This window comes from Herbidospora mongoliensis, assembly GCF_001570545.1.
GTDB classification, from domain to species: Bacteria; Actinomycetota; Actinomycetes; order Streptosporangiales; family Streptosporangiaceae; genus Herbidospora; species Herbidospora mongoliensis.
The window spans coordinates 166,830-277,556 of record NZ_BBXD01000021.1 but is presented as its reverse complement, the minus strand read 5'-3'; the positions used below and the strand labels follow the sequence as shown (position 1 = coordinate 277,556).

Below are 110,727 nucleotides of genomic sequence, written 5' to 3'. Positions count from 1 at the left end.
GGTGAAGTCAGACAGAAGTCAGACAGTAGGTCGCGGAGATAGAGACGAAGGGAGTGTTGAACGCCATCAGGATCGCCCGTTGCAGGCTGTGTCTCGCCGCTCGGGTACCGCGGTTCCACAGATAGGCAGGTGGTCTCCGGTCACGCATTTGCGATCCCCGCATCTCCGCCGCACAGCAGGGCGGACGCGGAAAACAGAGAACCGGCCGATGGCCGGTAGATGGTGTTGAACTCTTCGGGGCCCCGGCGCAATAGGCGTCGGGGCCCCCTGTGCGTGCAGGGAAAGGAATGTATGGCTCAAACTCGCTCGGCTGCCGGTGGAGACACGCTGACTCCCGGCAGGATCGCGCACACGGCCGGACCCAGGAGCGGGTTGGCGGCCGACGACCGGTTCGAGGATCGGTTCGAGGATCGGTTCGAGGATCGGTTCGACGATGAGGACTACCCCGCCTACAGCATGGGTGCGGCCGCCGGAATGCTTGATGTCACCCCGACGTTCCTGCGGGCGCTGGGCGCCGCCAGGCTGATCGAGCCGTTGCGCTCCAGCGGTGGCCATCGCCGCTACTCCCGTTACCAGTTGCGCCTGGCCGCGCGTGCCCGGGAACTGGTGGACCAGGGCGTCGCGGTGGAGGCCGCCTGCCGCATCGTCATCCTGGAAGACCAGCTGGCCGAGGCGCTGCGTATCAACCAGGCCCGTGAACGCCCGGCGGCCCACTAGCCACGGTAGAAGAAGAATCCCGGGCCGAGATCTCCGCAAGCGAGGCTCGAGTCGTCCATGCGGATCACGCATCTCGTTGACTACATGGGTATGGCTCGCCTGTGGACGACAGCTACCCCTCGGCGAAACCACCGCGGCGCCAAGATGCCCGCAGCTCGGTTGGCGACCCTCGCCAACCCCGCGACCGCCGACCTGCTCGCCGTTGCCTTCGTCGAACGGCCCCCTCATCGGCGCGGCCAACCGTGAGTTGTCCTTCATGGTGGCCGCCACAACTCGGCGGCGCACAAGCTCAAGACAGGTGCGTAGTGGAATGCTTTGCCGTGCCGGTGGAAGGAAGGGGACGTGGAGGCTGGCGTGACGCATGATCGAATCGGCTTGGCTGAAGTGCTGGCAGCGGCGGAGGACGCCGCGCCGGTGGCCTCCCTCGATGTGGTGGCGCGCAATCTACGCGAGCGGTTCGGTGCGCGATACGTGTCATTCCTGTTCCTCGACGTCGTCGGCCGACGCCTGCTGCGGGTCAACGAGGAGATGGCTTCCGAACAGGAGCGTGGCGCCGAACAGGTCTCCCTCGCCGGTAGCACTGTCTATGACGATGTCCTGCGTACCCAGAAGCTGGTACAGGCCCCCGAGGAGGAGCAAGGGCAGCGGGTCCTCGCCCCTGTGACCAACCGCGGCGACACCATCGGGGTCCTGGAGCTGTTTCTCACCCGGGTCACCCAGGACGTGCTGGAGCAGGTCGAAGAGGCCGCGCATGCGCTGGCGTACATCATCGTTACCGACCGCCGCTTCACCGACCTCTATCACTGGGGCAATCGCACTACCTCGGTCAGCCTGGCGGCGGAGATCCAGCGCCAGCTACTGCCCTCGGCCGCTTCCTGCGAGGCGGCGCAGTTCGCCCTCGCCGGCGCTTTGATCCCGGCCTCCGACATCGCCGGTGACACCTACGACTACAGCCTCGACCACAACACCCTGCACCTGTCCATCACCGACGCCATGGGACACGACGTCGACGCCTCGCTCATGGCCACTCTGCTGGTCAACGCCTCACGCGGTGCTCGCCGGAGTGGAGTCGACCTTGCCGAGCAGGCGCGTCAGATCCACCAGGCCCTCCTTGATCACGGCCGAAAGACCTTCGCCACCGGCCAACTGCTGCGCATCGCCCTGGACGGAACCGGCGTCCAGCTCGTGAACGCCGGCCATGCATGGCCGCTGCGGCTGCGCGACGGCATGGTCGACGAATTGAAACCGGCTGTGGATCTTCCCTTCGGCTTCCCCGGGCAGGGCCCGTACCGGGTGCAGGATCTCGACTTGTACCCTGGCGACCGCCTGGTGCTTTACACCGATGGCATGCAAGACCGCCAAGCGGAATCCGTCGATCTCCACGGCCTCATCCGTGCCACCGCCGCCGAGCACCCGCGCGAGGTCGTGCGCACGTTGATCGCCGCGGTCGCCGATGCCTGCAACGGCCAAGTGCAAGACGACGCCACCGTTTTGTGCCTGGACTGGCACGGTCCCCATTTCGGAGGCCGCCGCGCGGACGCCTGACTTGTCCGAGCGACTCCAACCAGTCACTCGTGCCGCCTTTACGGCAGGTGTGTATCGCCTGACGCAAGGGCAGGGCCCTGTCGGTCTGCAGCCGCAACGCCTGCGTTGCACGGTCGAAGGCGTACTGAGAGTCGACTACGACGCGGCGGCTCAGTAGACGGGCATCAGGGACGTTCTTCACGGAGACGTCGTTGATCCCGGCCCAGCAGACGGCCTTCACAGCGCCCCTCTCCGCATGAGCCGTCTGGCGAGCGGCAGACCAACGCGGGCCTTGAGGGTTCGGTGACCTGCGGGCTGCCCCTTGACGACGATGTCCTCACCGGACTCGATGGCCCGTTTGACCTGACGCAGCCGTCCGCCGGGGGCGGGCGAGACACGGATCACGCGTGCTTCCGGGCCGGGTAACGCGACAGCAGGACGCCCAGCGCGATCATGACGACGCCCAGGACGAAGTGCAGCCAGTTGTCGGCGGTGTTGAGCGGCACGAAGTTGGCGCTGCTCTCCTGACTGACGATGAGGCCGTACACCCACATCGATGTGGTCACCCCATACCGGGGGCACACCGAGAGTCTGGGTCGGCCAGGGGGAGCCGAGTGCCGTGCTACCTATCGCCCTCGAGTCCGAGCTGACTGGCGACGTCCTGCAGATTCTCGTAAACGCGATGCCTGCTTCAGCAGGGCCTCTGAACGGGTGACGACCCAATGGGTCCGCTGGTTCAGCTTGATGTGAGGAGCGCCGCAACGATGTCACGGCGCTCCTCAGAATCTGATCAGGCGAGCGTGCTGGGGAAGCGTTCCCAGACGCGGTGGCGGCCGAGCAGCTCTGTGATCTGCCCCAACACGGTCGCCGCGTCCTCGCCGGACACGACGCCGGGGGAGCCCGCCACGATGCCGGCGGAGGCGAAGGCCGCCTCGGCGTCGCCCCAGCCGCCCAGCGGCTTGCCGTGCCGGTAGGCCTCGTTCAGCATCAGGGAGATCCGCGGGTCGACAGGGCCGCTCAAGCCCGCCTTGGCGTCTCTCGCACCGATGGCGTCGACCCCCGGTGCGGGGGTACTCGCCACGACGATGGCGTCGAACTCGACGGATCGGGCGGCGGCGAAGGTGCGCTGCACGGCGACCGGCTCGCCCGCGCCGGGCAGCACGCCACCCGTGGGGCCGATCACCAGAGGCACCATTCCACTGTCCAAGATGGCCTGGCGGACCGTCCGGAGAGCGTCGAGGTCGGAACCGGCGACGATGCCGATGATCCGGCCCTTGACCGGCCACGTCTGGCCGATCTGCGACAGGGCGGGGCTCGGCTCGACGTACACCTCGGGCTTGCCCTCAGGCGCCGGCAGGCCGAGACCGAACGCGACCTGCTCGCACAGGTACGGGTCGATCTTGGCCAGCACCTGGAGTTGCCGCTCCCTGATGGTCTGCTCGAACACCTTGCTCAGCTCGAAGGTGTAGGCGGCGATGATGTGCGCCTGCTCCACCGTCGACATGCTCAGCCAGAACAACCTGGCCTGGCTGAAGTGGTCGTCGAAGGAGGCCGGCGCCAGTCGTCCACGCGCCGCCGCCTCGACCGGGAACGGGACCTCCACATATCCGCCGGGAGCCTGGAACGGGCAGCCGCCGTCCAGGGAGTTCGGCCGATACGGGGCGACGCCCGTGTGCACGGCGGTCTGGTGCATGCCGTCGCGCAGCATGTCGTTGACCGGGGCGTGGGTGCGGTTGATCGGGAGCTGGTCGAAGTTGGGGCCGCCCAGGCGGCTGATCTGGGTGTCCAGGTAGGAGAACAGCCGGCCCGCCATCAGCGGGTCGTCGGTGACGTCGATGCCGGGCACCAGGTGGCCGACGTGGAAGGCGACCTGCTCGGTTTCGGCGAAGTAGTTGGCCGGGTTGGCGTTGAGCGTCAGCAGGCCGATCGGCTGGACCGGCGCGAGCTCCTCGGGCACGATCTTCGTGGGGTCGAGCAGATCGATGCCCTCGAACGTCTGGTCCTGGGAGTCGGGGAAGACCTGGATGCCGAACTCCCACTCCGGATAGGCGCCCGCCTCGATGGCGTCGGCCAGGTCGCGCCGGTGGAAGTCGGGGTCGACGCCGTTGACGATCTGCGCCTCCTCCCACACCAGGGAGTGGACGCCCGCCTTCGGCTTCCAGTGGAACTTCACCAGCACCGTGCCGCCGCCGTCGGCCACCAGGCGGAAGGTGTGGACGCCGAACCCCTCCATCATCCGGTACGACCTGGGGATGCCCCGATCGGACATGTTCCACAGCGTGTGGTGGGTCGCCTCGGTGTGCAGCGAGGCGAAGTCCCAGAACGTGTCGTGCGCGCTCTGCGCCTGCGGGATCTCGCGGTCGGGGTGGGGCTTGCCGGCGTGGATGACGTCCGGGAACTTGATCGAGTCCTGGATGAAGAAGACCGGGATGTTGTTGCCGACCAGGTCGAAGATGCCCTCGGAGGTGTAGAACTTCGTCGCGAAGCCCCGGGTGTCGCGCACCGCGTCGGCCGAGCCGCGCGAGCCCAGCACCGTGGAGAAGCGCACGAAGACGGGGGTCTCCACATCCTTGGCCAGGAACGCCGCCTTGGTCACGGTGGCGGCGGTGCCGTACGCGCGAAAGACGCCATGGGCGGCGGCGCCGCGGGCGTGCACGACCCGCTCGGGGATCCGCTCGTGATCGAAGTGAGTGATCTTCTCGCGCAGATGGTGGTCACGCAGCAGCACCGGGCCGCGCGGGCCCGCCTTCAGCGAATGGTCGGTGTCGGGCAGCCGGGTCCCCGTGGCCGTGGTCAGAAACGCACCGCCCTGCGCCCGCGTCTCGGTCGTCTCCCCGGACGGCTGCCCCGTCGGCGTGAACGGGTCGGGCCCTTGCTGGTCCGGCTTGGGCGGCAACGGCCCGCGCGGCTCGACCGGTTCGGCCAGGCTCGGCGGCTCGACGCCAGGCCGACCCGGGATCTCCCCGTCGGCAGCGCTGTCGGTCACCGCGTCGATGACCTTGTCGACGGCCTTCGCGACCGGGTTCTTCTTGTTCACTATCTCCCCTTTGGGAATGCACGACGCTGCGAGATATAGATGGTGGGATTTGCCCGGACGCGAGAGCCGCCACGCGGCTAATGGGACGAACAGGGCCAAACTTGCCGCCTGCTAGACCAGCTTCTTCTCGTCGTCGGACATCTTGCGGGTGTCCCTCGGCTCGACGTATGGCTCCTGGTCGGCCGGATGACCTGCGGCGATGGCCCGGCCACGGGCGATCTCGGCGTCGAACTCCACACCCAGCAGCACCGCGATGTTGGTGATCCACAACCAGACCAGGAAGACGATGACGCCCGCGAGCGTGGCGTAGGTCTTGCTGTAGGAGGCGAAGTTCGCCACATAGAAGCCGAACAGGGCTGAAGCGGCGAGCCAGCCGATCACCGCGACCGTGCTGCCCGGAGTGATCCACCGGAAGCCGGGATGCCTGACGTTCGGGGCCGACCAGTACAGCAGCGCGAGCACGATGATGACGATGACCACCAGCACGGGCCATTTGGCGATGTTCCAGATGGTCAGGCCGGTCTCGCCGATGCCCAGCAGACGTCCGGCCTGCTCGGCCAGGCTGCCGGTGAAGACCACGGCGACGGCTCCGGCGGACATCATCACCACGAGAACGGCGGTGATTCCCAGCCGCAACGGGAGCGTCTTCCAGATGGGGCGGCCCTCGGGCATCTCGTACATGATGTTGGACGCGCGCATGAACGCCGCCACGTAACCCGAGGCCGACCACAGGGCCACCGCGATGCCGATGACGGTGGCGATCCCGGCCGCACCCTGATTGCTCTGCAGGTTCTGCAGCACCGTGTCGATGATCTCTTTCGCCGGGCCGGGGGCGATGGCGCTCAGGTTGTCGGAGATCGGCTTGGTCGCCGACTGGCCGAACAGTCCCAGCACGGACACCACGGCCAGCAGGGCCGGGAAGATCGACAGCACCGCGTAGTAGGTCAGCGCGGCGGCCCAGTCGGTGATCTTGTCTTCCTGGAACTCCTTGACGGTGCGCTTGAGCACCTCCCACCACGAGCGTCTGGACAGCTCAGTGGGGCTTTCAGGCTGGTGGCTCATCCTGCTCCGATCTCTTCCCCGCCACTCTGTGGAGACGGGGCCGAGCCGGGCGGAACGGGGTTCACGGTCGCCGCCGGGCCTGGGAATTCTCTAGTGCTGGTCGCGCACCTGGGAGGCCTGCTCCTGGGCGTGATCCTTGGTGGCCTGCGCCGCTCCGGACGCCGACTCCCTGACGTGCTGGACGGCGTCCTGCGCCGTCGACTTGGCCTCCTGGCCGAGTGTCTGGGCCGACTCCTTCAGCGAGTCGACCACCGGCTCGACGTACTCGCCGACCTGCTCCTTGACCTGCCGGGCTGCGCGGCGCTCGGCGATGGTCTGCGGGATGAGGACGGCGGCCAGGGCCCCCGCGCCGAACGCGATCATTCCGGCGGCCATCGGGTTGCCCCGCACTGTGCGCATCGCCGCGTCGGGCGCGGCCTTGACGGTGCCGGTGACACTGTCGGTGACACTGCCGGTGGCCGTCGACAGGTTCTGCTGCACGCTGCCGCCCGCCTTCTCAGTCGTTCCCATCACGCGCTCCGTAAGGTTGCGGGTCTTGTCGCGGATACCGTCGGCACGCCGCTTGATGATCTGCCGGGGGCTCGTCTTCTCGGTGATCCGGTCGACGTCCTCGCTCAGTTCGGCGCGGGTCTCCTCGATCTCGGCCTTCAGTTCTTCAGCTCGCGTGCCCATTGAGCGTCCTCCTTGAGGGTCTGTACGGTCTGCTCGGGCACGGGATTGACCTCGCGCATCTGGTTCCTGCCGCGGACGAACATGGCGGCGGCCGCGGCCCCCCACAGCAGGCCGACGATGAGCGCCGCCCATCCGGCGTCGATGACGGCGTCCAGCGCCCACACGAGTGCGAGGCTCAGGAACAGAGCGGTCATCCAGCCGGCCAGCCCGGCGCCGCCGAACATTCCGGCCGCCTTGCCGGCCTTCCCCGCCTCTTCGCGGATCTCCGTCTTGGCCAGCTCCACCTCCTGGCGGAACAGCTTGGATAAATCACCGCCGAGCTCTCCGACCAGTTCGCCGAGAGATCGGTCCTCCCGGCGGGGGATGGTCATCGCACGTCACCGGGCTGATAGCCGTAGCTCGACGCCTCGGGCGGTGTCGCGTACGCCGTGGCAGGCCTGACCGGCGGCTCCGGGTACGTGGTGACCGGGTCTGCCTGACGGAACCGAGTGCCGTTCCCGTGCGCAGTGGCGCCGGTGTGGTCGGCCTCCTGGGCGGCCCCAGCCCCGGCCTTGGCGAGGCGGGCGGCTACGAAGCCCGCCGCGAGCGCGCCGACCAGGAACAGGCCGGGCCGCTTGCGGGCGAAGTTCTGCACGTCGGTGGCCGCGCCGCCGATCCCGCGGTTCTCCAGGTAGTCGGCCGCCTTGTGACCGGTACCCGCGACGTGGTTCAGCACGCCGTGCACGGGGCTGTCGGGCTTGCCGCTTTCGGTCATCGTGGTCAAGTCGTCGGCCCAGGTGCGAACACCCTGCGCCGCCCGCCTGCTCTGCGCGTCGGCCTGCTCACGGATGCGTCCGCGCAGTTGGTCGGCCGCCTGGCCGGCCTGCGTGCGCATCTCGCCGCCGACGTTGCGTACCTGCTCCTTCGCCTCGGACGCGGTGTCGGCGGCCGCGCTCTTGGCACGTTCTACGGTGCCTGAATCATGGCCAGTTGTGCCGGATGTCGAGAACTCGCTCACTACTGGCTCCTCTGCCATTGCGGCTGGTAACCATCCCGTCTGCCCGTCGCACCCTCCTCCAACCTGATGTGACGACGTGGATAAACGGGCGGTGATCGATTGAAAGCCTTACGTGCTCGGGGGATTCTCGCTGGTAAACGCCGTCAACTGCACCGATGGAGATCATTTCGACCAAGTGATGGCTCAGGCGAGGACCTCGCGGACCAGACGTCGCAACGTCTCGGGCACAGGCAGACCGCTGGCGTGGTGACGGATGACGAAGTCGGCGAAGCGCCGCAACCCTAATTCCCGGTCGGATGCGTCGCGGATCTCGGTGATGCCATCGGCGTAGAGCAGCAGTCGGTCGCCGGGCCGCAGTCCGCGGCGGCGCCGTTCCTGCTCGACCACCTTGCGGGTGCGCTCAGCGTCCACCTGTTCGGAGAGCTAGGCGATCGCGACATCGACCCTCACCTCGGCGAAGGTGACCTTGATCCACGCGAGTGATCCGAGTGTGCCGACCTGAACTGAGGGCACGGCACTCCCAGAACATACGACGCTGCTTGATCATCCGTAACGTGTCTCAGCAGTGCCGAGCCAGGGAGTCGCCGACCTTCCTCAGTGTGAGTTCGGTCGACTTCGTCGAGATCAGTGGCACGGCAGGCAGCGGAGGCCGATGGAACAGCAGCGGACGGCGCGAGTGTGGGGGTTGATCTTCGCCCATGCCCGCGCGGACGGTCGGCCGATCTCGATCGATACCGTTTGTCACGCGTGTGCTGACGCATTCGGTGCCGCAGGGGTGACCATCGCTCTCCACAGGGACCTGGTGGTGTACGAGCCGGTCTCCGCGACGGGTTCGACCGCCCCTCGGCTCGCTGACCTGCAGGTCACCTTGGGCGAAGGGCCGGGTCTGGCCGCGCTGGCCGACCGGCGCACGGTGCTGGTCCCTGATCTGGGCGCGACGGAGACCGCCTCGCGGTGGCCGGTCTTCGCGCCGGCGGCCGTCAAAGCGGGGATCCGGTCGGTGCACGTCTTCCCGCTGCTGCTCGGGGCGATCGCCATCGGTGTGCTGGAGATCAGCCATGCCGACAATCGGCTGATGACGCCGGACGAGATCGGCGACGCGCTGATCTTCGCCGACGCCGCCCTGCTGATCCAGACCCATCAGCTCGTCAACCCCGGCGCCGGGCCGACGGACCTGCAGTTCGGGCAGGTGGAACGGTGGGCGGAGGTGCATCAAGCGACCGGCATGGTCGCCGCGCAGATCGACGCCGACCTGACCACCGCTTTCGTCCGGCTTCGCGCTCATGCCTATGTGGCGGGCCGCAGTCTGCGGGAGGTGGCGCAGGACGTGGTGGCGCGGACGCTGCGGCTGGAACCGTGGATGAACAATGGAGAGAGTGAGGACTGAGGCAGGTGACAGAGATGCTCTATCGAAGAACGGCACAGGTTTTCGTCGAGCTGGCCGACACCTTGGTGGCCGGTTTCGACGTCATCGACTTCCTGCAATCGCTGGCCGAACGAGCCGTCGAGATCTTCGATGTGGACGCTGCCGGGATCGTCCTGGCCGATCCGCGTGGGACTCTCACGCTGGTGGCCGCCTCCAGCGAGGAGGTGCGCCTGCTGGAACTGTTCCAACTGCAGGAAGAGGAGGGCGCCTGCCTCGACTGCTACCGCAGCGGCACGGCGGTGACCTGCGCCGACCTGTCGACCGACCCGGCGCGGTGGCCGAGGTTCTCGGCCGCTGCGATCACTCTCGGATTCTCCGCCGTGCACGCCTTCCCGCTGCGCCTGCGTGATCAGGTGCTCGGCGCGATCGGCCTGTTCAACGCCGCTCCCCGTGAGCTGTCAGAGGACACCACGACGGTGGCGCAGGCTTTGGCCGACGTGGCCACCATCGGCATCCTGAACGAGCGCACGCTGCGTGAGCACCAGGTGGTCACCGAGCAGCTCCACTTCGCGCTCAACAGCCGGGTGCTCCTCGAACAGGCCAAGGGCATGCTTGCGGAACGCGCGCGGATCGACGTCGGTCAGGCCTTCGCCGTTCTGCGCAAATACGCACGCGACCACAACAGGACGCTGACTTCGGTTGCCCAGGAACTGATCGACAACCGGGCGGGGATGACCGATCTCATTGCTGTGGCGGCCGGAAAACGTATCGCCGAATCCGGCTGACACCCTAAGGCGCCACGCTCTCCTGCCTGGTCGGTGAGGCCGGGCCTTCACGTTTCCTGGGGTGGCGGCGGGTAGGGGCCTGGTTCAGGGGCCAAGAGACGTGGACGAATCTCACGACTCGGCCGTCGAGCAGCACCGCGAGGGAGCGAGCCCACCGGACCGCCGACGACACCAAGAAGGCCGACCGGAGCGCGCCCTGAGGAGAGATATGCCGCAGAATGTGATCGATCTGATCATGGCCGACCACCGTGACGTCGAGATGATCTTCGAGAAGCTTGAGCGGGAGCCGGAGAACCGTCCCGCGCTGGTCGCGGAGCTGGCCGCCAAGTTCGTCGCGCACGCCCGTGCCGAGGAGGCCGCCCAAGCCGAAGGGCCGCACCAGGGAAGAGTTGGTGGAGCAGGCCAAGGAGAAGGGCGTCGAGGGCTACAGCTCGATGACCAAGGACGAACTGGTCTCCGCCCTCGGAAAGTGACCTCGACGTCTATGTTCGAGGACTTCACCATCGAAGACGATCCTCCGCGAGCGCCGCGGAGGGTCGAGCCCGGCTGTCTTTCTCGTCCACGGTCACCCCGGACCCCCGACCTGGCACCGGCTGGGGCGTTCTCGATCTCTTGCTCGTGTCGTCGTGTCACTGAAGAAGCGTGTATTGCCTGAATGGACGGGTACGCCGCCCGAAAAGGGTCCGCCCGTTCAGGAGCATGATCAATCCCGGGAGGAGGTGGCCCGGTGAAGGAACTGAGCGCCGGCGCCGTCGGCGGCCTGCTGGCCACCGGTGCCATGAGCCTTGTCATGCTGGCCGGCCACCGGATGGGTCTGTTGGAAGAGCAGCCGCCCAAGCGCATCATCCGGGCCGTGCTGCCGGGGCCGCGCCACCGCCCCAAACCGGGCGAGAAGACGCTTGCCGTCCTGTCGCACTTCGGCTTCGGCGCCGCTGCGGGCAGCGCGTTCGCCTTGGCGACGCGGCAGCATCGGCCGCCTGCGTCTGTCGGCGCGGGCTACGGGCTCGCGATTTGGCTGGCCGCCTACCAGGGTTGGGTGCCCGCTCTGGGCGCCCTACCTCCGGTGTCGCGGGACCGTCCAGGCCGCCAGGTCGTCATGGCGGCGGGTCACGTCGTCTACGGTACGACGCTCGCCATTGCGCTGAATCACCTCGGCCAACGCCGGTAAACAAGGCGGTCGATCAGACCTCCGAGATGCGCATCGGTCTGCCCTACCCGTTACCTCGGGCTGCAAGGTCAAGGTCGATTCCAGAGAACGTTCAGATCGTCGCGGTGTTTCGTTGCCTTCCGGCGCGTCTGCCAACTGTGATCGACGGTCAGACTCTGGTCGGCATGTTCGACGGTGTGTCCAGCCGCCGTGGACTGATGATCACAAGGGTATTCAGTCGTCGGCCGAACAGCGTGTCGACGGCTTCGCCATGCCCGACAGTCAGGCGCACCCATGACGTCCACGGAAGAACCGGTCACCTCGCCGCTCGCCCCGGCCAAGAGCAGACCGGGGTCGGTCATCGTGTCGTGGTTGACCACGACCGATCACAAGGTGATCGGCTACATGTACATCATCTCGGCCTTCGGCTTCTTCCTCATCGCCGGCGTGATGGCCATGATCATCCGGGCCGAACTGGCCCAGCCGGGGATGCAGCTGATCTCCAACCGGCAGTACAACGAGATGTTCACGATGCACGGCACGCTCATGCTGCTGCTGTTCGCGACGCCGCTGTTCGCCGGGTTCGCCAACGTCGCCATGCCGCTGCAGATCGGTGCGCCCGACGTGGCCTTCCCCCGGCTGAACGCGGTCAGCTTCTGGATGTTCCTGTTCGGCGGGCTGATGGTGCTCGGTGGCCTGCTCACCGCCGACGGGGGGCCGTCGTTCGGCTGGACGGCATACTCGCCGCTGTCGAACGGGACCTACTCGGCGGAGCTCGGCGCGGACATGTGGATCATGGGCCTGGTGCTTTCGGGGCTCGGCACGATCCTGGGCGCGGTCAACTTCATCACCACGATCGTGGCCATGCGGGCGCCCGGGATGACGATGTTCCGCATGCCGATCTTCACCTGGAACGTTCTGCTGACCAGCGTGCTGGTGCTGATCGCGTTCCCGGTGCTGGCGGCGGCGCTGCTGGTGGTGGAGGCCGACCGGAAGCTGGGGGCGCACGTCTTCGACGCCGACACGGGCGGGGCGATGTTGTGGCAGCACCTGTTCTGGTTCTTCGGCCACCCCGAGGTCTACATCGTGGCGCTGCCGTTCTTCGGCATCGTCACCGAGATCATCCCGGTGTTCGCCCGCAAACCGCTCTTCGGCTACGTCGGGCTGGTCGGTGCGACCATCTCGATCACGGGCCTGTCGGTCACCGTCTGGGCGCACCACATGTTCGCCACCGGGCAGGTGCTCCTGCCGTTCTTCTCGTTCATGTCGTTCCTCATCGCGGTGCCGACCGGCGTGAAGTTCTTCAACTGGATCGGCACGATGTGGCGCGGCCACCTGTCGTTCGAGACGCCGATGCTGTTCGCGGTCGGCTTCCTGGTGACCTTCCTGTTCGGCGGGCTCACCGGCGTCATCCTGGCCAGCCCGCCGCTCGACTTCGGCGTGCACGACTCCTACTTCGTGGTGGCCCACTTCCACTACGTGCTGTTCGGCACGGTCGTGTTCGCCATGTTCGGCGGCTTCTACTTCTGGTGGCCTAAGTGGACCGGCCGCATGCTCAACGACCGGCTCGGCCGCTGGCACTTCTGGCCGCTGTTCATCGGCTTCCACACCACGTTCCTGGTGCAGCACTGGCTGGGCGCGGCCGGCATGCCGAGAAGGTACGCCGACTACAGCGCCGTCGACGGCTTCACCACCCTGAACCTGATCTCCTCGATCGGCGCGTTCATCCTGGGCCTGTCCACCCTGCCGTTCCTGTTCAACGTCTGGTACACCGCGAGATACGCGCCGAAGGTCGAGGTGGACGACCCCTGGGGCTGGGGCAACAGCCTGGAGTGGGTGACCTCGTGCCCGCCGCCCCGGCACAACTTCCACCGCCTCCCCCCGATCAGGTCCGAGCGTCCGGCCTTCGATCTCAAGTACCCGCACCTCACCAGGCGCGGGATCAGGAGTGGATGAGAAGCGGGTCCTGGCCGAGATGGAACAGGCCCTTCGCAGGCAGGACCGCAGGTTCGCGACCCGCATGGACCGGATGAACACGACCTGCTCCAACGCGGAGCAGGGCCGCTTCACCCGGGACGTCTCCCGCAAGGAGCTCACGCTGCTGGTGTTGGCGACTGTCATGACCGCCGTACTCATGGGCGTGATGACGGTGATTCTCAACCAGACCTAGGGGCGCAGAAGGACCTTGACCGCGCCGTCGCGCTTCTTCTGGAACATCTTGTAGGCCTGCGGCGCCTGGTCCAGCGGCAGGACGTGGGTGGTCAGATCCATGACGCCCAGCGGATCGGCGTCGTCGGTGACCAGGGGCATCAGGTCGTCGATCCAGCGCTTGACGTGGGCCTGGCCCATGCGCAGGGTGACGCCCTTGTCGAACAGTTCCAGCATGGGCATCGGGTCGCTCATGCCGGCGTACAGGCCGACGATGGAGACGGTGCCGCCCCGGCGGACCGCGTCGAAGGCGGCGTGGAGGGCGCTCATGCGGTCGACGCCGGCCGTCGACATGAGCGGAGCGGCGATCGCGTCGGGCAGGAGACCGGTCATGGTCTGGGCGATCTTGGCCATGGGTGAGCCGTGCGCCTCCATGCCGACCGCGTCGATCACCGAGTCGGCGCCGCGCCCGCCGGTCAGCTCGAGGATCGCGCCGGGCACGTTGTCCACGGTGGCGGCGTCGACGGTCTCCGCGCCACGGCGGCGGGCCATCGTCAGACGCTCGGGTACGCCGTCGACTCCGATCACACGATGGCCGAGGTGGCGGGCGATACGTGCGGCCATCTGGCCGATCGGGCCGAGGCCGAAGATCGCCACGGAGCCGCCCTCGGGAATGTCGGCGAAGGCGACCGCCTGCCAGGCGGTGGGCAGCACGTCGGACAGGAGCACGAACCGCTCGTCGGGCGGCCCGTCGGGCACCTTGATCGGGCCGAACTGGGCCTGGGGGACGCGCAGATATTCTGCCTGGCCGCCGGGGACCTGGCCGTAGAGCTTGGTGAAACCGAACAGGGCGGCGCCCTTGGCCTGGTCGCGGACCTGGGTGGTCTCGCACTGGGCGTACAGACTCTGATTACAGGTGTGGCAGTGGCCGCAGCTGATGTTGAACGGGATCACGACCCGGTCGCCCGGTTTGATGTGGGTGACCTCGGGGCCGACCTCCTCGACGATGCCCATCGGCTCGTGGCCGAGGATGTCGCCCTCGTCGATGAACGGGCCGAAGAGTTCGTACAGGTGCAGGTCGGAGCCGCAGATGCCGGTCGAGGTGACCTTGATGATGGCGTCGTTCGGTTCCTTGATCGCCGGATCGGGGACCTCGTCTACTCGGACGTCGCGCTTGCCGTGCCAGGTGACGGCTTTCATGATGACTCCCTTGTCTCGGAACCCCTGTTCGTCGCCGTGCCCCCGAGAAAAGTCATCTAAAAATGAGATTGTCCAGCGGCTCTTCCAAGTCGTCGAATAGTGGTATCGGTTGCGAGCCGGGATCAGGGCACATTTCTTGCACGAGAGTGGCGATTCGGCGAAGACTTCGGTTGGGCCTGGTGATGACGAGTTCTCCTCCGTGGTCCACTGCCATGTCATTGACTTCTGACAGCGTACGGAAACCGCAGACATCACAGAAAAGCAATTCCCGGGCGTCGACGACGATGTGGCATACGCCTGTGGCAGGCAGCGGGAGCAGCGTCGCCTGGAGCAACGGGGCAGTGTAGAGGTCGAGTTCGCCATCGATGGCGGCGACGACCGTGTCTTCGGCACGTGGCGAAAATCGTACAGAAAGATGCCTTAGAGCGGCAGTTTCGGCCACTGAATCGCGAACGGTGGAACTCATTCTTGCCTCATTCCCCTGTCGCCTGAACCGTTCCTCATTCAGGTCAGGCGTAACAGGGTTTGATCGCCGCCCGTCGGCGGCGGAAAAATCGTGACCGCGGCGTCCAGCCGGCAGGTTGTCACAGCCAGGTGGGGCCAGATCTCGCCAGTGCGATCAGCGAACCGCATTTCCATTTTGACTGTCCCGCAGAGACAACCCTCTGTAGGCAGGCCCTCTGCCCCTTCCCGCTGGCGTGTCGCGCTAATCCCCTGACCTGCGTCAGGCTGGGCGGGCGTGGGACGCGAGGCGTCCGGCGAGCGCGACGACGAGGTCGCGCAGCTCATCGGGGCGCTCGATGACGAACGGACGGTCGAGCGAGGCGAGCAGCGGAGGCAACCAGTCGAGCCGCTCCGCCCGCAGCCGAACCCGCAGCCACCGCTCGGCCGCCCTGTCCTCGTCTGCCGTGGGCGCGCACTCCTTCAGGCTCGCGACGCTCACGGGAAGGTGGGCGCGGATCTGCTCGACCGTCCCGTGGATCCGCAGGGTCACCTCGTGCCGGTACTCAGCCGTGGCGAACCCCGACAACAGGCGCTGCGCCGGATCGGGACTCACGGGCGCCTGGAAAGAGCCGGGCAGGGTCCGTGCGTCGGTGATGCGGTCGAGCCGGAAGGTTCGGTCCTCGCCGATCTCCGGGTCCGCGCCCGTGACGTACCACCGGCCCGAATGGGCGACGATCCCGTACGGGTGCAGTGTGCGTTCGCTGCGCCGGCCGTCGCGGTCGGTGTATCGGATCGAGACCGGCCGGCGGTGGTGGACCGCATCGGCGAGGGTGAGCAGGACCTCGGCGTCCGGGGCGGCGAACTCGTCGGGCCGATCGGTGAAGGCGAGGGATTCCAGGAGCGTGTCGAGCCGGCGGGCGAGGTGCTTGGGCAGCACCCGCCGGATCTTGGCCGAGGCCGTCTCCGCCGTTATCGCCCCCGCGCGCCGGCCGGCGACCAGACCGAGGAGCACGGCCAGCGCCTCGTCGTCGCTGAGCATGAGCGGAGGCAGACGGTATCCGGGGGCGAGCCGGTAGCCGCCGTAGCGGCCGCGCACCGACTCCACGGGTACGTCAAAGTCGATCAGATGGTCTACATACCGCCGCACGGTGCGCCCGTCGACGCCGAGCCGGTCGGCGAGTTCGGCCGCCGTCCGGGTGCCGCCCGACTGCAGCAACTCCAGGAGTGTCAGCACGCGGCCGGTGGGGCGAGGCATCTCCACAGCCTAGGACGAATACAGGACCGATTCTGTCCACTATTTCTCCTAGCCTGCGACGTGCAGCGATTCCGTCCGCCAAGGAGATCACCATGGACTTCGTCTCGATCCGCATCATCACCGGCGATGTCGCCCGTCTCGTCGAGTTCTACGAGCGAGCCACAGGCGTGCGGGCGATGTGGGCCACCGAGGACTTCGCCGAACTCAAGACCCGCAACGCCACCCTCGCGATCGCCGGTACCCGGACCGTCCCGCTGTTCGCTCCGGGCTCCGCCCGTCCGGCGGACAACCGGAGCGTGATCACCGAGTTCCTCGTGGACGACGTGGACCGCGTTCACCAGGATCTGAGCGGCTTCGTCACCGACTTCGTCACGGAGCCCACCACGATGCCCTGGGGAAATCGGTCGCTGCTGTTCCGCGACCCCGACGGCAACCTCGTCAACTTCTTCACCCCCGTCACCCCGGCGGCCATCGCAAAGTTCGCACGTTGACGCCACGCACAGTTTCGGGCAACAGCTGGGAAGGCCCTTGATCTGGCGAAACGCCCTCAGCGGCCTTCCTGCCGGTTTGCTCGCATTTAGGGCGTTACTACCCGGCTGCAGGCCGAGCAGTTGGCAGCATGGAGGCTATGAGAGAGGTCATCGCGGGGCTGGAGATCCCTGAGACGGCGGCGGTCGCGGAGGCGACCAGGATCGTCCAGGAGATGACCAGCCCCCTCCTTTTCCACCACTCCCGGCGGGTCTTCTTCTTCGGCCTCCTTCACTCTGACCGGCTCGGCCTGAAACCCGACCCGGAGCTGCTCTATCTGGCGGCCATGTTCCACGACACCGGCCTCCAGACGCCCTACTCCGACGTCGTGCAGCGCTTCGAGGTCGACGGCGCCGACCACGCGCGGAAGTTCCTGCGGGACCGGGCCTTCCCGGGGTCCGCCGCCGAGACCGTCTGGGCGGCCATCGCGCTGCACACCACGCCGGGCATCCCCGGCCGGATGGGCCCGGAGATCGCGATGACGAACCTGGGCGTCCTGACCGACGTGATGGGCGTCGGCCTCGATGAACTGGAACGTGATCAGCTGGACGAGATCCTCGCGGTCCACCCGCGGGGAGACTTCAAGAACGAGTTCCTGCGAACCTATTTCGACGGGATCAAGAACCGTCCGGAAACCACGAACGGCACCAGTAATTCCGACGTGATCGAGCACTTCATGCCCGGCCTCCGGCGCCCGACGATGGTCGATCGCGTCGTCGGCTCGGGCTGGCCGAGCTGAGCATGCGGGCGATCACCGTACGAGACCGTGACGCCGGTGCGGGCGGGCTCGCCCTGACCGACGTGCCCCATCCGCACGCGGCGGAGAACGACGTCATCGTGCGCGTGCACGCGGCGGGGTTCACCCCAGGAGAGCTCGACTGGCCGTCGACCTGGACCGACCGCGCCGGCCGCGACCGGACGCCGAGCATCCCCGGGCACGAACTGTCCGGCGTCGTGGCCGAACTCGGCTACGGAACCACCGGCCTCACCGTCGGTCAGCGGGTGTTCGGTCTGACCGACTGGGCCCGCGACGGCTCTCTGGCCGAATACGCCGCGGTGGAGGCGCGCAACCTCGCCCCGCTGGCCGCCGACCTCGACCACACCGTGGCCGCGGCGCTGCCGATCTCCGGACTGACCGCATGGCAGGGCCTGTTCGACCACGCCGGCCTCGCGACCGGCCAGACGGTCGTGATCCACGGCGCGGCGGGCGGCGTCGGCTCGATCGCCGTCCAACTGGCGTGCGAGGCGGGCGCGTACGTGATCGGCACCGGCCGGGCCGCCGACCGCGAGACGGTGCTCGGCCTCGGCGCGCGGGCCTTCCTCGACCTGGACGGCGAAGATCTCCACCAGGCCGGCGAGGTGGACGTGGTGTTCGACGTCATCGGCGGCGACGTCCTCGATCGATCGGCCGAACTGGTCCGTCCAGGCGGCACCCTAGTCAGTGTCGCGGTGCCACCCACCGTGCGGCCCGAGGACGGGCGAGCCGTCTTCTTCGTCGTCGAACCCGACCGCGCCCGGCTGGCCGACCTCGCCCACCGGGTCAGGGCCGGACGGCTCAAACCGATCATCGGTTCCGTGCGACCGCTCGCCGAGACGTTTGCCGCGTTCGCCCGCCATGACCGCACGCCGGGCCGGACGATCATTCAGGTCGGGTAAAGCTTGACCGGAGAATCCCCGGCTGGGGCAAGGTTTCGCGTTTGACCAGGTAGAAGAGGTTTTGGTTAGGCAAGCTGCGCGTCATACAGTGAACAGATAACAGGAGTGTGTCCGCCTCCCCAGATCGCGATCTCGGCCCGGACGCCCCGCACAGCGGAATCGGAACGCCTCGCCGACGCGCGCCGACAGCTTCCGGACACCCAGCCGACGGACCCCCGACCGGGCCTTTCGCGTTCCGTCACTCCGCACGGCAGAAAGGTCCCTGGATGACGCAAGCGTTCCGAGTAAGGAGGACGGTGGCGACCGCCATCGTCACCACCTTGGTGTGTGCCGCCGTCAGCCTGCTCTTCCTGCTGTTCGCGGGCTACAAGGAGAACGACAGCGTCATGGCGCAGGCCGTCTCGGCCTGGGACCGGGTGGTCCCGCTCATCCGGGAGGGCCCGCTGCCGCCGACCCTGGTGGACAATCACGTCAAGGCGGTCCAGGTCGTGGACGCCCGCGGCCACGTCGTGGCGGCGAGCCCCCAGCTCCTCGGCAAGGCGCCGATGGCCACCTTCCACGCCGACAGGGCGAACGTCCGCGCCGAACGGGTGCTGTGCCCGCCGGCGGGGCTGAAGGAGTGCGAGAACGTCCTGTCGTTCAAGGTCTACCAGCCGGGCGGATTCTGGGTGCTCTACCTGGCGATCCCGGTGGTCGCCTGGTACGGCAGCGCCCAGTCCATCTTCGTGGCGGTCGGGGTGTCTCTGCTGGTGATCACGGTGATCACGTCGTGGACGTTCCGCGACCTCACCAAGGCCCTGGCCCCCGTGAACGCGATCAGGTCGCGCATGGCGGAGATCACCGCCTCCGGCCTCGACCGCCGTGTGCCGGTGTCGGAGAAGTACGAGGAGATCAGGCTCCTCGCCGAAACCGTGAACGCCACCCTCGACCGCCTGGAGGTCGCCTACCAGCAGCTCCGGCGTTTCACCCAGGACGCCTCGCACGACCTGCGCACCCCCATCACGGCCATGCGGGCCCAGTTGGAGGAGGCGCTGATGCACCCCGACCACACCGACTGGCCCACGATGAGCACTGAGGTCCTGGCCGGGGTGGAACGCCTCCAGGCCATCGTCACCGACCTGCTGACCCTGGCCCGCCTCGACGCCCGCGCCCCCCTCGACCGCTCCCCGACCGACCTGGGCGCACTCGTGGACGGGGAACTGAAGCGCCGGAACGCCGGAAAGGAGCTGGTCGGGGACCTGACCCCGAACGTCCGCGTCGACTGCGACCGGCTGCGGATCATGCGGGTCCTGGGCAACCTGCTCGACAACGCCGAACGGCACGCGATCTCCCGGATAGCGGTGACCGTACGCAGGGACGGCCCGGCGGCGGTCCTGGAGGTCCTCGACGACGGCGCCGGGATCGCCCCGGAGCACCGGGAGATCGTCTTCGACCGCTTCACCCGCCTCGACGCCTCACGCGCACGGGACGCGGGCGGGACGGGGCTGGGGCTGGCCATCGCGCGGGAGATCGCCGAGGCGCACGGTGGGACACTGACGATCGAGGACAGCGAGCGAGGGGCGCGGTTCGTCCTGCGGGTGCCCTCGGTGTAGCCGGGGCTGACATGAGGAAACCCCGCCTGACATCATTCGGGCGGGGCTCTGTGATTCCGTATGGGGAGAGGGAGGACCAACTCCCCTCCACTATTAACCTATAGCGCACCCCCGGGCTTGCCACAAGCCCCCCGTCATGCCGCACAATCGTCCGGCCAAAGCACACAACCTGCGAAAACGGGGGACGCAGACGTGAATCCGCTGACTACCAGCGCGTTCCACCTTCCCGACCATCTCGCGCCCAAGGCCGACCCGGCCCTGATCGCCCGGGACGAGAAGCACTTCTCAGCGATCGCCGAGAGTCTCCAGCGGTCGATCACCGACCTGTCCGACCGGCTCGACGCCGAACGCCTGAACCCCGGCGGCAAGGGCCGGGCCGCGTTCGACCGTGACCAGGAGGTCCACCGCCTGACCGCGCGCCTGCGGGCGCTGCGCCGCTTCGGGCTGGACCTGTGCCTGGGTCACATGGTCACCGAGGACAATCAGGAACCCGTCTACATCGGGCGCCTCGGGCTCACCGACAGCTCAGGCGAGAGGCTGCTGCTCGACTGGCGGTCGCCCGCCGCCGAGCCGTTCTTCGGAGCCACCCACGCCAACCCCATGGGCCTGGCCAGCCGGCGCCGCTACCGGTGGACGGCCGGGCGCATCAGCGACTACTGGGACGAGGTCTTCACCGCCGACGGTTTCGAAGGCCACGCCGCCGCCCTCGACGACCAGTCGGCCTTCATCGCCAGCCTCGGCGCCAACCGGTCGGGCCGCATGCGGGACGTCCTGGGCACCATCCAGGCCGACCAGGACGCCATCATCCGCGCCTCGTCGCGCGGCGCGCTCGTCGTGGACGGCGGTCCCGGCACGGGCAAGACGGTCGTCGCCCTGCACCGTTCGGCCTACCTGGTCTACTCCGACCCCCGTCTCGGCCACAACCGGGGCGGCGTGCTCTTCGTGGGGCCGCACCAGCACTATCTGGCCTATGTGGCCGACGTACTGCCCAGTCTTGGAGAAGAGGGAGTGCGGACCTGCACCCTGCGCGACCTGGTCAAAGAGGGTGCCACCGCGACGACGGAGGCGAACGCGGAGGTGGCCCGCCTCAAGGCGTCGGCCGAGATGATCAAGGCGATCGAGCCCGCCGTGAAGTTCTACGAGAACCGCCCCGCCACGGGGATGCACGTCACCGACGCGAAGATCTGGCTGAGCCCCGACGACTGGGCCGAGGCCTTCGACACGCCCGACCCCGGCACGCCCCACAACGATGCGCGTGACGTCATCTGGCGGGAGCTGCTGACGATCCTGACGGACAAGTACGAGGGCGACGCTTCGCGTGACATGGTCCGGCGGTCGCTGATGCAGGACCGGGAGCTGGTCACCACGTTCAACCGGGCGTGGCCGCTGATCGAGGCCGCCGACCTGGTCGGCGACCTGTGGACGGTCCCCGCCTACCTGCGGCTCTGCGCTCCCTGGCTGACCATCGAGCAGATCCGCCTGCTCCAGCGCCAGGACGCCCAGGCCTGGACGGTCTCCGACCTGCCCATCCTCGACGCCGCCCGCCAGCGGCTCGGCGACCCGGAGGCCGCGGCGGTCGAACGCCGTCAGCGGGCCGCCATCGCGGTCGAACGGGAACGCACCGACCACGTCGTCGACCGCCTGCTCGACACCGACGACGACGGTGAGGGCCTGATCACGATGTTCCACAACCAGGACATGCGCGACGCCCTGGTCGACGAGACCGTCGCCCCCGGCGTCGAACCCGACGTGCTCGCCGGCCCGTTCGCGCACGTCGTCGTCGACGAGGCGCAGGAACTCACCGACGCCGAGTGGCAGATGCTGCTGCTCCGCTGCCCGTCACGCAGCTTCACCATCGTGGGCGACCGGGCCCAGGCCCGGCACGGCTTCACCGAGACCTGGCAGGAACGCCTGCAGCGCATCGGCATCGACCGGGTCACATTGGCCCAGCTCAGCGTCAACTACCGGACCCCGGAAGAGATCATGTCCGAGGCCGAGCCGGTCATCCGCGCCGTCCTGCCCGACGCGAACGTGCCGACCTCGATCCGTACGGGGGGCGTGCCGGTCCGGTACGGCTCGGTTTCGGAACTGGCGTCGGTTCTCGAGGCGTGGCAGGGAGATGGGATCGCGGCCGTGATCGGCGATCCGACCTTCCAGCCGACGCGCCGGGTGCGGTCGCTGACGCCCGAACTGTCGAAGGGGCTGGAGTTCGACCTGGTCGTGCTGATCGATCCGGACAGGTTCGGCGAGGGGATCGAAGGTGCCGTCGATCGGTACGTCGCCATGACCCGCGCCACCCAGGAGCTGGTCATCCTCACGAGCTGACCTGGAGGATCGCCCGGAACTCGTATGAGGCCACGTTGGCGGACCCGCCGATGACGGCTGTGGTGGTCACGGTCAGGTTGATCACCGGGTCGGGGCCGCTGCGGTCGAAGGTGCCGCCGACGGTGACCTTCGCGTTGTCGGCCTCGCGTTCGCCCGAGATCACGTAGACCGGCTCCGCGTCGGCGACCCTGCCCTCGACCGGGAACAGGTCGTCGCGCGAGTCGGCGGGGGCGTAGACGAAGTCGCCGCCGTCGCGTTCGTCGATGACGAAGACGGCTCCCGCGATGCGGGCGCGGGCGCTGTCGAGATTGTCGGGGTCGCCCTTGAGCTGGTTGAGGGAGATCACGGTCCGCACCGAGTAGCGGGTGCCGGTGGCATCCGACTCGCTCAGCTCCGGCGCGGTCGAATCGGCCACCTGGGGATCCACCGGAGAGGAGATCAGCGCTTCGGGGTCGTCGGAGATCTGGTCGGCGTCGAGGGTCGCGGTGAAGACGCCGCGTTCGGCCGAGCCGGTGCCGTCGACGCCCTGGAGGCTGATGGCGCCCTCCAACCGGGAACCGTCGGCCGTGAAGCGGATCTCGCCACGGTCGGGGGTGTACGCGGTGGCCATGACGCCGGAGGTCACGGTGAAGAAGTTCATCTCCTTGGTGGTCTGGCTGACCGGGGTGAGCACGGTCTGATCGCCGTCGGTCTCCCACTGGGCGTAGACGTCGTCTTCGGCGCCGCCGAGACAGCTCGCGTTGCTGGCGAACCAGATGGCGCCGGGGGCGGGGGTTCCGACCGGGTTGCCGACCCTCAGGCACCAGTCGAACGGCTGGCCGCCGGTCGATTTCCGGATGCGTAATTCGCCCTGCCGGGTGAAGGGGGCACCGCCGGCGGCGCTGCCTTCGAGGACGACCGTGTAGGCGGCGCGCGGTTCACCGTGCGTTGTCATTCGAATACTCAATACCAGGTGACTTCGCCGTTTCGCAGGTCGTCGAGCAGGTGCCGGACATAATCCGCCTCGGCGGCCACCACGGTCCGCTGATATTCGGTCTCCACCAGGAACACCCGGGGCAGGAAGGTCGCGCCGTCGGTGAGTTCGGTGTCGAGAGCCGCCGACCGGGTCTCCAGGGCGGTCAGTCGTTCGGTCAGCGCCTCGACGGCCTCGGCGATCGTCAGCACCGGGAGGAAGGCCAGGGCCGCCGGGAACTCGGGGAACTCGCGCTTGGGGGCGGCGAGCATGGCCCGCATCCATTCGCGGAGGGTGTCGCGGCCGGTGTCGGTGGGCTCGTAGACGGTGCGTTCGGGGCGGTTCTCGTCGCGGGTCGTCGTCTGTACGGCGATCAGGCCGTCGCGGAGCAGCCGGTCGATCGTCTGGTAGACGCTGTTGCGCTGCGCGACGTTGACGACGTCGTCCTTGTGGCGCTCCTTGATCAGTTGCTGCATCCGGTAGGCGTGCATCGGCATCTCCACGACCAGTGAGAGCACCGCCATCGCCAGAGGAGATCGCCGGGTTGTCATGGCGGCCATCGTATTTGTTAGTCATTTTATGTATAGTCATAGTATGACCAAGGATGCATTGATCATCGGTGGCGGCATCGCGGGGCCGGTCACGGCCATGGCGCTCAGGAAGGCCGGGCTCGGGGTGCGCCTGTTCGAGGCGTACGACCGGGGCTCCGATGGGATCGGGGCGTTCCTGACGCTGGCGGAGAACGGGCTGGAGGCGCTGCGGGTCCTGGACCTGCGCGACCTCGTCATGGACCTGGGGATGGACACGCCCGAGGGCGTCATCGTCAACGCCAAGGGCCGCGAACTGGCCACAGTCGGGCAGCCGAGCCGGACCCTGCGGCGGGGAGACCTCTACGGGGTTCTCCGGGACGAGGCCGTCCGGCGCGGGGTGGTCGTCGAATACGGCAAGCGGCTGACGGACGCGGTCGTCTCCAGCGGGGGCGTACGGGCCGAGTTCGCCGACGGGACCACGGCGGACGGCGCGCTGCTCATCGGCGCCGACGGGCTGCGGTCGCGCACGCGGCAGCTCATCGATCCCGGCGCGCCCCGGCCCCGGCACCTGGGGCTGCTCAACACGGGCGGGTTCGCCGAGGGGGTGAAGGTGCCGGGGCGTCCCGGCGTCAGTTACTTCGTCTTCGGGAGCCGCTGCTTCTTCGGGTACCTGATCCATCCCGACGGGGGTGTGTGGTGGTTCGCCAACCCGGCCAGCCCGAAGGAGCCCACAGCCGCCGACCTGGCCGCCGTCACTCCGGCCATGCTGCTCGACCTGTTCAGGAACGACGCCGGGCCCATGCGGGACATCATCGCGGCGACCCCGAACATGCTCCCGGCCTGGAACACCTACGACCTGCCGACCGTTCCGACCTGGTCGAACTCCCGCATGGTGATCGTCGGCGACGCGGCCCACGCGACCTCGCCGTCTTCCGGGCAGGGCGCGTCGATGGCGATCGAGGACGCCGTCGTCCTGGCCAGATGCCTGCGCGACCGGGAGGCGCCCGAGGCCTTCGCCGTCTACGAGCGGCTGCGCCGGGGGCGCGTGGAGCGGGTCGTCGCGCAGGGCAAACGCAACGGTGACGGCAAGGCCCCTGGGCCCTTCGGGGCTTTCGTCCGCGACCTGTTCCTGCCGGTGGTGCTCCGGCAGGTGGCGAAACGGGGCGCCCTGTCGTGGATGTTCGACCACCGCATCGACTGGAACGAGCAGGTCTAGGCGGTGTGCTGCGAGGCCGCCGCCTCGGGGCGCAGGTCCCGCAGGCTCATCTGGTGCCGGGGCGGGTCAGGCAGAATGATCTTCTTGTGGGTGCGCTGGGCTCCGTCCACATGGAGGAGTTCGCCGGGTTCCATCAGGCGCCAGCCGGGGTCGGCGTCCATGCGTTCGCTGGCCACCACGACGCAGGGCATGGTGGCCAGGTCGGCGCTGTGCACGCGGATGCGGCCTTCGGTTCCCTCATGGCGGAGATGGGCCGGCGGGCGTTCCAGGACATACAGCCGGTGCGTCTCCGGATAACGCAGCGCCCACAGTTCCCTGTCGGTGATCAGGATCAGGTTCAGCGCGAACAACGGGAGCTGTTCGGCGATCCAGCGGGTCGTCGTCGTGATGGCCGCGGTGACGTCGCCGCCGTTGGCGCGGATCTCGCTGGTGATGAGGGCGAACACGCGCTCCGAATCGGTGTCGCCCTTCACGAGTGAACGGTCGGGCCCGAGCCGCGCCTCCATTCTGTCCAGGCCCTCCACGACGCCGTTGTGGGCGAACAGGCGGTTGTCCTGTTCGAACGGGTGGGTGTTCTTCATGTCCAGGCCGCCCGTCGAGGCGTACCGCACGTGCGCGATGAACGTCGTCGAGCTCTCCTGTTTGGCCTCTTCGGCGAAGCAGCGGTCTTCATAAGCCGCGATCGGGGCCTTGTGGGTGTGGGCCTCTCCGTCGGCGAAGTAGCCCAGGCCGGCGCCGTCCGGGTCGTGGTGGCTCTGGGCGGTGAGCGAGTCGGGGGCGTCCAGCAGCCAGAACGTCGCTTTGGTGCGGTGCGGGGCGGCGGTCAAGCCGAAGAGGCGGCACATGACGTGCTTATCCCCTCAGCCGTAAACCGGCACAGATCGGCACGGACAACGGTTTGGCCAGCTGTGATCATGGTGGAGGTCAAGACGCGGCTATACAGCGGATATACGGCGCCTATACACGCGCCTTCTACGTTGGACCGTATGTCGCGGATGACCATGGATGATCACCTGATGGCACGCATCGTGGCTTACATCGACCACCGCCTCGGGGATCCTGACCTGTGCCCGCCTTCCATCGCCGCAGCGCACTACCTGTCGATCCGGGGGCTCTACCGGATGTTCGAGGCTCGGGGGGTCTCGGCGGCGCGGTTCATCCGGTCACGCCGGTTGGAGCGTTGTAGGGCCGAACTGGTCTCGCCCTCCATGGCGGGGGTGCCCGTGGGGGTCATCGCTCAGCGGTGGGGGTTCCGGTCGTGCTCGCACTTCTCGCGGGTGTTCCTGGAGGAGTACGGGGAATCGCCGGCGGCCTACCGGAAGCGGTGGGCGGAGAGTGCCGCCGCCTGACGCGTGAGCCTCAGGCCCCCAGCGGCGGCACATTCCATTCGGCTCTCTCCTCGTCCGTGGTTCCCGGCTCCACGTCCCACAGCCGGAAACCCGTCATGTCCTCCACATATTGCGTTCCGTAGTGCTGCGGCAGGCCCTGGTGCATCAGCCACCGGTCCATCGCGGCGGCCGCGAGCCATTTGGACGGCCCATAGCCCGCCAGCGCGCTCAACCGCGCCAGCACATGAGCCAGATGGTGATGCTCGGCCAGCCCAGAATGCTGCAGCACCATCGCCACGTTGTAGTAATCGCGCGGCGACCGCACATGCCCGCTTCCCAGCAGTCGCATCGCCTTGGACCGCCGGGCCAGATCCCGGTCGAGATGTCCTTCGGCCGACACGCCGCCGACCCGATCCGCCTGGTCTTCGGCGAACAGGCGGATCAGCACCGGGTTGTCCGGGGAATGGGCGTCGGGAGCGGCCAGCCGGTCAAGGACCAACGGCAGGTTGAATCGTTCTCCGACCAACCGAGGGCTCGCCATGTTCCCAGTGTGAATCTTGTCTCAGGTGCCGTCGAGGGCGTCAGTCGTCCCAGTCGCGCTTGAACTTGATGATGCGCCCGTTGGAGACGGCGACATACACGTCGTACTCCCAGTTGCCCTTCTCGAGTTCGATTTTCCACGTCTTGTGGCCGTGCTCGTATTCGCGCTCGACATCGCTCACGTAAGCGCCGGGGACCTTCTTCTTCGCGATTTTCACGGCCTGCGCCTTGGTGGTCGCGGTGGCAGTGGCGGCGACGGCGGGGGTGGCGGCGGCGGTCAGGCCGAGAACGGTGACCGCGGCGACTGCCGCGTAGCGGATTCTCATGTCCTCAGCCTCGCGAAATGCGGGATATCGCCACGCTAAGACGTCACTAACGTCAGCACCACCCGCGCGCCGCCATGGGCCGATCTCTCCAACCGCATCTCCGGTACGGTCCGGCGCACGATGTCCAGGCCCAGTCCCGTCGACCCGGCTCCGCTGCGCCCGCGTTCCAGGGCGGACGGGCCGAAGCCGGGGCCGTCGTCCTCCACCACGAGGTCGGTGCCGGAAAGACGTACGGAGAAGGGAACCCCTTCGTCGGTGTGGGCGAACACGTTCTCGAAGAGCGCGTCCAGGGCCGCCGCGAGGTCGGGGGCCGAGATGGGCACCTCGACCGCTGATGGCGGAACCGACACCGCGAACGCGCGTTCCTGCTCCTCGGCCAGCACCGACCAGAACTCGGCCCGTTCCCGCACCACGAGAGCCGCGTCGCAGGAGCCCTTCTCCTGGGAGCGACGCCGCGCGTCCAGGATCACCGAGGTCACGGCCTTCTCCAGCGCGTCGACCCGGGCGGCGATGCGCTCGGCTTCAGCCGCGTCCTGAAGCGACTCGGCCTCCAGTCGGAGCCCGGTCAGGGGTGTGCGCAGCCGGTGGGAGAGGTCGGCGACGGTCTCCCGTTCCTCGGTCAGCAGTTCGCCGATGCGTCCGGCCAGGTGGTTGAGCGCCAGCCCCGCCGACCGTACCTCCGGCGGGCCGCCCGGGACCGCGCGGGCTTCCAGGTCGCCGCCGGCCAGCCGGTGTGACACCCGGGCCAGGGCGGTCATCGGGCGCGTGATCGCCACCGCCAGGCGGTCGGCGAGGGCCACGCCGAGGCCGATCAGCACGATCCCGAGCAGCAGCAGGCCGAGCCAGGTCTGCCCGACGCCGCGGGTCAGGTCGTCGGGCGTCAGCACGACCTGGACCACGCTCGTCCCGGCGGGCCCCTGCACCGCGACCAGGATCTCGCGGCCCCCGGAGGGGGAGACGGCGGTGAAACTGCGTCCGCGCCGGGCCAGTTCGACGGCCTCGGACACAGATTGCGTCCCGGGATGGAAGACGGCGATGTCGTGCCCGCCGGTCGCCTCGGACCTGCTGATCGTGAGGTTCAGGGTCGCCTCGTCGACCGTCCCGATCACCGCCGCCACCGACTGGGCCTCGGCGGTCGCCTGGGTGATCGCGCCGTTCTCGGCCGTCGCCCGCACCAGCAGGGCCAACGGCACCAGCATCGCCACCAGCACCAGCGAGGTCGTCGCGGCCACCAGGAGCGCGAGCCGCCGCCTCACGGTGACACCAGCTTGACCCCCACGCCGCGCATCGTGTGCAGGTAACGCGGCTCCTGGGCCGTCTCGCCGAGTTTCCGCCGCAGCCACGACAGGTGCACGTCAACGGTCTTGTCCGTGCCGCCGTACGGCAGTTGCCACACCTCGATGAGGAGCTCCCGTTTCGTCACCACGTGCCCGGCCCGGGACGCCAGATAGAGGAGCAGGTCGAACTCGCGCGGCGTCAGATCCAGGGTCCGCCCGTCCAGGGACGCCTCCCGGCCGCGCGGATCGACCCGCAGGCCGCCGACCGTGACCGTGGGGTCGTCGGCCACCGATCCGGTCCGCCGCAGCACCGCCCGCACCCGCGCGTCGAGCTGCGCCGCGGTGAACGGCTTCACCAGGTAGTCGTCGGCCCCGGCGTCGAGCACCCGGACCGACTCGGCGTCCCCGTCGCGCGCGGTCGCCACGATCACCGGCACCGCCGACACCGCGCGCAGCATGCGCAGCAGCTCGGACCCGTCGAGGTCGGGCAGTCCCAGGTCGAGGACCACCAGGTCGGGCCGGTCGTCAAGGGCCTGCCGCAATCCGTCCAGCGCGGACGACGCCGACGCGACGGCGTGTCCCTTGTCGCGGAGGGCGCGGACCAGCGCGGTCCGGATCGTCACGTCGTCTTCGATGAGCAGCAGACTGGCCATGGTGCCCGACAGGCTAGCCAATGCCCCATACGGGGGCGAAGCCCCTTATCGTCGCGTTAACCCGGCCTTAGCCCAGCACAGGGGATGGTGAGCGACATGGATCGGCGCTTCGTCTTCGCGGTCGCGGGCTGGCTGGTCGCGGCACTCGCGGCGACCGTCGCCGGCCTGGTCGTCATCGGCTCCTTCGGCGGCGCGTTCCGGGGGCCGGGCGACCAGTCGCTCTCGGCGGAGGCGGTCCGCCGCGAACTCGCCCTGCCCGCGCCCTCCATCGACCCGACCACCCCCCGCCCCACGGCCGCCGCGTCGGCGAGCCGGGTCGTGTCCACCGAAGGGGGCACAGCCGTCGTCTCCTGTACGGCGGGCCGCGCGCAACTCACCTCCTGGACCCCCGCCCAGGGCTGGCAGACCGACGACGTCGACCCCGGCCCCGACACCCAGGCCAAGGTCAAGTTCGAGTCGGGCGAGCTCGAGATCGAGGTGGAGACCCACTGCGAGGGTGACGTGCCGCGCACCGTCGTCAAGAACGACTGAGGTCAGAGCAGCCCGTCGACCAGCGCCTCGATCACCTCGTCGGTGGGGGTCTCCGGGTCGATAGGGATGGTGAGCCGGTCGAACAGCAGACCGTCGACGGCGTAGTGGAACAGCGCGATCTCCGCCGCGCCGCCCGGCAGGCTCGCCGCCTCGTTGTAGGCGACGTCGGCGCGGAACCCCTCCAGCAGGACCCCCCGCATCAGATCGGCGACCTCGGGCCGTCTCGCCGCCTCCAGCCGCAGCTCGAACCACGCCAGCGTGACCTCCGGATGCGCGCTCAACCGGCGCACGATGTCGCGCAGGTGGCGGGCGAACGACGCGCGGCCGGGCGGATGGGAGGCGAGTTCGGCGAGCACCTCGGGGGCGGGGGCGAAGCGTTCGCCGATCCGGGCGACCAGGCCTTCGAGCAGCTCGGCGCGGGAGCGGAAGTAGTTGGACGCCGTGCCGGTCGGGGCGCCGCACTCGGCGTCGATGGCGCGGTGGGTGAGACCGCGCGAGCCCTCCCGGGCCAGCACCCTGATGCCGGCGTCCGCCAGCTCCGCCCGTCGCCCCGCGTTCCGCGCCATGACAGCGAGAGTAGCGCAACCACGACAGCTGTAGTACTTTCGAAAAAGCAATCACTACAGCTGCTGTGGATGGAGAAAGAGATGCGAGAACTCACCTACTACGTCGCGGTCTCGCTCGACGGCCGGATCTCGGGCCCCGCCGACGACTTCTCGGCCTTCGCCGTCGAGGGCGACCACATCGAGATGATCAAGCGGGACTACCGCGACACCCTGCCGGAGGTGGGCCTGCGGATGCTCGGCCTCACCGCCGACGGTTCGCGGTTCGACACGACGCTGATGGGCTGGAACACCTACGCCGCGGGCTTCGAGCACACCCGCGACCCCTACCCGCACACCCGTCAGTACGTCTTCTCCCGCACCCGCGGCCCGGCCGACGTCCCCGACGGCATCACGCTCACCGGCGAGAACCCGGTCGACGTGGTCCGCAGGCTCAAGAAGGAGGAGGGCACCGGCATCTGGCTCTGCGGCGGCGGCGTGCTGGCCGGCGCGCTCGTCGGCGAGATCGACCGGATGGTCCTCAAGGTCAACCCGGTCGTGCTGCAGGACGGTGTGCCGCTCTTCGCCGCCCCTTATGCCCCGAGTGCCTTCCGGCTGGAGCGCAGCACGCCCTACGGGTCAGGCGTCGTGATCAACGAGTACGTTCACGCCTGAGGCTTGCAGATGTTCTGCGTCGCCGTGCGGGCCGCCGGGGTCGCCGCCGCCGACGGGGTCGGCGTGGAGGTCGGCACGGTCACCTTCTCGACCTTGTTGTTCTTCGTCCCGACGATGACCTCGATGCCCTCGACGTCGGCCTGGCGCATCTCCGAGCCCGGGAGCGCGGCGGCGACGGTCTTGGCCGAGTCTTCCCGCCCGGCGGCGTAGCGGACGAAGGTGTCGGTGTAGTCGCGCTTGGCCGTGTCGCCGGCCGTCGCGGGGACCAGGAAACCGGCGGCGAGCAGCGCGTCGCGGGTGCGGCCGCCGAGGCCCGTCTGCATCGTGCCGTTGAGGACCCTGATCTGGATGCGGTTCGGCGGGACCGACAGCGGGGTCGACCGGCTCAGCGTCGGAGTGGGCGACGCCGTGGTCGAGGGCTTGGCGGACGGCGACGGCTTGGCCGGCTTGGCCAGGTCTTCGTCTTTGTCGATGCGGCGGAACATCTCGGCGGCGGCGGTCTTGTCCCACAGCACCGCTGACTCACCCGTCGGGGTCGTGTAGTCGACGTCGGCGATCGGGACGGTCGCGAACGACACGTCGTCGGTCGACACGTCTTTGAGCTGGGTGGCCAGGTCGAGCATGTTGCTCGACAGTTCGTCGTCGACCGTGAGGGTGTTCAGGCTCGAGTTGACCAGGGCGCTCAGCTTGACCGGGTTGGTGAGGGTGCCGCCGCTGAGCGCCTGCTGGAGCATGGCCGAGATGACCTGCTGCTGGCGGTCGATGCGGTCGAGGTCGGAACGGGCGGTCGCGCGCGTGCGCGCGTACGCGAGAGCGTTGATGCCGTCGAGGTTGTGGGTGCCTGCCCCCAGGACGAGCTTGGTCTTGTCGTCGTCGATGGCGACCGGGGTGCAGACCGTGACGCCGCCGAGCGAGTCGACCACGTCGATGAAGCCCAGCACGTTGACCTCGACGTAGTGGTTGATCCGCATGCCGGTCGCCGCCTGCACGGCCCGGACGGCGAGCTTGGCGCCGCCGAACTGGTAGGCACTGTTGATCTTGTGGGTGCCCTGGCCGGGGATCTCGGTCCACGTGTCACGCGGGAGCGAGACCACTGTCACCTTCTTGTGGTCCTCCGAGACGTGCACGACCATCATCGTGTCGGTGCGCTGGCCGACCTCGCGGCCCAGGTGGAGCTGGTTCTGCTGGCGGCGCGAGAGGTTGTCGCGCTTGTCGACGCCGACCAGCAGGATGTTCATCGCGCCGCGCGAGGCCGATCCGGCGGTGCCGGCGTCGACCGAGGCGATGCGGCCGGACACGTAGTTGGGCAGCGCCCACGCGAAGCCGGAACCGACCAGCACCAGACTCGACAGAGTGCCGGTCAGGACGATCGAACGCATGCTCGCCCGGCGGTGCCGGCGGCCCTTGCGTGGGGCGGCGACTCGGACCCCTCCGTAGGCGTCCCCGCCCACGTGAACACCCGAGTCTTCCACGCGCTCCCCCTTTGAGGTTGCCGTCCACGCCCCCTCGTACAGTAGCGTGAGCGCAGCCATGAACCCCTTCCCCGACGCGCCCCCCACGGTCTCCGTCATCATGCCGGTGCTGAACGAAGAACGGCATCTACGCGAAGCGGTCCAGCAGGTCCTCGATCAGGACTATGCGGGCCCCATCGACGTGGTCCTGGCGGTGGGGCCCTCCCGTGACCGGACTCAACAGGTCGCCGACGCGCTCGCCGCGGCCGACCCCCGGGTGACCCTGGTGCCCAATCCCACGGGCCGCACCCCTCAGGCGCTCAACGCCGCGATCAACGCCTCCAAGGGCGAGGTGGTGGCCCGCTGCGACGGCCACGCCATGCTGCCGCGCGACTATGTGCGCACCGCCGTGGAGACCCTTCAGCAGACCGGTGCCGACAACGTCGGCGGCATCATGGCCGCCGAGGGCGTCAGCCCGTTCGAGAAGGCGGTCGCGCGGGCGATGACCTCGAAGATCGGGGTCGGCAACGCCGCGTTCCACGTCGGCGGCGAGGGCGGCCCGGCCGACACCGTCTATCTGGGCGTGTTCCGCCGCACCGCGCTCGAGCGCGTCGGCGGCTACGACGAACACTTCCAGCGCGCGCAGGACTGGGAGATGAACCACCGCATCCGGGCCACCGGCGGCCTCGTGTGGTTCCAGCCGCGCATGCGGGTCTCCTACCGGCCGCGCGCCACCGCCGGCGCCCTGGCCAGCCAATACTTCCACTACGGCCGCTGGCGGCGGGTCGTGGCCCGCACCCACCAGGGCACCATCAACCTGCGCTACCTGGCGCCGCCGATCGCCGTCACGGCGATCGTGCTGGGCCTGATCGCCGCGATCTTCTGGCCGCTCGCGCTGATCGTCCCGGTCGGCTACCTGCTGGCGATCGCCGCCGGTTCGGTGCTGACCGGCCGCGATCTCGAACCGGCCGCCCTGCTGCGCCTCCCGGTCGTCTACGCCACCATGCACATGTCATGGGGCGCCGGCTTCATCACCAGCCCGAAGCGGCTGCGCAAGAAGCAGGAGACGATCGGCTTACAGGACCTGTTTCATTAGTCCCTGCCGGTAGGCCTCGTCGACGGCCGCGGCGAACCGGGCCATCGGTTCGCCGTCGCCGAGCAGGTAGCCGCGCAGGCGGTGGCGGGCGTCGGCGAGTTCGTCCTCGCCCGGGTCCTTCGAGAGCTGGGCCAGGATCTCCGGGAGTTCCCGCAGGTCCTTCGACAGCAGGTAGGCGGCCCCGGCCGACGGATAGCGGGTGACGAACTCCGCGCGCTCCTTGCCGGCCACGTTGGTGACGACATAGGGCTTGCCCGAGGCCATGAAGTCGGCGACCACACTCGAGATGTCGCTGATCAGCAGGTCGGCGTCGTTGAAGCAGTCGTACAGGTTCGGGTTCGAACCCAGCACCACCGCGCCCGAGTCGGGGTGTTCGCGGCGCAGCCGTTCCAGGATCGCGCCGTGCGCCCGGCGGAAGGCCATCGACCGGTGCCCGGTCAGCGGGTGGGGCTTGTAGACGACCCTGACCCCTTCGGCGAGCAGCGCGTCGATCAGATAGGGCCCCATCGCCGCCACCGAACTGTGGAACAGGTCGTCGGTCCAGCCCTCCCACGTGGGGGCGTAGAGCACCGACCGCACCTGCGGCCCCTTCTCGCTGATCCCGGCCAGCTGCGGCCGTCCCACCTCGACGATCGCGTCGTCGCGCACCCCGACGTCGGCCCGCCGGTAGCGGTCGCGACCGGCCGGTCCGGCCACCCAGACCTGGTCATAGACCTTCGTGTACGGATTGAACGACGCCTCCTTGTCACTGTCGCCGTGGCCGACGAACACGCTCACCACACCCGGCACCCGCAGCATGTGGATGTTGTTGCCGACGTTGGAGGCGAACAGCGCCACCCGGGCGCTGTCGAGGCCGCGGAAGTTCATCATGTCCACGGCCGACGGGATGCACAGCACCGGCAGCGACGTCGGGGCCAGCGCATTGAACAGCGGCCGCTCCCGCAGCACGACCAGCGCCCGCCGGGGCAGCGCCTCCAGCACCGGCAGCCACATCGACGCCTGGTAGATGGCGTTGGCCGACCCGGAGAAGTACAGGATGACCTCGGGCTCGTAGGCCGTGACCTGGGCGTCGACCGTGTGGATCACCCGCCGTCTGTCGGCTATCGGCGCGGCCCGCCGCAGCTGCAGCCCGAGCACGGCCGTCACCACCGCCATGCAGGCCAGCGTCACCGTCATCCCCATGCTGGTCGGCCAGACCACCCCCGTCAGCCCCGACGCCGCCGCCAGCACGACCGGCGGGGCGTCGAAGTAGAGCAGCCGCGTGCCGCGCTGGCCGAGCAGTCGCTCCGGCGGCGCCTTCGGCAGCGCGACCTGGAGGTTGCGCGACTCGACCGGCCGCAGGTGGTGCCACCGGTGCAGGAACAGCGCCAGCCCGGTCTGCGTCGCCCGCATCGCGTGGAAGATGAACAGCCCGCCCGCCAGCAGCGTGAACGGCAGCCCGAGCCGGGCCAGCAGCAGCACCGCCGCCATCTCCCTGGCCAGGAACCGGACCGTCACCCCCAGGTGCACCCGGCTGAGCTGGTCGGCCGCCGCCTTCGGCAGCGCCAGTTCCGCTGTGTACGACACCAGCACCGCCACCGCGAACACCCACGGCACGGGGGCGAGCGCCGCCGCCACCAAAACCGGATACGAGCCCAGCACAATGCCTGTGACCAGGACTTTCTTCCCCATAGGGGAGGGTTACCCAGTCAGCCGCACATCGATCACCTGTCCGGTCAAAGGGGACACCAGCACATCGATGCTGGTCTCCGCCACGGCGTACGGAGAAAGGAGGGAGGTGGGCGGTTCGTCGCCGAACGCGCGCTGGCGCATCGGCGTGGCGGTGCGCTCGGGGTTGACGCAGTTGACCCGGATGCCGTGGGGCGCCCACTCGTCGGCCAGCGCCTGCGTCAGGTTGACCACGGCGGCCTTGGTGGAGGAGTAGAGGCTGTAGTCGGCCCGGCCGCGCGTGTAAGAGGACGAGGTGTAGAGCAGCAGGTGGCCCCGCGTCTCCGCGAGGTAGGTGAACGCCGCCCTGGCCACGTTGACCGGGCCCAGGTAGTTGACCCCGATCGTCTCGTCGACGGTCGTGAGGTCGGTGTCGGCCAGCTTGCCCATGTGGAGCACGGCGGCGGTGTTGACGACGTAGTCGATGCGGCCGGTGGCGGCGTACACCCCCTGGAGAGCCTCGGCCACCGCGACCGGATTCTGCACCGCGACCGCGCCGTGGGAGCGGGAGAAGACGTGGGTGTCGGCGCCGTGCTTGCGGGCCAGGTCGACGACGTCGGCGCCGATGCCGTAGGAGCCGCCGAAGACGACCACCACTTTGCCGGTCAGGTCGAGGCCGGGCTGCGGCTCGGGCGGGGTGGCGGCGGCGAGCTGGAAGAGCTTGTCGGCGATGTAGACGTCGACCGGGTGGGTCACCTTCATGTTGTGCTCGCTGCCGGGCACGATCGCGATCGGCACGTCGGGGCGGTAGCGCAGCATGACGCCGCAGTCGTCGGTGGCGGGCCGCTCGTCGAAGCCGGGGTCGGCCATCGCGCGCCGGTAGGCGTCGCGGATCACCGACAGCCGGAAACACTGCGGGGTCTGCCCGCGCCGCAGCCACGCGCGGTCGGGGATGTCACGGATGATCTCGCCCGAAGGACCGGGGACCGCGACCACGACCGTGTCGCTCGACGGGATGGCGACGTCGACCGCCTGGAACTCCTGCAGCTTCGCGACGCACTCGGCGATGATGCGGGGCTCGATCAGGGGACGCACGGCGTCGTGGAGCAGGACGTCGCATTCCTCGTCACCCAGGGAGGAAAGGGCCCGCCAGGTCGACTCGGTCCGGCTCGATCCTCCGTCGATGACCCTGCTGACCTTCGTGAAACCGTTACGCTCCACGAGCGCCCGAACCTCGTCACCGAACCCCGGGGTCATCAGCACGACGACCTCGTCGATGTCGGGATGGCCGTCGAAGACGGTCAGGGTGTGCTCCAGGATGGTCCGGCCCGCGATCTTGAGGAGCTGCTTCGGCGTGCCCAGCCCGACCCGCTGGCCGACACCTCCGGCCAGGACGACACCGACCGTGCGCAACCGTGATTCGATCATCTTGATCCTCCCCGCCCGCACGATACTTCTTGGGGCAGATTCCAAACGCGAGCCACGACCGGCCTCCGGCCGTCCGCGTCTCGCTTGCGCCACGGTGATTGCCCATTAGTGATCACTCGGTTACTTTTCGGGTTAGGGCGGGCGTCGAGCGAAGTGGGGTCTGACATGCAGGTTCAGCCCGACACGGTCACGCAGACCATGGCGGTCGTGCTGGCCAACACCCCTGCGGCCCGGCTGGCCTGCGACGGGGGCACCGTGCTCGGACGGCTCACCGAGCAGCTCACCTCTATTCCGGTCGCGGTCAGGGTGGTCGGCCGCGCGGGCGGCGACCTCGCCGACGACCTCGGGGAGATCGCCGTCGTGGCTCGCGCCGCGTCCGCGCCGCTGGCCATCATCTCAGGTGACGTGGTCGCCCACACCGAGGCCATCGCCGGATTGCTGGAGCACCCGTCCCGGGGCACCGGCGCGCTGGTCGGGCCTCCTGATCCGGGCGCCGGTCCGGTGAGAGCCGAGAACGACCGGGTCGTCGCCGCCGGGAACTCCTTCCACCAGCTCGTCGAAGCCAACGCGTCCTTCCTCGGCGTGCTCCACGTGGGCGCCGCCGACCTGCCCTCGCTGGCCGCCGTCGCGGCCGAGCTGAGCGAGCTGGCCGGAGACGGGCTGCTCGGCGAGGCCCGCGACGACGAGGCCGCCGACCTGCTGCTGGCCGGGCTGGTGCGCTCGGGGGTGCCCGTCGCGGCGGTGCCGCTCGGCAGGCTGCACGCCGAACGGGTGGCCGGGCAGGAGGCCGCCGACGCGGCGTTCGGCCGGCTCGGCGCGGTCGACGAGGAGCGCGCCCGGCTCGACGCGGCGGTCAAACAGGACGACGGCTTCTTCTCCACCTACGCCGTCAGCACCTGGTCGCGCCACGTCGTGAAGGCGGCGGCGTGGCTGCGGGTGACGCCCAACGGGGTGACCGGCATCTCGGTCGGCCTGGCCGTGATGGCCGCGATCTGGTTCTCCATGGGGAACCGGGGCGCCCAGGTCGCCGGGGCGGTCGCGCTCTACCTGTCGTTCGTGCTCGACTGCGTCGACGGGCAGCTGGCCCGCTACACGCGGCGCTTCTCCCCGATCGGGGCCTGGCTCGACGCGACGTTCGACCGGGTCAAGGAGTATGTGGTCTACGTCGGGCTGGCCATCGGCTACAGCGGGGGAGCGGTCGGCGGGCTCACCGGCCCCGACGACATCTGGGCCCTGGCGGTCGCCGCGATGCTGCTGCAGGCGATCCGGCACATGGTCGACTTCTCGTACGCGGGTGCGGTCGCCGACGCCGCGAAGGTCGGCTCGGCCTGGGGGAACTCCCGCCGGTCGCTGGCCGTGGCCGCCGACGGGGCCCGGCTGGTGCAGCTGGCCGGCAAGTTCGAGAAGGGCACCGCCACCCGCTGGGCCAAGAAGATCATCGTGCTGCCGATCGGCGAGCGCATGGCGCTCATCGCGATCACGGCGGCGTTCTTCAACGCCCACGTCACGTTCGTCGCACTGCTGGTCTGGGGCGGGATCGCCGCCCTCTACACGCTCACCGGGCGGATCGCGAGGTCACTTTGACGACGACGACGCACATCGTCCCGGTACCCGCAGGGCACGTGGTCGCCTACCGCGACGACGGCCCTCTCTCCGGCGCGATGGGCACGATGGTCTCCGGCCAGATCCCGCCGCTGCCCCCGGCCCTGGCGGGCATGTTCGTGACGGGGGTGCTGCTGGCGCTCGGCATCGCCGGCACCGACGGCCCGGCGGTCTTCGCCCCGGCGGTCGCGCTGCTGCTGGCCGGTCCGGGCTCCTCCCACCGGCACGACGGCCGGCTCGACTGGCTGGTGCCGCCGATCCTGCGGATCACCGAATACGGCTTCGTGGCCATGGTCGGGTTCGCCCACGGGGTGCCCCCGGTGATCATCTTCCTCTTGCTCGGCGCTATTCTCTTCCACCATTACGACCTTGTTTACCGGGTTCGCCAGCACGTCTATCCGCCGGCCTGGCTGGCGGCGGCCGGATTCGGCTGGGAGGGCCGGATGCTCGTGGTCGCCGCGGGCGCCTGGTTCGAGGGGGTCACGGCGGTGTTCGTGCTCCTGGCTCTCTACCTGTGGGGAATGTTCGGCTGGGAGAGTGTGACCTGCTGGCTGGCCGCCCCGCGTTCCGGGACAGAGGCCGCCAATCTCGGCATCAACGATTAATCTGAACAACAGCCCTCAACCGGATTACACGTTCGGGTCCGGTTGGCAACTAACCTGTGGGGTTACACGCAGTTCGACCTCAAGGAGCGCACGTTGCTGGGAATGGTGCTGGCCGCTGGAGCCGGCCGCCGTCTAAGGCCCTACACCGACACTCTGCCCAAGGCGCTGGTGCCGGTCGACGGGGAGACGACGATCCTGGACATCGCGCTGGGCAACCTCGCCGCGGTGGACCTCCGCGAGGTCGTGGTGATCGTGGGCTACCAGGCGCAGGCCGTCGTCGACCGCAAGGCGGCGCTGGAAGACCGTCACGGTGTGAACCTGACGCTGGTCTTCAACGACAAGGCCGAAGAGTGGAACAACGCCTACTCCCTGTGGTGCGCCCGAGACTACTTCTCGAACGGCGTGCTGCTGGTGAACGGCGACACCGTCCACCCCGTCTCCGTTGAGCACACCCTGCTGAACGCCCCCGAGACCAGCGACGTGCTGCTCGCGGTCGACGACGTGAAGACGCTGGGCGACGAGGAGATGAAGGTCACCCTCGGCGGTGAGCAGCTGAAGCGCATCACCAAGCTGATGGAACCTTCCGAGGCCTATGGCGAGTACATTGGCGCCACCCTCATCCGGCCGGGCGCCGCCGAACGCCTGTCCGACGCGCTGCGGACCACCTTCGAGCGCGATCCCCAGCTCTACTACGAAGACGGCTACCAGGAGATGGTGGAGCGCGGCGAGACCATCCACGTCGCGCCGATCGGCGACGTGCGCTGGGTCGAGGTCGACAACCACGACGATCTGGCCAAGGCCCGCGTCATCGCCACGACCTACTGAGAGGGGGGCACATGCCAATTTTGGCGAGGATGCTCCCCGCCCCCATCACGATGGAAGTACGCCGGGGCGCCATCGCGCAGCTCGGGTCGCTGCTGTCCGACAGCCGGGTGGCGACCTCGGGCCGGGTGGCGGTGGCCGTCGGCGCGGGCCTCGGCGACCGCATCACCAAGGTCATCGCTCCCTCGCTCGGCGACGCCGAGGTCTTCCGGGTGCCCGACGGCTCGGTCGACGCCGCCGTCGCCCTCGGAGCCGACCTGCGCAAGGGCGCCTACGAGGCGCTGGTGGGCATCGGCGGCGGCCGGACCATCGACGTCACCAAATACGCCGCCTCGCTGGCCGGAATCCCCATGGTCGCCGTGGCGACCAACCTGGCCCACGACGGCATCTGCTCACCGGTGGCCTCGCTCACCCACGAGGGCGGCAAGGGCTCGTTCGGCGTGCCGATGCCGCTGGCCATCATGATCGACCTCGACTTCGTCCACGACGCCCCGAAGGCGCTGGTGCGCTCGGGGGTCGGCGACGTGATCAGCAACCTGTCGGCCATCGAAGACTGGCAGCTCGGCAACGCCGAGCGCGGTGAGCCGATCGACGGGCTGGCCTGTTCGATGGCGCGCACGGCCGCCGAGGCCATCATCGGGAGGCGTGACTCCATCGAGTCCGACGCGTTCCTGACCGTCTTGGCCGAGGCGTTGATTCTTTCCGGCATGTCGATGGTCATCGCCGGGTCAAGCCGGCCCACCAGTGGCGGTGATCATGAAATCATGCATGCCGTGGACCAGCTCTTCCCCGGTACCTCCAACCACGGTGAGCTGGCCGGAATCGGCGCGGCCTTCTGCTATTACCTGCGGGAGGACGAAGCGCGGTTCGGCCAGGTCGTCGCGTGCCTGCGCGGGCACGAGCTTCCCCTGACCCATGGTGACATCGGCCTGACCTCCGACCAGTTCGTCGAGGCCGTCATGCTGGCCCCGTCGACCCGTCCGGGGCGGTTCACCATCCTGGAACACCTGCGTCTTTCCGAGTCCGAGATCCGTGATCGAGTTGAGGGTTATGTCCACGCCGTCGGTCGCTGAGGTTCGCGCCAAGGCGCAGCCCGAAATGACCCTTGAGCGCCGCAACGGTGAACACTGGGCCGGCCTGCTCTACATGCGCAAGTTGTCCATCTACGTCACCTGGGCGCTGGCCAAGACCCCCATCACCCCCAACCAGGTCACGGGTCTGATGATCGTGACCGGCGTGGGGGCGGGCGCGGTGCTGGTTCTGCCCGGACTGGCCGCCGCCGTGCTGGCCGCCCTGCTGGTGCAGCTCTACCTGCTGCTCGACTGTTCCGACGGCGAACTCGCCCGCTGGACCGGCCGCACCTCCCTGACCGGGGTCTACCTCGACCGGGTGGGCCACTACTTCGCCGAGGCCGCGATCCTCATCGGCCTGGGCTTCCGGGCCTCCGAGGTGTGGCCCGACTGGTACACCGTGCTCGGGTTCGCCGCCGCTCTCGGCGCGATCCTGATCAAGGCGGAGACCGACCTGGTCGACGTCGCGCGGGCCCGGTCGGGGCTGATCGCGGCGACCGAGGTCTCGGGCACCCAGTTCCAGTCGCGCAAGCTGGCCATGGCCCGGCGGGCCGCGGCGGCGCTGCGGTTCCACCGGGTGATCCAGGCAGTGGAGTTGTCACTCATCGTGGTGGTGGCGGCCGTGCTCGACTTCTGGTTCCCGGCGACCCGTATTCTCGTCGTGGCGTGCGCGATCATCGGTGCGGTGCAACTTATTCTGCACTTGGTGAGCATCCTCGCCTCCCGGCGGCTCGCTTGAGTTTTGCGGCGATCTCTCTTGCCCGGACACTTCGCGTTTGGTGGGTGTTCGCCGCTGGTTCCGATACGCTTAGTCCGGATTTGCCCACCCAAAAAGACTCGGTGATCATGAAATCGTGTGTCTCCCACCTCGCGCCGGGGCGATGACGCATGAAGATTTCCTGCGTCATCCTCACGATGGGTAACCGCATCCCGGAGCTTGACCGCGCCGTCGAATCGGCGTTGACGCAGGTCGATGGTGATATCGAAGTTGTGGTTGTGGGCAACGGGGTTGACGTTCCGCCGCTGAACGTGGAGCCCCAGCCGGGTTCCTCAGCGGTCGTGAAGACCGTCCGCCTCGACCACAACGTGGGCATCCCCGAGGGGCGCAACCGGGGCACGCAGGAGTGCTCGGGCGACGTCGTGCTCTTCCTCGACGACGACGGCTGGTATGCCAACGACAAGGTCGCCGCGCACGTCCGCGAGCGTTTCGCGGCCGAGCCCGACCTCGCGGTGATCTCCTTCCGCGTGATGGACCCCGACGGCGGGATCGTGCAGCGCCGCCACGTCCCGCGCCTGCGGGCCGGCGACCCCGAGCGGAGCTCGCCCGTGACGACGTTCCTGGGCGGTGCCTGCGCCATCAGGCGATCGGCGTTCCTCCAGGTCGGCGGCCTGCCGGAGAAGTTCTTCTACGCGCACGAGGAGACCGACCTGGCCTGGCGGCTGCTCGGCGAGGGCTACCGGATCGAATACGACGCCGAGACGGTCATGTTCCACCCGCTCGTGCTGCCGACCCGCCACGCCGACTTCTACCGGCTCAACGCGCGCAACCGCGTCTGGCTGGCCCGGCGCAACCTGCCGTGGCCGCTGGTGCTGGCCTACCTGGGCAACTGGATGCTGCTGACCCTCCTGCGCGACCGCTCGCCGTTCGCGCTGCGCGCCTGGTTCCGCGGCTTCGCCGAAGGCTGGCGGGAGCCCGCGGGCGAACGCCGCCCGATGGCGTGGCGGACGGCCTGGCACATGCTCAAGCTCGGCCGCCCGCCGATCGTCTAGAAGGCCTTCCCGAAGCTCATGGCGACGTGTGCGGCCGTCATGGAGGTCAGCGCCCGCTTCGGCAGCCCCAGTTCGCTGAGTTCCTTGGCGATCGGGTGGTTGCCCAGCCGGATCAGCGCGCCGCCCGGCCGGGCCCGCACACCGCTCGCCTTCACACTCCAGCCGGTACGCCGCGTCACGCCGTCCCGCTGCGCGAACGCCTCCAGCGCCGGCAGCCCCGCCTTCAGCACGGGCACACCGGGCCGCAGCAGGATGTCGAGCACCAGCCGCCCGTCCTTACGCAGCACACAGCGCTTGAAGGGCGTCTTCTGGCGCACGTCGATGTCGGCCAGCTCTTTCGGGAAGCCCCAGATCTCCCGGCCCGCCTCCAGCGTGAACGTCTGGTCGACCGGCAGCCAGTGGACGAAGGCGGCCGACCCGCTGGCCCGGATGTCGAGCACGCCGGCCCGCGCCGAACGTCGAGGCGGTGGCCCGGCCTCCGGCGGACGGACCCAGAAGATGACCCCGAACTCGTGGTAGGACCCCAGGTCGGAGTCCTTGTAGTCGGCGAAGAGCAGCGTGCACAGCGCCTTCCCCGGGAGGATCTCGGTCACGTCGAGCCCCGAGTAGGCGATCACCGCACGGGCCGCGTCGGCCCGCACGAGATAGGTCGCCGCGCCCGCCGCCGCGTCCCTGACCTCCACCGGAAGGTCCACCCGGCGGCCCTGGATGAGATGGCTAGCCATAAGACCAGTACATCAACGTAGAGGCCAAGCCGTACAGCCTCAGACCGCTACGGCGCGGTGCCCGCCGCGGACCGGCACCCTGCTGTGGGCCGAGGCCCAGTTCTCCAGCAGGCCGACGAACTCGGGCGCCCGGTCGGGCCAGTGGTAGGAGGCGCGCGCTTCGGCGTGGCCCTCGGCGGCGATCTTCGTGCGGCGTGCGGGGTCGTCGCGGAGCTCCAGCACCGCCCGGTAGGCCGCTTGGACGTCGCCGAACGGCACGACCGTGCCGCAGCCCTTCATGGCCTCCACGGCCTTCGGGAGCGGCGTCGTGATCACCGGCACGCCCTGGGCCATGTACTCGATCACCTTGGTCGGCATCGACTCGCGGTAGTTCGGCACGTCGTGCAGCAGCGACAGGCCGGCCAGGGCGCCCTGGGCCATCCGCAGGGCGTGGCGGTTGGGGACGTACCCGAACCAGTCGAGCAGCCCGGTCCGCTGCGCGTCACGCAGCATCGGCCGCACGTCAGCGTCGGCGGGGCCGATCAGGTCGAGCCTGATCCCGTGGGGCCGCAGCAGCCGGGCCAGTTCGATCATCTCGGCGGCGCCGCGCGCCTCGGAGATGTGGCCGACGTACACGACCCGGGACTCGCCCGGCGGCGGTGGCGCGACCTCGGCGACGTAGGTGTGGTTGGGCACCACCGGATGGTCCTTGGCGAACCGGTCGCGGTAGGACTCCTCGGCCAGGATCAGGTGCAGGCGCCGCTCCGCGCGCGCCTCCAGGTTCCGCAGCAGCGGCGGGAGGGTGGTGCGCGCGAAGTCCGGCAGGTACGGCTTCGCGTCGAGCGCGGCGACCGTGTCCTCGTGCACGTCCCACACCGTCACCGGACGCCGCCTCGGCAGCGCCAGGAGCAGTTCGATGTCGTGCACCAGCAGAAGGTCGGCGTCGGCGCAGCCACGCTTCAGCGCGCTCTTCGCCGCCCGCAGCGCCTTGGCCCGGTGCAGCCCGACGGCCCGGGGCACGTCGATCGCCCGGATGCCCGGCTGCGGAGTCACGTTGCAGTGCGTGAACGGCGCCACGTACGTGACCTCATGGCCCGCGTCGAGCAGCGCCCGGATCTGCCGGTGCATGATCCGGGCGTCCTCCGGATGATGGACGACCGTGCCGACACATACCTTCATGGAGTGAGGCTGACCGGCAGGTCCGACATGCCCGGATGCGGGGCGTTAACCGCAGCCGAACTACGGCTGAACTTCCGACTGCGGCTTCCGGTAGAGCCAGGTCAGGCGCGGTTCCAGCACCCACCTGAAGACGGCACGGGTGACCGGCAGACACAGGATGATCGCCAGGACGAACGAGCTCACGATGATGGCCAGGGTGCCGAGCGGCCCCTCCAGCCACGACAGCTTCAGCAGCCCGAAGTCCTTCAGGATCAGGATCGGGATGCCGTGGAGGAGATAGGCGTACAGGGTCCGGGTGCCGAGGTCGCTGAACCACGTCTCGCGCTTGGGGATGATCGAGAGAACCGCGAAACAGAGCGCCAGCACGCCCACCATCCAGGCCAGGCGGAAGCCGAGGGCGTACCACCACTCCTGGTTGAGGTCGGCATAGCTGTACCGGTTGTAGAAGATCTTCAGGCCGAGGTCGGGCGCGAGCACGATCGCGGCGGCGGTCCAGGCGGCGAGCACGAAGGCGCTGACCATGCGGACCCACGACTTCTGCAGCCATTCGAAGTGCTGCGGCTGAAGGATCATGCCGAGCACGAAGAACGGCAGCAGGCCGAAGAACCGGTCCATGCTGAAGTCCTGTTCGAGCTGGGAGAAGCCCGAGATCAGATAGACCGCCACGGCCACCGGGAACGGCCAGCGCAGCCGCTTCCACACCGGGACCGTGATCCGCCAGAGCAGCAGCGCGACCAGATACCAGTTCATCCAGGCCGGGTCGGTGATGGTCAGCGTCCACTTGCCGCCGAGACCCCAGCGCAGCGCGGCGTAACCGAACTCCACGATCACATACGGGATGAGGATCGTGTCGACGAGCTTGTTGACCTTGCCCTTGGAATCCCAGAAGTTCCGCGACAGATAACCGCTGATCATGACGAAGAGCGGCATGTGGAACGCGAACGCCCAGATGTACCCGGCCTTGTTCGCCGGGTCGGCGTTGATCGTGTCCCGGAGCGCGTGGCTGGAGATGACCAGGGCGATCAGGATGAACTTGACGTTGTCGAGGTAGGGGGAGCGCGGCTTCTTGGCCGGCTGGGCCTCCTCGCCTCCGTATGCCCCCGGGGGCGCGGACGTGGGCGGGGTGGCCGCCCAGGCGGGGAGCGGCATGGAGGGGGACTCCGGGAAGCCGCCGGTGTTGTGGGCGCCGACGGCAGCGAAGCTGTCGGTCTGGAAGTTCTCGAACCCGGGCGGCTGGGTGGGCAGCGGGGCCGACGGCGGGTCATAGGGGGAGCGGCGGCGCTGCTGCTGCCACGGGCTCCAGTCGGCCGGGGCCTCCGGCCCGTTCTGGCCACCCTGGGGAGCACCTGGGGGCGGGCCCTGCGCGGCGGCCGCGTGGGGGATGCGCTGGCCCGCCGGGGCGCCGAGGTGAGGGCCGGGCGTGTGGGGGATCCGCTGTCCTGCGGGGGCACCGGGCTGCTGGCCTCGCGGGTCGTCCTTGGGGCCGCCGCCGCCGAAGTAGTCGAACCCCTCGGGAGGGGCGTCGCCGCCCGCGCCGCGCTGGTCACGAGGCTTGCGCTGCGGCAGCGGGTCGGCGGTGGAGGCGTTGGTGGGCGCGGCGAGCGGACCGGCACCGGGGTAGGAACCGGGGTGTCCTCCCGGGCCCGCGCCGGGGAACGGCCCGGGGCCGCCTGCCGGGTGCGTGCCGGGGAAGGCGCCGGGAGCGGCCAGCGGGCCGGTGCCCGCGTAGGAACCGGGCTGTCCTGCCTGGCCTGCTCCGGGGAACGGCCCGGGGTGTCCTCCCGGGCTCGCGCCGGGGGTGGCCACTGGGCCGGTACCGGAGAAGGAACCGTCTAAGGAGCCGGGGAAGGGCGACGGATGTCCCGGCGGCGCAAAGGAGTCGGCGAGCTGCCCGCCCGAGGCGTAGGGGTTCGGCGGGAGCTGCTGCGGGCCGGTCGCGTGCACGCCGTGGTGCTCACCCGGCCGCCCGGTTCCGGGCGCGCCGTAACCGTCGGCGGTCTGCTGGGGACCCGTTCCGAAACCGCCCTGAGCGTCGCCCGGCTGCGGGGAACCCGTTCCGTAGCCCTGCTGGGGGCCCGTTCCATAGGCGCTCTGAGAATCGCCTGCTTGCTGGGGACCCGTTCCGAAACCACCCCGAGCGTCGCCCGGCTGCTGGGGACCCGTTCCGAAGCTCTGGTGAGGGCCGGTTCCATAAGCGCCCTGCGCGTCGCCTGGCTGCTGGGAGCCCGCTCCGAATGCGCCGCGATCGTCGCCCAGCTGGTTGTTCGCCCCGAAACCGCTGCCCTGGGGGCCCATGCCGAAAGCGCTGTGAGCGTCGGACGGGTGGTGGGGGCCCGTTCCGGTCGGGCCCTGGGGGTCGACCGGCTGGCCGGGGGCCAGGGGGTCGGCGGGGATGACGGGGAGGTCGAGGTGGGTGTCGTCGGTGATCCGGCCCATCACTCCCGTGGGTGCGTCCTCAGCGTCCGGATTCGGAACCGGGGGGCGGTTTCGGATGTCGCTCACGTGTCACTCACGGAAGAACGCTCAGCTATCTGTCAGGGGACGGAACCAGACAAGGCCTGACAATGCCTCCGGAATGGCGGAAAGGAGACCGGGGCGCCCAGGCCGGACACCCCACCTTAACGTTCTTGTCGCCGGGATGTCGCAGGAGGGCGGAATCTCCGGGAAATCCGGAATCCGCCCTCCAGGTGGCTGAAAGGCCCGTCAAACAGGGGGATCAGGTCGCGCAGATGTCGGTGTTCGAGTCGACCGTCGACTCGTCTTCGGCCGCCGACAGGGGGACCTTCACGCCGCCCCAGTCCTTGCCGACGACGATCTGGATGATCGGTCCGACGGCCTTCTTCGGCCCGCCCGGCGCCGGGGTCGTCGCCGTGAACGGCTTGACGTTGGCCACCGGCAGGAGCGTCGTCGACGGGTCGATCGGCTTCAGCAGGGACGCGACGAGCATCTTCGAGCCTTCCCAGCCCGCGCCCTTGTATGCGACCGAACTGGTCTCCTGGTCGCTGCCGTCGGCCTTACGGCCGTCGCCGATCTGGGTGACCCTGAAGCCCTGCGCGGTCAGCGCCTCGGCGACCTCGCTGGCCTTGCCGTCGGTGTTGGTGCCGTTCACGACCTGGACCCGCACCTGCGCGGGCTCGGTCGGCTTCGGTCCGGCCGGAGCCGAGGGCTTGGGCTCGCCGCCGCCCTCGCTCGACCCGCCCTCCGCCGGCGGGGCCGCCGACGCGGGCGGGCTCGGGGCGGCCGTGGAGACCTCGCTGTCGGTGCGGATGGCCGCGAACAGGTTGTTGGCCTGCGGCTGCCTCCACTGCACCCGGTTGGCGTCGGCCACGTAGGCCTCGACCGGGACGGTCACCGCCTTGAAGCCCTTGGCGGTCAGTTTCTGCGCGCTCTGCGCGACCTGGATCAGGGTCTCGGTGTTGAGCTGGTCGTCCGTCTCGACCGAGCTGGTGGCGGCGCCGATGAACTCCGCGAGCTTCGCGAAGTCGGTGACCAGGGCACTGCTGGTGGCCTTCTTCACGACCTGCGAGAGGAAGACCTGCTGGCGCTTGATGCGCTCCAGGTCGCTGTTGTTGCCGATCTTGCGGATCCGGACGTAGCCGAGCGCCTCTTCGCCCTGCACGATCTGCCGGCCGGCGGGCAGCTTGAGCTTGGACGCGCGGTCGTCGACCGCCTGCGGCAGGCAGACCTCGATGCCGCCCAGCGCGTTGACGATGTTCTTGAACCCGGTGAAGTCGACCTTGATGTAGTGGTCGACGCGGATGTCGGTGAGCGCCTCGATGGTCTTGATCGTGCACACGATGCCGCCGAGGTTGAACGCCGAGTTGATCATCCCGAGCTGGGCCGGCATCGCCTGCTCGGTCTGCACGTTGTCGCACGACGGGATCTGCACCATCGAGTCACGGGGGAAGCTGATCAGCAGCGCCTTGTCACGCTGCGGCGACACGTGCAGCAGCATGATCGTGTCGGTGCGCTCGCTCTTGTCCTCGCGGGCGGCCTTCTGGCCGTAGCGGGCGTTGTCGCCCTGCCGGGTGTCGGAGCCGACCAGCAGCACGTTGAGGGCGCCGGTCTGGTTCTCCGGGCGGTTCTCGCCCAGGGCGCCGTCGAGGCTGGTCGTGCGGATGTTGCCGAGCGTCCGGCGGTAGACCGTGTAGGCGGTCAGGCTGCCGGCGACCATCACGGTGGTGAGCACCACGCTCACCCACCCCAGGGCGCCCAGGCCCGCCTTCTTCCCCGGGCCACGACCGCCGCCGCCCTTGGGTGCCTTCGGGGGGCGTCCGGGCGGACCGGGCGGGCCGCCGATCGGCGCCGACAGTGGCGCCGGGTGGGGCATGGGCGCGGCGGCGACCGGAACGGGAGCCTGCGGAGGGGAGACGGGGAGCGGGACGTCCTCGGCCTCTTCCTCGTCGTTCTTGCGCCGCTTGAGCCAGCGGAAGCGCCGCGGCTCCTCGTCGTCGTCCCAGCGGTCGCCGACTCCCCAGCGGTTCTCGTCGAAGTCGGGGTCGCCCTCGGTCTCGCGGCGGCGCGGGGCCGGCTCGGGATACATGGGCGGCGGTTCGAAGGGCGGCTGCTGCTGCGGGGGGCCCCCGGGATTGGCGGGATTGGCGGCGCCAAAGGACCACGCACCGCTGCCCCACCCGGGCTGGTCGCCGGAGGGGACGTTCCGGTGGTCGCTCATACCGTCTCCTCGACTGAAAACGCGTCGAAGGCGGGGGCGTCGTGAATGATTCGCTCGCTCATTGCGCCTTCGAGATTAGGTCACGATGCGGTCGCCCGGCCCAGCGATCTCCGATTTGGGCTGGCGGACAGCATACTCATTAGTGGACATTTCACGGTATGCGGTTGTGCTGAGCTCTACTTGCATTTCGCTGACATCGCAGGTGAGAGAGCTAGTGCGGCGGCCAGGAACGCCAGGGGGGCGACGGGCAGGACGTACCGGTAGTCGAAGACCGCCGTAGCGGCCGGGACCACCAGGAGCGCCCATGCGACCGCCCACGGAATGAGGACGTCCGAACGTCGCGCCGCGATGACGGGAACGAGCAGAACGAGCAGGAGCAGCGGCCCCGGTAGTGCCAGCACACTCTGATAGTTACGGAGCCAGCCCGCCACAGGTTCGATCACTTGCGTGGATATAGGGCCGTTTTCATATCGACGGGCGAGTTCGACCCCAAGTGTGTCCCGGGTCTGCGGCTCGGCCGGGATCGCTTCCGGGAACTCGTAGGTGGCGTACACCTCGGGGTTGGGGTAGACCGGCCGGCCGGGCTCGAACGCCCGGACCAGATCCCGCGCGGCGGTGGCCAGGTAGTCGCCCGGCTGCCTGGTGATGGCGAGCATCGAGAACCGCTGCGCGAGTGCGTCGTTCTCGGCCGTGAAGGTCTCTCCCGGCAGCCTGACCAGCGGGGACGTGGCGTCCCAGACGTAGTCCTGGGCGGGCGGGCGGACCTTCCGATCGTCGCAGAGCACCGCGAGGTCGGCGGGCGGCTTCATGATCGAGCAGTCGGCGAACGGCATGACGCGGACGTAGAGGAACGCCCCGTTCGCCCCGACCAGCCCGACCCGGTCGTGGACGGAGGAGAACCAGGCACCGTAGGCCACGACCGGCACCAGCGCCCCCACCGCGAAGACGCCGACGAGCCTGCGGGCGCGCCATCCGTACAGGACCAGGAAGACGACGATCAGCGGCAGGCCCACGGTCCGGGTGATCGTGGCGGCCCCCAGCAGCAGCCCGATCCCCAGGGCCTTTCGCCACGTCGGCGGCCTCAGCGCCAGCACGGTCGCCGCGACGACGAGGAACAGGAAGAGCGTGTCCGAGACGAGCAGGTGCTCAAGCTGGATCTGGTACGCGTCCAGCAGGACCACCGCCGCCGCGATCACCCCCAGGACCTTCCGCCGGATCGCGCCGTAGATCAGCACCGCGGTCGCCAGCCCCAGCAGATGCTGGACGATCACCACCAGCCCGAAACTGTGGAACGGCTCCAGCAACCGGAGGAAGAAGGAGTATCCGGCCGGCCGGACCAGATCCGGCCGGGGCCGGATGGCCGTCACGACATAGGTGTAGGTGTCCGGAAACCAGAGCGCCGGCTGATACCCGATCACCGCCAGCACCCGCAGCGACGCCCCCAGCAGGAACACCCCGGCGAACCAGGGATTCGCCCGCACCCACGCCCTGCTCACGGGCCCCCTGACGGCGGTCGCCGTCGGAGTGGTCGTGTCGTGGTGGGTCATCGGGCTCCAGGTCAAGGGCCTATCGCGGGGGCGCGTCGCCCGGCCACGGTACACCGCTAGGCTCTGGCCCATTCGTGCGCTGAGGATCGACCTGTCACCGGGGCGGCTGCTGGCCGTCTCGGCGGCGCTGCCTGCGCTGGCCCTGTCGGGCTGGCTGCTCGCCGGGCTGCTGCTGGTGTTCCTGGGGTGGTTCGGGACCTGGCAGATGATCCTTCTCGGGGTGCCGGCGGCGGGGCTGTTCGTCTGGGCGGGGTGGCCGAAAGATGAGGTCGCCGCCACCTGGCTGCAGACGGGGTCGGTGTTCCTGGTCGCCGTGGCGTCGGGGGTGTTCAACACCGTCTACGCCTCGCAGCAGTACATCGTGCGGCGCGATCCGGCCACCTACGAGCAGTACGCCATCTGGCTGCAGCGCCACGGCGGGCTCCCCATCCCCGAGAGCATCGACGCCTTCGGGGGCGGCGACGCGGCCCTCAGGTTCGCCAGCATGGGGTTCTACGCCCACGACGGCGCGATCGTGCCGCAGTTCATGCCGGGTGCGCCGATCCTCTACGCCTCCGGGTTCACCCCGGCGTTGCTCGGCGCGCTGGCGGTGCTGACGATCGGGGGAGTGACCGCCAGGCTGACCCAGGCGCGCTTCGCCTGGATCGGGGCGCTGGCGTTCGCGGTGGCGATGCCGATCCTCTACACCTCGCGCACGACGTTCAGCGAGATCCCGTCGCTGGTCCTGCTGTTCGGCGGGATCGCCCTGGTGCTGGCCGGGCGGCGGATGTTCGTGGCGGGGCTGGTGTTCGGGCTCGCGCTGCTGATCCGGATCGACGGGCTGCGGGACATCCTGCCCGTGCTGGTATTCGGCGTCGTCGCGCAGCGCAAGCTCCTGGCGGGGGTGCTGGTCGGCGGCGGGATCGGGTTCGGGGCGGGCTTCGTGCTCTCCCGGCCCTACTTCGACTACCTGAGCGGCTCGCTGCTGCCGCTGCTGGCGATCTGCGCGGTCGTGCTGGTCATCGCGCCGTTCGTGAAACGGGTCCCACGGTGGCTGCCGAACGTCGCGGCGGCCGGGGTCGTGCTCGGAGTCCTGGCCTTCGCCGTCAGACCTCTCGTCGAGACGGTCAGACGCGTTCCCACGAACCCCGACGACGAACTCACGGCCAAGTTGATCGAGTCCGTGCAGAGAGCCAACGGGCTCCCGATCGATCGCGCGCGTCTCTATTACGAGGATTCGCTCTACTGGGTCATCTGGTACGTCGGCCTCCCGGCCCTCCTCCTCGCCGTCTTCGGCGCGTTCACGCTGATGCGGAAGATGGAGAAGCCGTGGCTCCTGCCGACGGCGATCATCCTGTGGACCACGGTCACCACGCTCTACCGTCCGGCCATCACCGCAGATCACCCGTTCGCCGCCCGCCGCCTGGTCCCGGTGATCGTCCCCGGGCTGATCCTCCTGGCGGTGTGGGGGGCCAGGAAGCTCCCCGTCTGGGCGATCGCCGGCCTGCTGGTCATCCCGCCCGTCATCACCTCGATCGGCACCGCGTTCACCCCGATCGAGAGGGGCGAGAAGGCAGCCGTACAGGAGATGTGTGACGCGATCCCGAAGGGTTCGACGGTGCTGATCGTCGAACGGGTCACGGGAGACCGGCTCACCCAGGTGGTCAGGGGTCAGTGTGGGTTCCCCACGGCCAGAGTCGCCTATCCGGACGGGAAAGATCTCCCGCTGGAAGCGGACGTGCGCAGGATCATCGCCAAAACGCATAGTCCTGTGCTGCTCGCCGCCGAAGCCGGGCAGCTCACCGCCTACGGCACGCCCAGGCAGGTCATGGCCCTGCGGACCCGGCAGGACGAGCGGTCCCTTGTCAAAGCGCCTGACGGAACATGGTCGCTGAGCGTCGACGTCTGGCTCGCCGTGCCCTGATGTGCGGTCGGCGTGCGACTGGGCAGAGTACCCTCTTCCGACGTGGACATGCCCCCGGAGAGTGGACCAGTGGTGAGCGAGAATCCCTACGTCACGATCGTGCTGCCCTGCTACAACGAGCAGGACCATGTGATCGACGAGGTCGAGCGGATCTGCGCCGCGATGGACTCCTCGGGTTACACCTACGAGCTGGTCGCCGTCGACGACTGCTCCACCGACGCGACGCTGGAGCGGCTGCGCGAGGCCGCGCCGAGGTTCCCGAGCATGCGGATCAGGGCCTTCCACCGCAACGGCGGGTCGGGCACGGTCCGGCGCATCGGGTCGCAGGAGGCCAAGGGCGAGATCGTCGTCTGGACCGACGCCGACATGACCTACCCCAACGAGCGCATCCCCGAGCTGGTCCAGATCCTCGAGAAGGACTCGACGGTCGACCAGGTCGTCGGGGCCCGCACCACCGAGGAGGGCTCGCACAAGCTGCTCAGGGTGCCGGCCAAGTTCGTGATCAGGAAGGTCGCCGAGCGGCTGGCCGGGCAGAAGATCCCCGACCTGAACTCGGGCCTGCGGGCGTTCCGCAAGTCGGTCGCCAAGCCCTATCTGCGGCTGCTGCCGCCGGGGTTCTCGTGTGTCACGACGATCACGCTGGCGTTCCTGTCGAACCAGCACGACGTCTACTACCTGCCGATCGACTACGCCAAGCGGGCCGGGAAGTCGAAGTTCAGCTTCTTCGGCGACGCCTACCGCTACATCCTGCAGGTCCTGCGGATGATCATGTACTTCAACCCGCTGAAGGTCCTCATGCCGCCGGCTCTGTGGCTGGTCGGGATCGGTCTGGTCAAGGGCGCCTACGACGTGGTCAACTACGGCTTCTACCTGACCAGCAACGCCATCGTGATCTTCCTGTCGGGCATGCTCATCGGCTCGGTCGCGCTGCTGGCCGACCTGATCGTCCGGTCGCGCGGCAACGAGTGATGAAGGTCGTCATCGTCGGGCCGACGTTCCCGTACAAGGGCGGCGGCGCCCAGCACACCACCGAACTCGCCCACCGGCTCGCGCGGGCCGGGCACGACGTCGTGATCGAGTCGTGGCTGGCGCAGTATCCGTCGTTCCTCTATCCGGGCGTGCAGACCATCGACACGCCTGAAGGTGAGCCGTTTCCCCAGGTGAGGCGCCTTCTCGACTGGCGCCGCCCCGACGGCTGGGTCGCCTGCGGGCGCCGCCTGCGCGACGCCGATCTGGTGATTCTGACGGTCCTGTCGCCCGTGCAGGTCCCGCCCTATTTGGGGATCCTGTACGGCCTGGGCAAGCAGGCCCGGGTGATCGCGCTCTGCCACAACGTCCTGCCCCACGAGACCAAGCCCTACGACAAGCCGCTGATGAAGGCCCTGCTCAAACGGGTCGACGGCGTGCTGGCCCACTCGGATGCGCAGGCGACGCTGGCCCGGGAACTGGGCCAGCCGTTCGTGAAGGTCGCGCCGCTGCCGCCCCACCTGCCCTCGGCCGGTCTTTCCGGCGAGGGTTCTCTGAGCAGGCGGTTGCTCTTCTTCGGCATCGTCCGCCCCTACAAGGGCCTCGACCTGCTGCTTCGGGCCCTGGCCCAGGTCCCCGACGTGCGGCTGACCGTCGCCGGGGAGTTCTGGGGCGGGACGGAGACCACGATGGCGCTGATCCACGAACTCGGCCTGGCCGACCGGGTGGAACTGCGCCCCGGCTACGTCCCCGCCGACGACGTGCCGAGGCTGTTCGCCGAGGCCGACGCGCTCGTGCTGCCCTACCGGTCGGCGACCGCCTCCCAGAACGTCTGGCTCGGCCACGAACACGGCGTCCCGGTCATCGCCACCCGGGTCGGCGCGCTGGCCGACAATGTGACCGACGACGTCGACGGCCTGCTGGTCGAACCGGGCTCCGCCGACGCCCTCGCGACCACCCTGCGCCGGTTCTACGAACCCGGCACCCCCGAACGCCTCCGGGCCGGGGTCAAGGCGGTCGACCCCGAGCCGTACTGGTCCGCCTACCTGGCCGCGCTCTGAACGTTTTCACAAGAGGGAAGGACGCCCGTGGGCACCGAACGCGCCGCGCAGCTGGAGTACTCCGAGTTCCAGTCGGCGATGCTCGACGAGGCCAAACGCCGCCGCAAGGCCGCCAAGATCATCGCGGTGCTGGCCCACTTCCTGGGGCGGGATGAACGCCCCCTGGAGGGGCTGACCGTCGCCGACATCGGCTGCTCGGCCGGCTTCATCGCCGACGAACTCGCCCTGGCCGGGGCCCGGCACACGTTCGGCATCGACATCGACGTCCCGGGCCTGCGCAAGGCCGCCTCGCGGTTCGGCGAGCGGGTGGCGTTCGTGTGCGGCGACGGGACTCGGTTGCCCTTCCCGGACGGCTCGGTCGACGTGCTGGTTTTCAACCACATCTACGAGCATGTGGTCGACCCCGACGCGGTGATCGCCGACATGCACCGGGTGCTGTCCGACGACGGGGTGCTCTACCTGGGCCTGGGCAACAAGCTGGGGGTCATGGAACCCCACTACAGGCTGCCCTTCCTGTCCTACCTGCCGCCCCGCGCCGCCGACCGGTACGTCAGGACCTTCGGCCGAGCCGACAACTACTACGAGCGCTTCCGCACGCGCGGCGGCCTGCAGCGGATGCTGGGCGACTTCCACGTGTGGGACTACACGTTCCCCGTCCTGGCCACCCCGGAGGCCTTCGCGGGAGGCGAGCTGTTCGCGGGCCCGGCGGGGAAGGCGGCGAAGGCCGCCCTGGAGAAGACCCCCCGGCCCGCCCTGCGCGCGCTGCTGCCGATCGTGCCCACCTACATCTGGGTGGCGACCAAGACTTCCCGCCGCCCGTCGGGTGTCGCCTTGCCGCAGCCGCCGGAGGCGGTGCCGACCCGCAGGCAGGCAGCTCAGGCGTCGTGAAAGAAGCTGATAAATCCGGCGTGGTAGGGGATGGGCTGCACGGAGCCGGTGAGAACGGAGCACAGGACGAGCCTGGTGCGGTGGTCGCGTCGCCGCGGAAATCGCTGCTGAAGAGGGTCGTCAGGTTCGGGTTCCTGGCGGTGGCGCTCGGGTTCGGGGTCTGGGCGGTCGCTTCGCAGTGGGATGCGATCAGCGACGGGCTGAGTCGTCTGTCGTGGCCGTTGCTCGGGCTGTCGCTGGTCGCGGTCATCGGGGCGTTGCTCGCCGGGATGCTGATGTGGCGGGCTCTGCTGGCCGATCTCGGGTCGCCGCTGAGGCTCGCCGACGCGGCGAAGATCTTCTTCATCGGGCAGTTGGGGAAGTACATCCCGGGCTCGGTCTGGCCGGTGCTCGCCCAGATGGAGATGGGCAAGGACCATGGCATCCCGCGATCCAGAAGCGCGGCGGCCTTCTTCCTGACGTACCCGATCTATCTCGCGACCGGTCTGCTGGTCGCCGTCGCGACCCTGCCCGCTTTCGCGGGTGACTCGGTGGCGGGCTATGCCTGGTTGCTGCTCCTGCTGCCGGTTCTCGCGGTCGGGTTGCATCCCAAAGTCGTCAACGGCGTGCTCAATCTCGGGTTCCGGCTGCTCAAGAGGCCGCCATTGGAACGGCCGCTGACCGCCCGGGGGGTGCTGACCTCGACGGGGTGGGCGTTCGCGGGGTGGGCCGCCTACGGTGTCCAGCTCGCCGTGATCGTGCACGGCCTCGGCGCCACCGGGCCCCGCGCCGTTCTCCTCAGCTTCGGGGCTTTCTCGCTCGCCTGGTGTCTCGGGTTCGTGTTCGTGCTGGCCCCGGCGGGCGCCGGGGTGCGGGAGGTCGCCATGGTCGCGGCGCTCGCGCCGGTGCTCGACCAGGGATCGGCGATCGCGGCCGCGCTGGTCTCACGGGTGGTCGTCTCGATCGGTGATCTGGTCTGTGCGGCGTTCGCGGGTTGGCGAGCGGGCAAAACGGAAAAAACCGTGGAATAGCTACGGAATCCGTTTCTGGAACGTGGCCAATCGTGTGATTTCGCTCACGATTGGCGTTCCAGGCGGCCTACAGTGGCATTCAAGGGCGAGGGAATCGGGGCCTTCCGTCACGGTCTACCTTCGCCGTGCTGTGAACCTTTCTCATCCGCGGAAATCCGGCGGTCGCGAGAGGTTCAGAGGGGAGCGACCGCGTTGAAACCACGAGTTCTCGTCGACGCCGCTGCTGTACCGGCCGACCGAGGCGCCCTGATCCGTTACGTCGACGGGCTGCTGGCCGCGCTCGACCAGCAAGGCGCCGATCTTGTCATCGTCTGTCAGCGGGCCGACGCAGAAAGGTACGCCCATCTCGCGCCCGGCGCGAAGATCGTGCCCGGCCCCCACGCCATCGCCAACCGGGGCGCCCGGCTCGTCTGGGAGCAGACCGGTGTGCCGCTGCTGGCCCAGCAGGTCGGCGCCGACGTGATCCACGCGCCCTTCTACTCCGTCCCGCTGCGCTCGGAGGTGCCGAGCGTGGTGACGATCCACGACGTCGCCTGCTTCACCGAGGCCGACCAGTACGAATCCGACCGCGCCGCCTTCTTCCGTTCGGCCACCAAGACCGCCGCGCGGGCCGCCCGCCGGGTGATCACGCCGTCGAAGGCCACCCGCGACGAGCTGATCCGGGTCGTCGGAGCCGACCCCACCAGGATCGACGTCGCCTACCACGGCGTCGACCTCGATCTCTTCCATCCGCCGGCCGAGGCCGAGGTGCGCCGGGTGACCAGCCGCCTGGGCATCCACGGACGTCCCTATGTCGCGTTCGTCGGCCCGGCCGAACCGCGCAAGAACGCGCCCAACCTGATCAGGGGCTTCGCCAGGGCCGTCGAGGGCATGGAGAACCCGCCCGCGCTGGTCATCGCCGGGCCCGCTGAGAGCGGGCGTGAGGTCGAGGCGGCCATGCGGGAGCTCCCGGGCGGCGTCACCGTCGTACGGACCGGTTATCTGCCGTTCGGCGATCTCGCCGGGTTCTACGGCGGCGCGCTGGTGGCGGCGTTCCCGTCGCGGTGCGAGGGGTTCGGGATGCCGGTGCTGGAGGCCATGGCGTGTGGCACGCCGGTGCTGACGACGCGGCGCACGTCTCTGCCGGAGGTGGGGGGCGACGCGGTGGCGTACACGGAACCCGATTCGGAAAGCATCGGGGTGGCGCTGCGGGCCCTGCTCGATTCACCCGGGAGACGGGTGGAATTGGGCGCGGCGGGGCTCGCGAGAAGCAGAGAATTCAGCTGGAAAATGTCTGCGCACGCACATCTCGTTTCCTATCAGCGTGCGACGGAACATTGAGTTAACCTCGCCCATGTGACCGAGCCTGCTTTGCCCCGACCCGATCATCTTGAGGCGATTCTCCTGGTGGGAGGGCGGGGGACCCGCCTACGGCCGCTGACCCTTTTCACCCCGAAACCGCTGCTTCCCACGGCGGGGGTGCCTTTTCTCGCCCATCAGCTCGCCAAAGCGCGGGCCGCTGGGGTGACCCGGATCGTCTTCGCGACCTCGTACAAGGCGGAGATGTTCACCGAAGCCTTCGGCGACGGGTCGGCGTTCGACCTGGAGATCGTCTACATGACGGAGGAGACCCCCCTCGGCACCGGCGGCGCGATCCGCAACGCCGCCGAGGCGCTGATCTGCCGTGACGACGCGCCGGTGCTGGTGCTCAACGGCGACATCCTCTCGGGCCACGACGTCACCGCCCAGATCGATCTCCACGTGGCGCGCAAGGCCGCTGTCACGCTCCACCTCACCGAGGTCGACGACCCGTCGCGGTTCGGCTGCGTGCCGACCGACGAGCAGGGCCGGGTGACGGCGTTCCTGGAGAAGACCCCCAACCCCGTGACCAACCGCATCAACGCCGGTTGCTACGTCTTCCGGCGGTCCGTCATCGACAAGATCCCGTTCGGCGAGGTCGTCTCGGTCGAGCGGCAGACCTTCCCCGGCCTGATCGAAGACGGTCAGACGGTGCTCGGCTTCGCCGACTCGACCTACTGGCTGGATGTGGGCACTCCGGCGGCCTTCGTCCAGGGCTCCGCGGATCTCGTACGCGGCCTCCTCGCCTCCCCCGCCCTCCCGGGTGCGCCCGGAGAGGCGCTGGTGCTCGACGGCGCGACCGTCTCTCCCGAGGCCAAGATCACCGGCGGTTCGGTGATCGGCGCAGGGGCCACCGTGGGGGCCGGCGCGATCGTGCACGGTAGCGTGGTGGCCGACGACGCCCGCATCGCCCCTGGTGCGACGGTGGTCGACTCCGTGATCGGAGCCGGCGCCTCGATCGCCGAGGGAGCCGTGGTGCGGGAGTCGGTCATCGGCGACAAGGCGTCCATCGGGGCGCGCAACGAACTGACGGCGGGCGCCCGGGTCTGGCCCGGCATCGAACTGCCGGAATGCGCGGTGAGGTTCTCAAGCGATGCGTAGTGCCTGAACGAAGCTGGCGCCCCGACGGCCCCCTCGACCTGGGGCTGACGTTGGCGCCGCACCGGCACGGGTCGGGGGACCCCGTCTGGCAGACCACTCCGGACGGGGCCCTGTGGCGCGCCTGCCGCACCCCCGAAGGGCCGGGAACGCTCCGGATCTCCGTCGTCGCAGGTCAGGTGCACGGCCTGGCGTGGGGTCTCGGCGCCGAATGGCTCCTGGAGACGATGCCCGACCTGCTGGGCGCCGGCGACCCCGCGGAGGAGTTCGGCGCCCTGCTCGACGCGATGGGAGACGACGACCCCGTCGCCGGCTTCCTGAAGGGGCTGCACCTGCGGGCGTCCGGGCTGCGCATCGGCCGGACCGGGCGGGTCTTCGAGGCGCTGGTGCCCGCCGTGCTGGAGCAGAAGGTCGTGGGCCGGGAGGCGTTCCGGGCCTGGCGCTGGCTGGTGCGCAAATACGGCGACCCCGCCCCCGGGCCCGGCCCCGAAGGGCTCAGGGTGCCTCCCTCGCCCGACACCTGGCGGCTCGTGCCGTCGTGGGACTGGCACAAGGCGGGTGCGGAGGCCGTACGGGCAAGAACGATCATCAACGCGGCCCGCCACGAGGGAAAGCTGGAGACGGCGGCCACCACCTGGGAGGCCGACCGCCTGCTGCGCGCGCTCCCCGGCATCGGCGTCTGGACCTCGGCGGAGATCCGCCAGCGCGCCCTGGGCGACGCCGACGCCCCCAGCGTGGGCGACTTCCACATCCCCGGCCTGGTCGGCTTCGCCTTCACCGGCGCGAAGACCGACGACGAGGGCATGCTCCGCCTGCTCGAACCCTTCGCCGGCCACCGCCACCGCGTGGTCCGCCTGATCGAGATGAGCGGCCGCCGGCCGCCCGGCCGGGGCCCCCGGATGGCTCCCCGCGACTATCGCGCGTTCTGATCAACGTAATGTGCAGACTATGACGGCAGCTATGAGGCGGGCGCTGGCACGCGCACGCGACGGGAAGACGATCGACGTCGCAGAGGCGGCCATCCTCCTGGAGGCCCGCGACGCCGACCTCGACACCCTCCTCGACCACGCCTCCCGGATCCGTGACGCGGGCCTGGAGGCGGCCGGACGCCCCGGCGTGATCACCTACAGCCGCAAGGTCTTCATCCCCCTGACCCGCCTGTGCCGGGACCGTTGCGGCTACTGCACCTTCGCGACCGCCCCCGCGAAGCTCCCGAGCCCGTTCCTGTCACCCGACGAGGTGCTGGCCATCGCCCGCGAGGGCGCCGCCATGGGATGCAAAGAGGCGCTGTTCACCCTGGGCGACCGTCCAGAAGACCGCTGGGACGCCGCGCGGGAGTGGCTCGACGCGCACGGTTACGACGACACGCTGTCCTACGTACGCGCCATGGCGATCCGGGTGCTGGAGGAGACCGGCCTGCTGCCGCACCTCAACCCGGGTGTGCTGACGTGGCGCGACTTCCAGCGGCTCAAGCCGGTCGCGCCGTCGATGGGCATGATGCTGGAGACGACCTCGACGGCCCTGTTCACCGAGAAGGGCGGCGCCCACTACGGGTCGCCGGACAAGGACCCCGCCGTCCGGTTGCGCGTCCTCGAAGACGCCGGACGCTCCAACGTGCCGTTCACGACCGGGATCCTGATCGGGATCGGCGAGACCGTCCTCGACCGGGCCGAGTCGATCTTCGCGATCCGCCGCGTGGCCCGGGAGTACGGCGGCATCCAGGAAGTGATCGTCCAGAACTTCCGCGCCAAGCCCGACACCGCCATGCGCGGGATGCCCGACGCGGACCTCCAGGAGCTGGCCGCGACGATCGCGGTGACCCGGATGGTGCTCGGGCCGCGCATGCGGGTGCAGGCCCCGCCGAACCTGATCGGCGGCGAATACGGCCTGATGATCCGCGCCGGCATCGACGACTGGGGCGGCGTTTCCCCGCTGACCCCCGACCACGTGAACCCGGAACGGCCGTGGCCCGCGATCGAGGCGCTGTCGGCGATCACTTCGGAGAACGGCTTCGACCTGCGGGAACGCCTGACCATCTACCCCGAGTACATCCGCGCGGGGGAGCCCTGGCTCGACCCCCGCCTGCTGACCCACGTGTCGGCTCTGGCCGGTCCCGACGGCATGGCCCTCGACGTGAACCCGGCACCCCACCCGTGGCAGGAACCCGACGGCGGATTCGCCGCGTCGGGCCGGGTCGACCTGCACACCGAGGTCGACACCACCGGGCGCACGACCGACCGCCGCGACGACTTCGACAACGTCTACGGCGACTGGGACGCCCTTCGCGATCGTCTCCCCACCGCCGTCTCGATGACCGGCGACGGAGCCGAGGCCCTGCGCCAGGCCGCCCGCGACCCCCTGGCCCTCACCGACGCCCAGGCCGAGTCCCTGCTGAGCCTGACCGGCCCCGCCCTAGACGAGCTGTGCGCCCTGGCCGACGGCCTGCGGCGCGAGGTCAACGGCGACGACGTGACCTACGTCGTCAACCGGAACATCAACTTCACCAACGTCTGTTACACCGGCTGCCGCTTCTGCGCCTTCGCCCAGCGCCGCACCGACGCCGACGCGTACACCCTCAGCCTCGACCAGGTCGCCGACCGCGCCGAGGAGGCCTGGGCGGCCGGCGCGACCGAGGTCTGCATGCAGGGCGGCATCCACCCCGACCTGCCCGGCACGGCCTACTTCGACATCGCGCGGGCGGTCAAGGCCCGGGTGCCCGGCATCCACGTGCACGCCTTCTCCCCGATGGAGGTCATCAACGGCGCCAGCCGCACGAACCTCTCCATCGAGGACTGGCTGACAGGAGCCCGCGAGGCGGGCGTCGACTCGCTCCCCGGCACCGCGGCGGAGATCCTCGACGATGACGTCCGCTGGGTGCTGACCAAGGGCAAACTCCCCACCCGCGAGTGGATCGACGTCATCACCACGGCCCACCGCGTGGGCATCCCCACGACCTCCACGATGATGTACGGCCACGTCGACAACCACAGCCACTGGGTCAAGCACATCCGCCTGATCCGCCGGCTCCAGGAGGAGACGGGCGGCTTCAGCGAGTTCGTCCTGCTCCCGTTCGTCCACCACAGCGCGCCCATCTACCTGGCCGGGATCGCCCGTCCTGGTCCCACGGCCGACGAGAACCGCGCCGTCCACGCGGTCTCCCGGCTGCTGCTGCACGGCGCGATCCACAACATCCAGTGCTCGTGGGTGAAGCTTCAGGACGACCTGTGCCGCCAGGTCCTGACCGGGGGAGTGAACGACATCGGCGGCACCCTGATGGAGGAGACCATCTCCCGTATGGCGGGGTCGGAGAACGGGTCGTACAAGACCATCTCCGAACTGCGCCAGATGGTCGAGCTCAGCGGCCGGCCGTTGCGGCAGCGCACGACCGAATACGGCACCCCGTCCCCCGAGCGCCAGGACGCGGCGGCGGCGAGCGACGGAGTGTGCGCGAGCGTGCGACGCGTGCTGCCTCTCGTGAACTGACGTCGCGAAGTGGTTACAAAGCGTGTCCTGCCGGACGGATGACCCGAAAATAGGCGGGTGACGGGGCGATGGTGGCACTGGTTGGTGGCCGGGGTGCCCATCGCCGTGCCCATTGCCGCCCTGGGATTCCTGCTGCGTTCGTGGGAACTCGGTGACCTGGCGGATCTCGCCCAGCTCGTGTCGTTACTCGGACTGGTCGCCCCGGTCCTGGTCGGGACGGTCACCTGGTTCCGCTCCCGGCGCCGGCCGGAGGTCGTCACCAGCGGCGGCGCGCTCGACGAACTGGTCCGGACGATCGGCGAGGCCTCAGACCGGGTCGAGCAGTCGATGGTCCGCCAAGACGCGCTCGGGGCCGGGCTGCTGGAGATGCGCGAGCGCCTGGCCGAGGCGACCGCCCGCCTGACGGCCGAGCGGCAGACGCTACGTGACGACCTGTCAGCCCGGGAACGGTGGGTGGCGGCCGACGATCAGGAGCGCCGGCGGCTGAAGGCCGAGATCGAACGGATGCGCGAGGATCTGGAGTCGGCCCGGCGGCGCTTGGCGGACACCGAACGATTACATGCGGCGATTCAGCGGCGGCTCGATGAGTCCGAGCGGCAGCGCGCGGAAGCGGAACGGCTGCGCACCCAGGCTGATGAGCAGGCGGCGGATGCGCGGCGGCGGCTGGCGGAGTCGGCGGGTCAGCGTGGAATGGAGAAGACGCCGCGTGCCGATGCGCTGGTCCCGGTCATGACCGCGCGGGAGCTGATGGGAGACGACGACCGGCGGGCCGCCGAGGAGATCCTGCGGCGGATCGACACGGTCCTGGAACGCGAGGCGGCCGCCCTGGGGGAGGTGAGCGGCGACCTCGCCAAGAGCCGGGAGTCGGCAGCGCATCCCCCTGCGATCGACCGGCCGGAGAGATCGCGAACGAGGCGGACCGGCGCGGCGCGGCGACTTGTGGCCGCGAGTGTGGTGTTGGGAGCCGGGTTCCTGGTCGTGGTCGTGCTCGCGACGTCGCTGGTGTGGCGTCTGCTCGCGGAACCGGGGTCTCCGTCGCCCTCGCCGTCACCCTCTCCGCCCTCTTCGGCGGCCCTGCCCGCGGGCTCGGACTGGAATCCCCGCAACTTCGCCTTCGGCCAGCAGATCGGACATCCGCTCCAAGGTCACAACAGTGATGTCCTGGCGGTGGCGTTCGGAGAGGTGGACGGCGTTCCGGTCGCGGTGTCCGGCGGAAGTGATCACAAGGTGCGGGTGTGGGACCTGACCAATGGCAAGCCGCGTACCCCTGCCATGGACGGCCACACCGGTGATGTCTGGTCCGTGGCGGTCGGGCAGGTGGACGAGGCTCCCGTAGTCGTGTCCGGCGGGGAAGACGGCACGGTGCGGGTGTGGGACCTGGCCGGCGGCAAGCAGCGTGGTCAGCCTCTGGAGGGCCACAGCGGCCCTGTCTACGCGGTGGCGTTCGGAGAGATGGATGGGGCTCCGGTGGCTGTGTCCGGAGGAGCCGACGGCACGGTGCGGGTGTGGGATCTGGTCACCGGCCGGCAACGTGGTCTCCCACTGAACGGCCATACCGGTGTCGTCAGGGCGGTGGCGTTCGGGCACGTGGGAGATGTCCCGGTCGCGGTGTCCGGAGGAGCCGACGGCACGGTGCGGGTGTGGGATCTGGTCGGCGGCAAAGAGCGTGGCAAGCCGGGGAAGGCCCATACGGGTGATGTCCTGGCGTTGGCATTCGAGCAGAGGTTCTCTTGGAGCTTCGGGCAGGAGACTTCCGCCTCGTTCGCGGTGTCCGGCGGGGGCGACGGCACGGTGCGTAAGTGGAACCTCTTCAGCGGTCAGGAGCATGACTTCGCCCTGGAAGGCCATCGCGACGCGGTCAGGGCGGTGGCGTTGGGGGACGTGGGTTCGGATTCGGTCGCGGTGTCCGGTGGAGATGACGGCACGGTGCGGGTGTGGGATCTGAGCAGTTGGCGGCAGCGTGGTCTCAACCTGGAAGGCCACACCGAGCAGGTCACCGCGGTGGCGTTCGGGAGTGTGGACGGGGTTCCGGTCGCCGCGTCCGGTGGGCTGGACAACACAGTCCGCCTCTGGAGCCTGAAACCCTGATCGGTCAGCGCGTGACGTAGAAGTCGTCGGCCGACCTCGGCGCCCGGTCCCTCGGCGGTTCGGCCGCGTGGCCGATGGCCACCGCGCCCATCGGGTCCCAGTCGTCCGGCAGGTTCAGGACCTCACGCACCACCGGGCGGCAGAACATCGTGGACGACACCCACGCCGACCCCAGCCCCTCGACCGCGAGCTGGACCAGGAAGTTCTGCACCCCCGCCCCCATGGCGACCACGAACATCTCGCGCTCCGAGGCGTTGCGCCGGTCGTCCCGGTAGGTGTGCGACCCGTCCATGACCAGGCACGGCACCGCCAGATACGGCGCGTCCCGCAGCACGTCACCCCGCCTGACCCGCTTGGCGATCGACTCCTCGGTGAACCCGTCGCCGCGCAGGTCGGCTATCCACGCCTCGCGCATCGCGTCGACCAGCTCACCCCGGGCGGCGGCCGTCTCCAGCAGGACGAAGCGCCACGGCGTCGTGTGGTGCGGCGCGGGAGCCGCGATGGCCGCCGCGACCGCGCGCCGGACCGCCTCCCCGTCGACCGGCGCGTCGGAGAACTTCCGGATGGTCCGCCGCGCGAACACCACGTCGGCCGAGCCGTATCGGAACATGTCCTGGTCGGCGGGCCGGATCAACACCGCGCCGCCGGGACCGTCGTCGCCGGTCACCAGATGACCCAGACCGGAGACCACGGCCACCGGCACACCAGAAAGCTTGCCCTTCACCAGTTCGGCCGCCGCCGCGATCTCGTCGATCAGCGCGGTCACCGTCGCGTTCAAAGGGTTGCCGTAGGTGTCGGTCGTGCCGCGCAGGTCCTCCAGCGGCTGGACGCCGGAGGCGCCCAGCGCGACGTCGGTCAGCCCGAAACGCCACGGGCGGCCGAAGGTGTCCGAGACGATCACGCCGACGCGGACTCCGGCGAGGTCGAAGAGCCGCCGCCGGATCGCCGAGGCCGACGCGTCGGGGTCCTCCGGCAGCAGCAGCACGGTCCCGGGAGCGGTGTTGGACGCGTCCACGCCCGCCGCCGCCATCACGTATCCCTGCCGCGTCTGGGCGATCACGGTGTCACCCCGCCGCGCCACCACCCGGGCGGTCTCGGCCGCGATGGCCGCCGAACGGTCGTCACCGCGGACAACGCGGCCTTCGGCCTTGCTGACGATCTTGGAGGTCACCACGACCACGTCGCCGTCGGCCAGGCCGGGAGCGGCCTTCGCGATCAGGGCCGCGATGTCGTCGCCGTATCCGATCTCGGGCAGTCCGGGCACGCCACTGATGGTGATCACGCCGCTGACGTTCGTCATGCCGCCACCCTCTTCGCCAGGTCGAGCGCCGCCGCCGCCAGGTCCCGCGTCGCCTCCGGCGAGGACATCAGCAGCGGCCGCGCCTCCACCGCCACGCCTTCGAGCGCGGTCGACGCGTCCTCCTCGGCCACCAGCCACCCGTCGAGCAGTTCCGCCCCGTAGAGCTCCAGCACGCCCTGCGCGGAGGTCTCCACGCCGATCGCCGTCAGGCACGCGTCGGCCATGCCCCGCACGGGAGCGCCGCCGATGATGGGCGAGACGCCGACCACGGTCTTGGCCGCCACCGCCGCGCGGATGCCGGGGATCTGCAGGATCGTCCCGATGCTCACCACGGGGTTGGACGGCGGCAGGATCACCACGTCGGCCGCCTCAAGAGCCTCCAGCACGCCGGGCGCCGGCGTCGCCTTGTCCGCCCCGACCAGGGCGATCTCCTGCGCCGGAACCGAAGCGCGCATGCGCACCCACCACTCCTGGAAGTGGACGGCCCGCCTGGCGTGCTCCTCGCCGACCACCACGTGGGTCTCCACCCGGTCGTCGGTCATCGGGATCAGCCGCACCCCGGGCTGCCAGCGGTCGCACAGGGCCTCGGTGATCGCCGACAGGGGATAGCCCGCCGCGAGCATCTGGGAGCGCACGATGTGGGTGGCGAAGTCGCGGTCGCCCAGACCGAACCACTGGGGTTCCATGCCGTAGGCGGCCAGCTCCTCTTTCACGGTGAATGTTTCAGCGGCGCGGCCCCAGCCCTGCTCCTCGTTGATGCCGCCACCGAGGGTGTACATCACGGTGTCGAGGTCGGGGCATACTCGGAGGCCGAAAAGCGTGATGTCGTCGCCGGTGTTGCCGATGACGGTGACGTCTGATTCCGGAGCCGCCGCCTTGAGGCCGCGCAGGAACCGGGCGCCGCCGATTCCGCCAGCCAGGGACACGATGCGCATGCCTGACAGTCTGGCATTGCGTGGGAAACGTGAGATTGATGGGTCGCCGGGCATCCATGTCAGGCATATGCAAAACTCAGTTCCCATAAGCCGCATGAAAACCTGGGGGTAACTGTGGTGAAGCTTGACCCGGTGAGGCTCCGTGAGCCCGCCGCGTGGCTGCTCATGGCGGCCGCGGCGACGACCGTTCTGGTCGCGGTGTTCCGGCTCTTCTTCAGCGGGTCCTCGTCGGCCGGTGGCACGACCGAGTTCGGCATGCGCGCGATCTCGGGGCTGACCACGCTCACCTCCCCGGTCAACACCGCCCTCGCGGTCGGTGCGGTTCTCCTCTGTACGAAGCTCGGCGCGCCCACCCCCAAGAGCCGCCTCATCACCTTCGGCGCCGCCGGAACCCTCGCCCTGGCCGCGCTCGTCGGCGCGATCAGCCTGCTCGGCGTGCTCTTCAACGGGCTCGGCTTCGGCGACAAGCTCCGCTACCTGCTGCCCGGCGTGCCCACCTTCGCGCTCACCCTGCTGGCGCTGGGCTATCTGCTGACCATGGTGTCCCCGATGCCGGCACGCGGGGCCAAGCCGAAGAAGTCACGGCGCCTGGCCGCGGTCCCCGCGGTCATCCCGTTCCCCCAGACGGGCGACGCGCAACCCGTCCAGAACTATCCGGCGGAGCCGGACTACTCGCCCTACCCGCAGGGCCCGGTCTTCGACCAGAACGGCTACGCCGGCCAGCAGGTGGTCGAGGAGACCCCGCCGCAGCCGGTGGTCGCGGTCGCGCCGCAGGGCGAGCGCTACTCCTACCCCGAACCGGTCTACAGAGACGACGCCCCGGCCGCCTGGGACTCCTCGCCGTTCTCCGGCTACTCGGGCCCGCAGTTCGCCCGGGAGGCGGGCTACGAGGCGCCGCCTCGCCGTCCCGCCATCGAGACGCCCTTCGACAGCTCCGTCCGCGAAGTGGCCTTCGGGGGCCAGGAGCGCGAGGCGGGCTACGAAAGTTCTGTCCGTGATTCGGGCTACGAAGCACCGGCCCGGGATGCGGCTTTCGAGACCCCGGCCCGTGAGACGGCGTATGAACCCCCCGTTCGGGAAAGTTCCGTCCGCGACTCGGTCTACGACACCCCGGCCTACGAGCCCCCGGCGCGGGACCTGCCCGCCCGCGAGAGCAGCTATGAAAGTTCCGTCCGTGATTCGGTCTACGGAGCACCGGCCCGCGAGACGACCTATGAGGGATCGCGCCGCGATTCGGTGTACGGCGCCCCCACGCCGCCGCCCCCCGTCTACGGCTCCGCCTACGAGCCGGGCTACGAGGGCGACATAGGAGACATAAGGGAACAGCAGCTCGCCCAGGCCTACCAGCAGGCCCAGAGCTACCAGCAGCAGCCGGCCGGCTACCGCCACAGCAACCCCTTCGGCTACTCCCAGGCCGCGCCCCCGTCGCAGCCGCTGTCGCAGCCGCAGCCCTTGTCACAGCCGCAGGCGCTGCCCCTGCCGCCAACCCCCGCCCCGGTCCAGCCGCAGCGCTACCACGGCGACCCCCTCAGCGACCCGCTCCGGGCCGAAGACCTCATCGACCCCATCGATCCGGTCGCCATCTACCGTCCGGCAAAGAACGCGGATGGTCTTCCTGCCGATCCGGCATCGACGGATTCGGACGTCACCGCTCGTTGGTACAGTCCGGACCGCCGGGAGCGCTGAGCTCAGACGAGGGCGACAAGACCTGCCCTTTCCCCCGGTATCCCCATGGCGCTTGACGGGGCACGACTTACACGCGTGTAATTACAGCCATGTTGTTACGCCTTCTCCGAGGTGGGTAAGGGGAGGGCGTCCATAGGGGGGCACCAACTTTCGGGGTTGGTGACGGGCGGGCGACAGGGAGGTGTGCCGTGACTGAACTGGTCATCGCACAGGCGCTCGACGGTGAAGATCTGGGTTGGCAGGAGCGGGCATTGTGCGCTCAGACCGACCCGGAGGCGTTCTTTCCAGAAAAGGGCGGCTCCACCCGAGAGGCGAAGAAGGTGTGCCGTGCGTGTGAAGTACGCGCGGAGTGCCTTGAGTACGCATTGGAACACGACGAACGATTCGGCATCTGGGGTGGGCTGTCGGAGCGCGAGCGCCGACGCATGAAGCGCCAGGCCGTTTGACGGATTAGCAGGAACGACACGCGGGGGTCACGGTTGTGGCCTCCGCTTGTCATTTGGGTCAGGGGGTAGGGCGGCGTGCCGTAGTGTTGGCGCGCAAAAGCCGCAGATACCCCCAAGGATCCCCGTGCACTCGGTCACCGCGATCGTGGTCGCCCATGATGGTTCCCGCTGGTTGCGGGACACCCTCCGGGCTGTGCTCGCACAGACCCGGTCGATCGACCGGGGCGTAGGGGTCGACAACGGCAGCCGCGACGACAGCGGCGCCCTGCTGGGCGAGGCGTTCGGCAAACACAGCGTGGTGCACATGCCGCGCAGCAGCGGCTTCGCCGAGGCGGTGCACGAAGTCGTCCGGCGACTACCGGCGACGCCCGGGATCACCGAGTGGCTGTGGGTGATCCACGACGACTGCGCGCCCGACACCCGGGCGCTGGAGCTCCTGCTACAGGCCGCCGACGAATATCCCGAGACCGGCATCCTCGGTCCGAAACTCCGTGACTGGCTCGACCGGAAGCTGCTGCTGGAGGTCGGCGTCACGGTCGCCCGCTCCGGGCGCCGGGAGACCGGGCTGGAGGCCCGCGAGTACGACCAGGGCCAGCACGACGCCGAACCCCGAGGGGTGCGCGACGTGCTGGCGGTGTCGACGGCCGGGATGCTGATCCGCCGCGACGTCTGGGACGAGATCGGCGGGCTCGACGCCAAGCTTCCGCTGTTCCGCGACGACCTCGACTTCTGCTGGCGGGCCCGCGCGGCCGGGCACCGGGTGCTCGCGGTCACCGGCGCGGTCGCCTGGCACGCCGAGGCGTCGTCGAAACGGCGCCGCCGGATCGCGGCCAGCGACGACCACCCCCGGCGGCTCGCCCGGCGCTATTCGCTGTTCGTCCTGATGGCGAACCTGCCGTTCTGGACCATGGTGTGGTCGCTGGCCCGCAACACGGTCGGGTCGCTGATCCGCACGTTCCTTTTCCTGGTCGCCAAGCAGCCCGCGCACGCCGTCGACGAGCTCGCCGCGATCGGCTCCCTGCTGCTGCATCCGCTGCGGCTGCGCCGGGCCAGGAAGGCGCGCAAAGCCAGCAGGGCCGGATATGCGCTGGTCAAGCCCATGTTCAGCCCGCCGACCCTGGCGTTCCGGCGGGTCTGGGAGATGGTCCAGAACCAGCTGTCGGGCAGCGGGCCGATGGACTCGGCGGGGCGGCACCACGCCGTCCACCTGCCGGGGGCCGAAGAGGGCGACGAACTGCTCACCGACGACGACGGGTTCCTGCGGCGGGCGTTCGCCAGCCCGGGTGTGCGGCTGTTCGTGCTGCTCACGGCGGTCGCCATCGCGGCCGAACGCGACCTGCTGTCCGGCGGGACACCGGGTGGATTCCTGGGCGGCGGCGCGCTGGTGCCGGTCGCCGGGGGCGCGTCCGACCTGTGGGCGCTCTACACCGGCGAGTGGGCGCCGCCCTACGTCGCGGTGCTGGCCGTGCTGTCGACGATCACCTTCGGCAAGACCTGGCTGGCGGTGTCGATCCTGCTGCTGGCCTGTGTGCCGCTGTCGGGGCTGAGCGCCTACCTGGCGACCAAGAGCTTCGTCGGCTACCGGCCCGCCCGGGTGTGGCTGGCGGCCACCTACGCGCTGCTTCCGGTGGCGACCGGGGTGGTGGCGGCCGGGCGGATCGGCTCGGCGGTGGTGTTCATCCTGCTGCCGGTCTACGCCTCACTCGCCACCAAGGTGCTCGCCGACACCCACAAGCCGGCCCGCCGCGCGGCCTGGGGGCTCGGCCTGCTGCTGGCCGTCGGAACCGCGTTCGCCCCTCTTCTGTACGTCTTCGTCGCCGTCCTCGGCCTGCTCGCCGCCCTGTCGTTCGGGGGAGTGCGCCGGGGGGTCGGCGGGAACCTGCTGATCTCGCTGGGCGCCCCGCTGATCCTGCTCGGCCCCTGGCTGGCCACGATCGTCGAAGACCCGGTCCGCATCCTGCGGGAGGCCGGGCTGCCGATGACGTCCTCACCGACGCTGGCGCCGGAGGCGCTGCTCACCCTGAACCCGGGCGGGCCAGGCGCGCCGCCGATCTGGGTCACCGCCGGGCTGCTCGCGGTCGCCCTGGGAGCGCTGCTGCTGCGCCGCCACCAGTTCATCGTGGCCGTCGGATGGGGTGTGGCGATCGTCGGCGTGCTGGCCGCGACCGTGGTCAGCCGCCTGTCGACCTGGCCGGGGGTGCCGCTGGCCTTCGCCGCGACCGGGCTGCTGGTGTCGACCGCGCTGGCCGCCCACCGGGTCGCCGAGTTCCGCCAGGCCGGCGGGTTCCGGCGGGTGGGCGCGGCCCTGATCGTGCTGGTCGCCTTCGCCACCCCGGTCGCCGCCGCGACCCTATGGATCATGGACGAGGCGGGCGGCCCGCTCCAGCGTGACGTCAGGTCGCCGCTTCCGGCCATCGCCGAGGCCTACTCCAAGCCCGGCGAGGGGACGCTGCTGCTCCGTACCGCCGCCAGTGGTTCCGGCGGCGGGCTCAGCTACACGGTCATGCGCGGGCGCATCCCGGTGATCGGCGAGTCGGAACGGGCCGCCTACGGCTCCGCGTTCACCGACGCGGTGGCCGGCCTCGCCTCCGGGCGGGGCGGCACCGACGCGGGGAGCCTGGCCGCCCAGGGGATCGCGTTCGTCAGCGTGCCCGGCCCCGTCGACCCGTCGATCAGGCGGGCCCTCGACTCCGACCCGGCCGTGGCCCGGGTCACCCTCACGGATCGGGCCGGACTCTGGCGGATGACCGGCACGGTCACCCCCGACCCCGGCCCGGCCGACGACGCCTGGCACCGCTACTGGCTGTACGGCCAGGGCGCCCTCGTCGTGATCGTGCTGCTCCTGTCGGCGCCGGGAGCGCGCACCGCCGAGCCCGACGCGCCCGAGGAGATCCCCGCGGAGCGGGAGCGGGTGGCGGTGTGAGGCGGCTCATCGAGAACCGGTTCGGCATGCTGGCCCTGGTGCTGATCGCCCTGGTCGCCGTCTACGGCGTCGCGTACGCCACCCGCCCGGCCCCCGTCGCCCCCGTGAAGGCCGAACCGGTGAAGACGCCCATCGCGGCCGTCTCCACGGTCTGTCCCGACCCCGGCGGCGCCATGGTCACCGCCGTCACCCCGCCGAACGCCGGAGGGGGCCAGACCCTCATCGAAGACGGCGGCAAGCCGGTCACCATGGACGAGCCCGGCAAGCTCTGGCAGAAGACCCTGCCCGCCGGCACCGACCCGGTCCAGGTGCACGCCACCGGCGCGATGGCCACGGGCCTTGAGGCCGCCCAGACCCGGCGCGCCCTGTCGGGCGAGGCCAGGGGTCTGTCGGGGGTGCGCTGCGTCGACCCGGGCGCGGACGCCTGGTTCGTCGGGCCGGGCCCGGCGGCCGGTGACATCAGGCTCCACCTGGCCAACGTCGAGTCGGCCCCGGCCGACGTGGCGCTCGTCGTCTACTCGGGCGAGGGCCAGGTCATCGCCGAGCGGGCGAACGGCCTGATCCTCAAGCCGGGCGAGCACCGTACCGTCGACCTCAAGAAGGTCGCCCCGTCGCCGCTGATCATGGCCCTGAACGTGTCGACCGGCCGGGGCAGGGTCGCGGCCGCCGTCGAGGCGACCACGCCCGAGGGCGTCGACTGGCTCCCGCAGACCACCGAACCCGCCAAGCGCGTCGTGGTGCCGGGCGTGCCGGGCAGCGCCGGACGCCGCGAGCTCTACGTCGCCGCCCCCGGCGACCAGGACGCCGTCGTCCAGATCAAGGCCGTGCTGAAGGACGGCTCCTACGCCCTGGAGAACCGCGAGGACGTCGAGGTGCCCGCCGGTTCTGTCGTCACCGTCGACCTGTCGACCGGGGTGACCGGCCAGCCCGCCGCGATCGTGCTGACCTCGGAGATCCCCGTGGTCGCCGGGCTGAAGATCGTCGGCACCGGGAGCAGGACCGACGTCGCCTACACCGCCGGGGCGCCCTCGATCGACCTCGGCAGCGTCGTCGCCGACGCCCGGTCGACCAAGGCCGTCACCTCACGCCTGATCCTCAGCGCGCCGGACAAGGCCGCCGCCGTCACCGTGACGCTGCTGCCGCGCGAGGGGGAGGCGCCGGCGCCGATCGAGGTGGAGATCCCGGCGCAACGTACCAAAGAGATCATTCTGAAGGGATCGGCCAAGGGCTTCAGCGTGGTCGTCACGCCGAAGCCGGGCTCCGGCCCCGTCTACGGCGGCCGGGTGATGGAGGAGCGGACCTCCGGCGGCCAGTTCGTCACCGCGCAGCCGCTGGCCGTGGCCCGCACCTGGACGCTCGTGCCGAAGGCCGGCGAAGCGCCCTCGATCGTTCTGCCGCCCTATTCGTCGTAGCCGGGGTCGACCTGTTCGGGGGTGAGCCCCAGGAGCGTGGAGACCTGCTCGACGACCACGGTGTGCACCAGGGCCGCCAGGCTCTCGCGGTCGCGGGCGCGGGCCTCCAGCGGGCGCCGGTAGACCACGACCATCGCCGGCTCGCCGCGCACCGAGGGTTCGGCCCGGCCGAACGGGATCGGGTCGGAGGTCAGCCGCGCCGGTCCGTCGATGAGCTCGGCGACCGGGGGCACCTCCTCGACGCCGAAGTCGACCGACGCGAGCTCCTTGGACCACCGGACGCGCAGCCGGTCGACGGCGTCGAGCACGAGGTCGTCGAACCGCTCGCCACGCGACTTGGCGATCGGCACGTGAGGGGGCGCCAGCGGCCCCCGCATGCCCCGTCCGTGGCGGTCCCGCCGTCGAGGAGTCATCAGGTCAGCTTAGAGGTCCCGGCCCGTGTCCGGATTGTGGCGACACGCTCGTTAAGAGGGGCGGGGTGGTGGCATTGTGCGGGCCAACCGGATACGGTCCCTCCGTGAGCCCCGTCCGCAGCTGTTCCCGTACCGCCTGCAGGCAGCCTGCCGTCTTCACACTCACGTACGTTTACGCCGACTCGACCGCGGTTCTTGGCCCCCTGGCGACGTACGTCGAGCCGCACTGCTATGACCTGTGCGCGGAGCACGCAGAGCGGCTCACCGCGCCCCGAGGCTGGGAGGTCGTCCGGCTGCCCTACGAGCCGGGTGCCCCTTCCGGCGACGACCTCGAAGCCCTGGCCAACGCCGTCCGCGAGGCGGCCCGTCCGGCGCCCGCGCCGGGCGAACCGACGGGGCAGGCCGTGGAAGTCGGCCGCCGGGGTCACCTCCGGGTCCTGAAGTCCAATCGCGACCGCTGAAGGCGCGCGCCCCACTAGGCTGCGAATCCTAGGGATCTGCGACATATAGGGGCGGAATTGGGCGACATCGCCAAGATCTTCAAGGCGTATGACGTTCGGGGTGTCGTACCGGACGAGTTCGATGAGGAGATCGCCGAGGCCGTCGGAGCGGCCTTCGCGGAGGTGGTGGGAGGCGATCGCATCGTGATCGCCCATGACATGCGGGAGTCCTCCGTCCCGCTGGCTGAGGCCTTCGCGCGCGGCGCGACCTCCCGGGGCGCCGACGTGATCAACGCCGGGCTGGGCTCCACCGACCTGCTCTACTACGCCAGCGGCAGCCTCGACCTGCCGGGCGTCATGTTCACCGCCAGCCACAACCCGGCGCAGTACAACGGCATGAAGATGTGCCGGGCCGGGGCGATTCCCATCGGGTCCGAGACCGGCATGCTCGAGATCCGCGACCGCGCGTCCGGGCTGCTCGGGGCGTCGGTGTCCGACCCGACCGGCTCCGTCACCACGCAAGACATGCTGACGGGCTACTCCGACCACCTGAAGTCGCTCGTCGACCTGTCGGCCATCCGGCCGCTGAAGGTCGTCGTCGACGCCGGCAACGGCATGGGCGGGCACACCGTGCCCGAGGTGTTCGCCGGGCTGCCGATCGACCTCGTGCCGCTCTTCTTCGAGCTCGACGGCTCGTTCCCCAACCACGAGGCCAACCCGATCGAGCCGGCCAACCTGGTCGACCTGCAACGAGCGGTTCTGGAGCACGGCGCCGACATCGGCATCGCTTTCGACGGCGACGCCGACCGCTGCTGGGTGATCGACGAGAAGGGTGGCTCGGTCTCCCCGTCGACGATCACCGCGCTGGTGGCCGCCCGCGAGCTGGCCAAGCACCCCGGGGCCACGATCATCCACAACCTGATCACCTCGCGCGGCGTCCCCGAGATCATCAAGGAGAGCGGCGGGGTGCCGGTCCGCACCCGCGTCGGCCACTCCTTCATCAAGGCCGAGATGGCCCGCGCGGGCGCCGTCTTCGGCGGTGAGCACTCGGCCCACTACTACTTCCGCGACTTCTGGTACGCCGACTCGGGCATGCTGGCCGCCCTCCATGTGCTGGCCGCCCTCGGCGAGCAGGACCGCCCGTTGTCGGAGGTGCTGGCCGCCTACGCGCGCTACGCCGCCTCCGGCGAGATCAACAGCACGGTGGCCGACCAGGCCGCCGCGACCGCCAAGGTCCGCGAGGTCTTCGGGTCCCGCGAGGGTGTTACCTTCGATGAGCTGGACGGCCTGACCGTCACCGGTCCGACCTGGTGGTTCAACCTGCGCCCGTCCAACACCGAACCGCTGCTCCGGCTCAACGCCGAGGGCGACGACGAGGTGACCATGGCGGCCGTGCGCGACGACGTTCTGAGAGAGGTTCGAGGGGTTTGAAGATCGACGACTGGCTGCTGGAGATCCTGGCCTGCCCGGCGTGCAAGTCCCCGCTCCGGGCCGAGGCCGACGAGCTGGCCTGCACCTCCGAGAGCTGCGGCCTGGTCTACCCGGTCCGCGACGACATTCCCGTGCTGCTGGTCGACGAGGCACGGAAGGCATGATCTGGGAGCCTGAGCTGCTCGACGACCAGGGCCACCTGGTCGCGGCCGATCCCTCGGGCATGCTTCCCGCCGTCGCCTCGGCGGCCGCCCACATCCGCACCGGGCGCCGGCTGGCCACCGAGGCGGGCGTGGCGGCGGTGGCCGCCGAAGGGCGCCCCCGGGCGATCGTGACGCTCGGCATGGGCGTCAGCGGCGTCGCAGGGGAGATCCTCAAGGCGATCTGCGGCAACGGAGCACCGATCCCCGTCACGACCGCGAGCGGTCACCGGCTGCCCGGCTGGATCGGTGCCAACGACCTGGTGTTCGCCGTGTCCGCCTCAGGGTCCACCGAGGAGACCCTCGGCCTGGCCTGGGAGGCGGCCCGGCGCGGCTGCGGCCTCGTCGGGGTCGGCCGCCCCGGCTCGCCGCTCCAGTCGCTCTGCACGCAGCGCGGGGCGCCGTTCGTCCCGGTCGAGACCGGGAGCGGGCACGCCCGCGCCGCGCTGTGGGCGCTGACGGTCCCGCTCATCGTGGCGGCGTCGTCGCTGGGTCTGGCCGACGTCCCCGAGCCGGTGTACGAAGCCACCGCCACCCTGCTGGAAGACGTCGCCCACCGGTGCCGTCCGTCGAGCGACACGTTCATCAACCCCGGCAAGACGCTGGCGATGGAGCTGGCCGAGTCGGTGCCGATGGTGTGGGGCTCCTCGGCGCTGGCGATCGTCGCCGCCCGCCGGCTGGTCCACCAGCTCTACGAGAACGCCAAATACCCGGCGATCTTCGGCGAGCTGCCCGAGGCGGCCCACAACCAGGTGGCCGCCTTCGACGGCCCGCTCGCCGAGCGGGACATCTTCGCCGACGCGCAGAGCCGTCAGCTGCGGCTGTTCGTGCTCCGCGACATCGACGAAGACGAGCGCGAGGTCCGCACCCGCAGCACCACGGTCCGGCTGGCCGAGAACCGTGACGTGCGGGTGTCCGAGCTGATGGCCGAGGGGCGACACCCGCTTGAACGGCTGGCGACGCTGATCGGGCTGGCCGACTTCGCGAGCGTCTATCTGGCACTTGGTTATGGAATCGATCCCACTCCTGTCAGCGCGGTCCGGGAAATGAAGGCCAGAATTGCCCATTAAGATCTTCCCGGCCGAAATCCTAGGAGTGTCATCGTGAGCGCCAGTGGCGGAACGAAGGCGATCGTCGCGGCGTTGGTCGCCAACTTGTCGATCGCCGTGGCGAAGTTCGTCGCCTTCCTTTTCACCGGATCGTCGTCCATGATCGCCGAGGCGGTCCACTCGGTGGCCGACTCGGGCAACCAGGCGTTGCTGCTGCTGGGCGGCAAGCGCGCCGCCCGCGAGCGCACCGAGCAGCACCCGTTCGGCTACGGCCGGGAGCGCTACTTCTACTCGTTCGTGGTGGCGGTCGTGCTGTTCACGATCGGCGCGCTGTTCTCGCTCTACGAGGGCATCCACAAGATCCAGGCGCCCGAGGCCCTCACCACCCCGCAGTGGGCGTTCGGCGTGCTGATCTTCGCGATCATCGCCGAGGCGTTCTCGTTCCGCACCGCCATCAAGGAGTCGCTGCCGCACAAGGGCAACCTGACGTGGTGGCAGTTCATCCGCCGGTCGAAGTCGCCCGAACTGCCCGTCATCGTGCTCGAAGACCTCGGCGCGCTGCTCGGCCTGATCTTCGCCCTCTTCGGCGTGACCATGGCCGTCGTCACCGGCGAGCCCATCTGGGACGGCATCGGCACGATCATGATCGGTGTCCTGCTCGGCGCCATCGCGATCATCCTGGCGATCGAGACAAAGTCGCTTCTGATCGGTGAGAGCGCCGGCCCCGAGGTCGACGCGCAGATCCGCGAGGCACTGGAGAGCGCGCCCGAGGTGACCCGGGTCATCCACATGCGCACCCTCCACGTGGGCCCGGAAGAGCTGCTCGTGGCCGCCAAGATCGCGGTCCAGCACGACGACACCGCCGCCGAGGTGGCCCGGGGCATCGACGAGGCCGAGCAGCGCATCCGCGCGGCCGTGCCGATCGCCCGGATCATCTACCTCGAACCGGCCATCGAGTCGTCGACCCCCTCAGCGCCCGCGCAGCAGGCGTAGCGCCTTCTCCTTCTCGAAGTCCAGCGCCCTGCGGGGCGCCTGGATGCGCCCGATCCGCACGCCCAGGTCTCTCACGGCCTGGGCGACGGCGGGTTCCGACAGCGCCCGCAGCGCGAAGGCGAGCTCGCCGGGCGCGACGTCGAACCGCTTCTCCAGTGACAGCGCCTGGGTGACGGCGGCGAGCTCCTCCTCGCCGAACCGGCGGTGGGAACCCTGGTCGCGAACCGGGGGAAGCAGCCCGAGGGCCTCCCGATATCGCAGCATTCTGGGCGACATTCCGAGCCTCGCGGCGGCCTCCGTGATGCGCATGAACCTATTCTCACATTCTTGTGTCAGGTTCCGCCTCTTGATGGGGTCTCTGACCGCCGGTCGCCCCTAAAGTGGCAGAGGACGCTACGAGAGGGGACACCCCAAGATGGACTTCAAGGTCGCCGACCTGTCACTCGCAGACTTCGGTCGCAAGGAGATCCGGCTCGCCGAGCACGAGATGCCCGGCCTGATGGCGACGCGCAAGGAGTTCGCCGCTTCTCAGCCGCTCCGGGGCGCGAAGATCATGGGCTCGCTGCACATGACCATTCAGACCGCCGTCCTGATCGAGACGCTGGTCGCGCTCGGCGCCGATGTGCGCTGGGTCTCGTGCAACATCTTCTCCACCCAGGACCACGCCGCCGCCGCCGTCGCGGTCGGCCCCGAGGGCACCGTCGAGGAGCCCAAGGGCATCCCCGTGTTCGCCTGGAAGGGCGAGACGCTCGACGAGTACTGGTGGTGCACCGACCAGGCGCTCCAGTGGCCCGACGGCTCGGGCCCGAACATGATCCTCGACGACGGTGGCGACGCCACCCTGCTCGTCCACAAGGGCGCCGAGTTCGAGAAGGCCGGCGGAGTCGTGCCGACCGCGTCCGAGGACGACCCCGAGGAGTGGGGCATCATCCTCGACCTGCTCCGCCGCACGGTCAACGACGACCAGCGCTGGACCAAGACCGCCGAGGCGATCAAGGGTGTCACCGAGGAGACCACCACCGGTGTCCACCGCCTCTACGAGATGTTCAACAACGGCCAGCTGCTCTTCCCGGCCATCAACGTGAACGACTCGGTCACCAAGTCGAAGTTCGACAACAAGTACGGCTGCCGCCACTCGGTGATCGACGGTCTCAACCGCGCCACCGACGTGCTGATCGGCGGCAAGGTGGCCGTGGTCGCCGGCTACGGCGACGTCGGCAAGGGCTGCGCCGACGCGCTGCGCGGCCAGGGCGCCCGCGTCATCGTGACCGAGATCGACCCCATCTGCGCCCTCCAGGCCGCGATGGACGGCTTCCAGGTCACCACCCTGGAGGAGGTCGTCGGCATCGCCGACATCTTCGTCACCACGACCGGCAACTTCAGCATCATCACCGCCGACCACATGGCGCAGATGAAGCACAACGCGATCGTGTCCAACATCGGTCACTTCGACAACGAGATCGACATGGCCGGTCTGGCCCGCGTCCCGGGCATCGAGAAGGAAGAGGTCAAGCCCCAGGTCCACACCTGGCGCTGGCCCGACGGCAAGCAGATCATCCTGCTCGCCGAGGGTCGCCTGATGAACCTGGGCTGCGCCACCGGCCACCCCTCGTTCGTCATGTCGAACTCCTTCACCAACCAGGTGATCGCGCAGATCGAGCTGTTCACCAAGACCGAGCAGTACCCGATCGGCGTCTACGTGCTGCCCAAGCACCTCGACGAGAAGGTCGCTCGCCTGCACCTCGACGCGCTCGGCGTGAAGCTGACCACGCTGTCGAAGAAGCAGGCCGAATACATCGGCGTCGACGTCGAGGGTCCCTACAAGCCCGACCACTACCGTTACTGATCATGGACTACTCGCTGTCCGAGGCCGGTGAGCGCCGGATCGGGTGGGCATCGCGCGCCATGCCGGTGCTCACCGCGATCGGCGCGGGTTTCGGCGGCGACCGCCCGCTCGACGGGCTGAAGGTCGCCGCCTGTCTCCACGTCACGGCCGAGACGGCGGTGCTGATGGGGGCGCTACGGGCGGGCGGCGCGGAGATCGCGCTGGCCGCCTCCAACCCCCTATCGACACAGGACGACGTCGCCGCCGCCCTGGCCGACTACGGCATCGCCGTGCACGCCAGGGCGGGGGTCGACCGCGACACCTACTACCGGCACATCCACCGGGCGCTGGACATCGGGCCCGACATCGTCCTCGACGACGGCTGCGACCTGGTCAACATCCTGCACACCGAACGCTCCGACCTGATCGTCAAGGGCGGCTGCGAGGAGACCACGACCGGGATCATCCGGCTGCGCCAGATGGCCGCCGAGGGTGCGCTCAAGTTCCCGATGGTGGCGGTGAACGACACCCGTACGAAACGGATGTTCGACAACCGCTACGGCACCGGCCAGTCGACGATGGACGGCATCATGCGGGCCACCAACACCCTGCTCGCGGGCCGGACCGTCGTGGTGGCCGGGTTCGGCTACTGCGGCCGGGGCGTGGCCGAGCGGGCCAAGGGGCTGGGCGCGCGGGTCGTGGTGACCGAGATCGACCCGGTGAAGGCGCTCGACGCCTCACTCCACGGCTACGGCGTGGCCACGATGGCCGAGGCGGCCCAGATCGGCGACGTGTTCGTGACGGTCACCGGGAACCGTGACGTGATCAGAGCCGAACACCTGGCTCTCATGAAGGACGGCGCCATATTGGCCAACGCGGGCCACTTCGACGTCGAGATCGACGTGCGCGCCCTGGAGTCGATGGCCGACGAGGTCCACTACCAGGTGCGGCCCAACACCGACGAGTTCGTGGTGAACGGCCGGCGGCTGCTGCTCCTGGCCGAGGGGCGTCTGGTGAACCTGGCGGCGGCCGAGGGCCATCCGGCGGCGGTGATGGACATGTCGTTCTCCGCCCAGGCGCTCGCGGTGGCGTGGCTGGCGGCCGAACACGCCTCGCTCAAGCCGGGGGTCTACGACGTGCCCGACGGGATCGACGCGCGGGTGGCGGGGCTGAAGCTGGCCGCGGCCGGGATCACCATCGATGGGCTTACTTCCGACCAAGAGGCATATCTTCACTCTTGGCGCACAGGATCGTGACAATTTCCGTACAAACGGATGTATTACCCCATGGCTACCCCAGGGTTGTCGTACTACGGTCATAGCACTCGGCTCGTTCAAGGCCAGTCACCTGAGCCGAGATGACGGGCGGGTACGACCGGTTCGCCTCTCCCTCTGCGCGCCGGACGTACCCGCCCAACCCCACTGCAGGCGTGCCCCATGCCTGCGTTCGTCACAACTGCCCCTGGCGTCTTCCGCTAAACCTCGCGATCTCGCGGCGGCGGCGTTCGGCCAGCACGGCGGCCAGGTAGGCGTAGGGCGGAACCCCTGGTGGGGGCGGCGGTTGCACCCGGGCGGAGACCTGCGAGGCGATCCGGTAACCCATCTGGTCGGCGGCGACCGGTGAGAGCTGCGGCAGGCGGGTCAGATACTGCCGCGCCACCGTGGCCAGGTCGTCGGTGAGCCCGGTCAGCTCCAGCGTGGCGGCCCAGGCGGCGAGCTGCGGCGGCATCTCGGGCGGCGGGCCGAAGTCCTTCGGCGCGCGCTCGGAGATGACGATCGTGCCGCCGAACAGGTCGCCCAGGCGCTTGCCCTTCTGATTGATCAAAGAGCAGATCACCGCCGGGGCGCCGGTCAGCATGTAGATCTCGACGACGGCCGTCAGGCCGCGGAAGAACGCCTGCCGGAACCGCTCGGGCCCGCCGTCGTCGGAGACCACCCGCAGGCCGAGGGCCATCTTGCCGAGGCTGCGGCCGCGCGACAGGCTCTCGAAGATCACCGGGTAGCCGACCACGACCGCGACGATGGAGACGATGACCAGCGCGGTGGCCAGCGACTCGTCGATGTCGCCGGTGGCGAAGGCGATCAGCAGCAGCGCCGCGATCAGCAGCACGATCTGCACGACGAGATCGAGCAGGAACGCGACCACCCGGATCGGCAGCTGCGCGAGCGGCACGTCGAGCGCCACGGCGTCGCCGGTCACGAGGTCAGGGCGTGGCACTTCGGACATGTCCCGACCCTACTAGGCTCGCGATCGTGGACATCGACGCCTTCCGAGCCGCCCACCAGCCCACCTGGGACCGGCTCGACGACCTGGTGAAGCGGCGGCGCAAGCTGACCGGGCCCGAGGTCGACGAACTGGTCGAGCTCTACCAGCGGGTGTCCACCCACCTGTCCATCGTCCGCTCGGCGTCCCGTGACGGCGTGCTGACCGGCCGGCTGTCGGCCCTGGTCGCCCGGTCGCGGTCGGCCGTCACCGGCGCCCACGCGCCCGCCTGGCGGGAGTTCCTCCGGTTCTGGACGGTCGCGTTCCCCGTGGTCTGCTACCGGTCGTGGCGGTGGTGGCTGGGTGCGGCGGTGGCGTCGGCGATCGTCGCCGTGGCCGTGGGGATGTGGGTGGCCGGCAACCCCGAGGTGCGGGCCGCGATGGGCACCCCCGCGGAGATCAAGCAGCTGGTCGAGCACGACTTCGCCGACTACTACAGCGAGAACCCCGCCGGGTCGTTCGCCGCGCACGTGTGGGTGAACAACGCGTGGGTGGCGGCCCAGTGCATCGCCTCGTCGGTGATCGGGGGCGTGCTCATTCCGTACATCCTCTATCAGAACGCCGCGAACGTCGGGCTGATCGGCGGCATCATGATCGACTCGGGCCGGGGCGACGTGTTCTTCGGGCTGATCACGCCCCACGGGCTGCTGGAGCTCACTGCGGTCTTCCTGGCCGCCGGGGCGGGCATGCGGGTCGGCTGGTCGCTGATCGCGCCGGGGCCGCGCCCCCGCGCGCAGGTGCTGGCCGAACAGGGCCGCGCGGTGGTCGCGGTGGTGCTCGGGCTCGCGGTGGTGCTGCTGATCTCGGGCCTCATCGAGGCCCTCGTCACCCCGTCGCCGCTGCCGACCTGGGCCCGCATCACGATCGGCGCCGCCGCCGAGATCCTTTTCCTGCTGTACGTGGTCATTTACGGCCGCCGGGCCGCGCGAGCCGGCGAGACGGGCGACATCACCGACGCCCCCGACGTCGTGCCGACGGCCTGAAGGTCGCCCATGCGTCGAGACCGGCACCGGGTCGGCCTGGAGCTGCTGACGAAACGGGCCTTGCCTGATCCGCGCCGGTGCGGAGTTCTCAGAGCCGGCCGGCGGCCTTCAGGTTCAGATAGGCGTCGGCCAGCGCCGAGGCCAGGTCTTCCGGTAGCGCGTCGACGACCTCGGCGCCGTGGCGGCGCAGCCGCGCGGTCACCTGACGGCGTTCGACCCGCTGGCGTTCGGCCGCCGCCGCGTCGAACACCTCGTCGGCGCCGTCCCGCCCGGCCGCCAGCGCGGCCACCCGGGGGTCGGCCACGGCCGCCAGCAGCACCAGGTGCCGGGACGCCAGCTGCGGGAGCAGGGGGAGCAGGCCCTCGTCCAGCGCGGTCGCGTTCAGGTCGGTCAGCACGACCACCAGGCTGCGCCGCCGCACCCGGGCCAGCACGGCGGCCACCATCCCGTGGGCGTCGGCCTCCACGAGCTCCGGCTCCAGCGGCGCCATCGCGGTCACCAGGCCGGGCAGCAGATCGCCCCGGCCGCCACCGGTCACCTGAGCTCTGACCGTGCGGTCGTAGGCGAGGAAGTCGACCCGGTCGCCGGCCCGCGCGCAGAGGGCGGCCAGCAGCAGGGCGGCGTCCATGCCCCAGTCGAGCCGGGGCCAGCCGCTCGGATCGCCCGACGAGGGGTCGACGCCGACCCTCCCGGCCGAGGTCCGGCCGGTGTCGAGCACGATCAGCACCCGCCGGTCACGCTCCGGCCGCCAGGTCCGCACCACGACGTCGGCCCGGCGCGCGGTGGCCCGCCAGTCGATGGACCGGACGTCGTCGCCGACGACGTACTCCCGCAGCGAGTCGAACTCGGTGCCCTGACCCCGGATCTGGACGGGGTTGAGCCCGTCGATGGCCCGCAGCCGCGCCAGCTTGGCGGGCAGGTGACGCCGCGACAGGAACGGCGGCAGCACCCTGATCCGGCCGTCGACCTGATGGGAGCCCTGCCGGGCGGCCACCCCCAGCGGCCCCAGCGCCCGGACCGTCACCCCCGCGGCCGTGAAGTCGCCCCTGCGGAGCGGACGCAGCGTCGTGGTCACCCGGCGTCGTTCCCCGGCCGGGATGTCGACGTCGTGCTCTCTGGGGCCCGGACGGGTGCTCGGCGGCCACGCGTCCCGCAGCAGGCCGTGTACCCGCCGGCCGCCCGGATTGGCCACCAGCAGGGTGACCTCGGCGGTCTCCCCGAGTCGTACCCGCAGGTCGTCGGAGCGCTCGAACCGCAGCGCCCGCACGCTCCCCGCCAGCACCAGGTCGATCACGATCGCCGCCGCGATCACCGAGACGACCAGCCAGAACGCGACGGCGGGCGCGGGCGCGGCGAGCACGATCAGCGCCCCCGCGACCGCGAGCAGCGCGGCCCGCCCGGTCAGCGCCATCAGCGCGGCACGGGGACGGACGCCAGGATGCCGTCGAGCACCCCGTCGGCGGTCGCGCCCTCCAGCTCGGCCTCCGGCCGCAACTGCACCCGGTGCCGCAGCGCGGGCCGGGCCAATGCCTTCACGTCGTCGGGCGTCACGTAGTCGCGCCCCGACAGCCAGCCCCAGGCGCGGGCCGCCGCCAGCAGCGCGGTCGCGCCACGGGGGGAGACGCCGAGCTGCAGCGACGGCGACTGCCGGGTGGCGCGGGCCAGGTCGACGATGTAGGCGAGCACCTCGGGCGACACGTGGGTCTCGGCGACCGCCGCCCGGCCCGCCGCGAGATCGGCGGCGCTGGCCACCTGCTTCACATGGGACAGATCGCGCGGATCGAACCCGTCGGCGTGCCGCCGCAGCACGGCGATCTCGTCGTCGCGCCCCGGCAGCGGCACGGTCAGCTTCAGCATGAACCGGTCGAGCTGCGCCTCGGGGAGCTGGTAGGTCCCCTCGTACTCCACCGGGTTCTGGGTCGCCGCCACGATGAACGGATCGGGCAGCGGCCGGGGCTTCCCGTCGACGCTGACCTGGCGTTCCTCCATGGCCTCCAGCAGCGAGGCCTGGGTCTTCGGCGGCGTGCGGTTGATCTCGTCGGCCAGCAGCAGGTTGGTGAAGACCGGCCCGGCCCTGAACTCGAACTCGGCGGTACGCGCGTCGTAGATGAGCGAGCCCGTCACGTCGCCCGGCATCAGGTCGGGGGTGAACTGCACCCGCTTGAAGTCGACCGACAGCGCCGCCGCGAGGGTCCGCACCAGCAGCGTCTTGGCCACACCCGGCACGCCTTCGAGCAGCACGTGGCCCCGGCACAGCAGGGCGATCACCAGGCCGGAGACGACCGCGTCCTGCCCCACCACGGCCTTCGCGACCTCCGCCCGGAGCGCGGCCAGCGCCTCCCTGGCGGCGTCAGGCGTCGTCACGACTCTCGCACCTGCCTGTTCGCGGTCTTCGCACCAAGCGTGGCCAGCGCGGCGTCAGGTGTGGTCACGACTCTCGTACCTGCCTTTCGATCATGTCGAGGTCGCGCGCTAGCGCGACCAGAGCGGCGTCACCTGCGGGGGTGTCGCCGAAGAGGACCTGGCGGACCTGCCCGCCATCCTGCCCGGTCCGGGCGGCCACCGCCGTAACGATCTCGTCGGTCCCGGCCGTCGCGGTGAGCCCGAGCCGGGGTGTCAGCCGGGCCAGCGCGGCCTCGCGCAGCGCGAGGGCGGCCCGGTCGCGGGCGGCGCGGGCGCGATAGAGGCGGCCCCGCCCCTCGACGGTCTCGGCGGCCCGGACGACCACCGGCAGCCGCTCCTCGACCACCGGGCCGAGACGGCGGCCCCGCCACAGGGCGGTGAGCAGCACCGCCACGATCAGCGCCCAGACGAACCAGCCGACATTGGCCGGCATCAGCTCGTCGATCGACTTCTGGCCGCCTTCTGGCACCCCGAGCGGGAACCGGGGCGCGAACCAGGTGACCCGCTGGTGGGTGCCCGCCAGGTTCATCGCCAGCGCCGCGTTGCCGTTCTCCGCCAGTTTTCCGTTGGTCATGAACGTCCCCGACCCGACCAGGGTGACGTCGCCGGCGACGGCGACCTTGGCGCCGTAACAGGTCGCGTCGGCGAAGGAGGGGCCGCCGAGGAAGGCGTCCCCGGCCAGCACGGCCGCCTTCAGAGCGCAGCCGGGTTCCCGGACCGTCTCCGGAGAGGCGGTGCGGATGGTCACGCCGGGCGCCAGCGCCGTCAGCACCGGCTCCGTCGGCCCGATCAGCAGACGGGCGCCCGCCCGCCCGGCGAGCTCGGCCAGCGCGGCGTCGTCGGCCAGGAACTCGGGCCGGGCCACCACCAGCAGCGACCCCGGGGCCTGCTCGACGGCGTCGTCGAACGTCGTCACCTGGTTCACCTCGACGCCCTGGCCGCGCAGCAGCTCAGCCAGTGCGCGGGCGCCCTGGGGACTGGTCGCCTCGATGTCGAGCGGCCCACCGTTGCGGGCCCCGCTGCCCAGCACGACCAGCGCGGCGACGATCACGATCAGGCCGAGCGCGCCCAGCACGCCGCGCCACGACCGCCACCGCTCGGTGATCGTCGGGGTGACGGACGTCATCGCAGCGTCACATTCTCGCGCCGGACCGCTACATCCAGCTCGGTCAGGGCGGCGTACGACTCCGGGGTGCCCGGACGATCGCCGTAGGTGACGTCGGCGAAGATCCGGGCACCCTGGCTGAGGTCGCCGGCGAGCGCCGGCAGCGCCTGGCCCGCCTCGGCGGCCAGCTCGGTGGCGGTGCGTCCCGGCATGGGTTCCACGATCGTGCGTTCCTCCAGCTCACGGGCGATGGCCCGCAGACGCTCCCGGATCGCCTGGGCCCACTCTCCGGCCGCGGCGTGGCGTTCGGCGAGGACCCGGTGTTCGGCGGCCCCCAGCCGGGTCTCCCCGAACAGGCCGCCACCCGCCTGCCGCCCGGCGCCGGACGCCTTGCGGGCCGCCCGGATCAGCGCGAACGCGATGACGGCCAGGATCAGCACGAGCACCAGCAGGGTCAGCCAGCCGCCGGGCACACCCGAGGCGCGGTTGATCAGGTCCTGGATGAACTGCCAGATCCGGTCGAGCAGCAGGTCGGCCCACGACGGCTTCGGATAGGCGGGGTCGGCGAGCTCACGGAGGGCGGCCTCCCGCGCGGCCCCGCGGCCGATCTCGACCGGGACGTCTAGGGCCATGGGTTGCGCTGGCGCCACAGGTTCTCGTGGTCGGTGCCGGGGGCGCCCTGCTGGCGCTCCACGGCCTCGGTCTGGAGAACCAGGTCGAACGCCTCGGCGCGCATGCGGCGGTCGGCGTACAGGAGCGTGGTGACCGCGGCGGTGAAGGGGTTGGTGATGGTGCCGGCGATGATGGCGCCGACACCGCCGAGGATGGCGGCGATGTAGAACTGCGTGCCGTCGACCGGGGCGTTCGGGTCGCCGAGCGAGGTGAACAGCGTGAACGGCGCCGACACCGCCGTGGCGACCAGGCCGGCCACGACCGCGGTCAGCAGCAGGATGCCGAAGACCCGCCAGAAGTCACCCTTGACCAGCCGGAACGATCGGCTCATCGCGGTGCCGACGCCGATGCCCTCCAGCACGATCGCCGAGCTCGCCATGCTCAGCTTGGTGTAGAAGAACACCGCGAAGCAGGTGCCGCCGATGAACAGGATGAAGCCCAGGAGCACCGAGGCCCCGGTCGGCAGGCCGGCGGCGAGCAGCGCGAACAGCAGGCCGACCGGCACCAGGAAGACGCCGAACACGATCGCCGCCTGCAGCAGCGCCAGCCCGATCAGCGGCAGAACCCGGCCCTTCGCCAGGTCCCAGGCCGCGCCGATCGTGATCTTCTCGCCGAAGACGGCCCGGCCGACGATCCCCGTGAGCATCCCGGTCAGCACGACGATGGCGATGGCGGACACGACCGAACCCAGCAGCGTGCTGCCCAGGAATGTCGCCACGGAGCTGAAGACGACCTCGGGGTTGTCCCTTATCGACTCGGGACTGAGCGCCGCGATGTCGGCGATGGCGCCGAACGCGGGCAGCTGGATCGCCAGCGTGATGATCTGCGAGACCGTCACCACCAGCGCCGACAGCCCGAGCGTCGCCTTCGGGTTGGCCCGGATGACCGCCACCGCGCCGTTGTAGAGGTCGCCCAGTTGCAGCGGCCGGAGCGGGATGATCCCGGGCTTGAGCACCGGGGCGCCGTAGTGGTTGCCGGGCGGCGGGTAGTAGCCACCGCCGGGCGGGGGAGGAGGAGGCGGATAGGAGCCGGGGGCGTTGGGGGCGGCCCAGGGACCGGGCGCGCCGTATGCGGGCGGTTGCGTGGGGGACCAGCCGGGAGGCGGCTGCTCACGATCGCCGGGGCCGTCTGTCATGTCGCAATCCTGGCATGATGCGCGCCCCGCCGCAGGGCGGCATGAAGCACACTTGGAACGTGGCCTGTTCTTGGGATTCTCGTTACGGTAGCGGCACGCTCAGCTATTTGGGCCTAAACTGCGTCCTTTGTCACGGTCGTGTTTCATCTACCACAGGGTCACGGGTAACCTTCCGATAAATCGCCCAAATACCTCCTTAGCTGCGCCGAAGAACGAATGAGGGGCCATGAAAGGACGCGTGCTGGTCGTCGACGACGACGCCGCTCTCGCCGAGATGCTCGGCATCGTCTTGCGCGGGGAGGGTTTCGAACCGTCCTTCGTGTCAGACGGCGACAAGGCGCTCGACGCGTTCCGCGACACCCGCCCCGATCTCGTGCTGCTCGACCTCATGCTTCCCGGGGCCGACGGCATCGACGTCTGCCGGCGCATCCGCGCCGAGTCGGGCGTGCCGATCGTGATGCTCACCGCCAAGAGCGACACGATCGACGTCGTGCTGGGCCTTGAATCGGGCGCCGACGACTACATCGTCAAGCCCTTCAAGCCCAAGGAACTGGTGGCCCGGGTCCGGGCGCGGCTGCGCCGCACCGACGAGCCGACGCCCGAGATCCTGCAGATAGGCGACATCACGATCGACGTCGCGGGTCACTCCGTCAAGCGGTTCGACGAGACCATCAACCTCACGCCGCTGGAGTTCGACCTGCTGGTCGCGCTCGCCCGCAAGCCGCGTCAGGTCTTCACCCGGGAAGTGCTGCTGGAGCAGGTCTGGGGCTACCGCCACGCCGCCGACACGCGGCTGGTCAACGTCCACGTGCAGCGGCTCCGGGCGAAGATAGAGAAAGATCCCGAACACCCCGAGATCGTCGTGACGGTCCGCGGTGTCGGGTACAAAGCCGGTCCCGCCTGATCCAGATGGTCAAAAAGCGCCCCCGACGGACTCCCCGGCAGATCGCCCGGGGGGTCCGTCGTCGCGCTCGGCGATACGCCGGGCGGGCGCGTTCGGCCTGGCGGCGCTCGCTCCAGATGCGGGTGGTGACGTCCACCCTGCTGATCTCGGTGGTCGTCGTGGCCGTGCTGGGTGTCTTCCTGTTCCAGTCGATCAACAAGACCATGCTGGCCGGACGGACCGACGCGGCCACCGCCGAGGCACGCGCCAACGTGCTGACGATCACCGACTACCTGTTCAACGCGGCCGACCCCGCCCCTGCGGAGGAGTCCGACCCGGCCGTGTCGCCGCCGCCCGACCCCGCCGACCAGGCGATCAACGTGCTGGCCCAGCGGGCCGGGTCGCGCTACGCGGTGGTCATCTTCAACAACGACACCGTCGGCCAGGACCGGGCCACCCTCAACATCGACGCCGGCAAGAGCGTGCCCGCGGGGTTCCGGCAGCGGGTCCGCACCGACACCACCGACCAGACGCTCTCCCGCTACAGCCCGCTGCGCTATCTGACCGGTGAGAGCGTGTCGGGGCTGGTCATCGGCAAGCGCGTCTTCAGCGGCACCAACGGTTACTACGAGGTCTACCACCTGTTCCCGCTCAACGAGGAGGAGGCGACGCTCAGCTCGGTCCTCCAGCTCCTCGTGCTGGTCGGCGCGGGTCTGGTGCTGCTGCTGGCCGCGATCGCCTCGCTGGTCACCCGTCAGGTCGTCACGCCCGTCCGGCTGACCCGCCAGGCCGCCGAGCGGCTGGCCTCCGGCCGCCTCGAGGAGCGGCTGAAGGTGCGCGGCGAAGACGACCTGGCCCGCCTCGCCGCCTCGTTCAACGAGATGGCCTCCAACCTGGCGCTCAAGATCCACCAGCTCGAGGAGCTCTCCCAGGTGCAGCGCCAGTTCGTCTCCGACGTCTCCCACGAGCTGCGCACCCCGCTGACCACCGTCCGGATGGCCGCCGATCTCCTGTACGACGCCCGCGAGGACTTCGAGCCCATGGCGTCCCGCTCGGCCGAGCTCATGCAGGCCCAGCTCAACCGGTTCGAGTCGATGCTGGCCGACCTGCTGGAGATCAGCCGCTACGACGCCGGCGCCGCCACCCTCGACCTCGAGTCGATCGACATGCGCGACACCGTGCTGCGCGCCGTGGGCGACTCCGAGGCGCTGGCCGAACGCCACGCCACCCGCTTCGAACTGCGCCTGCCCACCGACCCGTGCATGGCCGAGTGCGACTCCCGGCGGATCGAGCGCATCCTGCGCAACCTGCTGTTCAACGCGATCGAGCACGGCGAGGGCAAGGACATCGTGGTCACCCTCGGGGCCGACCGCGACGCGGTGGCCATCGCCGTCCGCGACCACGGCGTGGGCCTGCGGGCGGGCGAGGAGAACATGGTCTTCGACCGCTTCTGGCGGGCCGACCCGTCCAGGGCCCGCACCATCGGCGGCACCGGCCTGGGCCTGGCCATCTCCCGCGAGGACGCGATCCTGCACGGCGGCTGGCTGCAGGCCTGGGGCGCCCCGGGCGAGGGCACCCAGTTCCGGCTCTCGCTGCCCCGCAGGGCCGGGATCCAGCTCAAGGGGTCGCCGCTGCCGCTGGTGCCGCCGGAGGTCGAGATGCGCCGGACCTGGCGCGGGCACGTCACACCGGTGCTGTCGGCCGCCGTCGTGGTGGAGTCGGGGGCCTTCGATGTCGACTAGACGTGTCTTCGCGATGGTGGCGACGGCGGCCGCCCTCGCGGGCTGCACGATCGTGCCGACCAGCGGCAACCCGCCGACGGCCAGCGAGGAGGAGCGCGGCGGCGACATCCTCAGCCAGACCTACGTCCGCATCCTGGCCCAGCCGCCCCGGCCCGACGCGACCGCCGTGGAGATCGTGCGCGGTTTCCAGGCCGCGATGGCCAGCTTCGACGACCCCCAGCGCAAGGTCGCCCGGCAGTATCTGACCGGCGAGGCCGCGACCGGCTGGCAGCCGTGGGCCACCGCGACGACGGTCTGCGACTGCCGCTTCGCCGACGACCTGCCGGAAGAGGACGCCGACAAGTTCTCCGTCTCCTTCAAGGGCAAGAAGGTCGCCACCCTGGAGAAGGGCGGCCGCTACCGGCCGACGTCTTCCGAGGAGACGGTCGACGAGTCGTTCACGCTGATCCGGGTCAACGGCGAGTGGCGCATCTCCGCGGCGCCCGCGGGCCTGATCCTGCTCCGCAGCGACCTCACGAGGGCGTACGCCCCCGTCGAGATCTACTTCCCCAACCTGTCGTTCACCGGCCTGGTGGCCGATCGGGTGCGGGTGCCGATCGACCCCAGCAGGGGCCTGCCGGAATCGCTCATCCGCACCCTCCTGAACGGACCGTCCGGCCCGCTGGCGGGCGCGGTCGAGAACGTCTACCCCGAGGGCACCAAGCTCAACGGCATCCGGGTCGAGGGGGACACGCTCTACGTCGACTTCTCCGCCCAGATCGCCGGTCTGCGCGGCCGCCCCGACCGGATCAAGGCGATGCAGGCCCAGCTCGCCTGGTCGCTCGGCACCGACCGCATCGGCGGCCGGTCCATCGAGATCCTGGTCAACGGCGAGACCTTCCCCGGTGGCGGCATCCGGTTCAAGATCACCGACTTCCCGTCGTACGACCCGGCCGTGATCACCGGTGACGTCGCCGGATACTTCGTCCGCGACGGCATGATGTACCGGGCCGCCAAGGACGGCGAGCAGTCGGCTCCGGTGCTCGGCGCGGCCGGGCAGTCGACCCGGCCGTTCAACCACAGCGCGGTCTCCTCGGAAGACCGCGACCAGGTGGCCGCCCTGATGGGCGACGAGACGGGCGTCTGGGCCACCCAGCTGGTCGACGGCAGTCCGTGGCAGCGGTGGATCAACGCCCAGGGCCGCCTCACGCCGCCCTCGTGGGACCGCAACGGCGAGGTCTGGTCGGTCGAGTCGGCGGGCGGCAGGTCGCAGGTCTGGCGGGCCTCCACCGGCGGCCACCAGTCGCCCGTGCCGGCTCCCGAGCTCGCGGAGGCCGACGTCACCGCGTTCCGGGTGGCCCGTGACGGTGTCAGGGTCGCGGTCGTCGCCGACAACGGTTCGGGGCAGACCGTCCAGATAGGATCGATCGTGCGCGGCCAGACCTATCGGGTCGGTGCGTTGGAGACCCTGGTGCCCGCCGAGGAGGGTCAGAAGGTCATCGACGTGGCCTGGAAGGACGCCACCACGCTGCTGGTGCTGACCGAGAAGGACTCCCCGAACGGCCCTCAGCAGGCTCTGGCAGCCTACCCGATCTTGGACGGCGACGAGAAGACCCCGATTGAGCTGTCCAAGCGCCTCAAGTCCATCACGAGCACCGATTCGCGCATCCTGGCCAGCGACGAGAACGGCGCCCTCACAGTGTGGGACGGCAAGAAGTGGAACCTTCTGGTGAAGGACGGCTCCAGCTTCCCCGCCTACCCTCTTGGGTGAGCTTCAGTAAGTGTCGGCAGGGAGTGTCATGGTGGTCCGCGTGCTTGACGCGGTGCTCGATCTGCTCGTTCCCCCTCGGTGCGCCGGTTGCGGCGGCCGGGGGGCCCTGGTCTGCCCGCGTTGCGCGGTCGAACTGAGCGCCCCGCCCCGCCGTCACGCCCCCGAGGCGCCCCCGGAGGGCCTGCCCGAGTGCTGGGCCGCCGCCGGTTACGACGGGGTGGCGCGGCGGGTGCTGATCGCGTACAAGGAACGCGGCCGCACCGCCCTAGGAACCGCGCTGGGCTCCTGCCTGGCCGGCGCCATGGCGCACCTGGAGGCCGACGGCCCGCTGGTGCTGGTGCCGGTGCCCAGCACCCGCCGGTCCCGGAGAGCCAAAGGCCATGATCCGGTACGCCGGATCGCCGAGGTCGCGGCCAGGCGCCTACGCGCCGGAGGCGCCCAGGTAACGGTCGCCCCGGTGTTGCGGCCCGCCCGGAAGGTCGCCGACCAGTCGGGCCTGACCTCCGCGCAGCGCGCCGTCAACCTGGCCGGCGCGTTCACCTCCAAAGCCGTGCCCAGAGGCCGGGTTGTACTGGTCGACGACGTGGTCACCACTGGCGCCACCCTCGCCGAGGCGGCCCGTGCGCTGCGCGCCGCAGGCGCGGAGACCGCCTACGCGGTCACGGTTGCGGCCACCCGTAAACGGGTCCCGGTTATGCGACACGCCCGGCGGTCGCAAAATCGCTGAGATGACGCTCGGTAAAGAAACGGTCAAATAACGACCTGGCTTCTAAGTGACATCCTGGTGTCGACGAACCTATGAACTCCCAGATCAGGAGACCCTTGACGGGAACCAGTCCGGGCAGGCCCATGACGCCCCATCCCATGGGCCGCTCTTGCATGCCTGTCGAAAAATCACCGAAAGTGATCCTTTGGCGTACCTCGCGGCTGACATTCGGCCGGGCAGCGACTAGCGTTCAGGACATGGCACCCGTTCGGGTCCGTGGTTGCGCCGGACCGAGTCCCCTCGGGGGTTCGGCCTGGCTAGCCGATGCCAGCCGCAGGCGAAACGGTCCACGTAAGGCGACTCTTGGTCGACCGATCACGGTGCGGCTTAGAGGTAAGACCTGCCTTCCCAAGAATCCAGATGATTCTTGCCAGAAGAGAAGGGCAGTAGTGGCGCGGAGCTGCGAAACCCTCAGCAGGCGGATGTGGGGACGAAGACCAGGTCGGCCGAACGGGTGCTCCTTCATGTCAGTCGAGAGGCGAAGGGGGCTTTTGCGTGGACATCATCGTCAAGGGACGGCACACAGGAGTGAGCGACCGTTTCCGTGATCACGTGACTTCCAAGCTGGCCAAAATCGAGCGACTGGACAACCGTCTGATCCGGGTCGACGTAGAGGTTTCTACGGAGAAGAACCCGCGGATCAGCGACCAGAGAGAGCGGGTGGAACTCACCATCCACTCCAAGGGCCCGGCTGTCCGGGCCGAGGCGGCGGCCGACGACAGGTTCGCGGCGCTCGACATCGCTCTGGGAAAGCTGGAATCACGGCTGCGGCGGCTGAGTGACCGCCGCAAGATCCATCACGGTAAGAACGCCCCTCCGTCGGTCGCGGAGTTCACCGCCGCCCTGGCCGAGAACGGCCTCGGGGAACCGGTGGCGACGCTGCCCGAGCCGGAACTGCTCCACGACGACTATCTCCCGCCGCAGAAGCCGAAGAACGGCTACACCGAACCGATCATTCCGATAGAGCAGGACGGCGACGGCCCCCTCGTCGTCCGCGAGAAGTTCCACGAGTCCGACGCCATCACCATCGACCAGGCCCTCCTGGAGATGGAGCTGGTCGGCCACGATTTCTTCCTGTTCCGTGACAAAGAATGCGGCCACCCGAGCGTCGTATATCGACGCCGCGGATACGACTACGGCGTGCTGCGGCTCGTCGAAGGCTGAACCCGCGCCACCCCTTTAGCGTTTTGTCTTCAGACGGAGTCAAAGCGCGAGCCAACGTGAACGACCATGCGCCCCGCCCGGTTGCGGGGCGCATGGCGTGCGAGATCCTCGCCAGAACTGGAACCCATGTCATGATGGCGATCCAGCTACCTGGCCCCCCGACGAGGAGGAGCTGTGAGCGACCGCAGCGTACGAGACGACGCAAGCCGTGCCACCGGGCGCGGTGAGCCGATCCGTGTGCTGATCGTCGATGATCACTCGCTGATCCGCCGCAGCCTGGTGCTGGCTCTCCAGGCCGAGGCCGACATCGAGGTCGCCGGAGAGGCGAGCGACGGTCAGGAGGCCGTGGCCCTCGCCGAGAAGCTGCTGCCCGACGTCGTACTGATGGACGTGCGCATGCCCAGGCGCGACGGCATCGAGGCGACCAGGGCGATCAAAGAGAGCATGCCGACGACACGCATCATCATGCTCACCGCCAGCGACGAGGAGGAAGACCTCTTCGAGGCCTTCAAGGCCGGCGCGACCGGCTACCTGCTGAAAGACGTCCAGATCGACGAGGTCCCCGACGCCGTCCGGGGCGTCCACAGCGGGCAGTCCTTCATCAACCCCGCGATGGCGACCAAACTGATCACCGAGTTCGCCAGCATCAGCCGCAAAGAGGCCGAACGGCCCCCGCAGCTGCCTGTTCCCCGCCTGACGGAACGGGAGATGGAAGTGCTCCGGCTGGTGGCGAAGGGGATGAACAACCGCGAAATCGCGAAGGAACTCTTCATCTCCGAGAACACGGTCAAGAACCACGTCCGCAACATCCTGGAGAAGCTCCAGCTCCACAGCCGCATGGAAGCGGTCGTCTACGCGGTGAGAGAGCGACTCCTCGAAATCACCTGAGCCCCGCCCACGGCGAGGGCGGCCTCAGTAGCGATAACGCCGCAGAGCTCCCCCTGCGGCGAATCGCGGGCGAGTCGGCCTACCTGACTTCTTCGATGCGCACCGCCGTGCAGCCGACCCAGGTCGCCGCTTCCCGTAGTGCCTCCTCGACCGCGTCGAGTTTGGTCACACCCGGTTCGAGCGTGGTTCGCCTGGCCACCAGGGTGGTGCCCTCGCGCGCCGGGTCGACCCGGGCGATCAGCTTGCCGCCGTGGAGGACCGGCATCGCGAAGTAGCCGTGGATGCGCTTGTCCTTCGGCACATAGGCCTCCAGGCGATGGGCCATGCCGAAGACGCGCTCCGCCCTGGCTCGCTCCCAGATCAGGGAGTCGAACGGGCTGAGCAAGGTGGTGCGGTGACGACCGCGCGCCTCGCCCAGGGTCAGGGCCTCCGGGTCGGCCCAGGCGTTGGGGCCGCCCTTGCGGGCCGGCGGCCAGCCTGAAACGTTCACCGGGACCAGGCCGCTCGCGCCGCTCAGCAGGGCGTCGTCGAGCATCGCGGCGTGCTTGTCCTTGACCCGCGTGTAGTCGACCAGGTCGGCCCGGGTCGCCACGGCCAGTGAACGGCCCGCGATCGAGGTCAGCCGGGCCACGCCCTCTTCATCGGTCAGCTCGATCTCACGGAACTCGGCCGGAATCGCGCGTTCGGCCAGGTCGTAGACCCGCCGCCAGCCCACCCGCTGCACGCAGACCACGTCGCCTACGTCGAGCAGGAACTCGATGGAGATCTTGGAATCGGACCAGTCCCACCACGGACCGCCCTTCTTGGCCCCGCCGATGTCCCCGGTGGTCAGAGGCCCGTCGCGACGGACGCGCTCAAGGATGTCGCCCACCGTGGCGGGCACCTCGTGCCAGCGGAACTTCCGTTCGCGGTAGGCGCGGCGACGGAAGGAGTAGACCGGCCAGTGCTCGATCGGCAGGATGCACGCCGCATGACACCAGTATTCGAAGGCGGACCCGCCCCAGTAGGCCCGCTCGACCGCCGCGCGCCCGATCGCACCCAAGCGGGAATAGGCCACCAGCTCATGGGAGCGCGCCAGCACCGAGATCGTGTCGAGCTGCACGGCCCCCAGGCGCCGCAACACACCGGCCGCGCCGCCCTTGCGCCCAGCCGCGCCCAGAAACCCCTGGGCGCGCAGGATGAGCCGCCGTGCTTCGTCAGCCGTGAGGTCCATCTGGCCGAGCGTAGCCCCGGCCACCGACAGATTGGAGACGGGACGCAGCCGCCCGAAGGGTGGATGGGTCTCGCTTCGAATCTGCCTGGTTCATCAGTGTTCGAAGGGGCTGTGGTGCTCGCGGGCGTCCATGACGCGCGGGGCGTCGATGACGACGTCGGAGAAGACGTCGAAGACCAGGGCGAGGATGCCGCCGACGGCGGACACGCCGACGCCGACCCAGACCATGGTCCAGTTGGCGTTGCCGCTGCCCAGCCCGGTGAGGGCCGCGCCGCTGATGATCGTGCCGATCAGGATGATCGACACCGCCACCCAAGACTTCGCGCTGCCCGCGTGGCTTCCCTGGTGTGAGGTCTCTGCCATACCGTCCTACCCGACTCGCGTCTGTTGTTGCTCCGGTCTGGAACACCAGACGGTCTTCCTACGTTTGACAGGGTTGAGCCTATCGACCCGGTTCCCCGGTCCGCCGCGCCACTCCCCGCTCAGTCTCGTGGTGGCTGTGTCAGGTGGTCGAACGGCCTACCATGTCACAGGGGAAGTGTGTCTCGTCCTCAGACCTGCGAGGAGCTTTAGCAAAGTGGCAGCCATTCTCGACCGAATTCTCCGCGCCGGCGAAGGTAAGACGCTGCGCAAGCTGAAGCGCATCGCCGAGCAGGTCAACTCCATTGAAGAGGACTTCAAGAGCCTTTCCGACGAGGAGTTGAAGGCGCAGACCCAGGAGTTCCGCGACCGCCACGCCGAGGGTGAATCTCTCGACGATCTGTTGCCCGAGGCTTTCGCCGCGGTCCGCGAGGCGGCCCGCCGGGTGCTGGGCCAGCGTCACTTCGACGTGCAGATCATGGGCGGCGCCAGCCTCCACATGGGCAACATCTCGGAGATGCGCACCGGTGAGGGCAAGACCCTGACCTGTACTCTCCCGGCCTACTTGAACGCGATCTCGGGCAAGGGCGTCCACGTCGTCACGGTCAACGACTACCTGGCCAAGCGCGACTCCGAGACGATGGGCCGGGTCCACCGGTTCCTCGGCCTCGAGGTCGGCTGCATCCTGGCCAACATGCCGTCCGACGAGCGCCGCCGGCAGTACGCCGCCGACATCACCTACGGCACCAACAACGAGTTCGGCTTCGACTACCTGCGCGACAACATGGCGTGGTCGCTCGAAGAGCTCGTCCAGCGCGGTCACAACTTCGCCGTCGTCGACGAGGTCGACTCGATCCTCATCGACGAGGCCCGCACCCCGCTGATCATCTCCGGCCCGGGTGAGCAGTCCGGCAAGTGGTACGCCGAGTTCTCCAAGATCGTCCCCCGCCTCCGCAAGGGCGCCGAGGGCAAAGACGGCACCGAGAGCACCGGCGACTACGTGGTCGACGAGAAGAAGCGCACGGTCGGCATCCTGGAGTCCGGCGTCGAGAAGGTCGAAGACCTGCTGGGCATCGACAACCTCTACAAGCCGGAGCACACCCACCTCGTCCAATACCTGAACAACGCCCTCAAGGCGAAGGAACTGTTCAAGAAGGACAAGGACTACATCGTCGTCGACGGCGAGGTCCTGATCGTCGACGAGTTCACCGGCCGCGTCCTGCACGGCCGGCGCTACAACGAGGGCATGCACCAGGCCATCGAGGCCAAGGAGAGCGTGAAGATCAAGGACGAGAACCAGACTCTCGCCACGATCACCCTCCAGAACTACTTCCGCCTCTACGCCACGCTGTCCGGCATGACCGGCACGGCGACCACCGAGGCCAACGAGTTCCACCAGACCTACAAGCTGGGCGTCGTGCCGATCCCGACGAACCGGCCGATGGTCCGTAAAGACCAGTCCGACATGGTCTACAAGTCCGAAGACGCCAAGTTCATGGCGTGCGTCAACGACATCAAGGAGCGCTACGAGGCCGGCCAGCCCGTCCTCGTCGGCACCACCAGCGTCGAGAAGTCCGAGCGGCTGTCGCGGATGCTCAAGCACAAGGGCGTACGCCACGAGGTCCTGAACGCGAAGAACCACGCGCGTGAGGCCACGATCATCGCCGAGGCGGGCCGCAAGAGCGCCGTCACCGTCGCCACCAACATGGCCGGTCGAGGCACCGACATCATGCTCGGCGGCAACCCCGAGTTCCGCGCCGACCTCGAGCTCCGCGGCCGTGGCCTCGACCCGGTCGAGACCGCCGAGGAATACAGCAAGGCCTACCCCGAGGCGCTGGAGAAGGCGAAGGACGCGGTCAAGGCCGAGCACGAAGAGGTCGTCGCCCTCGGTGGCCTCTACGTCCTGGGCACCGAGCGCCACGAGTCCCGCCGCATCGACAACCAGCTGCGCGGCCGGTCCGGCCGTCAGGGTGACCCCGGCGAGTCGCGCTTCTACCTGTCGCTCGAAGACGACCTGATGCGCCTGTTCAACTCGGCCCGGGTCGAGATGATCATGACGCGGCTGAACATCCCCGAAGACCAGCCGATCGAGTCGGGCATCGTCTCCAAGGCGATCGCTTCGGCCCAGCACCAGGTCGAGCAGCAGAACTTCGAGATCCGCAAGAACGTCCTCAAGTACGACGAGGTCATGAACCGCCAGCGCAAGGTGATCTACGCCGAGCGTCAGAAGGTTCTCGAGGGCGCCGACCTCCACGACCAGGTCACGACCTTCATCGAAGACGTCGTCAACGGCTACGTGCGCGGCGCCACCGCCGACGGCTTCGCCGAAGAGTGGGACCTCGACAAGCTCTGGAACGCCTTCCGCCAGCTCTACCCGATCTCCGTGAAGATCGACGACCTGGCCGAGGAGGCCGGCGGCCGCGAGGGCATCGACGCCGCCCTGCTCCACGAGAAGATCAAGGCCGACATCCTGGCCGCCTACCAGAAGCGCGAAGACGACTTCGGCCCCGAGCCGATGCGTGACCTCGAGCGCCGGGTCGTCCTCGAAGTGCTCGACCGCAAGTGGCGCGAGCACCTCTACGAGATGGACTACCTCCAGGAGGGCATCGCGCTGCGCGCCTACGCCCAGCGCGACCCGCTGATCGAATACCAGCGTGAGGGCTACGACATGTTCGCCGCGATGCTCGAGGGCATCAAGGAGAACTCGGTCAACATGCTGTTCCGCGTCCAGCCCCCGCAGCCGGTCGAGGAAGGCCCGATCTCCTACGAGGCGGGCGTCGAGCCCAACTCCGCCGTCGCCGAGGCCGGTTCGATCATCGCCAATGCCCTGCGCCGCCCGCAGCGCGAGATGATCTACACCGCTCCCGGTGAAGACGGCGAGGTCGAGGTCCGTCGCTCCTCACCGGAGCAGCGCGCCAACTACGGCAACGTCGAGCGCAACGCCCCCTGCCCCTGCGGCTCGGGCAAGAAGTACAAGCGCTGCCATGGCGACCCGAAGAACGCCACGGCCTGAGCACCACAGCCAAAGCCCTCTCCTCACCACCGAGGAGAGGGCTTTCGCCTTTGTACGCCCCGAGCCCGCCTGGAAGGCGCTCAGCGGACCAGAGGAGGGTCAGGCGGTCTCGAACTCCGTCAGGACCCACTGGACGCCGCGACGCTCCAGGCGAGCCGCCAGGACGCGGCTACGCGGCGTGCAGCGGACCAGGGCGCACATTTCCGCGACGTCATCCTTCGGGTGCTGAACGCGTGGCACACCGACCCATGGCGGCCGGGTGCTGTCGATCATCTTTCCGGCCCGCAGGAGGTCGGCGTAGGCCCGGCTGCTCAGCCGGTCCTGGATCGTCTGGGGCGGACGCCGCCCGGCCAGGATCTCGGCCAGTGCCTGGACCAGGCCGCGCAGGCGCCGCTCGTCCAGAACCGGACCGGGCACGGGGGCGGTCTCCGGCTCGTGCGCCAGCGCCAGCGAGCCCTGCGTCCGAGGGATCGGGCGGTGGAGCCGGTGGACCTCGGCCGGGAGGCCTCCCTGGTCGGAGGACAGGGAGCCGGGAATCCGGCTGAGGTGGTGCGCCTCTGCCAAGGCGCGGTCGTGGGCGTAGACCGGGTCTGGGGCGGGGATGGGAGCGAGCCGGGGGAGGGACATCGAGGCTCCGGGGAAGTCGGAGGATAGGGACGCCAGTAAGAGGTTTCGGGCAGCGGTCGCGGATACGCGGCCGTAGGTTTTCGGTGTCATTGGACGTGGCCGGATCGGCATACATGCCGATACAAACGTCAAGGTTGGTCTGGACCGCGGGAGACTCAGGCCGCTGTCACTTCAACTAACAGTGCGAGCCCGAAGCTCCGGTTGGCAGAGTGATGCTGGAACACCGGCCTGCGGTCAGCGCGCTGAATCAGCGAGGAGTCCGGCTCGTCAGTTGGCGGGGTCGAGGTCTGAGTCGGGTTCGCGGCCCGGGGTCATGATGTTGAGGCGTTTGATGAGGAACGTGAAGACCGCGTAGTAGACGATGAAATAGACGACGCCGATCGCCATGATGAGGGCGAAGTTGTGGGTGTTGTCCTTGGTCGCGTTGAGGGTCGCGTCGATCGCGCCGCCGGAGAAGCCGAACCCCAGCCGCCCGCCCAGCCCCGCCACCAGCGCCATCGACAGGCCGGTCAGCAGGGCGTGCACCACGAACAGGATGGGCGCCACGAAGATGAAGGCGAACTCGATCGGCTCGGTGATGCCGGTCACGAACGATACCAGCGCCGCCGAGATCATGATGGAGCCGACCGCGTTGCGCCGGTGCGGGGGCGCGGCGCGCCAGATCGCGATGGCCGCCGCCGGGAGGCCGAACATCATCACCGGGAAGAACCCGGCCATGAACGCCCCGGCGCCGTCCTGGCCGGCGAAGTAGCAGTTCAGATCGCCTGCGGTGTGCAGGCCGTTCACGGTGCAGTCGGGCACGGTGAACCACACGATCGAGTTGACGAAGTGGTGCATCCCGAGGGGGATCAGGGCGCGGTTCACCACCCCGTAGATCCCGGCGCCGAGTGTCGAATGGGTCGCCAGCCAGTCGCCGAACGACGACAGCGCCTGTCCGATCGGCGGCCAGATCAGGCCGAAGACCACGCCGAGGATCAGCCCGGCCAGCGCGGTCAGGATGGGCACGAACCGCCGCCCGCCGAAGAACGCCAGCCACGCCGGCAGCTTGATCCGGTGGTAGCGCTGCCACAGGATCCCCGCCACCAGGCCCATCAGGATCCCGCCGAGCACACCGGTCGGATTGGCCGCCGCCAGGTTCAGCGCCTCGGCGGGCGTCCCGGCGGTGACCACCGTCTGGGCGACCCGGGGGCGCAGCGTGGAGTCGAAGAACATCAGGTGGGTGACCCGATCCCAGACCAGATAGCCCACCACGGCGGCCAGCGCCGTAGAACCATCAGATTTCCGGGCGAACCCGACCGCCACCCCGATGGCGAACAGCAGCGGCAGCGCGTCGAACAGGGCCCCGCCCGCCCCGCCGACGACCCGGGCCACCTTGTCCAGCGTCTCGTTGGAGGTCCGGCCGAGCAGGTCGTCCTGCCCGACCCGGAGCAGGATCGCCGCCGCCGGAAGAGCCGCGATCGGAAGCATGAGAGAGCGCCCGATACGCGACATCACGGTCATCGCCGCGGCCATCGTCCCTCCCATGTCTCCAGGAGGAGGGGCGCGGTCATGGTTCCTCCCGGGCTTCCAGGAGCGGTGCGGGCGGGACAAAGGGAGAGCGGGCGATTCGCGATCGCACCATCATGGGTCCTCCCGTGGTTCTAGGCCCGCCGTGGCTCCAGGAGTGTGCGGAGCTGGTAGCGGTCGGCCCGGTAGGTCGACACGCCGAGCTCGGCGCAGACTCCGCCCGCGTAGGACCGTCGCGAGAGCAGCAGCACGGCCCCGCCGCGGGAGAGTTTCAGCAGGTCGGCGTCGCTGGGGTCGGCGATGCCGCCGTCGATGGTGAGTTCCCCTGCGTCGAGGATCAGACCGTATCGGGACTCCAGGAGCGCGTACAGGGATCGGCCTGAGAGGTCGTAGCTCTCCAGGTCGGGGGCCAGGGCGAGGGGGATGTGGGCGCGTTCGATCGCCAGGGGCTCGCCGTCGGCCGTGCGGAGGCGTTCGATGAAGTGAACTTCGTCACCCGGGGCGATGCCGAGTTCGCGGGCCAGGTGGGCGCTGGCGCGGACCACCCGGCGGTCGAGGTCGCGGCTGCCGGGTTCCAGGCCGCGGGCGCGCATGTCGTCGCTGAACGACGTCAGCTGCAGGGCCAGTTCGATTTTCGGCCGTGCGACGAAGGTGCCCTTGCCCGGTACGCGATGCAGTCGTCCCTCGCTGACCAGGTGATCCACCGCTTGGCGCACGGTCATGCGGGACAGGCCGAAGCGCTGGCAGAGTTCGCGTTCCGACGGGATCGCCGCGCCGATGGGCAGCTCGTTGTTCTCGATGAGGTCGAGGATGATCTCGCGGAGCTGGAAGTACTTGGGGACAGGGCTGTCCGGGTCGATGGTGGCGCCACTTCCCCTGGCGTCGATGCCTGCCACTGTCGCCTCCCCTCTCCGCTTTGTTATGGTTCGTACTGGTCTAGTCCGGACTAGACCACACCGCCGAAATGTCTGTCAACGTACGGACCGATTACAGGATGGGCACGTGACGACGACGAAGATGCGCAGTGAGATCGCCGAACAGCCGGCCGCCCTGCGCGCCACGCTGGACGCCCTGCTCCCCAGGATCCCCGAAGTCACCTCTCTCGCCGGACAGACCCGCCACCTGCTGTTCATCGCCCGCGGCACCTCGGACAACGCCGCGATCTACGGGCGCTATCTGATCGAGTCACACGCCGGGCGGATGTCGGCGCTGGCCGCTCCGTCGATCGCCACAACCTACCGCCGAAAGCTCGACCTCGACGGAGTGCTCGCGGTGGCCGTCTCCCAGTCGGGACGGACCGAGGAGATCGTCGAAACCCTCGACTGGGCCCGCGACTGCGGCGCCAAGACGGTGGCCATCACCAACGGGGGTGAGCAGAGCCCGCTGGCGCTGGCCGCCGACCTCGCCCTGTGCACGGTCGCCGGGGAGGAGAAGGCGGTGCCGGCGACCAAGACGTACACGACCCAGCTCGCGGCCATGGCGGTGCTGGCGCTGGGCCTCGGCGCGGACGTCCACAAAGACGATCTGCAGAGGGTTCCGGACGCCATCCAGAAGCTCATCGAGGACCCGGGCGACCTCGACGCCCTGGTCGAGGGGCTGGCCGACAAGCCGGGCGTGGTCGTGTCGGGGCGCGGGCTGGCCTTCTCGACCGCGCTGGAGCTCGCGCTGAAGCTCAAGGAGGCCTGCTACCTGCACGCCATGGGCCTGTCCTACGCCGACCTGCTGCACGGGCCGATCGCGGTGGTCGACGCCGACACCCCGGCGATCCTGGTCGCGGCCGGCGACGGGCCGACCCTGGCGGGCACGGTCGCGCTGGCCGAGCGGGTGACCGGCGCGGGCGCGGCGTCCTACGGAGTCGGCGGCGGGCCGGCGCTGTCGAGCGTCTCCACCGCCTCGCTCAACGGCCCGGACCTGCCCGAATGGGTGGCGCCGCTGGGGCTGATCGTCCCCGGTCAGCTGCTCACCGAGGCGCTGGCGCGCAGGCTCGGGTACGACCCCGACGCGCCCCGCGGCCTCAACAAGGTCACCCAGACCGACGAGTAGGGTCGGCCCAAAAGATCCAGAGGAGGCGTCATGGCGGATGCGCGCAAGATCATCGCGGCCCTGGGCGGGCCCGGCAACATCATCGAGATCGAGCCCTGCATCACCCGGCTCCGGACCGAGGTGCACGACGCCTCCAAGATCGACCAGGCCGCGTTGAAAGCCGCGGGCGCCCACGGTGTGATGGCCACCGGGAACATCGTGCAGGTCGTCGTCGGGCCGGAGGCCGACACGATCGCCAGCGACATCGACGACCTGTTGGACTTCGCTTGACGATCGTCCACTCTCCGGTGAACGGCCGCGCGATCGGGCTCCCGGCCGTGCCCGACCCCGTGTTCTCACAGGCCATGGTGGGTCCGGGCGCGGCCGTCGACCCGGCGCGGGGGCCGCAGGTCGCGGTCGCGCCGATCGCCGGCCGGCTGGTGAAGCTCCACCCGCACGCCTACATCGTGGTCGGCGACGACGGCCGGGGTGTGCTGACCCATCTCGGCGTCGACACCGTTAAGCTGCGCGGCGCCGGATTCGAGGCGCTGGCCTCGGAGGGCGACCTCGTCACGGCCGGGCAACCGGTCGTCGCCTGGCATCCGCATGCCGTCGACGAGGAGGGGTATTCGCCGGTATGCCCGGTGATAGCCCTGGACGCCGGGCCGGAGAGCGTCTCCGGCGTGGCGAGCGGACCGGTCGAAGCGGGCGATCCCCTCTTCCTCTGGCATTGAACCCCAACCGGGTATTGGATAAGTGGTCCGGACCGCCGGACCCCAAGGAGGCAGCGTGCCGCAACGAAGGCTCATCGTCGAGGCGGAGGTGGGACTGCACGCCCGTCCCGCCGCCACGTTCGTGCAGACCGCGACCAAGTCGTCCGGAAGCGTGACCCTCGCCAAGGGCGACGGGGTGCCGGTCAACGCCAAGAGCATCCTGGCCGTGCTGGCCCTCGACGTGAAGAAGGGTGACGCCGTCACCATCAACGTCGACGGCGAGGGCGCCGACGCACTGCTCGACGAGCTGTCCTCGATAGCCGGAGCGACCTGATGGCCACCACCCTGAAGGGCTCCGGGGTCAGCCCCGGCACCGGCTACGCCGCCGCCCACCTGCTGATCGGCGCGATCCCCGAGCCCGCGAAGAACCTCAGGCACGCAGGCGACGCCGAGGCTGAGAAGGCCCGCGTCACGGCCGCGCTCGAAGACGTCGCCGCCGACCTCGACGCACGCGGCGAACGGGCCGGGGGAGAGGCCGCCGAGGTGCTGTCGGCCCAGGCGATGATGGCCCGCGACCCCGGTCTGGCCGACGGGGTCGCCGAGCTGGTCGACGAGGGCACCGCCGGAGAGAGAGCCGTGTACGAGGCCTTCGGGGCCTACCGCGAGCTGCTCGCCGCCGCCGGCGGATACCTCGGGGAACGCGTCGCCGACCTCGACGACATCCGCGACCGCGCGGTCTCCCGGCTGACCGGCGCGCCGATGCCGGGGGTGCCGGTCGACGCGACCGAGCCCTACATCCTGGTGGCCCGGGATCTCGCGCCCGCCGACACCGCGCTGCTCGACCGGAACCTGGTGGCCGCCTTCGTCACCGAAGACGGCGGGCCGACCAGTCACACCGCGATCCTGGCCCGCGCGATGGGCGTGCCCGCCGTCGTCGGGTGCGCGGGCGCGACCGCGCTGGCGCAGGGCACGTTGCTGCTGGTCGACGGCGCGACCGGCGAGGTCGTCATCGAGCCGGAGCCCGGCACCGCGCGGGCCGCCGTCGAGACCGCGCGGGCCCGTGCCGAGGTGCTGTCCGGTACGACCGGACCCGGCGCCACCTCTGACGGTCACCCGGTGCCGCTGCTCGCCAACGTCGGCGGCCCGAAGGACCTCGAAGCCGCTTTGGCCAACGGCGCAGAAGGCGTCGGCCTCTACCGCACCGAGTTCCTCTTCCTCGACCGCGCCGACGCGCCGACCGAAGACGAGCAGGAGGCCGCCTACCGCGCGGTCTTCGACGCGTTCCCCGGCGGCCGGGTCGTGGTCCGCACCCTCGACGCGGGCGCCGACAAGCCGCTGACCTTCCTGCCGCCGCCCGGCGAGGAGCCCAACCCGGCGCTGGGCGAACGCGGCCTGCGCATGTTCCGCCGTTACCCCGACATGATGGCCGCCCAGCTCGGCGCGCTGGCCCGCGCCGCGCAGGGCACCGAGGCGATCCCCTACGTCATGGCCCCGATGGTCGCCACCGTCGCCGAGGCGGCCTGGTTCGCCGACGCCTGCCACGCGGCCGGGCTGGAGACCGCCGGCATCATGATCGAGGTCCCGTCGGCCGCGCTGCGCGCCCGCGACCTGGCCAGGGTCGTCGACTTCTTCTCGATCGGCACCAACGACCTCACCCAGTACGCCATGGCCGCCGACCGCCAGATCGCCGGCGTCTCCGACCTGCAGGATCCCTGGCATCCGGCCGTGCTCGACCTGATCGCGATGGCCGCGCGGGCGGCGGGCGCGGCCGGGAAGAGCTGCGGCGTCTGCGGCGAGGCGGGGGCCGACCCGGTGCTCGCGTGCGTGCTCGTCGGCCTGGGCGTGACGTCCCTGTCGATGGGCTCCCCGGCGCTGCCGTGGGTGCGCGCGTCGCTGTCGCGGCACACCCTCGCCCAGTGCCGCGCCGCGGCCGAGGCCGCCCGGGACGCACCGGGCGCGTCCGAGGCGAAGGAGGCGGCCCGCGCGCACCTGCCCGGCCTGACTGATCTGGGCATGTAGCCGCTAAGGTGCCGGGGTGTCCCTCCACAGGGCGCTGTTCTGCGCCGGTCTGCTCGTCCTCGTGGCGGGGTGTTCGACCACCCCGCCACGCACCACTCTCCCCAGCGCGGCGACGACCACCGCCGTCGCGCCTCCTTCGCCCAGCCCGTCGCCGTCTCCCACCGAGGAGATGACGGTCGAGGAGAAGGTGGGCCAGCTCTTCATGCCGGTGCTCTACGGCTCCACGGCCGACACCGTGAACCAGGAGAACCAGGCCCGCTACGGCGTCGGCACCCCCGCCGAGGTCATCGAGAAATACCACCTCGGCGGCATGATCCTGTTCCCCGGCACCGGCAACATCGTGAACGCCCGGCAGGTCGCCCAGCTGACCGCCGGGCTGCGCGCCGCCTCCCCGAAGGTGCCGCTGCTCATCGGCGTCGACCAGGAGAACGGCATCGTCTCCCGGCTCGACGGCATCGTCACCGACATCCCCGGCGCCTCGGTGATCGGCCAGACCGGTGACACGCGCAACGCCCGCGACGCGGCCAGGGTCACCGCCGAGGAGCTCAACGCGCTCGGCATCTCGCTCGACTTCGCGCCGGTCGCCGACGTGAACGTCAACCCGAACAACCCGGTCATCGGCCCGCGCGCCTATGGGAACGATCCCGAAGAGGTCGCCGACATGGTCGGCGCGGCCATCCAGGGCTTCCACGACGGCGGCGTCGCGACGACCGTGAAGCACTTCCCGGGTCACGGCGACACCAACATGGACAGCCACACCTCCCTGCCGGTCATCGACCACACCCGCGCGGAGTGGGAGAAGCTCGACGCGCCGCCGTTCAAAGAGGCCATCGCCAACGACGTCGACGCCATCATGAGCGCCCACATCGTGATGCCCGCGCTCGATCCGTCGGGCGACCCGGCCACGCTGTCCAAGAAGATCCTCACCGGGGTGCTGCGCGGCGAACTCGGCTTCAAGGGGGTCGTCTTCACCGACGCGCTCAACATGGAGGGCGTCCGCGAGAAGTACGGCGACGGCGAGGTGGCCGTCCGCGCGATCCTGGCCGGGGTCGACATCCTGCTCATGCCGCCCGACTTCGACGCCGCCCACGACGCCGTCCTCGCGGCGGTCGCGTCGGGCCGCATCACCGCGACCAGGCTGAACGCGTCGGTCGAGCGCATCCTCGCGCTGAAGGAGAACTACGGCCTCGACCACCCGCGGGCCTTCCCCCACCCGTCGGCGGCGGCCAAGCTCCTCAAGACGGCCGAACACCGCGCGGTCGCCCGGCGGATCACGACGGGCTCGCGGTGACTACCCTTTGACGACATGACGGTCAAAGGGGTGCTCATCGACTGGGCCGGGGTTCTCACCACGAGCATGGCCGAGTCCATCAACACATGGCTGGTCACCGACCGCATCGACGCTGGCCACTACACCGGCGTGATGCGGGAGATGATCGCGACGGCCTACGGCGGAGAGGGCGTGGAGAACCCGATCCACACGCTGGAGCGCGGGGAGATCACCGCGCTCGCCTTCGAGACGGCCCTGGCCGCCGAGCTGCGCACCCACGACGGGGTGGCGCCGATCGCCGAAGGCCTGCTGACCCGCATGTTCGCCGGATTCCTGCCCGTCGAGGCGATGTTCGAGATGCTCCGCCGGGCGCGCGAGGCCGGATACAAGACCTGCCTGGTGTCGAACTCGTGGGGCAACGAATACGACCGCACCGGCTGGGAGGACGCGTTCGACGCAGTGGTCATCTCCGGTGAGGTCGGCATGCGCAAGCCCGAGCCGCGCATCTTCGCCCACGCCGTCGGCCTGGTCGGGCTCGAACCGGCCGAGTGCGTCTTCATCGACGACATCGAGGCCAACATCGTCGCCGCTCGCGAGCTGGGCTTCACCGGCATCCTGCACACCCACGCCGACACCACCATCACCGAGCTGGAGACGTTGCTCAAGGTGCCTCTGAGGCCGGCGTGATGGGAGACTCGTGCTCATGCGTGTCTACCTTCCGTGCACACTCCCCGCGCTGGCCCGCACGGCCGCCGCGGGTGAGCTGGGCCCCGCTCCGCTGACCGGGTTCGCCGTGACGCCCGCCCTCGTGGAGTGGTACGTCTCCGGCGACACCGAGGAGCTCGAATACGTGGCCCTCTCGGAGGCGGCGCGCGCGTCGCTACGGATGATCGCGGCCGACCTGTCCGACGGCGTGACCGCCCCGGCCCGCCGGGTGGTCATCGCCGCCGAGATCCCCGACGCCGATGTGCGGGTCAGCCCCGACGTCGCCGAGCGCGGCCGGGTCAGGCTTGACGCGGCCGTCCCGATGCGGCTGATCCAGGCCGCCCACGTCGACGAGCTGTCGGCGGTGCCCGACGTCGAGGCCGCCGCGCTGGCGCTGAAGGCCGCCGACGCGGGCGACGACGACGCGCGGTTCACCGTCGACGGCGCCGAGGCGCACGAGCTGCTCTGGTATGCCACCCAGGAGATCCCCGACGTCCTCGGCTAACCTTGATGGCGCTATGACACACATCGTCTGGGACTGGAACGGCACCCTATTTCACGACTCCGACGCGGTCGTGAGTGCCACCAATGAGATCTTCCGCACCTACGGGGTCGCACCCATCGACCTCGACGGGTTCCGCGGCGTCTACTGCCGCCCGATCTGGGTCGCGTACGAACGCATCATCGGCCGCGCCCTCGAAGAGGGCGAGTGGGAGCGCCTCGACGAGGGCTTCCACCTGCACTACCACCAGTTCATGGAGGCCTGCCTGCTGGCCGAGGGCGCGCCGGCCATCCTCGCGGCGTGGGGCGAGGCCGGCCGCAGCCAGTCGCTGCTGTCGATGTGGCAGCACGAACGGCTGGTGCCCAAGATCGCCGAGTTCGGCATCGACCACCACTTCACCCGGGTCGACGGCCTGCGCCTGACCAGCCCCGGCGGCCACAAGGCCGAGCACATGGCCGAGCACATGAAGGCCCTCGACCTCGACCCGGCCGACATCGTGATGATCGGCGACAGCGTCGACGACGGCATCGCCGCCCGCCACGTGGGCGCGCGGGCGATCCTCTACACCGGGGGCATGACCAGCCGCGCCGAACTGGCGTCGCTCGGTTTCCCGGTGGTCGACTCGCTTTCAGACGCGATGGATCTGATCTGACCTGATCGGGATCAGTGGGCCTTACTCTGGGCGAAGCAATACTTTCCCCCTCGGAGGCCCCCATCGACCGCCGACTCGTCCTCTGGAACATCGACCTGACCTTGGTCGACGTCACGATCGTCACGCGGGACGCCTACGCCGAGGCGTTCCGCGCGGTCACCGGCCGCCCCCTCGTGAAGCTGGCCCCCGCCATGGGGCGCTCCGACTCGGAGATCATCTTCGACACCCTGGCCTTCAACGGCATCACGACCGACGACAGCCACCTGCCCAGGTTCATCGAGGCCCTCGCCCAGTCGTTCGGCGACCGGCGCGACCGCCTCACCAAGCAGGGCCGGGCGATGCCCGGCGCCAAAGACGCGCTCAGGGCGGTCTCCCGCCTCGACGGGACGGTCCAGTCGGTGCTGACCGGCACGATCAAGTCCAACGCGGTGCACAAGCTGACCGCGTTCGGCCTGAACAAGTACATCGACTTCACGATCGGCGGCTACGGCGAAGAGGTCTACCCGAAGGCCAGCCTCCTCCAGGTCGCCCAGGGCCGGGCCAAGGACAAGTACGGCGCCCCCTTCTCGGCCGTGCTGATCGGCGACTCGACCCGCGACGTGCAGGCGGCCCGCATCGCCGGGGCGGCGATGATCGCGGTCACGTCGGGCCGGTCGACGTTCGCCGAACTCACCGAGGCCGGCGCCGACATAGTGCTGCCCGACCTGTCGAACCCCTCAGAAGTGGTCGCCGCGGTGGCCAAGCTCACCGACCGGTATGTGGGGGGCCGACACTGACAGGCCCGTGGCCGCCAAGCAATATGGGGCCATGGTCAGTGAAGGTGACGTCCTCTGGGTCCCGTCGGCCGAGGTCATCCGGGACGC

The 110,727-nt window shown here is 69.8% G+C and carries 106 protein-coding genes (1 of these 106 cut by a window edge); 64 read left to right on the top strand and 42 right to left on the bottom strand.

Going from position 1 to position 110,727, the window contains the following annotated elements:
- Positions 1 to 456: 456 nt before the first annotated feature.
- Together AW272_RS44570 and AW272_RS31895 are read left to right on the top strand one after the other, a co-directional pair.
- The gene (locus AW272_RS44570; protein ID WP_218011147.1) at positions 457 to 717 is read left to right on the top strand and encodes a MerR family transcriptional regulator; all 261 of its coding nucleotides are present in this window, start codon (positions 457 to 459) and stop codon (positions 715 to 717) included.
- A gap of 342 nt (positions 718 to 1,059) precedes the next feature.
- Positions 1,060 to 2,262: a PP2C family protein-serine/threonine phosphatase gene (locus AW272_RS31895; RefSeq protein ID WP_245657830.1), complete on the top strand. Its 1,203-nt coding sequence runs from the start codon at positions 1,060 to 1,062 to the stop codon at positions 2,260 to 2,262.
- Positions 2,263 to 2,478: 216 nt separating this feature from the next.
- On the opposite strand, the gene AW272_RS42670 is transcribed toward AW272_RS31895, so the two are convergent.
- The 8 genes from AW272_RS42670 to AW272_RS31865 form a co-directional block, all read right to left on the bottom strand.
- Positions 2,479 to 2,646: a hypothetical protein gene (locus tag AW272_RS42670; RefSeq protein ID WP_157518932.1), complete on the bottom strand. Its 168-nt coding sequence runs from the start codon at positions 2,644 to 2,646 to the stop codon at positions 2,479 to 2,481.
- On the bottom strand, positions 2,643 to 2,807 hold the full coding sequence (locus tag AW272_RS41280) for a DUF4383 domain-containing protein (protein WP_245657829.1): 165 nt from the start codon (positions 2,805 to 2,807) through the stop codon (positions 2,643 to 2,645). The genes AW272_RS42670 and AW272_RS41280 overlap by 4 nt, the downstream gene beginning before the upstream one ends.
- Positions 2,808 to 3,031: 224 nt before the next feature.
- The gene (locus AW272_RS31890) at positions 3,032 to 5,278 is read right to left on the bottom strand and encodes a catalase (RefSeq protein ID WP_066373072.1); all 2,247 of its coding nucleotides are present in this window, start codon (positions 5,276 to 5,278) and stop codon (positions 3,032 to 3,034) included.
- 111 nt (positions 5,279 to 5,389) lie between these two features.
- Positions 5,390 to 6,286, bottom strand: coding sequence for a YihY/virulence factor BrkB family protein (locus tag AW272_RS42665; protein WP_369408793.1), 897 nt, complete (start codon positions 6,284 to 6,286; stop codon positions 5,390 to 5,392).
- A 144-nt stretch (positions 6,287 to 6,430) separates the two neighbouring features.
- A complete protein-coding gene (locus tag AW272_RS42660) occupies positions 6,431 to 7,012 on the bottom strand; it encodes a DUF3618 domain-containing protein (RefSeq protein WP_066373068.1) in 582 nt (193 codons plus the stop codon).
- A complete protein-coding gene (locus AW272_RS31875; protein ID WP_066373067.1) occupies positions 6,988 to 7,383 on the bottom strand; it encodes a phage holin family protein in 396 nt (131 codons plus the stop codon). The genes AW272_RS42660 and AW272_RS31875 overlap by 25 nt, the downstream gene beginning before the upstream one ends.
- Positions 7,380 to 8,009, bottom strand: coding sequence for a hypothetical protein (locus tag AW272_RS31870; RefSeq protein ID WP_066373066.1), 630 nt, complete (start codon positions 8,007 to 8,009; stop codon positions 7,380 to 7,382). Before AW272_RS31870 ends, AW272_RS31875 begins: the two co-directional genes overlap by 4 nt.
- Positions 8,010 to 8,192: 183 nt before the next feature.
- Positions 8,193 to 8,420: a SpoIIE family protein phosphatase gene (locus AW272_RS31865; protein WP_066373065.1), complete on the bottom strand. Its 228-nt coding sequence runs from the start codon at positions 8,418 to 8,420 to the stop codon at positions 8,193 to 8,195.
- A 241-nt stretch (positions 8,421 to 8,661) separates the two neighbouring features.
- On the opposite strand from AW272_RS31865, the gene AW272_RS31860 reads away from it, so the two are divergent.
- From AW272_RS31860 to AW272_RS31835, 6 genes are all read left to right on the top strand, one after another.
- A complete protein-coding gene (locus AW272_RS31860; RefSeq protein ID WP_369408792.1) occupies positions 8,662 to 9,396 on the top strand; it encodes an ANTAR domain-containing protein in 735 nt (244 codons plus the stop codon).
- 65 nt (positions 9,397 to 9,461) lie between these two features.
- Positions 9,462 to 10,160: a GAF and ANTAR domain-containing protein gene (locus AW272_RS31855; protein ID WP_245657828.1), complete on the top strand. Its 699-nt coding sequence runs from the start codon at positions 9,462 to 9,464 to the stop codon at positions 10,158 to 10,160.
- A 344-nt stretch (positions 10,161 to 10,504) separates the two neighbouring features.
- On the top strand, positions 10,505 to 10,633 hold the full coding sequence (locus AW272_RS41270; RefSeq protein WP_245657827.1) for a Rho termination factor N-terminal domain-containing protein: 129 nt from the start codon (positions 10,505 to 10,507) through the stop codon (positions 10,631 to 10,633).
- A gap of 254 nt (positions 10,634 to 10,887) precedes the next feature.
- Positions 10,888 to 11,328, top strand: coding sequence for a DUF6789 family protein (locus AW272_RS31845; protein ID WP_245657826.1), 441 nt, complete (start codon positions 10,888 to 10,890; stop codon positions 11,326 to 11,328).
- A 273-nt stretch (positions 11,329 to 11,601) separates the two neighbouring features.
- Complete coding sequence (gene ctaD / locus AW272_RS31840; RefSeq protein ID WP_066373058.1) at positions 11,602 to 13,263, top strand: aa3-type cytochrome oxidase subunit I; 1,662 nt, start codon at positions 11,602 to 11,604, stop codon at positions 13,261 to 13,263.
- Positions 13,256 to 13,477 (top strand): DUF3040 domain-containing protein, encoded by a 222-nt coding sequence (locus AW272_RS31835; protein ID WP_066373057.1) that lies wholly within the window; start codon positions 13,256 to 13,258, stop codon positions 13,475 to 13,477. The genes ctaD and AW272_RS31835 overlap by 8 nt, the downstream gene beginning before the upstream one ends.
- On the opposite strand, the gene AW272_RS31830 is transcribed toward AW272_RS31835, so the two are convergent.
- The 3 genes from AW272_RS31830 to AW272_RS31825 form a co-directional block, all read right to left on the bottom strand.
- On the bottom strand, positions 13,474 to 14,655 hold the full coding sequence (locus tag AW272_RS31830; RefSeq protein WP_066373056.1) for a zinc-dependent alcohol dehydrogenase: 1,182 nt from the start codon (positions 14,653 to 14,655) through the stop codon (positions 13,474 to 13,476). The two genes, AW272_RS31835 and AW272_RS31830, sit on opposite strands and share 4 nt — an antisense overlap.
- 52 nt (positions 14,656 to 14,707) lie before the next feature.
- Positions 14,708 to 15,121: an STAS domain-containing protein gene (locus tag AW272_RS41265; protein WP_083958913.1), complete on the bottom strand. Its 414-nt coding sequence runs from the start codon at positions 15,119 to 15,121 to the stop codon at positions 14,708 to 14,710.
- A 258-nt stretch (positions 15,122 to 15,379) separates the two neighbouring features.
- A complete protein-coding gene (locus tag AW272_RS31825; RefSeq protein WP_066373133.1) occupies positions 15,380 to 16,354 on the bottom strand; it encodes a helix-turn-helix transcriptional regulator in 975 nt (324 codons plus the stop codon).
- A 92-nt stretch (positions 16,355 to 16,446) separates the two neighbouring features.
- On the opposite strand from AW272_RS31825, the gene AW272_RS31820 reads away from it, so the two are divergent.
- The 5 genes from AW272_RS31820 to helR all read left to right on the top strand — a co-directional run bounded on the left by AW272_RS31820 (position 16,447) and on the right by helR (position 22,455).
- Positions 16,447 to 16,845: a VOC family protein gene (locus AW272_RS31820; protein ID WP_066373054.1), complete on the top strand. Its 399-nt coding sequence runs from the start codon at positions 16,447 to 16,449 to the stop codon at positions 16,843 to 16,845.
- Between the two features lie 137 nt (positions 16,846 to 16,982).
- Complete coding sequence (locus AW272_RS31815; RefSeq protein WP_066373052.1) at positions 16,983 to 17,621, top strand: HD domain-containing protein; 639 nt, start codon at positions 16,983 to 16,985, stop codon at positions 17,619 to 17,621.
- A gap of 2 nt (positions 17,622 to 17,623) precedes the next feature.
- Entirely contained in the window at positions 17,624 to 18,538 is a 915-nt protein-coding gene (locus tag AW272_RS31810) for an NADP-dependent oxidoreductase (protein WP_066373050.1), read from the top strand.
- A gap of 296 nt (positions 18,539 to 18,834) precedes the next feature.
- A complete protein-coding gene (locus tag AW272_RS31805; RefSeq protein WP_245657825.1) occupies positions 18,835 to 20,130 on the top strand; it encodes a sensor histidine kinase in 1,296 nt (431 codons plus the stop codon).
- Positions 20,131 to 20,322: 192 nt separating this feature from the next.
- Complete coding sequence (helR, locus tag AW272_RS31800; protein ID WP_066373048.1) at positions 20,323 to 22,455, top strand: RNA polymerase recycling motor ATPase HelR; 2,133 nt, start codon at positions 20,323 to 20,325, stop codon at positions 22,453 to 22,455.
- Here helR and AW272_RS31795 read toward each other — a convergent pair.
- Together AW272_RS31795 and AW272_RS31790 are read right to left on the bottom strand one after the other, a co-directional pair.
- A complete protein-coding gene (locus AW272_RS31795; RefSeq protein WP_066373044.1) occupies positions 22,445 to 23,389 on the bottom strand; it encodes a hypothetical protein in 945 nt (314 codons plus the stop codon). The genes helR and AW272_RS31795 overlap by 11 nt on opposite strands.
- Before the next feature lie 8 nt (positions 23,390 to 23,397).
- On the bottom strand, positions 23,398 to 23,958 hold the full coding sequence (locus AW272_RS31790) for a PadR family transcriptional regulator (protein ID WP_245657824.1): 561 nt from the start codon (positions 23,956 to 23,958) through the stop codon (positions 23,398 to 23,400).
- 43 nt (positions 23,959 to 24,001) lie between these two features.
- Here AW272_RS31790 and AW272_RS31785 point away from each other — a divergent pair, with 43 nt between their 5' ends.
- Entirely contained in the window at positions 24,002 to 25,153 is a 1,152-nt protein-coding gene (locus AW272_RS31785) for an FAD-dependent oxidoreductase (RefSeq protein WP_066373041.1), read from the top strand.
- Here the strand turns inward: AW272_RS31785 and AW272_RS31780 are convergent.
- Positions 25,150 to 25,998: a class II glutamine amidotransferase gene (locus tag AW272_RS31780; RefSeq protein ID WP_066373039.1), complete on the bottom strand. Its 849-nt coding sequence runs from the start codon at positions 25,996 to 25,998 to the stop codon at positions 25,150 to 25,152. The two genes, AW272_RS31785 and AW272_RS31780, sit on opposite strands and share 4 nt — an antisense overlap.
- Before the next feature lie 171 nt (positions 25,999 to 26,169).
- Between AW272_RS31780 and AW272_RS31775 the strand changes: the two genes are divergently transcribed.
- Positions 26,170 to 26,502, top strand: coding sequence for a helix-turn-helix domain-containing protein (locus AW272_RS31775; protein WP_169807669.1), 333 nt, complete (start codon positions 26,170 to 26,172; stop codon positions 26,500 to 26,502).
- 10 nt (positions 26,503 to 26,512) lie between these two features.
- On the opposite strand, the gene AW272_RS31770 is transcribed toward AW272_RS31775, so the two are convergent.
- Genes AW272_RS31770 through AW272_RS31755 form a run of 4 tightly spaced genes read right to left on the bottom strand, consistent with a single transcriptional unit; the run spans position 26,513 to position 29,277 of the window.
- The gene (locus tag AW272_RS31770) at positions 26,513 to 27,022 is read right to left on the bottom strand and encodes a hypothetical protein (RefSeq protein WP_157518928.1); all 510 of its coding nucleotides are present in this window, start codon (positions 27,020 to 27,022) and stop codon (positions 26,513 to 26,515) included.
- A 40-nt stretch (positions 27,023 to 27,062) separates the two neighbouring features.
- Positions 27,063 to 27,347, bottom strand: a complete 285-nt coding sequence (locus AW272_RS31765; protein WP_066373034.1) for a PepSY domain-containing protein — start codon at positions 27,345 to 27,347, stop codon at positions 27,063 to 27,065.
- A 35-nt stretch (positions 27,348 to 27,382) separates the two neighbouring features.
- Positions 27,383 to 28,603 (bottom strand): sensor histidine kinase, encoded by a 1,221-nt coding sequence (locus AW272_RS31760; RefSeq protein ID WP_066373032.1) that lies wholly within the window; start codon positions 28,601 to 28,603, stop codon positions 27,383 to 27,385.
- On the bottom strand, positions 28,600 to 29,277 hold the full coding sequence (locus AW272_RS31755; RefSeq protein WP_066373031.1) for a response regulator transcription factor: 678 nt from the start codon (positions 29,275 to 29,277) through the stop codon (positions 28,600 to 28,602). The genes AW272_RS31760 and AW272_RS31755 overlap by 4 nt, the downstream gene beginning before the upstream one ends.
- A 96-nt stretch (positions 29,278 to 29,373) precedes the next feature.
- Between AW272_RS31755 and AW272_RS31750 the strand changes: the two genes are divergently transcribed.
- Positions 29,374 to 29,808, top strand: coding sequence for a hypothetical protein (locus AW272_RS31750; protein WP_066373030.1), 435 nt, complete (start codon positions 29,374 to 29,376; stop codon positions 29,806 to 29,808).
- Positions 29,809 to 29,810: 2 nt separating this feature from the next.
- Here AW272_RS31750 and AW272_RS31745 read toward each other — a convergent pair whose 3' ends face one another.
- Positions 29,811 to 30,374 (bottom strand): TetR/AcrR family transcriptional regulator, encoded by a 564-nt coding sequence (locus AW272_RS31745; protein WP_066373029.1) that lies wholly within the window; start codon positions 30,372 to 30,374, stop codon positions 29,811 to 29,813.
- Between the two features lie 81 nt (positions 30,375 to 30,455).
- On the opposite strand from AW272_RS31745, the gene AW272_RS31740 reads away from it, so the two are divergent.
- Entirely contained in the window at positions 30,456 to 31,025 is a 570-nt protein-coding gene (locus AW272_RS31740; protein ID WP_066373132.1) for a dihydrofolate reductase family protein, read from the top strand.
- Here the strand turns inward: AW272_RS31740 and AW272_RS31735 are convergent.
- Positions 31,016 to 32,497: an LCP family protein gene (locus AW272_RS31735; RefSeq protein ID WP_245657822.1), complete on the bottom strand. Its 1,482-nt coding sequence runs from the start codon at positions 32,495 to 32,497 to the stop codon at positions 31,016 to 31,018. The two genes, AW272_RS31740 and AW272_RS31735, sit on opposite strands and share 10 nt — an antisense overlap.
- A gap of 58 nt (positions 32,498 to 32,555) precedes the next feature.
- Here AW272_RS31735 and AW272_RS31730 point away from each other — a divergent pair, with 58 nt between their 5' ends.
- Positions 32,556 to 33,572 carry a glycosyltransferase family 2 protein gene (locus AW272_RS31730; protein ID WP_083958908.1) on the top strand — a complete coding sequence of 339 codons (1,017 nt, stop codon included), beginning with the start codon at positions 32,556 to 32,558 and terminating at the stop codon, positions 33,570 to 33,572.
- Here the strand turns inward: AW272_RS31730 and AW272_RS31725 are convergent.
- Complete coding sequence (locus tag AW272_RS31725) at positions 33,552 to 35,243, bottom strand: CDP-glycerol glycerophosphotransferase family protein (RefSeq protein ID WP_066373025.1); 1,692 nt, start codon at positions 35,241 to 35,243, stop codon at positions 33,552 to 33,554. The genes AW272_RS31730 and AW272_RS31725 overlap by 21 nt on opposite strands.
- A gap of 9 nt (positions 35,244 to 35,252) precedes the next feature.
- Entirely contained in the window at positions 35,253 to 36,647 is a 1,395-nt protein-coding gene (locus AW272_RS31720) for a bifunctional cytidylyltransferase/SDR family oxidoreductase (protein ID WP_066373127.1), read from the bottom strand.
- A 165-nt stretch (positions 36,648 to 36,812) separates the two neighbouring features.
- On the opposite strand from AW272_RS31720, the gene AW272_RS45765 reads away from it, so the two are divergent.
- From AW272_RS45765 to AW272_RS31690, 6 genes are all read left to right on the top strand, one after another.
- A complete protein-coding gene (locus AW272_RS45765; protein ID WP_066373024.1) occupies positions 36,813 to 38,231 on the top strand; it encodes a CDP-alcohol phosphatidyltransferase family protein in 1,419 nt (472 codons plus the stop codon).
- Positions 38,228 to 38,854 (top strand): DUF5941 domain-containing protein, encoded by a 627-nt coding sequence (locus tag AW272_RS45760; RefSeq protein WP_083958906.1) that lies wholly within the window; start codon positions 38,228 to 38,230, stop codon positions 38,852 to 38,854. Before AW272_RS45765 ends, AW272_RS45760 begins: the two co-directional genes overlap by 4 nt.
- A 93-nt stretch (positions 38,855 to 38,947) precedes the next feature.
- Positions 38,948 to 39,679, top strand: coding sequence for a phosphocholine cytidylyltransferase family protein (locus tag AW272_RS31705; protein ID WP_066373124.1), 732 nt, complete (start codon positions 38,948 to 38,950; stop codon positions 39,677 to 39,679).
- A 29-nt stretch (positions 39,680 to 39,708) separates the two neighbouring features.
- A complete protein-coding gene (locus tag AW272_RS31700) occupies positions 39,709 to 40,749 on the top strand; it encodes an iron-containing alcohol dehydrogenase family protein (protein ID WP_066373022.1) in 1,041 nt (346 codons plus the stop codon).
- Positions 40,727 to 41,485: a CDP-alcohol phosphatidyltransferase family protein gene (locus AW272_RS31695; RefSeq protein WP_066373021.1), complete on the top strand. Its 759-nt coding sequence runs from the start codon at positions 40,727 to 40,729 to the stop codon at positions 41,483 to 41,485. The genes AW272_RS31700 and AW272_RS31695 overlap by 23 nt, the downstream gene beginning before the upstream one ends.
- A gap of 149 nt (positions 41,486 to 41,634) precedes the next feature.
- The gene (locus AW272_RS31690; protein ID WP_066373020.1) at positions 41,635 to 42,516 is read left to right on the top strand and encodes a glycosyltransferase family 2 protein; all 882 of its coding nucleotides are present in this window, start codon (positions 41,635 to 41,637) and stop codon (positions 42,514 to 42,516) included.
- On the opposite strand, the gene AW272_RS31685 is transcribed toward AW272_RS31690, so the two are convergent.
- The 5 genes from AW272_RS31685 to AW272_RS31665 form a co-directional block, all read right to left on the bottom strand.
- Entirely contained in the window at positions 42,513 to 43,241 is a 729-nt protein-coding gene (locus tag AW272_RS31685; RefSeq protein ID WP_066373019.1) for an acetoacetate decarboxylase family protein, read from the bottom strand. The genes AW272_RS31690 and AW272_RS31685 overlap by 4 nt on opposite strands.
- A gap of 39 nt (positions 43,242 to 43,280) precedes the next feature.
- Positions 43,281 to 44,399 (bottom strand): glycosyltransferase family 4 protein, encoded by a 1,119-nt coding sequence (locus AW272_RS31680; RefSeq protein WP_066373017.1) that lies wholly within the window; start codon positions 44,397 to 44,399, stop codon positions 43,281 to 43,283.
- Positions 44,400 to 44,459: 60 nt separating this feature from the next.
- The gene (locus AW272_RS45755) at positions 44,460 to 46,835 is read right to left on the bottom strand and encodes an acyltransferase family protein (RefSeq protein WP_083958902.1); all 2,376 of its coding nucleotides are present in this window, start codon (positions 46,833 to 46,835) and stop codon (positions 44,460 to 44,462) included.
- A gap of 280 nt (positions 46,836 to 47,115) precedes the next feature.
- On the bottom strand, positions 47,116 to 49,074 hold the full coding sequence (locus AW272_RS31670) for an LCP family protein (protein ID WP_245657821.1): 1,959 nt from the start codon (positions 49,072 to 49,074) through the stop codon (positions 47,116 to 47,118).
- A 176-nt stretch (positions 49,075 to 49,250) separates the two neighbouring features.
- Positions 49,251 to 50,621, bottom strand: a complete 1,371-nt coding sequence (locus AW272_RS31665; RefSeq protein WP_157518926.1) for a hypothetical protein — start codon at positions 50,619 to 50,621, stop codon at positions 49,251 to 49,253.
- Between AW272_RS31665 and AW272_RS31660 the strand changes: the two genes are divergently transcribed.
- The 10 genes from AW272_RS31660 to AW272_RS31615 all read left to right on the top strand — a co-directional run bounded on the left by AW272_RS31660 (position 50,605) and on the right by AW272_RS31615 (position 64,456).
- Complete coding sequence (locus tag AW272_RS31660) at positions 50,605 to 52,524, top strand: hypothetical protein (protein WP_245657820.1); 1,920 nt, start codon at positions 50,605 to 50,607, stop codon at positions 52,522 to 52,524. The genes AW272_RS31665 and AW272_RS31660 overlap by 17 nt on opposite strands.
- 48 nt (positions 52,525 to 52,572) lie before the next feature.
- On the top strand, positions 52,573 to 53,493 hold the full coding sequence (locus tag AW272_RS31655) for a glycosyltransferase family 2 protein (protein ID WP_066373118.1): 921 nt from the start codon (positions 52,573 to 52,575) through the stop codon (positions 53,491 to 53,493).
- Entirely contained in the window at positions 53,493 to 54,551 is a 1,059-nt protein-coding gene (locus AW272_RS31650; RefSeq protein WP_066372996.1) for a glycosyltransferase family 4 protein, read from the top strand. The genes AW272_RS31655 and AW272_RS31650 overlap by 1 nt, the downstream gene beginning before the upstream one ends.
- A gap of 27 nt (positions 54,552 to 54,578) precedes the next feature.
- Positions 54,579 to 55,439 carry a class I SAM-dependent methyltransferase gene (locus tag AW272_RS31645; protein ID WP_218011141.1) on the top strand — a complete coding sequence of 287 codons (861 nt, stop codon included), beginning with the start codon at positions 54,579 to 54,581 and terminating at the stop codon, positions 55,437 to 55,439.
- An 80-nt stretch (positions 55,440 to 55,519) separates the two neighbouring features.
- Positions 55,520 to 56,449, top strand: a complete 930-nt coding sequence (locus AW272_RS31640; protein WP_245657819.1) for a lysylphosphatidylglycerol synthase transmembrane domain-containing protein — start codon at positions 55,520 to 55,522, stop codon at positions 56,447 to 56,449.
- Positions 56,450 to 56,641: 192 nt separating this feature from the next.
- Positions 56,642 to 57,769 carry a glycosyltransferase family 4 protein gene (locus AW272_RS31635; RefSeq protein ID WP_066372994.1) on the top strand — a complete coding sequence of 376 codons (1,128 nt, stop codon included), beginning with the start codon at positions 56,642 to 56,644 and terminating at the stop codon, positions 57,767 to 57,769.
- 15 nt (positions 57,770 to 57,784) lie between these two features.
- Complete coding sequence (gene manB / locus AW272_RS31630; protein WP_245657818.1) at positions 57,785 to 58,888, top strand: mannose-1-phosphate guanylyltransferase; 1,104 nt, start codon at positions 57,785 to 57,787, stop codon at positions 58,886 to 58,888.
- A complete protein-coding gene (locus AW272_RS31625) occupies positions 58,888 to 59,814 on the top strand; it encodes a DNA-3-methyladenine glycosylase family protein (protein WP_245657817.1) in 927 nt (308 codons plus the stop codon). The genes manB and AW272_RS31625 overlap by 1 nt, the downstream gene beginning before the upstream one ends.
- 10 nt (positions 59,815 to 59,824) lie before the next feature.
- Positions 59,825 to 62,368: a bifunctional FO biosynthesis protein CofGH gene (locus AW272_RS31620; protein ID WP_275527334.1), complete on the top strand. Its 2,544-nt coding sequence runs from the start codon at positions 59,825 to 59,827 to the stop codon at positions 62,366 to 62,368.
- A 57-nt stretch (positions 62,369 to 62,425) separates the two neighbouring features.
- On the top strand, positions 62,426 to 64,456 hold the full coding sequence (locus AW272_RS31615; protein ID WP_157518924.1) for a WD40 repeat domain-containing protein: 2,031 nt from the start codon (positions 62,426 to 62,428) through the stop codon (positions 64,454 to 64,456).
- Between the two features lie 4 nt (positions 64,457 to 64,460).
- Here AW272_RS31615 and AW272_RS31610 read toward each other — a convergent pair whose 3' ends face one another.
- Positions 64,461 to 65,756 carry a coenzyme F420-0:L-glutamate ligase gene (locus AW272_RS31610; RefSeq protein WP_066372987.1) on the bottom strand — a complete coding sequence of 432 codons (1,296 nt, stop codon included), beginning with the start codon at positions 65,754 to 65,756 and terminating at the stop codon, positions 64,461 to 64,463.
- A complete protein-coding gene (gene cofD, locus AW272_RS31605; protein ID WP_066372985.1) occupies positions 65,753 to 66,691 on the bottom strand; it encodes a 2-phospho-L-lactate transferase in 939 nt (312 codons plus the stop codon). Before cofD ends, AW272_RS31610 begins: the two co-directional genes overlap by 4 nt.
- Positions 66,692 to 66,823: 132 nt before the next feature.
- On the opposite strand from cofD, the gene AW272_RS31600 reads away from it, so the two are divergent.
- The 4 genes from AW272_RS31600 (at position 66,824) to AW272_RS31585 (ending at position 73,158) form a co-directional block, all read left to right on the top strand.
- Positions 66,824 to 68,377, top strand: coding sequence for a hypothetical protein (locus tag AW272_RS31600; protein ID WP_157518922.1), 1,554 nt, complete (start codon positions 66,824 to 66,826; stop codon positions 68,375 to 68,377).
- Positions 68,378 to 68,565: 188 nt separating this feature from the next.
- Positions 68,566 to 68,823, top strand: coding sequence for a WhiB family transcriptional regulator (locus AW272_RS31595; protein ID WP_030451269.1), 258 nt, complete (start codon positions 68,566 to 68,568; stop codon positions 68,821 to 68,823).
- 124 nt (positions 68,824 to 68,947) lie between these two features.
- Entirely contained in the window at positions 68,948 to 71,746 is a 2,799-nt protein-coding gene (locus tag AW272_RS31590) for a glycosyltransferase family 2 protein (RefSeq protein WP_157518920.1), read from the top strand.
- On the top strand, positions 71,743 to 73,158 hold the full coding sequence (locus AW272_RS31585) for a DUF5719 family protein (RefSeq protein ID WP_066372982.1): 1,416 nt from the start codon (positions 71,743 to 71,745) through the stop codon (positions 73,156 to 73,158). The genes AW272_RS31590 and AW272_RS31585 overlap by 4 nt, the downstream gene beginning before the upstream one ends.
- Here the strand turns inward: AW272_RS31585 and AW272_RS31580 are convergent.
- Positions 73,146 to 73,571: a metallopeptidase family protein gene (locus AW272_RS31580; RefSeq protein ID WP_066372981.1), complete on the bottom strand. Its 426-nt coding sequence runs from the start codon at positions 73,569 to 73,571 to the stop codon at positions 73,146 to 73,148. The two genes, AW272_RS31585 and AW272_RS31580, sit on opposite strands and share 13 nt — an antisense overlap.
- 104 nt (positions 73,572 to 73,675) lie before the next feature.
- Here AW272_RS31580 and AW272_RS31575 point away from each other — a divergent pair, with 104 nt between their 5' ends.
- The 5 genes from AW272_RS31575 to AW272_RS31560 are packed head-to-tail and all read left to right on the top strand — an operon-like array spanning position 73,676 to position 77,684.
- Complete coding sequence (locus tag AW272_RS31575) at positions 73,676 to 74,032, top strand: DUF3499 domain-containing protein (RefSeq protein WP_030451265.1); 357 nt, start codon at positions 73,676 to 73,678, stop codon at positions 74,030 to 74,032.
- 57 nt (positions 74,033 to 74,089) lie between these two features.
- The gene (locus AW272_RS31570) at positions 74,090 to 75,442 is read left to right on the top strand and encodes a phosphomannomutase/phosphoglucomutase (RefSeq protein WP_066372979.1); all 1,353 of its coding nucleotides are present in this window, start codon (positions 74,090 to 74,092) and stop codon (positions 75,440 to 75,442) included.
- Positions 75,439 to 75,606 (top strand): Trm112 family protein, encoded by a 168-nt coding sequence (locus AW272_RS41245; RefSeq protein WP_083958892.1) that lies wholly within the window; start codon positions 75,439 to 75,441, stop codon positions 75,604 to 75,606. The genes AW272_RS31570 and AW272_RS41245 overlap by 4 nt, the downstream gene beginning before the upstream one ends.
- Positions 75,603 to 76,712: an SIS domain-containing protein gene (locus tag AW272_RS31565; RefSeq protein WP_066372978.1), complete on the top strand. Its 1,110-nt coding sequence runs from the start codon at positions 75,603 to 75,605 to the stop codon at positions 76,710 to 76,712. The genes AW272_RS41245 and AW272_RS31565 overlap by 4 nt, the downstream gene beginning before the upstream one ends.
- 33 nt (positions 76,713 to 76,745) lie before the next feature.
- Positions 76,746 to 77,684 carry a cation diffusion facilitator family transporter gene (locus AW272_RS31560; RefSeq protein ID WP_066372977.1) on the top strand — a complete coding sequence of 313 codons (939 nt, stop codon included), beginning with the start codon at positions 76,746 to 76,748 and terminating at the stop codon, positions 77,682 to 77,684.
- Here AW272_RS31560 and AW272_RS31555 read toward each other — a convergent pair.
- Positions 77,661 to 77,993: a MerR family transcriptional regulator gene (locus AW272_RS31555; protein ID WP_066372976.1), complete on the bottom strand. Its 333-nt coding sequence runs from the start codon at positions 77,991 to 77,993 to the stop codon at positions 77,661 to 77,663. The genes AW272_RS31560 and AW272_RS31555 overlap by 24 nt on opposite strands.
- 106 nt (positions 77,994 to 78,099) lie before the next feature.
- On the opposite strand from AW272_RS31555, the gene ahcY reads away from it, so the two are divergent.
- Together ahcY and AW272_RS31545 are read left to right on the top strand one after the other, a co-directional pair.
- Complete coding sequence (gene ahcY / locus AW272_RS31550; RefSeq protein WP_066372974.1) at positions 78,100 to 79,530, top strand: adenosylhomocysteinase; 1,431 nt, start codon at positions 78,100 to 78,102, stop codon at positions 79,528 to 79,530.
- 2 nt (positions 79,531 to 79,532) lie between these two features.
- Positions 79,533 to 80,765: an adenosylhomocysteinase gene (locus tag AW272_RS31545; protein WP_066372972.1), complete on the top strand. Its 1,233-nt coding sequence runs from the start codon at positions 79,533 to 79,535 to the stop codon at positions 80,763 to 80,765.
- A gap of 193 nt (positions 80,766 to 80,958) precedes the next feature.
- On the opposite strand, the gene AW272_RS31540 is transcribed toward AW272_RS31545, so the two are convergent.
- Positions 80,959 to 81,735, bottom strand: coding sequence for an RDD family protein (locus AW272_RS31540; protein ID WP_083958890.1), 777 nt, complete (start codon positions 81,733 to 81,735; stop codon positions 80,959 to 80,961).
- A 26-nt stretch (positions 81,736 to 81,761) separates the two neighbouring features.
- Here AW272_RS31540 and AW272_RS31535 point away from each other — a divergent pair, with 26 nt between their 5' ends.
- Positions 81,762 to 82,754, top strand: a complete 993-nt coding sequence (locus AW272_RS31535; RefSeq protein WP_066372967.1) for a stage II sporulation protein M — start codon at positions 81,762 to 81,764, stop codon at positions 82,752 to 82,754.
- A gap of 88 nt (positions 82,755 to 82,842) precedes the next feature.
- Here the strand turns inward: AW272_RS31535 and AW272_RS31530 are convergent, their stop codons facing one another.
- The 5 genes from AW272_RS31530 to AW272_RS31510 all read right to left on the bottom strand — a co-directional run bounded on the left by AW272_RS31530 (position 82,843) and on the right by AW272_RS31510 (position 88,069).
- The gene (locus AW272_RS31530) at positions 82,843 to 84,165 is read right to left on the bottom strand and encodes a DUF58 domain-containing protein (protein WP_066372965.1); all 1,323 of its coding nucleotides are present in this window, start codon (positions 84,163 to 84,165) and stop codon (positions 82,843 to 82,845) included.
- Entirely contained in the window at positions 84,165 to 85,118 is a 954-nt protein-coding gene (locus AW272_RS31525; protein WP_066372964.1) for an AAA family ATPase, read from the bottom strand. The genes AW272_RS31530 and AW272_RS31525 overlap by 1 nt, the downstream gene beginning before the upstream one ends.
- Before the next feature lie 64 nt (positions 85,119 to 85,182).
- Positions 85,183 to 86,283 carry a DUF4350 domain-containing protein gene (locus tag AW272_RS31520; protein WP_066372963.1) on the bottom strand — a complete coding sequence of 367 codons (1,101 nt, stop codon included), beginning with the start codon at positions 86,281 to 86,283 and terminating at the stop codon, positions 85,183 to 85,185.
- Positions 86,280 to 86,894, bottom strand: coding sequence for a DUF4129 domain-containing protein (locus AW272_RS31515; protein WP_066372961.1), 615 nt, complete (start codon positions 86,892 to 86,894; stop codon positions 86,280 to 86,282). The genes AW272_RS31520 and AW272_RS31515 overlap by 4 nt, the downstream gene beginning before the upstream one ends.
- Positions 86,885 to 88,069: a DUF7847 domain-containing protein gene (locus AW272_RS31510; RefSeq protein ID WP_066372959.1), complete on the bottom strand. Its 1,185-nt coding sequence runs from the start codon at positions 88,067 to 88,069 to the stop codon at positions 86,885 to 86,887. The genes AW272_RS31515 and AW272_RS31510 overlap by 10 nt, the downstream gene beginning before the upstream one ends.
- Positions 88,070 to 88,295: 226 nt before the next feature.
- Between AW272_RS31510 and mtrA the strand changes: the two genes are divergently transcribed.
- The 6 genes from mtrA (at position 88,296) to AW272_RS31480 (ending at position 95,262) form a co-directional block, all read left to right on the top strand.
- A complete protein-coding gene (mtrA, locus tag AW272_RS31505) occupies positions 88,296 to 88,973 on the top strand; it encodes an MtrAB system response regulator MtrA (RefSeq protein ID WP_030451251.1) in 678 nt (225 codons plus the stop codon).
- A gap of 125 nt (positions 88,974 to 89,098) precedes the next feature.
- A complete protein-coding gene (gene mtrB, locus AW272_RS31500) occupies positions 89,099 to 90,694 on the top strand; it encodes an MtrAB system histidine kinase MtrB (protein ID WP_439649170.1) in 1,596 nt (531 codons plus the stop codon).
- Complete coding sequence (locus AW272_RS31495; protein WP_157518918.1) at positions 90,684 to 92,444, top strand: LpqB family beta-propeller domain-containing protein; 1,761 nt, start codon at positions 90,684 to 90,686, stop codon at positions 92,442 to 92,444. The genes mtrB and AW272_RS31495 overlap by 11 nt, the downstream gene beginning before the upstream one ends.
- Positions 92,445 to 92,475: 31 nt before the next feature.
- Positions 92,476 to 93,171, top strand: a complete 696-nt coding sequence (locus tag AW272_RS31490; protein WP_245657816.1) for a ComF family protein — start codon at positions 92,476 to 92,478, stop codon at positions 93,169 to 93,171.
- A 534-nt stretch (positions 93,172 to 93,705) separates the two neighbouring features.
- Positions 93,706 to 94,374, top strand: a complete 669-nt coding sequence (gene hpf / locus AW272_RS31485) for a ribosome hibernation-promoting factor, HPF/YfiA family (RefSeq protein ID WP_066372955.1) — start codon at positions 93,706 to 93,708, stop codon at positions 94,372 to 94,374.
- Positions 94,375 to 94,548: 174 nt separating this feature from the next.
- Positions 94,549 to 95,262 carry a response regulator gene (locus AW272_RS31480; RefSeq protein ID WP_066372954.1) on the top strand — a complete coding sequence of 238 codons (714 nt, stop codon included), beginning with the start codon at positions 94,549 to 94,551 and terminating at the stop codon, positions 95,260 to 95,262.
- A 79-nt stretch (positions 95,263 to 95,341) separates the two neighbouring features.
- On the opposite strand, the gene AW272_RS31475 is transcribed toward AW272_RS31480, so the two are convergent.
- Positions 95,342 to 96,475, bottom strand: a complete 1,134-nt coding sequence (locus tag AW272_RS31475; RefSeq protein ID WP_066372952.1) for a winged helix-turn-helix domain-containing protein — start codon at positions 96,473 to 96,475, stop codon at positions 95,342 to 95,344.
- A 93-nt stretch (positions 96,476 to 96,568) separates the two neighbouring features.
- On the bottom strand, positions 96,569 to 96,838 hold the full coding sequence (locus tag AW272_RS31470) for a hypothetical protein (protein ID WP_066372951.1): 270 nt from the start codon (positions 96,836 to 96,838) through the stop codon (positions 96,569 to 96,571).
- A 214-nt stretch (positions 96,839 to 97,052) separates the two neighbouring features.
- Between AW272_RS31470 and secA the strand changes: the two genes are divergently transcribed.
- Positions 97,053 to 99,848: a preprotein translocase subunit SecA gene (gene secA, locus AW272_RS31465; protein ID WP_066372949.1), complete on the top strand. Its 2,796-nt coding sequence runs from the start codon at positions 97,053 to 97,055 to the stop codon at positions 99,846 to 99,848.
- 99 nt (positions 99,849 to 99,947) lie between these two features.
- Here secA and AW272_RS31460 read toward each other — a convergent pair whose 3' ends face one another.
- The 3 genes from AW272_RS31460 to AW272_RS31450 form a co-directional block, all read right to left on the bottom strand.
- Complete coding sequence (locus AW272_RS31460; RefSeq protein ID WP_245657815.1) at positions 99,948 to 100,475, bottom strand: Rv3235 family protein; 528 nt, start codon at positions 100,473 to 100,475, stop codon at positions 99,948 to 99,950.
- 267 nt (positions 100,476 to 100,742) lie between these two features.
- Positions 100,743 to 101,942: a PTS transporter subunit EIIC gene (locus AW272_RS31455; RefSeq protein ID WP_369408791.1), complete on the bottom strand. Its 1,200-nt coding sequence runs from the start codon at positions 101,940 to 101,942 to the stop codon at positions 100,743 to 100,745.
- Between the two features lie 173 nt (positions 101,943 to 102,115).
- Positions 102,116 to 102,877 carry a GntR family transcriptional regulator gene (locus tag AW272_RS31450; RefSeq protein WP_245657814.1) on the bottom strand — a complete coding sequence of 254 codons (762 nt, stop codon included), beginning with the start codon at positions 102,875 to 102,877 and terminating at the stop codon, positions 102,116 to 102,118.
- A gap of 121 nt (positions 102,878 to 102,998) precedes the next feature.
- Between AW272_RS31450 and AW272_RS31445 the strand changes: the two genes are divergently transcribed.
- The 11 genes in view from AW272_RS31445 to AW272_RS31395 are tightly spaced (at most 55 nt apart) and all read left to right on the top strand, a layout consistent with a single transcriptional unit that may run on beyond the window.
- Complete coding sequence (locus tag AW272_RS31445) at positions 102,999 to 104,024, top strand: SIS domain-containing protein (protein ID WP_066373109.1); 1,026 nt, start codon at positions 102,999 to 103,001, stop codon at positions 104,022 to 104,024.
- Positions 104,025 to 104,054: 30 nt separating this feature from the next.
- Positions 104,055 to 104,294: a PTS sugar transporter subunit IIB gene (locus AW272_RS31440; RefSeq protein ID WP_066372947.1), complete on the top strand. Its 240-nt coding sequence runs from the start codon at positions 104,055 to 104,057 to the stop codon at positions 104,292 to 104,294.
- Positions 104,291 to 104,737 carry a PTS sugar transporter subunit IIA gene (locus AW272_RS31435; RefSeq protein ID WP_066372946.1) on the top strand — a complete coding sequence of 149 codons (447 nt, stop codon included), beginning with the start codon at positions 104,291 to 104,293 and terminating at the stop codon, positions 104,735 to 104,737. Before AW272_RS31440 ends, AW272_RS31435 begins: the two co-directional genes overlap by 4 nt.
- A 55-nt stretch (positions 104,738 to 104,792) precedes the next feature.
- A complete protein-coding gene (locus AW272_RS31430; protein ID WP_066372944.1) occupies positions 104,793 to 105,050 on the top strand; it encodes an HPr family phosphocarrier protein in 258 nt (85 codons plus the stop codon).
- A complete protein-coding gene (ptsP, locus tag AW272_RS31425) occupies positions 105,050 to 106,735 on the top strand; it encodes a phosphoenolpyruvate--protein phosphotransferase (RefSeq protein WP_066372942.1) in 1,686 nt (561 codons plus the stop codon). The genes AW272_RS31430 and ptsP overlap by 1 nt, the downstream gene beginning before the upstream one ends.
- Before the next feature lie 16 nt (positions 106,736 to 106,751).
- On the top strand, positions 106,752 to 108,026 hold the full coding sequence (gene nagZ, locus AW272_RS31420) for a beta-N-acetylhexosaminidase (RefSeq protein ID WP_245657813.1): 1,275 nt from the start codon (positions 106,752 to 106,754) through the stop codon (positions 108,024 to 108,026).
- A gap of 15 nt (positions 108,027 to 108,041) precedes the next feature.
- On the top strand, positions 108,042 to 108,692 hold the full coding sequence (locus AW272_RS31415) for an HAD family hydrolase (protein ID WP_066372940.1): 651 nt from the start codon (positions 108,042 to 108,044) through the stop codon (positions 108,690 to 108,692).
- A gap of 16 nt (positions 108,693 to 108,708) precedes the next feature.
- Entirely contained in the window at positions 108,709 to 109,215 is a 507-nt protein-coding gene (locus AW272_RS31410) for a DUF6912 family protein (RefSeq protein WP_066372937.1), read from the top strand.
- 13 nt (positions 109,216 to 109,228) lie between these two features.
- Positions 109,229 to 109,864 (top strand): HAD family hydrolase, encoded by a 636-nt coding sequence (locus tag AW272_RS31405; protein WP_083958888.1) that lies wholly within the window; start codon positions 109,229 to 109,231, stop codon positions 109,862 to 109,864.
- A 14-nt stretch (positions 109,865 to 109,878) separates the two neighbouring features.
- Entirely contained in the window at positions 109,879 to 110,640 is a 762-nt protein-coding gene (locus AW272_RS31400) for an HAD family hydrolase (protein WP_245657812.1), read from the top strand.
- 31 nt (positions 110,641 to 110,671) lie between these two features.
- Positions 110,672 to 110,727: the 5' portion of an acetoacetate--CoA ligase gene (locus tag AW272_RS31395; RefSeq protein WP_066373105.1), read on the top strand. The gene runs 1,828 nt beyond the window's last position; the window shows 56 of its 1,884 coding nt (coding positions 1–56); it begins with the start codon at positions 110,672 to 110,674; the stop codon falls past the right edge of the window.

Coding starts and splice junctions, on each gene's coding strand:
- AW272_RS31555 (WP_066372976.1), bottom strand. CDS start 77,993: ATGCGCATCACGGAGGCCGCCGCGAGGCTCGGAATGTCGCCCAGAATG.
- AW272_RS31820 (WP_066373054.1), top strand. CDS start 16,447: ATGGACTTCGTCTCGATCCGCATCATCACCGGCGATGTCGCCCGTCTC.
- AW272_RS44570 (WP_218011147.1), top strand. CDS start 457: ATGGGTGCGGCCGCCGGAATGCTTGATGTCACCCCGACGTTCCTGCGG.
- AW272_RS31470 (WP_066372951.1), bottom strand. CDS start 96,838: ATGGCAGAGACCTCACACCAGGGAAGCCACGCGGGCAGCGCGAAGTCT.
- AW272_RS31725 (WP_066373025.1), bottom strand. CDS start 35,243: ATGGGGAAGAAAGTCCTGGTCACAGGCATTGTGCTGGGCTCGTATCCG.
- AW272_RS31510 (WP_066372959.1), bottom strand. CDS start 88,069: ATGACAGACGGCCCCGGCGATCGTGAGCAGCCGCCTCCCGGCTGGTCC.
- AW272_RS31665 (WP_157518926.1), bottom strand. CDS start 50,621: ATGACCCACCACGACACGACCACTCCGACGGCGACCGCCGTCAGGGGG.
- AW272_RS31810 (WP_066373050.1), top strand. CDS start 17,624: ATGCGGGCGATCACCGTACGAGACCGTGACGCCGGTGCGGGCGGGCTC.
- ctaD (WP_066373058.1), top strand. CDS start 11,602: ATGACGTCCACGGAAGAACCGGTCACCTCGCCGCTCGCCCCGGCCAAG.
- AW272_RS31495 (WP_157518918.1), top strand. CDS start 90,684: ATGTCGACTAGACGTGTCTTCGCGATGGTGGCGACGGCGGCCGCCCTC.
- AW272_RS31750 (WP_066373030.1), top strand. CDS start 29,374: ATGGATCGGCGCTTCGTCTTCGCGGTCGCGGGCTGGCTGGTCGCGGCA.
- AW272_RS31770 (WP_157518928.1), bottom strand. CDS start 27,022: ATGGCGAGCCCTCGGTTGGTCGGAGAACGATTCAACCTGCCGTTGGTC.
- AW272_RS31775 (WP_169807669.1), top strand. CDS start 26,170: ATGGCACGCATCGTGGCTTACATCGACCACCGCCTCGGGGATCCTGAC.
- AW272_RS31685 (WP_066373019.1), bottom strand. CDS start 43,241: ATGGCTAGCCATCTCATCCAGGGCCGCCGGGTGGACCTTCCGGTGGAG.
- ptsP (WP_066372942.1), top strand. CDS start 105,050: ATGGCCACCACCCTGAAGGGCTCCGGGGTCAGCCCCGGCACCGGCTAC.
- cofD (WP_066372985.1), bottom strand. CDS start 66,691: ATGCGCATCGTGTCCCTGGCTGGCGGAATCGGCGGCGCCCGGTTCCTG.
- AW272_RS31545 (WP_066372972.1), top strand. CDS start 79,533: ATGGACTACTCGCTGTCCGAGGCCGGTGAGCGCCGGATCGGGTGGGCA.
- AW272_RS31830 (WP_066373056.1), bottom strand. CDS start 14,655: ATGAAAGCCGTCACCTGGCACGGCAAGCGCGACGTCCGAGTAGACGAG.
- AW272_RS31650 (WP_066372996.1), top strand. CDS start 53,493: ATGAAGGTCGTCATCGTCGGGCCGACGTTCCCGTACAAGGGCGGCGGC.
- AW272_RS31405 (WP_083958888.1), top strand. CDS start 109,229: ATGACACACATCGTCTGGGACTGGAACGGCACCCTATTTCACGACTCC.
- AW272_RS31755 (WP_066373031.1), bottom strand. CDS start 29,277: ATGGCCAGTCTGCTGCTCATCGAAGACGACGTGACGATCCGGACCGCG.
- AW272_RS31460 (WP_245657815.1), bottom strand. CDS start 100,475: ATGTCCCTCCCCCGGCTCGCTCCCATCCCCGCCCCAGACCCGGTCTAC.
- AW272_RS41265 (WP_083958913.1), bottom strand. CDS start 15,121: ATGAGTTCCACCGTTCGCGATTCAGTGGCCGAAACTGCCGCTCTAAGG.
- AW272_RS31455 (WP_369408791.1), bottom strand. CDS start 101,942: ATGCTTCCGATCGCGGCTCTTCCGGCGGCGGCGATCCTGCTCCGGGTC.
- AW272_RS31440 (WP_066372947.1), top strand. CDS start 104,055: ATGGCGGATGCGCGCAAGATCATCGCGGCCCTGGGCGGGCCCGGCAAC.
- AW272_RS31540 (WP_083958890.1), bottom strand. CDS start 81,735: ATGTCCGAAGTGCCACGCCCTGACCTCGTGACCGGCGACGCCGTGGCG.
- AW272_RS31415 (WP_066372940.1), top strand. CDS start 108,042: ATGACGGTCAAAGGGGTGCTCATCGACTGGGCCGGGGTTCTCACCACG.
- AW272_RS31610 (WP_066372987.1), bottom strand. CDS start 65,756: ATGACGAACGTCAGCGGCGTGATCACCATCAGTGGCGTGCCCGGACTG.
- AW272_RS31740 (WP_066373132.1), top strand. CDS start 30,456: ATGCGAGAACTCACCTACTACGTCGCGGTCTCGCTCGACGGCCGGATC.
- AW272_RS31445 (WP_066373109.1), top strand. CDS start 102,999: ATGCGCAGTGAGATCGCCGAACAGCCGGCCGCCCTGCGCGCCACGCTG.
- AW272_RS42660 (WP_066373068.1), bottom strand. CDS start 7,012: ATGGGCACGCGAGCTGAAGAACTGAAGGCCGAGATCGAGGAGACCCGC.
- AW272_RS31815 (WP_066373052.1), top strand. CDS start 16,983: ATGAGAGAGGTCATCGCGGGGCTGGAGATCCCTGAGACGGCGGCGGTC.
- AW272_RS31795 (WP_066373044.1), bottom strand. CDS start 23,389: ATGACAACGCACGGTGAACCGCGCGCCGCCTACACGGTCGTCCTCGAA.
- AW272_RS31655 (WP_066373118.1), top strand. CDS start 52,573: ATGCCCCCGGAGAGTGGACCAGTGGTGAGCGAGAATCCCTACGTCACG.
- AW272_RS31785 (WP_066373041.1), top strand. CDS start 24,002: ATGACCAAGGATGCATTGATCATCGGTGGCGGCATCGCGGGGCCGGTC.
- AW272_RS31515 (WP_066372961.1), bottom strand. CDS start 86,894: ATGGCCCTAGACGTCCCGGTCGAGATCGGCCGCGGGGCCGCGCGGGAG.
- AW272_RS31580 (WP_066372981.1), bottom strand. CDS start 73,571: ATGACTCCTCGACGGCGGGACCGCCACGGACGGGGCATGCGGGGGCCG.
- AW272_RS45765 (WP_066373024.1), top strand. CDS start 36,813: ATGCAGGTTCAGCCCGACACGGTCACGCAGACCATGGCGGTCGTGCTG.
- AW272_RS31875 (WP_066373067.1), bottom strand. CDS start 7,383: ATGACCATCCCCCGCCGGGAGGACCGATCTCTCGGCGAACTGGTCGGA.
- AW272_RS31745 (WP_066373029.1), bottom strand. CDS start 30,374: ATGGCGCGGAACGCGGGGCGACGGGCGGAGCTGGCGGACGCCGGCATC.
- AW272_RS31790 (WP_245657824.1), bottom strand. CDS start 23,958: ATGACAACCCGGCGATCTCCTCTGGCGATGGCGGTGCTCTCACTGGTC.
- AW272_RS31720 (WP_066373127.1), bottom strand. CDS start 36,647: ATGATCGAATCACGGTTGCGCACGGTCGGTGTCGTCCTGGCCGGAGGT.
- AW272_RS31765 (WP_066373034.1), bottom strand. CDS start 27,347: ATGAGAATCCGCTACGCGGCAGTCGCCGCGGTCACCGTTCTCGGCCTG.
- ahcY (WP_066372974.1), top strand. CDS start 78,100: ATGGACTTCAAGGTCGCCGACCTGTCACTCGCAGACTTCGGTCGCAAG.
- AW272_RS31680 (WP_066373017.1), bottom strand. CDS start 44,399: ATGAAGGTATGTGTCGGCACGGTCGTCCATCATCCGGAGGACGCCCGG.
- AW272_RS31780 (WP_066373039.1), bottom strand. CDS start 25,998: ATGTGCCGCCTCTTCGGCTTGACCGCCGCCCCGCACCGCACCAAAGCG.
- mtrA (WP_030451251.1), top strand. CDS start 88,296: ATGAAAGGACGCGTGCTGGTCGTCGACGACGACGCCGCTCTCGCCGAG.
- AW272_RS31530 (WP_066372965.1), bottom strand. CDS start 84,165: ATGGCGCTGACCGGGCGGGCCGCGCTGCTCGCGGTCGCGGGGGCGCTG.
- AW272_RS31700 (WP_066373022.1), top strand. CDS start 39,709: ATGCTCCCCGCCCCCATCACGATGGAAGTACGCCGGGGCGCCATCGCG.
- AW272_RS31860 (WP_369408792.1), top strand. CDS start 8,662: ATGGAACAGCAGCGGACGGCGCGAGTGTGGGGGTTGATCTTCGCCCAT.
- AW272_RS31670 (WP_245657821.1), bottom strand. CDS start 49,074: ATGAGCGACCACCGGAACGTCCCCTCCGGCGACCAGCCCGGGTGGGGC.
- AW272_RS31565 (WP_066372978.1), top strand. CDS start 75,603: ATGATCTGGGAGCCTGAGCTGCTCGACGACCAGGGCCACCTGGTCGCG.
- AW272_RS45755 (WP_083958902.1), bottom strand. CDS start 46,835: ATGGGCCGGATCACCGACGACACCCACCTCGACCTCCCCGTCATCCCC.
- AW272_RS31410 (WP_066372937.1), top strand. CDS start 108,709: ATGCGTGTCTACCTTCCGTGCACACTCCCCGCGCTGGCCCGCACGGCC.
- AW272_RS31475 (WP_066372952.1), bottom strand. CDS start 96,475: ATGGACCTCACGGCTGACGAAGCACGGCGGCTCATCCTGCGCGCCCAG.
- AW272_RS31695 (WP_066373021.1), top strand. CDS start 40,727: ATGTCCACGCCGTCGGTCGCTGAGGTTCGCGCCAAGGCGCAGCCCGAA.
- AW272_RS31520 (WP_066372963.1), bottom strand. CDS start 86,283: ATGACGTCCGTCACCCCGACGATCACCGAGCGGTGGCGGTCGTGGCGC.
- AW272_RS31690 (WP_066373020.1), top strand. CDS start 41,635: ATGAAGATTTCCTGCGTCATCCTCACGATGGGTAACCGCATCCCGGAG.
- AW272_RS31730 (WP_083958908.1), top strand. CDS start 32,556: ATGAACCCCTTCCCCGACGCGCCCCCCACGGTCTCCGTCATCATGCCG.
- AW272_RS31825 (WP_066373133.1), bottom strand. CDS start 16,354: ATGCCTCGCCCCACCGGCCGCGTGCTGACACTCCTGGAGTTGCTGCAG.